Here is a 106,213-nt window from a genome sequence, read left to right on the forward strand (position 1 = left end):
GCGCGCCCTTGCGTCCCGGGGCCGTCGGCGGCGGCCCGCCGGCCGGCGAGCGCGACCACGTCTACTGCGCCGCCGTTTAATTGTGCCCCCCCCCCGGCGGGCTCGGCAAGCCGCCGCACGATTGCCTGCAGCCGGTCATGGCTTTCGTGATGCAAATGGTCGGCCTTAGTCGCGGCAACCAGAATGCGGTCGATGCGGCGTGAAAACAGGTCGGTGAGGAAATTGCCTCGGCCAGGACGGAAACAGGAGAGGATTTCGGTCACCGCGCGTTCCAGGTCGGCCATCGCGCCGGGGCCGGCGTTCAGCGCCTGCATGGCGTCGATCACCACGATCTGGCGGTCGAGGCGGGTGATGTGTTCGCGGAAGAACGGTTTCACCACATGCGTCTTGTAGGCCTCGTAGCGGCGCTCCATCATCGCTTGCAGCGAGCCGGACCGCGGCCGTTTCTCACCCTTGAGCAGCAAGGGCGCGAAGGTCAGCGCCGGCGATCCCTCGAGGTCGCCAGGCATCAGGAAACGGCCGGGCGGCAAGGTCGAAAGCGCCCGCTCGTCGAGCTTGCAGGCCTTGAGGTAGGCGGCAAAACTCTCGGCGAGGCGCCGCGCCTTCATCTCGTCGGCGTCGGCATTGGGTTCGATCCTCGCCGACAGCGCCCGCCAGTCCTGCGACAGGTCGGCCCGCACCGGCAGCATCGCCATCTCGAACGCCTCGCGCGAAAAATCTGCGAAGGATTTGCCGAGCAGCGGCAGGTCGAGCAGCCATTCGCCGGGGTAGTCGACGATGTCGACCGACAATCGGCCGCTGGAAAACATCCGGTTCCAACCGGAGGCAGACTCATATTCGATGGTGAGCCTGAGTTCCGAAATGGCGCGCGTCGAGTCCGGCCAGGTGCGGTCGTTGACCAGGGCGGAGATATGGTCCTCGTACTGAAAACGCGGCACGGCATCGTCCGGCTGTTCCTCGAGGAAGGCGCGCGCGATCCGTCCCGACTTCTGTGCCTCGAACAGCGGCAGGCGCCCGCCATGGATGAGATTGTGGACGAGAGCCGAGATGAACACCGTCTTGCCGGCCCGGGACAGGCCGGTGACGCCCAGCCGAAGCGACGGCGAAAAAAGCCCGCTCGCACGCCCCGACAGCGTATCCAGGGCAATTCTCGCTTCGTCGGTGAAAGTGGTCAGCGATGATGCCAAAATCTGTTCTCTCAGGCGTGCTCTTGCGCCCGATATAGGCTTTGCGGTTCAAGTTTGAAATGGCGCCCGGCCTCGGCCGGCTCGGCTCAGAGATCGACGGGCGTCAGGAAGGCTTCGAGGTAGCCCGCGCCTTGCGCAGCCTCCGTGAGGGTGCCGTCGAAGCGCACGACCGCAAGGCCGGAGGTCGGGAAACCATGGTTCATGATGGCCCGAGCAGCCTCGTCGCCGTCGCCCGAGACCGCCATGGCAAGGTCTTCCGTCATCGGATTGTGGCCGATGACCAGCAGCGAGCCGGGGCCGCCATTGCTGCGGATGATGGCGAGGTAGCCGGCGGCATCCTCGCTGTAGAGCGTGTCGAAGAACAGCACCCGGCCGGTATCGGTGTGGCCGGCGATGCCTTCCAGCGTCTGGCGCGCCCGCTTGGCGTTGGAGCAGAGCGTGATATCGGGGATGTAGTTGCGGGCACGCATCGCCGTCCCCATCATTTCGGCATCGGCAATGCCGGATGCGTCGAGCGGGCGATCGAAGTCGCGCACGCCGGGCAGGGCCCAGCCAGCCTTCGCATGCCTCAACAGATACAGTCTGCTCACCGGACCCCCAATGGTGTGCTGCCCACCAATGACACAACTGGATTAGCCACGAGAAAGGCCTGAGGCACAATGGGCGGCGACGCCCAAGCGCAGCGAATCATGTGCGAATTCGCCCGCGCCCTTCCTATGGAAGGCTTTGCTGAGGATCGCCCGCGCGGCATTAACAATTGCGTGAAACGCGCGCGGATTACGCTTGTGCAGCCTTCTCTGCGCGAATATATAGGCGCCAAATTTGGGGTTGTTGGGTGAGTCGAATGAACGATATCGTTACAGCCAATTACGTACCCTCCGAAGACGAGCCGTTCATGAACGAACGGCAGAAATCCTACTTTCGCCTGAAGCTCGTCACCTGGAAGACCGACATACTGCGCGAAGCGCGCGAAACCCTCGAAATCCTGCAGCAGGAAAACGCCAACCATCCCGATCTCGCCGATCGCGCTTCCTCGGAAACCGACCGCGCCATCGAGCTTCGGGCCCGCGACCGCCAGCGCAAGCTCATTTCAAAGATCGATTCGGCGCTGCAGCGCATCGATGAAGGCACTTACGGCTATTGCGAGGAAACCGGCGAGCCGATCGCGCTGAAGCGTCTCGACGCGCGTCCGATCGCGACCTTGTCGATCGAAGCGCAGGAGCGCCACGAACGCCGCGAGAAGGTCTATCGCGACGATTGAGCCGCTGCCGTCAGGCAGGACTGTTTCATCAGAAATGGCCGGGTTTCCCGGCCATTTGTGTTTTTAGCGAAGGGTTTAATCGCACGAAGTTAAAGCGCGTCGCGCTGAAACGGACGACGCGCTTTAAGCGCCGTTCCGATCGGGAAGCGGCAAGATGTGACGGTTCGCCGGGCTTTATCGTTTCTGGCTGGCGAGTTCGCCGAGCAGCTTGGTCATCTCGTCGTCGAGAGACTGCGGTGCCTTCGCAGCCGGCTTGCTTGCCGTTTTGGGGTGCGAATCGTCGAGCGAGACCTCGAGCTCCCGCATCAGGGTATCGTCGATGGACTCATGCTTCGGTGGCGGGGCCTGCCGGGCAGTATTGGCGGCGGAGCCATAGGCCGGCAGCGGTGTCACATTGCTCGCCTGGTAGATTTGAGCCGGTTTCGGCGCCGGTGCGGCCTGGCGCGGCGGAACGGCGGCTGGAGCAGCCCTTACCGGTTGCGGCGGTGGCGCCTGCCTTGCGGGCGCGGTGGGAGCGGGTTGTGCTGCGCGCGGACGCGGCGCCTGTTGCTGCTGGCCAACACCGCCATCGCCGGTCAATGCCGGACGGCGTGGCGCTGCAAGCCTGATATCGCGCTCGACGACGACGTCGGTTGGGCCGCCGATCAAAAGCAGGTGTTCGATGTCGTCGCGACGGATGAGCACCAGCCGGCGGTGGCTGTCGACCGCCGTGGCGTCCATGACCGCCAGCCGTGTCTTGCGGTTCCTGCCGCCGGCAACGAAGGTGCCGAAGGTCAGGTTGCGGACCAGCCTGATGATGATGAGCACGATGACCAGCAGGACAAGGGCAGCAAACGTCCACAGCAGCGCTGCGGCATATCCGGGACCCGCCACATTATCCAGCCACTGCATCGGTGCCCCCAATCGGCTTTTGAAGTGGAGGGACACTAGACCGTTGCGGCCAGCCACCGCAAGTTGCCTTCACGCTTCGTGAACAGCTTGAAAACACCGACGCGTCATTTTTATCCGACATTTGCCGCCAGGGCCTTTTCCGGATTAGGAGAATGTGATTCAACCGGCCGGGGGCGGTGTCGGACAACTCACGAGCAGGGGGCATATGGCCAGGGAAACGCGCGGCGATTTCTATCCGGTACCGATCGTCGATCAGAACACGCGGCCAGGCGCGGTTACCCGGCTCATCGTGTTCATCATCGTCCTGACTGGGGCCGCGATCGTTTTCGGCATTTTCCGCGAGCGTCTTGGCGATCCGTTCCTGCTCGGCATGCTGGGCGTGCTTGCCATGATCGGCGTCGGCTTCCTGTTCGCCACGGCCATCGGCTTCGTGCAGATCGCGCCGCGTTCGACCGGGGACGAACTGTCGAAGGCCTTCGTCGATTCGATGTCGCAGGGCCTGATCGTCACCGACACCAAGGGCCGCGTCGTCTACGCCAACCGGGCCTACGCCGAGATGACCGGTGCTGCGTCGGCCGCCGATCTGAAGACGGTCGAAGGCCTGCTTTCCGATGTCCCCGAAGCTTCGGTGACCATATACCGGCTGGCCTCGGGCTTGCGCGATGGCCAGGCCGGCGACGGTGAGTTCCGGCTGGCACAGTCGATCCGGCCGGGCGCCGAACCCGGCGCGCGCTGGTACCGGGCGCGAGCCCGTACCTTCAGCGTTCCCGGTCAGCGCCTGCCGATGCTTGCCTGGCAACTCGCCGACATCTCGCAGGAACGGGCCGAGCAGGAGCGTTTCTTCCTCGACTTGCAGAAGGCCATCGACCATCTCGACCATGCGCCGGCCGGTTTCTTCTCGGCCGACCAGGAAGGCCGTGTCACCTACATCAACGCCACGCTCGCCGAATGGCTGGGCATCGATCTGGCGAGCTTCACCCCTGGCGCCGTGACACTCCCGGAAATCGTCGCCGGCGATGGCATGGCGCTGGTGCGCTCGGTCAAGGCCGATCCCGGCACCACCCGCAACGCCGTCATCGATCTCGATCTTACGACGACGACCGGCGAGGCGCTGCCGGTGCGCTTCATGCATCGGGTCTCGGCCAGCCGCGAGGGGACCAACGGTCCCACCCGCACCATCGTGCTCAACCGCACGCAGGGCGAGGACGCATCGGCCGATCTTCGGGCTTCGGAGGTACGCTTCACTCGCTTCTTCAATTCGACGCCGATGGCCATTGCCGCCGTCGACAATGGCGGCCGCATCCTGCGCACCAATGCGCCGTTCCTGTCGCTGTTTTCCTCCGTCGTCGACGGCGACGCGGTCGACCGCCGCGTGCGGCTGGACACCGTGATCCACGAGCGCGACCGGCCGGCCTTTGCCGCCGCGTTCGAAAAGGCGCGGCTGAGGCAGGCCGACATCGAGCCGATCGACACGCTGCTGCCCGGCAATGAGGAGCGTCACATCCGCTTCTACGTCAACGCCGTCGCCGACGGCACGGGCGAGGGCGCCGAGGAATCGGCCATCGTCTATGCCGTCGAGACCACCGAGCAGAAGGCGCTCGAGGGCCAGATGGCGCAGAGCCAGAAGATGCAGGCGGTCGGACAGCTCGCCGGCGGCATCGCCCACGACTTCAACAATGTGCTGACCGCCATCATCATGGCGTCGGATCTTTTGCTGACCAATCACCGGCCGTCGGACCCATCCTTCCCCGACATCATGAACATCAAGCAGAATGCCAACCGGGCGGCCTCGCTGGTGCGGCAGTTGCTCGCCTTCTCGCGCAAGCAGACATTGCGGCCGGAAGTGCTGAACCTGACCGACGTGCTTGCCGATCTCCGGATGCTGCTTGCCCGCCTCGTTGGCAACGAGATCAAGCTGAAGGTCGACCACGGCCGCGATTTGTGGCCGGTCAAGGTCGATATCGGCCAGTTCGAGCAGGTGGTGGTCAACCTGGCCGTCAACGCGCGCGACGCCATGCCGGCCGGCGGCGACCTCACCGTGCGCACCCGCAACGTCACCGCCGAACAATGCAAGAGCTTCTCCTACCGCGAGCTCACGCCTACCGACTATGTCGTGGTCGAGGTCGAGGATAGCGGCTCGGGCATTGCCCCGGACGTGCTGAAGAAGATTTTTGAGCCGTTCTTCACCACCAAGGAAGTCGGCAAAGGCACCGGCCTTGGCCTGTCGATGGTCTATGGCATCATCAAGCAGACCGGCGGCTTCATCTTCTGCGATTCCGAAGTCGGCAAGGGCTCGACCTTCCGCATCTTCTTGCCGCGCCATATCGTGGAGGCGAAGAAGCCCGGCGACGTAAGCGAGGCGCCGGCTGCGCCGGTGAAAGCCGCCGACAGCGCCAAGGACCTGTCGGGCTCGGCCACTGTGCTCCTCGTCGAGGACGAAGACGCCGTGCGCATGGGCGGCTCGCGGGCGCTGACCTCGCGCGGCTATACCGTCCATGAGGCCTCCTCGGGCGTCGAGGCGCTGGAAGTCTTCGAGGCGCTCGGCGGCAAAGTCGATATCGTGGTGTCCGACGTGGTGATGCCGGAAATGGACGGACCGACGCTGCTCGGCGAACTGCGCAAGCGCCAGCCCGACATCAAGTTCGTCTTCGTGTCCGGCTATGCGGAAGACGCTTTCGCCAGAAACCTGCCGCCGGACGCGCAATTCGGCTTCCTGCCGAAGCCGTTCTCCCTCAAGCAGCTGGCCACCGTGGTCAAGGATGTGTTGGAGTCTTAGGGCGCCCTAATTCAAAGCTTGCGCAATGACGTGACGCTGCCATGATTGCAGGCGAAACGGGCGGCGGGTATTGGGGAGCATGTCGTGACGCCGCACAACGAGGCTGCCAGGGGTGACTATGCCGCAACGGTGCTGTTACCGGGCGATCCGCAACGCGCCGAGTGGATGGCAAAGACATTTCTTGAGGCACCGCGCTGCGTCAACCGCCGCCGGGGCGCACTCGGCTTCACTGGTCTCTATCGCGGCCGTCCCATCAGCATCCAGGCCACCGGCATCGGTGTCCCGTCTTTCCTGGTCTATGTGCATGAACTCCTGGATGTTCACGGCGTCAAAACGCTGATCCGCACAGGTACCTGCGGCGGCCTGACACCCCGCGTGCCGCTGCGCTCCTTGGTGATCTCGCAGTCGGTGCGCGCCGAAAGCGACCAAAGCGGCCAGGTCTTCGGCCTCTACGATGCTGCCGCCGGGCCCGATCCCGGCCTGTTCGCCCACGCTTTGGCCTGCGCCGCCCAGCTCGGCATCGACCACCAGGCCGGGCTGACCATCTGCAGCGATGTCTTCTACCACCCTGAAGGGCGCGACCGCTTTGCCGAAGCGCAGGCGCTTGGGGCTCTCGCTGTCGATATGGAAACCAGCGCACTCTACCGAATCGCGGCGCATTTCGGCGCCCGCGCGCTGTCGCTGCTGACCGTCGTCGACAACATCGTGACCGGCGAACAGACTGCCTATTCCGAACGTCAGGCGCTGTTCACCGATATGGCGCGGCTCGGGCTCGACGTTGCGGCGGAACGCTAGCTTCCTCAGGCCGCTTCGCGCTTCGGCGTCAGCTCATCCATGTCTGGCCGGTGACCGCGCAGATAAAGCGCGCAGGTGGTACGCAGCATCGACGCGAAGTTGGGAATGGCGCCGTTGATCTCGATCGCCTCGTCATAGAGTTTTGAGATGAACTTCGGCGTCGTCAGGCCCTGGCTGTCGGCAATTTCGTCAAGCAGCGCCCAGAACGTTCCTTCAAGCTGGATACTCGTAGAGTGACCGTCGATGCGGATCGACCGGTTGATCTGTCGATAGCCTTCCGGATCCTGCCCGGCAAAAACCCTGCACATCCTTACCTCCCGATATTGTTGGTTTTGGGCGCAGCGTGTCGCGCCTTCAAGTTGTGGTTGTCCCTGCATGTTCGGCCTTGTGGGCCGAATCGGCAATCGGACTTTCGTCTTTAGGCGCAGGCATAGCAGCGATTGCAAATTTAGCCGTGGTAACCGGCTGCCACCACCTTTCACGCGTGCCGCCCATAATCGCCTCCAACATGCAGCGGCGGAGACTGATTTGGCGAAGGCAATCCATTCCATGATCCGGGTTCTCCAAGAGGCCAGATCCGTCGATTTCTACAGAAACGCTTTCGGGCTCGACGTCGCCGACAGGCTGGATTTCGAGACATTCACGCTGATTTACCTTGCCAACGCCGAAACGGGGTTCGAGCTCGAACTCACCGTGAACAAGGGCCGCACCGAGCCTTATGGGCTTGGCGACGGTTACGGCCATCTGGCGGTCTCGGTGTCCGATCTCGACAGCGAACACGACCGGATCGGCGCGCTCGGCCTCAACCCCAAGAAGATCGTCGAATTCAACCGCGACGGATCGCTGATCGCCCGCTTTTTCTTCATCGAGGACCCCGACGGCTACAAGATCGAGGTTCTGCAGCGTGGAGGGCGCTTCCAGTAGGGGATTATCAGCCGCATTCAGCCGCGCGGCGCCAGCAACGGCGCTGTTCAAGGGAGCAAACAGCAAGCAGGGAGGAACAAATGGTCACGATCTATGACGCGAGGCTCTCACGTCGTGAACTTCTCAAACGCGGCGGCATCGGCGCGTTGCTCGTCATTTCCGGCAGCGCCGTCATCAGCCCTGAAAATGCCTGGGGGCTCGAGACATCGGCGCTCAAGCCCGAAGCCATGGCAACGCTGATCCAGATGGCGCGCGACATCTATCCGCACGATCAGGTGCCCGACAAATACTACGCCATCGCCGTAAAAGGGCATGATGAGCAGGCCGGCAAGGACGCTGCCTACAAGACGATGATCGAAGACGGCATCGCCAACCTCGACAAGAAGTCGGGCGAGGGCGGCTATCGCGGCCTCGGCTGGGAGGAGCAGCGCGTTGCCGTGCTGCAGCAGATCGAGGCGACGCCGTTCTTCCAGTCCATCCGCGGCGGCCTCGTCGTCAGCCTCTACAACCAGCAGGAGGTGTGGCCGATTTTCGGCTACGAGGGCGAATCCTACTCCAAGGGCGGCTACATCGCGCGCGGTTTCGACGACATAGAGTGGCTCTGAGCCCTTCCGTCGTTCTGAAACCCCGCAAACAGGAATTCATGGGAGGAAACCATGGCAGCTTCATTTGATCTCAACAACGACGGCGTGGTCGTGATCATCGGCTCCGGCGCCGGCGGCGGCACGCTCGGCAACGAACTCGCCCAGAAAGGCGTCGATGTCGTCATCCTCGAGGCCGGCGCGCGCCACGAATACGAGGATTTCATCAACGACGAGTGGGGTTCCTTCAGCCAGCTCGCCTGGACGGACAAGCGCACAACCTCAGGCGACTGGCGGGTGTCGAAGAATTTCCCGAATTTGCCGGCCTGGATCGTCAAATCGGTCGGCGGCTCGACCACGCACTGGGCCGGCGCCTCGCTGCGCTTCCAGGAGCATGAGTTCAGGACGCTCTCGACCTACGGCAAGCTGGAAGGCGCCAACCTGCTGGACTGGCCGGTCACATTGGCCGAGATGGAGCCGTACTACGCCAAGGCGGAAGCCAAGATGGGCGTCACCGGCACCAATGGCTGGCCGCGCCTGCCCGGCAACAACAATTTCAAGGTGCTCAAGGCCGGCGCCGACAAGCTCGGCTATAAGGAATGTCATACCGGCAACATGGCAATCAATGCGGTCGAGCGGGACGACCGCAACTCCTGCCAACAGACCGGCTTCTGCTTCCAGGGCTGCAAATGGGGCGCCAAATGGTCGACGCTCTATACCGAGATCCCCAAGGGCGAGGCCACCGGCCATCTCGAAGTCCGGCCGAATGCCATGGCGATCAAGATCAACCACGACGCCTCAGGCAAGGTGACCGGCGTCGTCTATGCCGACAAGGACGGCAAGCTGCAGGAGCAGAAGGCCCGCATCGTTGCCGTCGCCGGCAACTCGATCGAAAGCCCGCGCCTGCTGCTGAACTCCGAGTCAGCGAAGTTTCCGCAAGGGCTTGCCAATTCGTCGGGGCAGGTCGGCAAGAACTACATGCGCCACACCACCGGTTCGGTCTACGCCATTTTCGACCAACCGGTGCGAATGTATCGCGGCACCACCATGGCCGGCATTATCCGCGACGAGGCGCGGCACGATCCCTCACGCGGCTTTGTCGGCGGCTATGAATTCGAGACGCTGTCGCTCGGCTTGCCCTTCATGGCCGCCTTCCTCAATCCCGGCGGCTGGGGCCGTTCCTTCACCACCGCGCTCGACCACTATGATCACATGGCTGGCCTGTGGATCGTCGGCGAGGACATGCCGCGCGCGGAAAACCGCGTCACGCTGCACAAGGACGAGAAGGACGCGCACGGCATGCCGATCGCCGACGTGCATTTCGATGATCATCCCAACGACACGGCGATGCGCAACCATGCCTACAAGCAGGCCACAGCGCTTTACGATGCGGTCGGCGCGACGCGCTCCTTCCCGACGCCGCCCTATCCCTCAACCCACAATCTCGGCACCAACCGGATGAGCGAAAAGGCGGAAGACGGCGTCGTCAACAAGCACGGCCAGGCGCACGACATCAAGAACCTGTTCGTGTCGGACGGCAGCCAGTTCACGACCGGTGCGGCTGAAAATCCGACGCTGACGATCGTGTCGCTGGCTATCCGCCAGGCCGAATACATCGCTTCGCAAATGTCGGCCAAGACGATCTGAGCCGTCCTCCCGGATCGCTACGCGGAACGCGCATGGCGCGTTCCGCCTTTTTCACTAGGACTCACTATGCGCCGACCGGCTGTCCGTCCCTGCGGCGGATGGCGACGACGGAAGGTCGCGGCAACTGGCCGTCTTTGAAATCGGGCCATAGCGTCTGCGCCTTGTCGAGCGTCTCGGCATCTTCCGCAGGGTGCTGCACCGACAGGAACAAAGTCGTGCCGTCCGGCGTGAAGCACGGGCCGGTCGCTTCGGCGCCGTGCGGGCAGGTGAACAGCAGCTTCGGCAGGCCGCGCGCCGCACCTTCGGTGTCGACGCCATAGACGCCGTCCGGCAGGTCGAAATCATTGGCGCCGTCCGTCGCCACCCACAGCCGCCCCGCCGGGTCGAAGGTGATGTTGTCGGGGCAGACGAACCAGCCATTGTCCGACGTGTCCGGATGAAAAGTGGCGCCGACCTTGGCATCTTTCGGGTTGCCGCAGAGCACGAACAGGTCCCAGGCATACTTTTCCGCCGTGTGGTCGGCATCCGCGCCGCGGCCGCCGGGCGGGATCAGTTCGACAATATGGCCCCAGAGATTTTCCGGCCGCGTGTTGGCCGGATTGACCTTTGACTGGTCGCGCTTCTTGTTCTTGGTCATCACCGCATAGACGCGGCCGGTCACCGGATTGGTCTCGATGTCCTCGGGCCGGTCCATCGGCGTGGCGCCGAGCGCATCTGCCGCAAACCGCGTCTTCAACAGCACCTCGGCCTGGTCGGCAAAACCGTTCTCGACGGTAAGCTTGCCCTGGCCGTGCACCAACGGCAGCCACGTCATCGAGCCATCGGCATCGAAGCGGGCGACCGACAGCACGCCATCGTCGAGCAGATCGGCGCCGGAGGCCGGGTTGGCCTTGTCATAGGCCTTGGCCGAGACGAAGCGGTACATATATTCGAAATAGTCGTCGTCACCCATATAGACGACAACGCGGCCGTCCTTGTTGAGGACCACGGTCGAGGCCTCATGCGACATGCGGCCAAGTGCCGTGCGCTTCACCGGCCTGGACTGAGGATCGTAAGGGTCGATCTCGACCACCCAGTCGAAGCGGTTGGCCTCGTTCGGTTCCTTGTCGAGGTTGAAGCGGTCATGGAAGCGGCCGCGGCCATAGATGTCGGAGCCGTCGAAGCCGTAACGGTCGAGCAGGTCGGCAGTCGGCGCCTTTTTCGGGTCGCCGCCGAAAATGTCGGACACGCCTTCCTCGCAGGTCAGCACCGTACCCCAGGGGGTGAAACCGCCGCTGCAATTATAGCTGGTGCCGAGCACTTTCGTGCCAGTCGGGTCGGCCGAAGTTTTCATCAGCGCATGGCCGGCAACCGGTCCGGAAACGGTCATTTCGGTGTTGGCGGTGATGCGGCGGTTGAGCGGGCTGTCCGCCACGGTTTCCCACTTGCCGTCCTTCACCTGCACCTCGAGGATCGAATGGCCCATCGCGGCCATGCCGAGATTGACCTGTTCCCTGGTCATCGTCTTGCCGGCATCGCCCTCGGTCATCCCCGGAAACATCACATTGGGCGAGATGTATTCGTTGTTGACGCAGAGCAGGCCATGATCGGAATTCACCGTGCCCTTGGGCAGCGGCATGAAGGCGATGTAGTCGCAATTGTAGCCGAAGCGCTTTTCCTGTTCCTCCGCCGCGACCTTGTTGCCGTCGAATTCGGCGAGGCCGGCTGCAAGCGGGTCGCCCCAGCGCGCGACGATGGTCGTCTCATAGCCTTCGGCGGCGGCATGGGTCTTGTCGTAGACCCGCTTCAGCTCGGGAAAGCCGAGCGTCGACTGCGCTGCGGCGGCATGCGTTTCGCCGGCAAACAAGGAGCCGACAAAGCTGCCGCCGGCAATCAGCGCGCCGGAGGCGAGGCTGCCTTTCAAAAGAGACCGGCGCGAGACGCGCTCGGCAATGATTTCGCGGATGACGGGGGAGGATGAAGACGGTGTATTGGCCATGGTGTCTGCCTCTCAGGGTGGATGTTACGGCGCACCGTTGCCCTAGTCTGCTTAGGCAACATTCACATGACATAAGAGGAAGGTTTTGCCGCAACGGGGCGCGGCACTACGCATCGCTCAGCCCTTGGTGCAGGTCGAGGCGGTGAAGGCGCCGTCGGGCTGCTTCAGAATGATGTCGAATGACGGGGCGGTCTCGCCGTCCAGTGTTGCCTGTGTCATGGAGACGGAGTTGCCACCGGTGGTATAGCCGCCCAGCGGCCCGAGCCAGGTGATCTCGCCATTGGCGTTCATCTGATAGTTGTAGCCTTGCAGCGCCGTTCCGAACGTCACCGGGCCGGTATAGACATTGCCCTTGATAGTGATGTCGCCGAGGTTGAGGAAGGCGCCGAGCAAATAGACCTCGCAATGATAGGTGCCGTCAGGAAGTTTGCCCTCGCTGAAATCGGCGCGCGCGGCGCCGCTCGTTGCCATCAGCAGCAGGATGCAGGAAATGCGTGAGATGCGAGATGTCATGACGTCTCTCTTTTGAAGGGCGAGCTTGCCCTATTTTTGCGCGGTGCCGCAACATTGTTCGCCCGGAACCCACGGCCGGAGATCAAAAACTAGGCATTTGTCTCAATTGGGCGAAAATTAGGCAAAAGTGGTGTGCGCTGCGCAAATTTGCCTCAATCAATTTTTACCGGCTGCCTTTTTGTTTCTCCAGGCTAATATACCAACCGGCTGATAACGCTCGGCTATTCCATCTTTGTGAGCGGCGCCTTCGCGTTTGGCACGGCAGTTGCTTTGCATTGTCGCGGTGCAATCAAACAGCTTGGGAGTCTTCGGTATGAGGGGTAATTTCTCCACAATAACAAAAATGTTTTCGGCGGGCGTGATCGCCGCCGGCCTGTCGATGTCGTCTCCGGCCAAGGCCGCCGAAGACACGATCAAGGTCGGCATTCTGCATTCGCTATCGGGGACCATGGCGATTTCGGAGACGACGCTGAAAGACGCCATGCTGATGCTCATCGAAGAGCAGAATGCCAAGGGCGGTCTGCTCGGCAAGAAGCTCGAGGCGGTCGTTGTCGATCCGGCCTCCAACTGGCCGCTCTTTGCCGAAAAGGCGCGCGAGCTGATCTCGAAGGACAAGGTCGCCGCCGTGTTCGGCTGCTGGACCTCGGTGTCGCGCAAATCGGTGTTGCCGGTGTTCTCGGAACTCGACAACATCCTGTTCTACCCCGTCCAGTATGAGGGCGAGGAAAGCGAGCGCAACGTGTTCTACACCGGCGCCGCCCCGAACCAGCAGGCGATTCCTGCCGTCGATTATCTCATGAGCGAGGACGGTGGCTCGGTGAAGCGCTGGGTGCTGGAAGGCACCGACTACGTCTATCCCCGAACCACCAACAAAATCCTCGAGGCCTATCTGAAGGCCAAGGGCGTCGCCGCCGAAGACATCATGGTCAACTACACGCCGTTCGGCTTCTCCGACTGGCAGACCGAAGTCTCCGCAATCAAGAAATTCGGCTCGGCCGGCAAGAAGACCGCCGTCGTCTCGACCGTCAATGGCGACGCCAACGTTCCGTTCTACAAGGAACTCGGCAACCAGGGCATCAAGGCCGAGGACATCCCGGTCATGGCCTTTTCGGTCGGTGAGGAAGAACTGGCCGGTCTCGATACCGCGCCGCTGGTCGGCCATCTCGCTGCCTGGAACTATTTCGAGAGCGTCGACACACCCGAAAACAAGAAGTTCATCGCCGACTGGCACAAGTTCATCAAGAATGACAAGCGCACCACCAACGACCCGATGGAAGCTCACTATATCGGCTTCAACATGTGGGTGAAGGCGGTCGAAAAGGCTGGCACCACCGATCCCGACAAGGTCATCGACGCCATGGTCGGCGTGTCCGTGCCGAACCTCACCGGCGGCTATTCGACCATGATGCCGAACCATCACATCACCAAGCCGGTGCTGATCGGCGAGATCCAGGCCGACGGCCAGTTCGAGACCGTGTCGCAGACGCCCGGCCTCGTGATGGGCGACGAATGGTCCGACTATCTGCCCGATTCCAAGGACCTGATTTCGGATTGGCGCGCGCCTCTGTCCTGCGGCAACTTCAACGTTGCCACCGGCAAATGCGGCGGCAAGGGCACGAACTGATCCCTCCCGGGACTGACCGATCGTGGACGCGTCCACGATCGGTACCGCCAAGCGTCCGGGCGCTTCAGCCCGCCCGGACGCGGAATTTCCCCACAGAAGAGTATCTGAACGGATGATCCTGTTGCGCACTCTCGGCCTCATGCTGGTGTTCCTGGTGGCAAGCCTATTGCCGTCGAACGCAGCCGAAGCCGATCTGCGCGCCATCGTCGCCAAATTCGCCACGGGCACGGGCTTTGCCGCCACTGAGGCCGTCGTGCGCGAACTTGCCGCCACCGGCGATCCGCTGGTTGAACGGCCGCTTGCAGCGCTCGCCGAAGGCAACCTTTACATCCGTAAAGCCGATTCAGCCGTCTTCGTCGGCAGTGAGGCCGCCGACAGCGTCACGCTGCTCGACCCGCTGAGTGGCGAGAAAGCCGGCGACGCCCCCAAGGCCGACATCACGAAGATCAAGGTCAACAACACGCTGCGTCGTGTCATCCGAGATGCGCTGGGAACGCTGACGTTGCGCGCGAAAGATCCTTCTGTCCGCATCGCCGCCGCCGACACCATGTTCAAGACCCCCGATGCCGCCAATATCGAGCCGCTCGATGCAGCCATCGCCGCCGAGACCGACGCCAAGGTCAAGGCATTGTTCGAACAGGCGCGCGCGGCATCGGTGCTGGTCTCCGACAAGCCGGAGGCCGACAAGCTTGCCGCCATTGCCCTGATCGGCGCGCGCGGCGACCGCGACGCGGTCTCGCTGCTCACCGCGGTCGAGGCCAATGCGCAAGGCGCGGTCAAGGATGCCGCGACGGCGGCAATCGCCAGCATCAATTCGAGCCTGGCGCTGTGGGATGCCGGCCAGAACATATGGTACGGCATCTCGCTTGGCTCGGTGCTGCTGCTGGCCGCCATCGGTCTCGCCATCACCTTCGGCGTCATGGGCGTCATCAACATGGCGCATGGCGAGATGGTGATGCTCGGCGCCTACACCACCTTCGTCGTCCAGCAGGTGATCCGAACCTCATTCCCCGGCCTGTTCGACTGGTCGCTGGTGATCGCGCTGCCGCTCGCCTTCCTGGTTGCCGCTTCCGTCGGCCTGATCATCGAGCGCGGCGTCATCCGTTTCCTCTACGGCCGGCCGCTGGAAACGCTGCTCGCAACCTGGGGCGTCTCGCTTGTCCTGCAGCAGGCGGTGCGCTCGATCTTCGGACCGACCAACCAGGAGGTCGGCAACCCCTCCTGGATGTCGGGATCGTTCGATGTCGGCCAACTCGCCGTCACCTGGAACCGCCTCTGGATCCTGGTCTTCGCGCTCACCGTCTTCGGCGTGCTGCTCTTTGTTATGAAGCGCACGCCCTGGGGCCTTCAGATGCGCGCCGTCACCGCCAACCGCCGCATGGCCGCCTCGATGGGCATCAGGACGCCTTGGGTCGATGCGCTGACCTTTGCGCTCGGCTCCGGCATTGCCGGCATTGCCGGCGTCGCGCTCAGCCAGATCGACAATGTCTCGCCCAATCTCGGCCGCGGCTACATCATCGACAGCTTCATGGTCGTGGTCTTCGGCGGCGTCGGCAATCTCTGGGGCACGCTGGTCGGCGCCTTCTCGCTCGGCATCGTCAACAAGGTTCTCGAACCCTATGCTGGCGCGGTGCTCGGCAAGATCGTCGTGCTGGTGCTGATCATCCTGTTCATCCAGAAGCGCCCGCGCGGCCTGTTCGCGCTCAAGGGCAGGGCGGTGGAAACATGATCACGGGACGCTTCTTCGCCGCGGGTGCCGACCGTCGCATCGCCATCACTATTTTCATCCTGCTGACGGCCGCCATTATCGTGCCGCTGCTCAACCTCGCAGTGTCGCCGCAAAGCGCGTTCTATATTCCGTCCTACATCGTCGCGTTGACGGGCAAGTACCTCTGCTATGCATTGCTTGCCTTGGCGCTCGATCTCGTCTGGGGCTATTGCGGCATCCTCTCGCTCGGCCATGGCGCCTTCTTCGCCCTCGGCGGCTATGCGATGGGCATGTACCTCATGCGCCAGATCGGCTCGCGCGGCGTTTACGGCAATCCGATCCTGCCCGATTTCATGGTGTTCCTGAACTACAAGGAATTGCCCTGGTTCTGGACCGGTTTCGACCACTTCTGGTTCGCCGCCATCATGGTGCTGGCGGTGCCCGGCCTGCTCGCCTTCGTCTTCGGCTGGTTCGCCTTCCGCAGCCGCGTCACCGGCGTCTATCTCTCCATCATCACCCAGGCGATGACCTACGCGCTGCTGCTCGCCTTCTTCCGCAACGACATGGGTTTCGGCGGCAACAACGGCTTGACCGATTTCAAGGATATTCTGGGCTTCAACGTGCAGGCCGACGCCACCCGCTCGGCCCTGTTTGCCGCCAGCGCCATCATACTCGCGCTCGCCGTCTTCATCACCTGGGCGATCGTCGGCTCCAAATACGGCAAGCTGCTAATGGCGGTGCGCGACGCCGAGAGCCGCACCCGCTTCCTCGGCTGGCGGGCGGAGAACGTGAAGCTGTTTGCCTTCACCGTCTCGGCTGTCATGGCCGGCATCGCCGGCGCGCTCTATGTGCCGCAGGTCGGTATCATCAATCCCGGCGAATTCGAGCCGTCCAATTCCATCGAAGTCGTGATCTGGGCAGCCGTCGGTGGGCGCGGCACCATTGTCGGCCCGATCGTCGGCGCGCTGCTGGTCAATGCCGGCAAATCCTGGTTCACCGGCCTGCTGCCGGAGTTCTGGCTGTTTGCGCTCGGCGGCCTGTTCGTCGCCGTAACCCTGTTCCTGCCCAAGGGCATCGTCGGCATGTGGGATTCCTGGCGCGGTAACGCTCGGGCGATGCGGGCTGCAGCGATTGCAGAGGAAGCGGGCACAGACCCTGATGCCCCGCCGCCATCGAAGATCGTGCGCAGCGCAGCAACAACGCCCGGTGCCTGGTCCGCGTCCGGGCCTGAACCGCAGCCGGCGGAATAGAGCGATGTCGAAGTCCAACACCATCCTCTATCTCGACGGCGTCTCGGTCTCCTTCGACGGTTTCCGCGCCATCAACAATCTGTCGCTGGTGCTCGACAAGGGCGAGATGCGCGCCATCATCGGTCCCAACGGCGCCGGCAAGACGACGATGATGGACATCGTCACCGGCAAGACCCGGCCCGACGAGGGCGAAGTGTTCTTCGACGGCCAGGTCGATCTGACCCGGCACGACGAGGCGGAGATCGCCATGATGGGCATCGGCCGCAAATTCCAGAAGCCGACCGTCTTCGAAAGCCACAGCGTCGAAGACAATCTGATGCTGGCGCTGAAGGGCCCGCGCTCGATCTTTCCGGCGCTGTTCCATCGCCGCTCGGCCGCCGAAGCCAGACAGATCGACGACATCCTCGGCATCATCCGGCTGGGCGACAAGCGCCACGATCTGGCAGCCAATCTCAGCCATGGCCAGAAACAGTGGCTGGAGATCGGCATGCTGCTGGCGCAGGACCCGAAGCTGCTTTTGGTTGACGAGCCGGTCGCAGGGATGACCGATGCCGAGACCGAGGAAACCGCGCGGCTGCTCAAGGACATAGCGCGCGACCATTCGGTCATCGTCGTCGAGCACGACATGCATTTCGTGCGCGAACTCGGCGTCAAGGTCACCTGCCTGCATGAGGGCTCGGTGCTGTCGGAAGGCTCGCTCGATTTCGTCTCGGCCGACGAGCGGGTCGTCGAAGTTTATCTCGGGAGATGAGCATGGTCTGGCGGGTGCAATTCCATCGCTTCGACTTTTCGTTCCTCCGCTTCTGGAGAAGGCGCTGACATGCTCGAAGTTTCCAACGCCACGCTCCATTACGGCGCTGCTCAGGCGTTGCGCGGTGTGTCGCTGACGGCGGGTGCCGGCAAGATCACCTGCGTGCTCGGCCGCAACGGCGTCGGCAAGACCAGTTTGATGAGATCGATCGTCGGCCACCACCGGCTGACGAGCGGAAGCGTTGCCTTCGAGGGGAAGGCGCTCGACCGGAGCGCGGCGTATGATCGCGCCCGGTCGGGCATCGCATTCATACCGCAGGGCAGGGAGATCTTTCCGCTGCTGACGGTGCGCGAAAACCTGGAGTCCGGCTTTGCGCCGTTGAAGCGCGCCGACCGCAACGTGCCGGCGCATGTCTTCGAACTGTTTCCGGTGCTGAAGCAGATGCTGGGGCGGCGCGGCGGCGATCTCTCAGGCGGCCAGCAGCAGCAGCTCGCCATCGGCCGGGCGCTCGTCATGCGGCCGAAACTGCTGGTGCTCGACGAGCCGACCGAAGGCATCCAGCCCTCGATCATCAAGGACATCGGCCGCGCCATCCGCTATTTGCGCGATCAGGCCGGCATTGCGGTGCTTCTGGTCGAGCAATATCTCGATTTCTGCCGCGAGCTCGCCGACGAGGTCAACATCATGGACCGCGGCCAGATCGTCCACACCGGCCCGGCCGAAGATCTCGACCGGGCGGACGTCAGGAAGTTTCTGACGGTTTAACGCAGGTCGACGGCTGCACGGATCGTACACGTCGAAGATTGGCTGAAATGCCCACAATCACTTCGTCATTCTAGGGCGGAGCAAGGAGCGGAGCGACGCGCGCAGACCCTAGAATCCATGCCGCGACATCAGCCAAAGAGTGCCGCGATGCAGAACAAGATCGCTTCTGCGGCACATTGGCCATTCCACATTCTGCACCGTTAATGACGCTTCTTCGTCCCGGCATGGATCCCTGGGTCTTCGCTCCGCTTCGCGTCGCTACGCCCAAGGATGATGAAGTCGCGAAGGTCCGCACCCGTTGCGTCGGACTTTCGTCCGAGGCCGCCACACTCTGGCACGCCGAATACTACATGCTAGTCTTTCCTAGGCCTCGGTGAGTCGGCCGCTTCCGTATCAGTCTGGTTCTGTAGCAGATCGAGGGAATATGCTGGCTCAGCCTGCAAGTTCCACGCAAGCAAGCCACCCTAGCTTCCCTCGCAGTTCTGATTGTCGGTCAATGCGTTCAGATAATCTTGCCAGGAGAATGGGCTATGGAACGGTTCGTCGAGGACCACCAGAAACGACGGCTGACAGAGCGTGTCGACATCATCACCGCCATCAACATTCTGCGCTCGCAAGGCTACCAGCAGGATGAGCTGATCGGCGAAATCACCAAGGTTTTCTACGTCGACCTCGACACTTACAACGAGATCGTCATAGCGGCCTAAAAGCGCGTCGCGCCTGAACGGCCTCATGCGACGCGCTTTGGGGTGTTGTTTTACGTGTGGTGAGGTTCAGGCCGGCTGAATATCAGCCCAGCCTACCCGGCGCGCCGGAAGGCGAGCACACGGTTGCGGCCGCCGCGCTTGGCGCCGTAAAGCGCTTTGTCGGCGGCGCTGAGCACCTTGTCGAATTTGGTGCCGCCCTCGCTGCCGAAGGCGTAGCCGGCGCTGACCGTGCAGGACAGCAGGCGGGTCTCGGTATCGATCCGGCGCATGGCAAAACTGGCCCGGATCCGCTCGGCTATGAATTCCACCTTTTCAGGCAAGGTGCGATCGAGCACCAATGCAAATTCCTCTCCGCCCATGCGCGCGGCGACATCGCCCGGCTGGAGATTGGCGGTCAAATCCTTGGCGAACAGTTTCAGCACCTCGTCGCCGGTGGCATGGCCGAACTCGTCATTTATCGCCTTGAAGCCGTCGAGATCGAACACGATCACGGCGGTGAAGGACCGGACAGGTGTTTTGCCGTGCAGATCGAACAAAGCGCGCCGGTTGAGCAGTCCGGTCAGCGGATCGGTCAGCGCTTCGCGGCGATGATACTGCGCCAGGCGTCCCTGGTTGAGCGCCAGCGAGAGCGCGCCGATGCCGGTCATGCACGCGATGACGACGATGAGGCTGAAATCCTCGGCCCAGTTGCTCGGCGCATGGCCAAGCACCAGCCTGCCATCCCAGACAAGTGCACCGGAGCACAGCACGAAGGAAATTGCGGTGGCTGTGTAGAGCCCGGCAATGCCGAGGATCGGGGCAGGGAATTCGGTGCGGCCCTTCCAGTATTCATAGGCCGTCGCAAACAAAAGCAGCGCGGCGAAGGCATTCTCCAGCATGAAGCCCAGCCCGTCATAGCCAAGCGCCATCGGCGGCAAGGCGACTGCCAGCGAGACGCCGGCGCCGACAGCAATGCGGGGCAGCGGTGACCTCCCTGTCGTGAACTGATGGGCAGCGCCCAGCATGGTCGCGAAGCCGAGCAGCAGGAACGTGAAGCTGGCGAGGCCGAGCAGGCGTCCGGGCGCGTCGATATAGGCCTGGTAGGCGAAGACGTCGGCGACGATCAGAAGCACGCTGACCGCCCAGGTCAGCAGGAATTTTTCCGAGCGCGCGGTAAGCCAAATGCCGAACAGCGTCAGGCCGAGGCAAGCGGCGGAAAACCCGACAGCCAACAGAAGGGAACTGTAGTCGAGCGACATGCCCTCGTCCTTGCGCGCGGCGGCCGGCCTATAGAAAGGACCCGCACCGGATTTATGCAGGAAGGAGGTATCGATAAGGTTACGATGCGCATAAGCTATCACGCTTCTGTTGATCGTAGCAATTCTGGGTTGAAACCCTTTTCAAGGGAAAGCGCTACCCGGATTTCCGGGAAAACCGGTCCGCACTTTTCCTGGAATTGCTCCTAATGCATGTCGCCCAGAAGTGTGCCGCGGTTCTGGGACAACGGCATGCATCAAGACAAAGACTTAAGACTTAAATCGCGCCGTATGAATCCGTTTCAGCGCGACGCGCTTTAACCGATCAGCTCACTCGCTTCATCAGCGCCATGGCGCCGAACGGCGCGCGCACCTTGCCCTCGGTGATGAAGTAGACGAACACGTCGCGCGGTTTCACCGGCGCGTCGAAAGTCGGATCGGCGCGCCGCAGATCGGCCGGCTGCTTGCCTTGCGCCCAGGTCTTCACCCGCGCTGCCCATTCGTCCAGGCCCTTCGGCGTATAGCAATCCGGATTGTCGTCGCTGCCGGTCTGCAGCCGCGCATAGATAAAATCGCCGGTGATGTCGGCGATACCAGGATATTTGGCATGGTCGGCATAGACGATCGCCGCCTTGTATTTGCGCGCCAGGCCCACAAATTCCGGCACGCTGAAACTGTCGTTGCGCACTTCCAGCGCATGGCGCAGCGCCACGCCATCCTGCTTTTCCGGCAGCAGCTTCAGGAAGGCCTCGAAATCGTCGGCGTCGAACTTTTTCGTCGGCGCGAACTGCCAAAGAATCGGGCCCAGCTTGTCGCCCAGCGCGGCAATGCCGGAGCCGAGGAAGCGCGTCATGGACTCGCCGGCTTCGCCAAGCACGCGCCGGTTGGTGACGAAGCGATTGCCCTTCAGCGAATAGACGAAACCGTCCGGCGCCTCGCCCGCCCATTTGACGAAGGTCGGCTCCTTGAAGCTGGAATAGTAGGTGCCATTGACCTCGATGCTCGGTACCTGGCGGGTGGCGTAACTTAGCTGTTTGGCCTTGGAAAGCTTGTCCGGGTAGAAAGACGTATCCCAGGGTTCGAAAGTCCAGCCGCCCATCCCGGCGCGGATTGTTCCTTGGCTGATCATCGTCTTCCTCCCAGTTCTAAAAATGCGGTCAGGCTATTTTTCCAATCGGTTTGATCATGTCGACCACGGTCCATCCGGGACGGTGGGGATTGGCTCGGCGGCCCGTTTCGTGGAAGCCATAGGCCGTATAGATCTCGATGTTCCGCTCCATGCGCGAATTGGTGTAGAGCCGCACCTCCGGCACACCCCATAGCCGCGCCTGTTCCTGGGCGAAGTCGAGCAGCGCGGTGCCGAGTTTCCTGCCCTGGAAAGCGGGGGAGACCGCGACGCTGAAGATCATCGCATGATCGGGATGGCGCTCAATAACGATCAGCCCGGCGAGTTCCGCGCCGCTCTCCAAGAGCCAGACCTCGCCACGCTCGATGCGTGGCGCATAGTCTTCGGTGACTGGGAGCGGCGGCGCGCCTAACAGGGGCGTGTAGTGCTCATAGGCGGTCTGCGTCAGCGAGACGACTGCGTCGAGATCACCGGCAAGCGCCTGTCGGACTGTCATTCAAAGCTCTCCAGGCGCCCGACCGGTCTGTCAGTTACTCCGCCGCTTCGCGCTTGCCTCCGGGCCGCCGCTCCAAAAGCTCCTTCAGGAACTGGCCGGTGTAGCTGCGCTTTTCGCGCACGATGGCTTCCGGTGTGCCCTGTGCCACCAGTTCGCCACCGCCATCGCCGCCTTCGGGGCCGAGGTCGAGCACCCAGTCGGCGGTCTTGATGACTTCGAGATTGTGCTCGATGACCACCACCGTGTTGCCCTGGTCGACCAGTTCGTGAAGCACTTCCAGCAACTTGGCGACGTCGTGGAAGTGCAGGCCGGTGGTCGGCTCGTCGAGGATGTAGAGCGTCTTGCCGGTCGCCTTGCGCGACAATTCCTTGGCGAGCTTGATGCGCTGCGCCTCGCCGCCCGACAGCGTCGTCGCCTGCTGGCCGATATGGATGTAGCCGAGGCCGACCTGCTTCAGCGTCTCCAGCTTGTCGCGCACCCCGGGCACGGCGGCAAAGAAATCGACGCCTTCCTCGACCGTCATGTCCAGGACGTCCGCGATCGACTTGCCCTTGAACACGACATCCAGCGTCTCGCGGTTGTAGCGCTTGCCGTGGCAGACGTCGCACGTGACGTAGACGTCGGGCAGGAAGTGCATCTCGATCTTGATGACGCCGTCGCCTTGGCAGGCCTCGCAGCGGCCGCCCTTCACGTTGAAGGAGAAGCGGCCCGGCTGATAGCCGCGGGCCTTGGCCTCGGGCAACCCGGCAAACCAGTCGCGGATCGGTGTGAAGGCGCCGGTGTAGGTGGCCGGGTTCGAACGCGGTGTGCGGCCGATCGGCGACTGGTCGATGTCGATGACCTTGTCGAGGAATTCGAGGCCCTCGATGCGGTCGTGATCGGCCGGATGCTCGCGCGAGCCCATGATGCGGCGCGACGCCGCCTTGAACAGCGTCTCGATCAGGAAGGTCGATTTGCCGCCGCCAGACACGCCGGTGACGGCGGTAAAAGTGCCGAGCGGGATTTCGGCAGTGACGTTCTTGAGATTGTTGCCGCGCGCGCCGACGATCTTCAGCCGGCGGTTTTTCTTGGCCTCGCGCCTGACACCGGGCGTGGCGACTTCGAGCGCGCCCGACAGATATTTACCGGTGATCGAGTTGGGATTGGCCATCACCTGCTGCGGCGTGCCCTGGGCGATGATCTCGCCGCCATGAATGCCGGCGGCCGGACCCATGTCGACGACGTAGTCGGCATGCAGGATGGCGTCTTCGTCATGCTCGACGACGATCACCGTGTTGCCGATGTCGCGCAGATGCTTCAGCGTGTCGAGCAGGCGGGCATTGTCGCGCTGGTGCAAGCCGATCGACGGCTCGTCCAGCACATAGAGCACGCCGGTGAGGCCGGAGCCGATCTGCGACGCCAGCCTTATGCGCTGGCTCTCGCCGCCCGACAGCGTGCCGGAATTGCGCGACAGCGTCAGATAGTCGAGGCCGACATCGTTGAGGAAGCGCAGCCGGTCGCGGATCTCCTTGAGAACGCGCACCGCGATCTCGTTCTGCTGGTCGTTGAGATGTGGCGGCAGTTCGGTGAACCATTTGTCGGCGTTGCGGATCGACTGCTCGGTGACCTCGCCAATGTGTTTTCCGGCGATTTTGACCGCCAGCGCTTCCGGCTTCAGCCGGTAACCCTTGCAGACCGGGCAGGGCGTCGCCGACATGAAGCGCTCGATCTCCTCGCGCATCCAGGCGGATTCGGTTTCCTTCCACCGCCGTTCGAGATTGGGAATGACGCCCTCGAACGTCTTGGTGGTCTTGTAGGAGCGCAGGCCGTCATCATATTGGAAGGTGACCTCGCGCTCGCCGGTGCCGCGCAGGACGGCTTCCTTGGCCTCTTCGGTCAGGTCTTTGAACTTGTCGCCGAGCTTGAAGCCGTATGCCTTGCCCAGCGCTTCCAGCGTCTGCGCATAATAGGGCGAGGTCGATTTCGCCCACGGGCTGACGGCGCCGTCGCGCAGCGAGACGTTTTCGTCCGGCACGATCAGGCTGGCGTCGATGGCGCGCTGATTGCCGAGGCCGTCGCAGGTCGGGCAGGCGCCGAACGGGTTGTTGAACGAGAACAGCCTGGGCTCGATCTCCGGAATGGTGAAGCCGGAAACCGGGCAGGCGAATTTTTCCGAGAACAGGATGCGCTCATGCGTCTCGTTCTTCGATTTGTTGACCGAGTCCTCGCCGGTCTGGCTGGCGTCGAGCGGCCGGTCGGCGAACTCGGCCACCGCCAGCCCTTCGGCGAGCTTCAGCGCCGTTTCCATGGAATCGGCAAGCCGTGTCGCCAGGTCGCCGCGCACGACGATGCGGTCGACGACGACGTCGATGTCGTGCTTGTACTTCTTGTCCAACGCCGGCACATCGGCGATCTCATAGAAGACGCCGTCGACCTTGACGCGCTGAAAGCCCTTCTTCTGCAGCTCCAGCAGTTCCTTGCGATACTCGCCCTTGCGGCCGCGCACGATCGGCGCCAGCAGGAAAAGGCGCGTGCCTTCCTCGACCGCCAGCACCCGGTCGACCATCTGTGAAACCGTCTGGCTCTCGATCGGCAGGCCGGTCGCCGGCGAATAGGGGATGCCGACGCGCGCGAACAGCAAGCGCATGTAGTCGTAGATCTCGGTGACGGTGCCGACCGTCGAACGCGGGTTCTTCGACGTGGTCTTCTGCTCGATCGAGATGGCCGGCGACAGGCCGTCGATCTGGTCGACATCCGGCTTCTGCATCATTTCGAGGAACTGGCGCGCATAAGCCGACAGGCTCTCGACGTAACGGCGCTGGCCCTCGGCATAGATGGTGTCGAAAGCAAGCGACGATTTGCCGGAGCCCGACAGGCCGGTCATGACGATCAGGCTGTCACGCGGCAGGTCGAGATCGACATTCTTTAGGTTGTGTTCGCGTGCCCCGCGAATGGAAAGGTATTTATGGTCGGCCATCGCCGGTCGCCGCCTCAGGTCTGGTGTCAGTGGGATCGGCGGGTTTTCCCGGCCATTCCCTATGTAGGTATTTTTGCCGCCACGTCGAGAGACGCCACACTTCTCGACCAAAGCCGTTTAACCGTCTTTCGCGCGAACGGGCAAGCGGAAAGAACAAAGACCGAACACGCTCCTGACAAAGCTGTGCAGAAACTGACAAGGGTGTTTCAGAAACTGACCCTGACGTAAGCTCCCGGCGATCACATTTTCCGTAACCGGCTATTCAAGGTTGACGCCGTCGAATCAGGGGCGCACTCTGCCGGAGTCAACGGAGCCGGCCGTCTTTGATGGCCTCGCCGCCCATAGCGGCCTGCGAGACGCCGCAGGTTTTTGCGATTTGTGCTTCGGATTGACACCAGTCGCAACGGACATAGGAGCGGAGCATGACGCCACCGGATAGTCCCTTGAGGCTCCACCTGCTAGTGGAGCCGCGGCGGGCATAAGTGCCAGGTAGTTTCAAGGCATTGGAGTGTATGCGTCCAAACGAACGCATCGCGTCAGTCCAACAAACCACCAGACAAACCGTGACCTGCCGAATCCCACAAAAATCAGAGACGGCTAGTCGGATCGTCGGCTGAATGCCGCGAAGCATCCGAAATCAAAGTCGGTATAACACTACCGGCAGTTTGGATTTGAAATCCAAAAAAAGCCCCGACCGTTTGCGGAAGCAACGGCGGGGCTGTTCGTTTGCGAGGAAGTCGTCGGCGCAGGCTTTCTCTCCCGTATAGTAGCTGGGAGAAGGGGCTACCGGCGCGGCGGCTTGATCCCACCCGTGCCGACATCGACAGTGATGCTGCCGGAAATTCTGACATCGGTGTCGCCGATCTTGAACGTGCCGTTCTCGCCGGCAGGCAGCGCGTCGTCCGGCTCCGGCTGCGGCGCGGGCTTGGCGATGCGGTAGTCGCCGGTCACGCCGGGCAGGGCGCCTTTCCGCGACGTGCTGGTGCTGCCCCCGGCAAAGGCCATGCTCGATGTCGCCGCCGTGATGGCAAAGGCTATGGTCAGTCTGTTCAGGTGGTAGCGCATGGCAAGACTATAGTGCCGCGCTCAAGGCGAGGCCAGACCAGCGGCGTTGAAATTGAGGGAACACCGGCCTGCATTCAATCCGCCGATCAGGCCGCTGCCTGCTTGCGGGTGTCGAAGACGTGGTCGACGAGGCCCCAGTCCTTGGCCTCCTTCGCGGTCATGAAGAAATCGCGGTCGAGCGTGCGTTCGACCTCTTCGTGGGTGCGGCCGCAATGGTGAGCGTAGAGGTCGGCCATGTGCCGCTTGGTGCGCAAAATGCCTTCGGCGTGACGCTGGATGTCGGAGGCCTGGCCCTGGAAGCCGCCCAAAGGCTGATGCAGCACGATGCTGGCATTGGGCAGCGCGATGCGCCGCCCCGGCGTTCCCGCCATCAGCAGGAAGGAGGCCATCGACGCGGCAAAGCCCATGCACACCGTCGACACCGGGCAGCTGACATATTGCATCGTGTCGTAGATGGCGAAACCGCTGGTCACCACGCCGCCCGGCGAGTTGATGTAGAGCGAGATCTCCTTGTCGGGATTGTCCGATTCCAGCGACAGGAGCTGGGCGCAGACCAGCGCCGACATGCCGTCATTGATCTCGCCATTGACGAAGATGATGCGCTCGCGCAGCAGCCGCGAGAAAATGTCGAAGGCGCGTTCGCCGCGGCTCGATTGCTCGATCACCATCGGCACCAGATTGGCAAAGCCGCTCATCTCATTGTCTCCGTTTTGATTTTTCCGGTTCAGGCGGCGCGCAGCAACAGGCGTGGCGCGTTGGCGGCGACAGGCCGCTTGGGCTTGTATGCGCGCAGCCAGAGCCGGCAGCCGGCGCCGGCCATCGCGACCGCAGGCGTCAGGACAAACCCGTCGTGGACGATGCGCAGATGCGTGCCGCCGGAAACGGTGCGGGCGAGTGTGAAGGTGACGATGCTCCCCAGCTCCTCGCGGTCGGCGTCGCCGGAACGCTCGCGCCAGGAATAGCGCAGCAGGCGCCCCGGTTCGGCATCGAGCACTTCGCACTCGATCGGCTTCTCAGGCCCGGCAAAGGCAAAGCGGCTGCCGGTTTCCGGATTGATGTCGTTCGGCATCATCCATTCCGCCAAGAGGTCCGGCACGGTCAGTGCCCGCCACACTTTTTCCGGTGCGTCCGGCAGATCGCATTCGAAGGCGAGGGCATCTTTGGCGGTCTGCGTCTGCTTTTCGTCGGTCATTGGTCCATGTCCTTCAAAACGACCTTCAGTCTTTCGATGCGCTCCGGCCAGAATGCGCGGTAGCGTTCGATCCAGCCGAGCAGCGGCTCGAGCCCTTGCGGATCGGCGCGATAGTAGGCGTTGCGGCCGGCGCGTCTTTCGCTGACTAGGCCTGCGCCGCGCAGCACGGCAAGGTGCTGCGACACCGCCGGCTGCGACACGCTCATGCCGGTGCGCAACTCCGACACGCTCATCTCGCCGGAAGTCAGCCGCTCGTAGACGGCGCGTCGCGTCGGGTCGGCCAGGGCGCGAAAAATCTCTGCTTCGATCATGGCAAAAGCATAAGTCGATACTTATCGATTTGGCAAGGGGTGTTTTGAATGCCGCGTATTGATTGGATCCTGCCGGGCCTCTAAGCCGTGGGGAACAAGATGGGCCGATCATCGCGAGGCAGGAGTAGTATTTATGAATTCCAACGTCGATCTTTCGTCCGCCGAGAACCTCAACGAGGCTCTGAGGCTCTATCGCCGCCTCGTACTCGGTATAGGAGCGATCGCCGTCATCGGTTTCGTGGCCGTGATCTTGTTGGCCAAGCTGGGTACGGCGCTATCGCCGCCATACGGGATTTACATCTTCGGCGAAGGATTGGGGACCTGGGGCCTAATCGCGGTGGTAGCGGCGCTCGTCGCTCAGGTGTGGTGGCACGGGCGCGCGATCGGGAAATTGCTGAATGACCCGGCTCTGAAATCTGAACCTGCAGTCGGGCTGATGTCGGCGCCAACCGTGATCGCGCAGCGCGCCCATGGCATGGGCATGGAGTGGAGCGGCTTTTTCGGTCCGTTGCGACCAGCTAAAAAACGGCGCTGACGACACCGCTTCTCGCCCCTGCGTGTCAGCTAAATCCACGCGCCCGCGTCCGCGATTGCTGCCATTCCTTGACAATCCGTGGTTAACAGTATAGGAACGAAAAGGGAACAAAAACCTTGTGGGAAAAGCCAGCCGCGGCAAGCCAGGATTGTGCGCGGCCTGTAAGGTGAACGACTTGAAATTTGTTTCGGATGAGCACGGAGAAGTGTCATGGCGGGTAGCGTCAACAAGGTCATTCTGGTCGGTAACCTCGGCGCGGACCCTGAAATCCGCCGCCTGAATTCCGGTGATCCGGTCGTCAACATCCGCATCGCCACGTCGGAAAGCTGGCGCGACAAGAACTCCGGCGAGCGCAAGGAAAAGACCGAATGGCACAACGTGGTCATTTTCAATGACCAGATCGCCAAGGTCGCCGAGCAGTACCTGAAGAAGGGCATGAAGGTTTACGTCGAAGGCCAGCTGCAGACACGCAAATGGCAAGACCAGACCGGCGCCGACAAGTACACGACCGAAGTCGTGTTGCAGAAATTCCGCGGCGAGCTGCAGATGCTCGATTCTCGCGGCGAGGGCGGCGGTCAGGTCGGCAACTATGCCGGCGGCGGCGGCGCGAGCCGTGGCTCGGATTTCGGCCAGTCTGGCCCCAATGAGAGCTTCAATCGCGGCGGCAACAGCGGTGGCGGCGGTTCCAAGGGCGGCGGTGGCGGCGGCTCGTCGCGCGAACTGGACGACGAAATCCCGTTCTGAGCTGACGATAGTCAGCGATATCTGAGGAGAGGGCGCGATGTCGCTCGGACCGCTTCTGTCGGCGCGCCCTCCCATTCCATGGTACGCCTTCGCGGCCCTTGCCGCGCTGGCCATTGGCGCTACGCAACTGGCACTGCCGAAAGGCACGACGCGCCATCGTGTCGTCGGCTATGCCTGGGCGGCGCTGATGATGGTCGTCGCCATCTCCAGTTTCTGGATCCAGCAGATACGCCTCGTCGGTCCGTTCAGCCCGATCCATCTCTTGTCGATTTTAGTGTTGATCGCCGTGCCGCTTGCGGTCTGGCACGCGCATATGCATCGGGTCGCCAAACATCGCAGGGTGATGATATCGCTGTATGTTTTCGCCCTGATCGGCGCCGGCGTGTTCACGCTGCTGCCGGGGCGGATCATGCACACGGTCGTCTTCGGCCAGTGACGCTTTCTGAAAGGAAGATTGCCGTGAAAGCACGGATTAAATGGGTCGAGGAGCGCACCTTCGTCGGCGAGTCCGGCAGCGGCCACAAACTGGTGCTGGGGACCGCCCCCGGGCCGGAAGGCAAGACGCCAGGTCCGAGCCCGATGGAGCTGGTGCTGATCGGCACCGGCGGCTGCTCGGCCTATGATGTCGTCCACATCCTCGAAAAAGGCCGCGAGGCGATCGAGGACTGTGTTGTAGAACTCGACGCCGACCGGGCCGAAACCGACCCCAAAGTCTTCACCCGCATCCATATGCATTTCATCGTCACGGGCCACGCGCTGTCGCGCGACAAGGTCCAGCGCGCCATCAACCTGTCGATCGAGAAATACTGCTCGGCCTCGGCCATGCTGGCCAAGACGGCTGTCATCACTCACGATTTCGAGGTCGTCGATACGGCGGTGGAGTAGGGGCTGCCGCTTACCCCGCCATCAGCGCCTTGATGCCATCCGCGACGAACTGAACCGCAAGCGCGGCCAGGATGACGCCGAGCAGGCGGGTGAGGATCGAGCGGCCGGTCTGGCCGAGGATGCGGTCGATGCGCTCCGACAGCACGAACACCAGATAGGTGATGGCAAGGCAGACGAAGATGATGCCGACCAGCGCCGCTTGTGCTGCAAAACCCTGAAACGAGCCCGACAGTAGCACAGTCGCCGAAATCGCACCGGGGCCGGCGATCAGCGGGATCGCCAGCGGGAAGGCCGCGATGTTGTGGATCATGTCCTTGGTGATGGCGACGTCGCCGATCTTCTCCTTGCGGTCCTGGCGGCGCTCAAACACCATTTCGAAAGCGATGAAGAACAGCAAAAACCCGCCGGCGACACGGAAAGCCGGCAGCGTGATGCCGAACACCGACAGGATGGACGCCCCGGCCACCGCAAACAACGCCATCACGAGGAAGCCGATGATCGAGGCGCGCACCGAAACCTGCTGACGTTCCTCGCGGTTCATGCCGCGTGTCACCGCGAGGAAGAGCGGCGCGAGACCTGGCGGGTCGATGGTCACCAGAATGGTGACGAAGGCGTTGAACAGGCTGTCGAAACTCGGCATCGCTGACCCCTCCCGCCGGGCCGGACCCCTGCGCCACCATAGTGGTAGAGCAAAGCCCGACCGGTGGGAACCGTCTGACATGGCGATACCGGAGACGGCGTCAGTGTTAGGCGGCAGCGTTGCAATAGGCCTCCCGGCGATAGCCGTCGGGATCGACGACGAAGGCAGCGTAATAGTTCTCGCCATATTCGGCGCGCAGGCCCGGCGCGCCATTGTCGCTGCCGCCTGCACGCAAGGCGGCGGCATGGAAGGCGACGACACTCTGCCTCGTCGGCGCGGCAAAGCAGAAATGCAGACCGGACTTCTCGTCCGATGGCACTGGCCGCTCCGCGTCGTTCACCCACAGCGCGACGGCTTGCGCACCATAACCCAGTGAGCCTGGCGACTGGCTGAGGCAGGAATAACCGAGCGGCTTTAGCGCGGCATCGTAGAAGGGCTTCGAAACGTTGGTGTCGCGGACGCCGATCGAGACATGGTCAAGCATGCTTTTGGTCACCTTTTTGCAATATGTTGCGTCATCAGTCGTGGGCGACGCGGCGCGCCAGGAACTCGACTTCGAGACGCCATGTCTTGCCATCGTCGTGCGAACGCTCGCCGAGCCAGCGGAAGCTGTCTTTCGTGATGCGCGAAAAGCTCCAGCGGACCGAGGAACCAGTGCCGTCGGCGCCGACCTGCACAATCGTGTCGCCTTCGGCGCGACCAAGCTGGCGGCTGTAGTATTGGTTGCGCGGGTCGCTCCAGAAGATGTGCCAGGCATCCGAGCCGGGATCATAGGCCCGCAGCGTTGTGCCATAGAAAGTCCATTTGCCGAGAGAAGGCGAGGGGCCGGCATCCCGCGCGGGCAGGATCCATACATCCTGGATCGCCCTGCCTTCCAGGACCCAGCCGAAATGCACCTCGCCGCGTCCGGTGAGAACCGTGCCGTCCTCGAGATGGCGCGTGGCATCGAATGTCCAGGCGCCGACGAAGCGGCCGTAGAGATCAAGCTTGTCAGCCAGACCGGGGTTGGGGCCGTCGCTGTGGAGCGCTTCGGCAAAGGAGCATGTACCGATCATACTTGCTGCCTTCGTTGTGTCAGGAGGCTGCAAGCGATAGGCCCCGGCAGGGTGTCGCGCTTGGGAAAAATTGCTATCTTTCAAGCCATGACGACGAGCGAACAAAACCTGGCATCGGGGCAGGGCTGGCATGTGTCCGACGTGCTGTGCACGGCCGGCGCCGGCGACCGCCCGTTCGAGGAGGCGCACGACACCTTCTGCGTTGCCGCTGTCACCAGCGGCACCTTCCGCTACCGCACCAGGCAAGGCGCCGCCATGCTGGCGCCGGGCGCAATCCTGCTAGGCAATGTCGGCGCCTGCTATGAATGCGGGCATGAGCATGGCGCCGGCGACCGTTGCCTGTCCTTCCACTTCGCTCCGGCCTATCTCGACCGCATCGCCAGCGACGTGCCCGGCGCGAGCAAGCTCGCCTTCGGCGTGCCGCATATGCCGCCTTTGCCGGCGCTCGCATCGCTGCTGGCCGAGGCGGAAGCGGCGCGCGAGATGGTCGACATCGACGCCTTTGAAGAGCTTGGCCTGCGAATTGCCGGTGCAGCACTGGCAGTTGCCGGCGCAGCACTGCCCGTCGCCAGCGATGCGGTGCCTGGCGTTCGACCGCCGAGCCGCCGCGACCAGAAACGGGTTGCCGAGGCGGTGCGGCAGATCGAGCTCAATGCCGACAGGCCGGTCTCGCTTTCCGAGCTTGCCTGCGCGACGGCGACCAGCCCGTATCATTTCCTGCGCACCTTCCGGCAGGTCGCCGGCATGACGCCCTATCAGTTTCTGCTGAGAACCCGGCTGCACCGCGCGGCGGTGCGGCTGCGCATGTCAGGCGATGCCATCTCGGCAATCGCCTTCGAGGCCGGTTTCAACGATTTGTCGACGTTCAACCGCCGTTTCCGGCGCGTCATGGGCGAAACGCCCGGCGACTATCGCGCCCGGCGGATGGCTACCCGCTAATGCGTCCGCCTGCCTCCTGATACGTTCTGGCTTGGAAAACTGTCCTTCGCAGGCTTTTGCCCCTGGCGGCGGCGAATGCGTTATGGCCAAATCGTCGCAATCAGAGGTATCCATTTGAATTTACCGCTGAAATCGTCATTGGAAAAGCACCACGAATATTGGAGTTTCGGCCGTGCTTCCTATATAAGCGGTCAATGATTCCTGATTAGATTGTGATCCGATTTGACCGACCAAAAACCCCCGCGCGGCGCCGACGGCGGCCCCACCGGCATCGAGCCCATCTCCATCATCGAGGAGATGCAGAGCTCCTACCTCTCTTATGCCATGAGCGTGATCGTCAGCCGTGCGCTGCCCGATGTGCGCGACGGCCTGAAGCCGGTGCACCGCCGCATTCTCTATGCGGCGCATGAGAGCGGCTATCACTGGAACCGCAAATATGTGAAGTCGGCCCGCCCGGTCGCCGACGTGATGGGTAAATACCATCCGCATGGCGACGCCTCGATCTACGACGCCTTAGTGCGCATGGCGCAGGACTGGTCGCTGCGCGTTCCGCTGATCGACGGGCAGGGTAATTTCGGCTCCATCGACGGCGATCCGCCGGCGGCGATGCGCTACACCGAATCGCGGCTGACCAAGGTCGCACATGAGCTGCTGGAGGACATCGACAAGGAAACCGTCGATTTCCAGGAGACTTATGACGCCTCCGACACCGAGCCGAAGGTGCTGCCGGCTCGCTTCCCCAACCTTCTGGTCAACGGTTCCGGCGGCATTGCCGTCGGCATGGCCACCAATATTCCGCCGCATAATCTGGCCGAGATCTGCAACGGCGCCATCGCCATCATCGACAATCCGGCGATCGATTTGCCGGCGCTGATGGAGATCATTCCGGGTCCCGATTTCCCGACCGGCGGCATCGTGCTCGGCCGTTCCGGCATCTACAGCGCCTATGCGACGGGCCGTGGCTCCATCGTCATGCGCGGCAAGGTCAATGTCGAACAGCGCGGCAACGACCGTGAATCGATCATCATCACGGAAGTCCCGTACCAGGTGAACAAGGCCTCGATGATCGAGAAAATGGCCGAGCTGGTGCGCGACAAGCGCATCGAAGGCATTTCCGACATTCGCGACGAAAGCGACCGCCAGGGCTACCGCGTCGTCATCGAGCTGAAGCGCGACGCTGTCGCCGACGTCATTCTCAACCAGCTTTACCGCTTCACGCCGCTGCAGACCTCCTTCGGCGCCAATATGGTGGCGCTGAACGGCGGCAAGCCGGAAGTGATGAACCTGACCGACATGCTAAAGGCATTTGTCGGCTTCCGCGAAGAGGTGATTAGCCGGCGCACGAAGTTCCTGCTGCGCAAGGCGCGTGACCGTGCCCATGTATTGGTCGGTCTCGCCATAGCCGTCGCCAACATCGACGAAGTGATCAAGCTGATCCGCACCGCGCCCGATCCGCAGACGGCGCGCGAGCAGTTGATGGAGCGGCGCTGGCCCTCCGGCGACGTCGAGTCATTGATTCTGCTGATCGACGATCCGCGCCATCGCATCAATGAGGATGGCACCTACAACCTGTCCGAGGAACAGGCGCGCGCCATCCTCGAACTGCGCCTGCAGCGCCTGACTGCGCTCGGCCGTGACGAAATCGCCGACGAGCTGAACACCATCGGCGACGAGATCAAGGATTACCTCGACATTCTGTCGTCCCGCGCCCGCATCCAGCAGATCGTCAAGGACGAGCTTGCCGCCGTGCGCGACGAGTTCGGCACGCCGCGCCGCACCGAGCTCACCGACGGCGGCGCCGACATGGAAGACGAGGATCTGATCCAGCGCGAGGACATGGTCGTCACCGTCAGCCATTCCGGCTACATCAAGCGCGTGCCGCTGTCGCTCTACCGGGCGCAACGCCGCGGCGGCAAGGGCCGCTCCGGCATGTCGACCAAGGAAGAGGATTTCGTCACCCGGCTGTTCGTCGCCAACACGCATACGCCGGTGCTGTTCTTCTCCTCGCGCGGCATCGTCTACAAGGAAAAGGTCTGGCGGCTGCCAATCGGCAATCCGCAGTCGCGCGGCAAGGCGCTGATCAACATGCTGCCGCTGGAGCAGGGCGAGCGCATCACCACCATCATGCCGCTGCCCGAGGACGAGACCAGCTGGGGCGAACTCGACGTCATGTTCGCCACCACGCGCGGCACCGTGCGCCGCAACAAGCTGTCCGAATTCGTCCAGGTCAACCGCAACGGCAAGATCGCCATGAAGCTGGAGGAGGAGGGCGACGAGATTCTCGGCGTCGAGACCTGCACAGACAATGACGATGTGCTTTTGACCGCCAGCTCCGGCCAGTGCATCCGCTTCCGCGTTGGCGATGTGCGCGTCTTCCAGAGCCGCAATTCGGTCGGCGTGCGCGGCATAAGCATGGCCGAGACCGACCGCATCATCTCCATGTCGGTGATCGAGCATGTCGATGCTTCACCGGCGGAACGCTCCGCCTACCTCAAGCGGGCAGCACTGGAGCGGCGGCTTGCCGCCGAGGTGACCGGCGAGGAAGAAGAGATTGCACTCACCAATGAGGAGATTGGCGAGGAGACTGAGCTTTCCGACAGCCGTTACGAAGAGCTCAAGGCGCATGAGCAGTATGTGCTGACGGTGACCGAATATGGCTACGGCAAGCGCTCGTCATCCTACGATTTCCGCCTGACCGGACGCGGCGGCAAAGGCATCCGCGCCACCGACGTGTCGAAGGTGGCCGAGATCGGCCAGCTGGTGGCGACTTTCCCGGTCGGCAATGACGACCAGATCATGCTGGTTTCGGATGGCGGCACGGTCATCCGGGTGCCGGTCAACGGTATCCGTTTCGCCAGCCGCGCCACCAAGGGCGTGACCATCTTCAACACCGCCGAAGGCGAGAAGGTGGTTTCGGTCGAACGGATTTCGGAGCCGCAGGCCGACGAGGATGTCGAAGAGGGTGTCATTGAGGCCGGCGCCGGAGATGCCGTACCGGACAGCACCGAATAGGTTTGAGCAACAACGCCGGCCCGATGGGCCGGCGCAAACAAGAAACTAGCAATAAATCAGGGGCGATGGTGGGGCCAGCGAGCGCCGAAACCTTCGAACCGCTTTGTGCGGACACGGACGCGCTCTGCCTCGCTATGCAATCCGAATGCGGTGGCGATCAGCATGGCGACGGTCATTGCGGTGGCGAGCATGTAGATCAGCATGTGCGTGTTCTCCTGCGCCTATCCAACGGTTAGATCGGGTTTTGGTTTCATCTTCCGAAGTGCAAACTAGCGAACGCGGCGTGAAGTCTTCGTGATCAAGGCATTCATCTGTCGTTCATGTCTGCGAAAAGGTTCACGCAGATGTTCCCAATCGCATTTGCCTTCCGGCCAATGCCCCGCTAGAAGCACCTCCCATGACCGATCGCATCGCCCTTTATGCCGGCTCCTTCGACCCGCTGACCAACGGCCATCTCGATGTGCTGAAGGCATCGCTGGCTGTCGCCGACACGGTATATGCGGCGATCGGCACCCATCCCGGCAAGACGCCGCTGTTTTCCTTCGACGAACGGGTGAAGCTGATCGAGGCCGCGACGAACGCCGAATTCGGCCGCGACGGAGCCCGCATTAGGGTTGTCGCCTTTGACGGGCTGGTCATCGACGCGGCCCGCAAGCATGGCGCCTCGATCATGATCCGAGGCCTGCGCGACGGCACCGATCTCGATTACGAGATGCAGATGGCTGGCATGAACGAGACCATGGCGCCGGAACTGCAGACGGTTTTTCTGCCCGCCAGCCCATCGGTACGCACCATTACCGCCACACTTGTGCGCCAGATAGCCTCGATGGGCGGAGACATCCGTCCCTTCGTACCGGCCGCCGTTGCCGGTGCGCTCACCGCCAAATTCGCGAAATAGTGCATGTCGCCCCAAAGTGGATGCCGGTTTTTGGGGCAACGACATGCACCCTAACAAAGACCTTCGGAGATCCCTTATGCAGCTGAAAAAGCTCGCCTCGTTCCTCGTCGTGCTTGCCGGTCTCGTGACCGCATCCGTTTCGGCCTTCGCCGCCGAACCGGAAAACACCATGGTCATCACCTTGAAGAACGGCGACGTCACCATCGCGCTACGCCCCGACCTGGCACCCAAGCATGTCGCGCAGATCAAGAAGCTGGTGCGTGAAGGCGCTTATAACGATGTCGCATTCCACCGGGTCATCAACGGCTTTATGGCGCAGACCGGCGACGTCAAGTTCGGCAACATGAAGAAGGGGTTCAGCCCCGAGGCCGTCGGCACCGGCGGCTCAGACCTGCCCGACCTGCCGGCCGAATTCTCGCAGAGCGAACATTTCAAGCGCGGCACGCTCGGCATGGCCCGCTCGCAGGACCCGAACTCCGCCAACTCGCAGTTCTTCATCATGTTCGCGCCGGCGCCGAACCTCGATGGCCAGTACACCATCGTTGGCAGTGTCGTCAGCGGCATGGAGCTGGTGGACAAGATCAAGAAGGGCGACGAGGCCGACAACGGCACGGTCAGCGAGCCCGACCGCATGATCAAGGTACGCATCGCCGCCGACAAGTAAACCAATCAAATCAATCTGTTTTTCTGAGATAAAGGATATACGACATGGCTGAGATCAAGGACCGCGAGAACGCGCTCATCCTGGAAACGACCAAGGGCAAGGTCGTCATCGAACTGTTCCCCGATTTGGCTCCCGGCCACGTCGCCCGCATCAAGGAACTGGCCCGCGAAGGCGCCTATGACGGCGTGGTCTTCCACCGCGTCATCGAAGGCTTCATGGCGCAGACCGGCGACGTGAAGTTCGGCAATTCGTCGAAGCCGACCTTCGCGCCGTCGCGTGCGGGCATGGGCGGCTCGGAAAAGCCGGACCTGAAGGCTGAGTTCTCCAACGCCAACCATGGCCGCGGCACCTGCTCGATGGCCCGTTCGCAGAACCCGAACTCGGCCAATTCGCAGTTCTTCATCTGCTTCGACGATGCCGCCTTCCTCAACCGCCAGTACACGGTCTGGGGCCAGGTCATCGAAGGCATGGACAATGTCGACAAGATCAAGCGCGGCGAGCCGGTGGTCGATCCCGACAAGATCGTGTCGCTGAAGGTCGCGGCCGACGTCAAGTAAGGACAAACGACGATGATGGGCGTGGTCTGGTCGCTGCTCGGCATCCTGTCAGGCGCCTTCATCGCCGTCCAGGCGCCGATCAACTCGCAGCTGGCGCGCGGCCTGGGGCTCCCGGTCGCGGCTGCTGCCTTCTCGTTCCTGTCGGGCGCGATCGTGCTTGGTATCATCTCCATTGCCGTTGTGCGGCTGCAGGACATCTCGCTCGACTGGAAGGCGCCGGCACCTTGGCTGTTCATCGCCGGCGGCATGCTCGGCGGTTTCTATGTCACCCTGTCGACCATTCTTACGCCGCGCATCGGTGCAGCCGCGTTGATGGCGTTCCTGGTTGCCGGCCAGCTCTTCGCCGGCATGCTGATCGACCGCGTCGGCTTCCTCGGCGTGGCGGTGCGCGAGATTTCGCTCGGCCGCATCGCCGGCGCGGTGCTGCTGTTGGCCGGAGCGCTGCTCGTCCGGCTCTACTGATGCGCGTCGACCTCTTCGACTTCGACCTGCCTGAGGAGCGCATCGCGCTTCGCCCGGCCGAGCCGCGCGACAGCGCCAAAATGCTGGTGGTCAGGCCAGGCGAAGACTTTGCGGACCGCGCGGTGCGCGACCTTCCGTCCTTGCTCAGAACGGGCGACGTGCTGGTCTTCAACGACACCAAGGTCATTCCTGCCCAGTTAAGAGGCATCAGGCGGCGCGGCGAAGCGCAGGCGCAGGTCGACGCCACGCTGCATATGCGCATGGCGCCTGACCGCTGGCTGGCCTTCATGCGGCCGGGCAAGCGCGTCGCCGCCGGCGACCGCATCCATTTCGGCCATGACGGCAATTCCTGTTTTCTCGGCCAACTCGACGCCACGGTGATCGAGAAGGGCGACGCCGGCGAGGCGTTGCTCGGCTTCGACCTCTCCGGCCCGTTTCTCGACGAGGCGCTGCATGCCGTCGGCCACATCCCGCTGCCGCCCTATATCGCGTCGAAGCGCGACGACGACGCGCGCGACCTGACCGACTACCAGACCATCTATGCCAAAGAGGAAGGTGCTGTGGCAGCGCCCACCGCCGGCCTGCATTTCACGCCGGAACTGTTTGCAGCACTCGACGCTAAAGGTATCGAACGCCGCTTCGTCACCTTGCATGTCGGCGCCGGCACCTTCCTGCCGGTCAAGGCGGACGACACCGCTGACCACAAGATGCATGCCGAGACCGGCTCGGTCAGCGAAGCAACAGCCGACGCTCTGAATGGCGCCAAGGCGCGGGGCGGGCGCATCATCGCTGTCGGCACGACCTCGCTGCGCCTGCTGGAGAGCGCGGCACGGCCTGATGGCTCGCTGACCGCCTGGTCCGGCCCGACCGACATCTTCATCACGCCGGGCTATCGCTTCCGCACCGCCGATCTGCTGATGACCAATTTCCATCTGCCGCGTTCGACGCTGTTCATGCTGGTTTCGGCCTTCAGCGGCCTAGATACGATGCGTGCGGCCTATGCTCATGCCATCGGGAACGATTACAGGTTCTATTCCTACGGAGATGCAAGCCTGCTTTATCGAGCGGAGATGAGCGATGGACGATGACCTGCAGGCCTTTGATCGCGAAAGCCTGATCGCCGAAGTGAAGAAATTGCGTGCCGGCATTCGCCAGCACCGAGATTCTACCGGCCATGATTTATGCTGGCATCATCCCAACCTGTGGGACCTGCTGCCGGAAAAGACCGATCCATCGATTGCTGTGCCGCCATGGCCGAAATTCATGCGCGGCTGCATCCAATACCGGCAGTCGCTCGACAGGCAGGCGCCAGGCGCGCCTGTCCATGACAAGGAATTCAATGGCTGAGACATTCACCTTCAAGATTCTCGCCACCGACGGCAAGGCGCGGCGCGGTGTCATCGACATGCCGCGCGGCGAAATCCGCACGCCGGCCTTCATGCCGGTCGGCACCGGCGGCACGGTCAAGGCCATGTATATGGACCAGGTGCGCGGCGTCGGCGCCGACGTCATTCTGGGCAATACCTATCATCTTATGCTGCGGCCAGGCGCCGAGCGCGTGGCGCGGCTTGGCGGCCTGCATGAGTTCGCCCGCTGGCCACAGCCGATCCTGACCGACAGTGGCGGTTTTCAGGTCATGTCGCTGTCGAAGCTCAGAAAATTGACCGAGAAGGGCGTCACCTTTCGCTCGCACATTGACGGCGCTGCCTACGAGATGTCGCCGGAGCGCTCGATCGAGATCCAGGGCCTGCTCGATTCCGACATCCAGATGCAGCTCGACGAATGCACAGCGCTGCCGGCCGACCTCAAGGAGATCGAGCGCGCGATGGAGCTGTCGCTGCGCTGGGCCGAGCGCTGCAAGACAGCGTTCGGCGACCAGCCCGGCAAGGCCATGTTCGGCATCGTCCAGGGTGGCGACAACGCAGCACTCAGGGTGCGCTCGGCGCAGGCGCTGAGCGCGATGGAGCTGAAGGGCTATGCCGTCGGCGGCCTGGCCGTCGGCGAGCCGCAAGCGGTGATGCTGGATATGCTGGAGGTCACCTGTCCGGAATTGCCTGACAACAAGCCTCGATATCTCATGGGCGTCGGCACGCCGGACGACATCGTGAAATCGGTGGCGCGCGGCATCGACATGTTCGACTGCGTGATGCCGACCCGCGCCGGCCGCCATGGCCTGGCCTATACCAGGCGCGGCAAGGTCAATCTCAGGAATGCCCGCCATGCGGACGATCCGCGGCCGCTGGACGAGGAGAGTGACTGCCCGGCGGCACGCGACTATTCACGCGCCTATCTGCATCATCTCGTGCGCTCGCAGGAGGCGCTGGGCGCGATGCTTCTGACCTGGAACAACCTGTCTTACTATCAGAAGCTGATGCAGGACATTCGCGCCGCGATCGAGGCAAAGGCCTTCGAAGCGCACACATCAGACATTTCAGAGGGATGGGCGAGGGGCGATATTCCGGTGCTATAAGCACATCTAGGTGCTGAGCGAATTCGCTGCGCGCAAGCTGCAGCCGGTGATTTGAAAGCTGCCGTCGGGCTGCTGTTCCAGCGTGTAGACCGCCTCATAGTCCTTGCCGTCGGGCCCAACGATCAGCACTTGCTGGATTAGCGAAGTTGGCCCCATCTGCTCGACCTTGCCGAAGGAATAGCTCTGCGGCTGGCGCACCGGCGGATAGCCGTTGGTCACCATGTTCATGAAGGTGTCGACGGTCGGAAAGATGCGCTTCACATTTGGAGCGGCGAAACTGTACGCCTTGGCGCCATCATTGGCGATGAGCGCCTTCAACTGACCATCGATGACGGCCTGGCCGGCCTTGACTTCGGCGTCGCCGGCAAGGGCTGCCGACACGAACAACGCGAACAGCAATGAAACAACTGCGAATGCGGTGCGGCGCATGGCCTGTCTCCATTGTCCCCCAACAAAACCTGTCCCGGGACGCATCATACCATACGGTTTGCGGAGCCTCACGGTTTCAGCAACCGCAATATTCGCCACGCAAGTGCCACATGATCATGCTTAAGCCTCCTTTAACGCGGGGCGCGCATCGTAGGGACGGGTGGGGACCCGTTCGCGCAACCAGGGGACGACCATGTTCAAGCAGCCGATCGACCGGCGCCTTTTGCTGAAGGGCGCGGCAAGCCTCGCGGTTTTGGCTCCCTTGCCCGCCTGGGCAAGCACCGGGCCGACTGTCACGGAAGTCGCCTTCGATCCCGCCATTCCAGCGCTCGGCAACCCCGATGGCGACGTCACCATCGCCGAATTCGTCGACTATCAATGCCCGATCTGCAAGCTCGTCTTCGTCGAACTGAAGAAGTTGATGGAAGAGGACAACGGCGTCCGGCTGGTGATGAAGGACTGGCCGATCTTCGGCGACGTGTCGCGCGACGCGGCGCGGGTGACGCTGCTGAGCGGCGAACACTATGGCGCGGCGGTCGATGCGCTGATGACCAACCAGCGCGGCCTTTCGGAACGCCGCACCAACGACATCCTTTCTTCCGTCGGTGTCGATGTGGCGATGGTGCGTGCCGACCTCGCCATCCGTGAACCCGACATCGACGCTGCCCTTGTCCGCACCGAAGCCCAGGCGACGGCTTTCAAGCTGCGCGGCACGCCAGCCCTGGTCATCGGCGGCAACCTGTACCGGCGCGGCATGCCCGTGTCCGAACTGAGACAAGCCGTCGCCAAGGCCCGCTCCGCCTGATGCTTGAAAGCCGGGCGGCAGTCTGCCACAAGGGCCGCTTGAGTGCTGAAGCTTGATCGGGACCGGCAATGAAGACGTTTTTCATGCAGATAAAGTGCGATCTGGGCAAGTCCTATGAGGTCGCCAGCGCGCTCGCCGATGCCGAAATCGCCTCGGAGATCTACTCGACCGCCGGCAATTACGACTTGCTTGCCAAATTCTACGTCGACGACGAGGAAGATGTCGGCCACTTCGTCAACGAGAAAGTGCAGATTATTCCCGGAATCAAGGACACCTTCACGGTCGTCACTTTCCGCGCATTCTAAAGCAATTCCAGGAAAAGTGTGAAGCGGTTTTCCGTCCGGAATTGCGGCAAAGCAAAAAGCCATGGCAGGTCGCCGTTTCCATGAAACGGTGAACTGCTATGGCCGCATCAGGCACTTGCCCGGTGAACTGCTAGAGCCGCATCAGGCACTTGCCCGGCGACAAGGCAGAGCCTGATTAAGGTCCTGTTCCGACTGCCCGAATTTTGGGCAGTCGGAACATACTGATCGCCGATATCCTCCAAATCACCGATTGCGCTTGATTTTCTCCCGCGACGCCAGTGAAATGGCGTCACAGGGGAGTATGCGATTGGCAGCGTTCGACGAAATGCTTCCGGAAGTTTCCGGGCTTAGACAACCCTATACGGCTTACGACCGCTGGCTGAAGGAGCAGGACCCGGCCAGGCTTACCGAAAAGATGCAGGACGCCGAGCGCGTCTTCCGCAAGACCGGCATTACCTTCGCCGTCTATGGCGAGCAGGAAGCCTCCGAGCGGCTGATCCCCTTCGACATCGTGCCGCGCATCATCTCCGGCAATGAATGGCGAAGGCTGACGCAAGGCATCGAGCAGCGCGTGCAGGCGCTGAACGCTTTCCTCGACGACATTTACCACCGCCAGGAAATCCTGCGCGCCGGCCGCGTGCCGAGGGAGCTGATCGCCAGGAACGAGGCGTTCCTGCCGGAAATGATCGGAGTGCGGCCACCGGCCGGCGTCTACACCCACATTATCGGCGTCGATATCGTCCGCATCTCGGAGAACGAGTTCTACGTGCTGGAGGACAATGCGCGCACGCCGTCGGGGGTCTCCTACATGCTGGAGAACCGCGAGACGATGATGCAGCTCTTTCCCGAGCTGTTCCAGCAGATCAAGGTGCGGCCGGTGGAGAATTATCCGCAATTGCTGCGCCAGTCGCTGGCGGCAGTGCGGCCGCAAAGCACCAAGGGTGCACCGACCATTGCCGTGCTGACGCCGGGCAGCTTCAACTCCGCCTATTTCGAACATGCCTTCCTCGCCGACCAGATGGGCGTGCAGTTGGTCGAAGGCCAGGATCTGCGCGTTGTAGACGGCCACGTCGCCATGCGCACGACCGAAGGCTACAAGCAGATCGACGTGCTTTACCGGCGCGTCGACGATTCCTTCCTCGATCCGCTGACCTTCCGGCCGGACTCGGCCCTTGGCGTGCCCGGCATCATGGACGTCTACCGCGCCGGCAACATCACCATCGCCAACGCGCCGGGAACCGGCATCGCCGACGACAAGGCGATCTATTCCTACATGCCCGACATCGTCGAGTTCTACACCGGCCGCAAGGCCATCCTCGGCAACATCCCGACCTGGCGCTGCTCGGAGCCCGACAGCCTGAAATACGTGCTCGAACACATCCATGAGCTGGTCATCAAGGAAGTGCACGGCTCCGGCGGCTACGGCATGCTGGTCGGCCCGGCTGCGACCAAGAAGGAATGCCAGGATTTCGCCAAGAAGCTGCAGGCGAAGCCCTCCAACTACATCGCCCAGCCGACGCTGGCGCTGTCGACTTGCCCGATCCTGACCGAAAAAGGCCTGTCGCCGCGCCATGTCGATCTCAGGCCCTATGTTCTGGTCTCCGACCGAATCCAGATCGTTCCCGGCGGCTTGACGCGGGTGGCGCTGAAGGAGGGGTCGTTGGTCGTGAATTCCTCGCAAGGCGGCGGCACGAAGGATACGTGGGTGTTGGACGATTAGTAGGGAATAGGGCAGTAGGCAGTAGGCAGTAGGCAGTAGGCAGTAGAGGGACAAGAAATGCCATATTCCACAGAGATTCAAATGCTTACCAATCCCTACTCACTATTCCCTACTCACTAGCCCGAAGGGCCACTTCACATGCTTCTCGGCCGCACCGCCAACGGGCTCTACTGGATGAACCGCTATATCGAGCGGGCGGAAAACATGGCGCGTCTGGTCGATGCCGGCCTTCGCATGGCGCTGACCCGCACCCAGAGCGCGTCGGAAGAGTGGAATTCGGTGCTGCTCAGCGCCGGCTCCGACGTCAGCTTCACGCAGAAATACAAGGACTATACCGCCGCCAATGTCGCCGACTTCCTGCTGCGCGACACCTCGAACCCGTCGAGCACGATGTCGGCGATCGAGACCGCTCGCAACAATGCCCGCATGGTGCGCACCGCGCTGACGCGCGAGACCTGGGAGAGCATCAACGAAGCCTGGATGGCGCTGAAGCGCATGCTGGCAAAGCCGATCGACGAGCGCGACCTGCCGAGTGTGCTCGACGCCATCAAGCGCGAGACGGCGCTGATCCGGGGCTCGTTTTACGGCACCATGCTGCGCAACGAGATCTTCGACTTCTCGCAGCTCGGCACCTATGTCGAGCGGGCCGACAACACGGCACGCATCCTCGACGTGAAATACTACGTGCTGCTGCCGTCGATCTCCTGGGTCGGCTCGAGCCTCGACAACTACCAGTGGGAATCGATCCTGCGCTCGGTGTCGGCGCACCGTTCCTATCGCTGGGTCTATGAGGCCGACTACAAACCGACCAACATTGCCGACTATCTGATCCTCAATGTGCGCATGCCGCGCTCGCTGACCTTCTGTTATCGTTTTCTCGCCGAGCATCTGAAGTTCCTCGGCGATGATTATGGCGACCGTCATGCCTGCCACGCCACCGTCGACAGGACACAGGCGATGCTGCAGGCAGGGTCGATCAAGGACATATTCGACGCCGGCCTGCACGAATTCCTGGCCAGGTTCATTCAAGACAACACCAAGCTTGGCGAAGAGATCGCACAAGATTACCGGTTCAATTGAGCATGATCGCGAACCGGAGGGCCGCGCTAGCGACAAGTGAGACCCGGTTTTCGGATAAGATCATGCTTACAAACGGAAAATAGGCATGCGGCTCAAGATCACCCACCGTACCGAATACCGCTACGACGCGCCGGTGCACTATCTGTTGCAGCGGCTACGCCTGTTACCGGTCAGCGGACCGACGCAGACCGTCTTGTCCTGGGCGCTGAAGATCGAGGGCGCGCGCGAGGAAGTCCGCTTTAACGACCATTTTGGCAACGATAACAGGCTGTTGAGCGTCGAGGGCGAGCGCGACTTCATCACCGTCGAGGCCTCCGGCGAGGTTGTCACGCGCGACACAGCAGGCGTCTCGGGTCCGCATCACGGCTTTGCGCCACTGTGGCTGTTCAGCCAGGAGACAGCTTTGACCATCCCCGGCGAGGGCATAAGCGAGCTTGCCGCGGCGGTCGGCAAAGGTACCGACATCGAAAGGCTGCATCGGCTGATGGGGCTGATCGTCCAACGCGTCGCCTACACGCCGGGCACCACCAGCGTGACGACCCCGGCGGAAGAGGCATTGGCGCTGAAGACCGGCGTTTGCCAGGATCACAGCCACATCTTTGTCACCGCAGCCCGCGTCATGGGTTTTCCGGCCCGCTATGTCAGTGGCTATCTGATGATGGATGCGGCCATCGAGCAGGCGGCAAGCCATGCCTGGGCCGAAGCCCATGTTCAGGGTCTCGGCTGGGTCGCCTTCGACGCCGCCAACGGCATTTCCCCCGATGAACGCTATGTCAGGGTAGCCACCGGCCGTGATTATCGCGACGCCTCGCCGGTGTCGGGAATTCGACTGGGACAGGCGGAGGAACAGCTTGCAGTCACCGTCACGGTAGAGCAGTAGTCTCCGGCAAGATTGCTGCCTGAAGAGATTCCATGACTTATTGCGTCGGCCTCAAGATCGATCGTGGGCTCGTGTTCATGTCGGACACGCGCACCAATGCAGGGATGGATTCGATCTCCACTTTCAAGAAGATGCATGTCTGGGAAGAGCCAGGCGAGCGCGTCATCGTGCTGATGTCGGCCGGCAATCTGGCTACGACGCAGGCCGTGGTCAGCCTGCTCGACGAGCGCACCAAAGCGGTGGCGGAACGCCACGCGACGCTGCTCGAGACCCCATCCATGTACCAGACGGTGCGGCTGGTCGGCGACACCGTCAAGGAAGTCATCGCCAGCTCGTCGCCTGCCGGCGAAAAGGCGGATTCCTATTTCAACGCCTCCTTCATCCTCGGCGGCCAGATCAAGGGCAGCCCGCCACGGCTGTTCATGATCTATCCCGAGGGCAATTTCATCGAATCCACCGACGACACGCCGTTCTTCCAGATCGGCGAGACCAAATACGGCAAGCCGATCATCATCCGTGCCTATGAAAGGACGATGAGCCTGGCTGAAACGGTCAAGCTCTTGCTGGTATCGTTCGATTCGACGCTGAAATCGAACCTGTCCGTCGGCCTGCCTCTCGACCTGCTGTTCCTGGAGGAGGATACGTTCACGGTGGGTTTGAAAAAGCGCATCGGCCAGGACGATCGATATTATCGTGCTATTTCCGAAGGCTGGTCGAACGCGTTGAAGACGGCCTTTGCCAGCCTGCCTGATTTTCCGGGGTAGCGCGGGAACCTTCGTCGCGGTTGCCTCACTCTATTTAACATGTTAATCAAAAACCCATACGGCTGGGACTGATCGGCACGTCGGGAGGATAGATGGACAATGAGCAATTCCGCGACTGGTCGAGGCGCGCCGCCGACTGGGGCGCTGATTACCGCGCCGGCCTTCGCGATCGGCCCGTGCGACCTGCCATAGCGCCGGGCGAGATCTTCAGGAGCATCGAAGCTTCTCCGCCGGAGGCGGCTGAATCGATGGAGACGATCTTCGCCGATTTCGAAGCCAAGATCGTGCCCGGCATGACGCATTGGCAGCATCCGCGTTTCTTTGCTTATTTCCCGGCCAATGCAGCACCCGTCTCGGTGGTTGCCGAATATCTGGTCTCTGCGATGGCCGCGCAGTGCATGCTGTGGCAGACTTCGCCGGCGGCGACAGAGCTTGAGACGCGCATCGTCGACTGGATGCGCCAGGCGCTCGGCCTGCCCGAAGGCTTTTCCGGCGTGATCCAGGACTCCGCATCATCGGCGACGCTGGCCGCCGTGTTGACCATGCGCGAGCGCACGCTCGACTGGCAGGGCAACAAGAAGGGTCTTTCCGGGCAGGGCAGGCTGCGCGTCTATTCCTCCGACCAGGTGCACACCTCGATCGACCGCGCCATCTGGGTCGCCGGCATTGGCGAGGAAAACCTCGTCCGCATTCCCGTCGCCGGCACCTACCGCGCCATGGATACCGCGGCTTTGGAAGCGGCGATTGTTGCCGACCGCGCGGCCGGCCTATTGCCGGCCGGCATCATCGCGTGCGTCGGCGGCACCAGCACCGGCGGCACCGACGACATCGCTGAAGTGGCCGCGGTGGCCAAACGCCAGGGGCTCTATCTGCATATCGACGCCGCCTGGGCCGGATCGGCGATGATCTGTCCGGAATACCGGCATTTCTGGACCGGTGTCGAGGGCGCGGACTCGATCGTCTTCAACCCGCACAAATGGCTGGGCGCGCAATTCGACTGCTCGATCCAGTTCGTCCGTCAGCCGGAGGATCTCGTGCGCACGCTGGCGATCAAGCCGGACTATCTGAAAACTCGCGGTCATGACGGCATCATCAACTACTCCGAATGGTCGGTGCCTCTCGGCCGTCGCTTCCGGGCGCTGAAGCTGTGGTTCCTGCTGCGCGCCCATGGCCTCGAGGCGCTGCGCACCATGATCCGCAATCACGTCGCCTGGAGCGAAGGCATAGCAGCGCGCCTGGCCGAGGAGGAGGATTTCGAGCTCGCCAGCCAGCCGATGCTGTCGCTGTTCTCGTTCCGGCATCGCGCCGCATCCGGCGCTGACTGCGACGAGCACAATCTGCGTCTGGTCGACGCCATCAACAATGACGGCCGTATCTACCTGACGCAGACGCGTGTCGATGGGCGGGTCGCCATCCGCTTCCAGGCAGGCCAGTTCGAGACAACCGCGGCCGATGTCGATACCGCCTTCACTGTCATCTGCGAGTGTGCAAGATCCCCGAAGGACTGACAGGGATTGCCCGGGTGGTTGCCGCCGCCGGGGCAAGCCAGCAAGGACTTGCGAGCAAGCATATGGCCGGAAGGGCTGAAGGGGTTAGCCAGAATCTGACGGGCGTCTGGAGCGGGCGCTATTTCTATCCGCGCGAACTGCCGCCGGTTTCCTTCGTTGCAACGCTGATCGAGACGGCAACCAGCTTGACGGGGATGACCCACGAACCGGCGGCGACCAGCACGGCAAGATACGCAAGCCTGCAGGGCCAGCGAGAGGGCAACGCCGTCTCCTTTACCAAGACATACGACAAGGCCCAATTGAAGGCGCACCCGATTCACTACAGCGGCATCATCAACGGTGATGCAACCGAGATCAAAGGCACTTGGCGAATCCCGGGATACTGGTCCGGCAATTTCCTGATGATCCGCTCGCCAGGTAAAGTCGCGGCTGTCACCCGCAAGGTGGCGGAGCGGGTCTGAGCCGTATCTGCCCGGTTCGCCTTTGCAATCATCGATATTTCATTAGCCGGCGTCTCCCTTTTCATTGCTTTCGTTTTCAGCTACAAACAAGAAAAACGAAAACGGGAGGTTCTCAGTGTATTTGTCGCCGCGCCATGCCGAAATCATCCAGATGGCGAAGGACCATGGCCGTGTGCTGGTCGATGGCCTCGCCACGCACTTCAACGTGACGCCGCAGACCATCCGCAAGGACCTCAACGATCTCTGCGATCAGCGGCTGCTGACGCGCATTCATGGCGGGGCCTTGTTCCCGTCCGGCATCGAGAACATGGAGTATGAGGCGCGCCGCAAGATTGCCGCCGACGAGAAGGAGGCGATCGGCCGCGCGGCGGCCAGGCTGATACCCGACAACGCATCTTTGTTCATCAATATCGGCACCACGACCGAGTCGGTCAGCAAGGCGCTGCTTGACCATACCGGGCTCATGGTCATCACCAATAATATCAATGTTGCCAACAGGATGCGCATCTATCCTTCGATCGAGGTGGTAATCGCCGGCGGCGTCGTGCGCGGCTCCGACGGCGGCGTTGTCGGCGAGGCCGCGGTCGATTTTATCAGGCAGTTCAAGGTCGACTATGCGGTGATCGGCGCCTCGGCCATCGACCATGACGGCGCGCTGCTCGATTTCGACTTTCGCGAAGTGAAAGTCGCGCAAGCCATTATCGCCAATGCCAGGCATGTCATCCTGGTCTCCGACCAGACCAAGTTCGAACGAACCGCGCCGGTTCGCATCGGCCATCTCTCGCAGGTAAACACCTTCATCACCGACCGTTGCGACATCCCGTCGGTGCGTAAGATCTGCGAGGAAGCGGAGGTTCAATTGATCGAAACTTCGCTCGGCTAGGCTATCGATCACGGTCCCGTTACATTTCGTTTGACATTCGTTCTTATTTCGAAATAATCCCGATACGGTTTCGTAACAACTCAAAAATGCTGCAATGCGAAATCGCGGGAGGGATTTGTGGACGCAGTCCGTGACATCTTCGTCATCGGTGGCGGCATCAATGGCTGCGGCATCGCCCGCGACGCCGTTGGGCGGGGCTTTTCGGTATTTCTCGCCGAGATGAACGACCTCGCCAGCGGAACCTCCTCCGGTTCGACCAAGCTGATCCATGGTGGCCTGCGCTACCTCGAATTCTACGAGTTCCGGCTTGTGCGCGAGGCGCTGATGGAGCGCGAGGTTCTGTGGAAGAACGCGCCGCACATCATCTGGCCGATGCGCTTCGTGCTGCCCTATGCCAAGGGCCTGCGCCCGGCCTGGCTGATCCGGCTCGGCCTGTTCCTCTACGATCATATTGGTGGCCGCAAATTGCTGCCGGCTACCCGGACACTGGACATGTCCAAGGATCCGGCCGGCAAGCCTCTGAAGCCGCTATTTCACAAGGCCTTCGAGTACTCGGACGGCTGGGTCAACGATGCCCGGCTGGTGATGTTGAACGCGCGTGACGCCGCCGACCGCGGCGCCACCATCCGCACCCGCACGAAAGTCGTCGGGGCGCGGCGCGAAGGCGATCTGTGGGCGATCCGCGTGGAAGACGTGCAGACGGGAGAGGCCGAGGAGGTCAAGGCCCGGCTGCTGGTCAATGCCGCCGGTCCATGGGTCGACCACGTCCTGTCGACCACCGTGGGCCAGAACGACGTGCACAATGTGCGCCTGGTGCAGGGCAGTCATATCGTCATCAAAAAGAAGTTCGATGATCCGCGCGCCTACTTCTTCCAGAACAAGGACGGGCGCATCATTTTCGCCATCCCTTACGAGGAAGAATTTACGCTGATCGGCACCACCGATCGCGACTATCCCGGCGATCCGCATGACGTGAAGATCAGCGACACCGAGATCGACTATCTCTGCGCGGCGGCGAGCGAATATTTTGCTGAAGCCGTGACGCGTCCCGACATCGTCTGGACCTATTCGGCCGTGCGCCCGCTCTATGACGACGGCGCTTCGAAGGCGCAGGAAGCGACCCGCGACTATGTGCTGAAAGCCGATGGCGGCGGGGGCAAGGCGCCGATCGTCAACGCTTTCGGCGGCAAGATCACCACCTACCGCCGGTTGTCGGAATCGATGCTGGAAAAGGTCGAAGGTTTTCTCGGCAAGCGCGGCAAGCCGTGGACGGCGAACGCGCCCTTGCCGGGCGGCGATTTCCCGGCCACCGGTTTCGACGTCCAGGTGGCGAAGCTGAAGAGCGCCTATCCTTTCCTCGACCAGCTCCTGGCGCGTCGGTTGACCAGGCTTTACGGCACGCGCGCGCAAGTGCTGCTCGGCCTTGCCAAGTCGAACGCCGATCTCGGCCGCAATTTCGGCGCTGATCTCTATGAGGCCGAGGTACGCTACCTCAGCGAAAATGAATGGGCGCTGACCGCCGAAGATGTATTGTGGCGTCGCACCAAGCGGGGTCTGCATCTCAGCCGCGAACAGGCCTCGGCGCTTGACGAATTCATGCGCGGCATCAGCCGGCGCCATGTCGCGGCAGCGGAATAGGGAAGGCGATTGATGCACAAAGCCTGGGAGGAGGCATCATGCTGGAACTGAGAAACGTGACGAAGATGGTCGGCGCGGTGGAGCATATCCGCGACGTGTCGCTGACGCTTCAGCACGGCTCGCTCAACGTTTTGCTCGGGCCGACACTGTCGGGCAAGACCAGTCTGATGCGGCTGATGGCCGGACTCGACGTGCCGACCACCGGTTCAGTCTGGTTCGACGGCCAGAATGTCACCGGCATGCCGGTGCAGCAGCGCAAGATCGCCATGGTCTATCAGCAGTTCATCAACTACCCCGCGATGACCGTCTACGAGAACATCGCCTCGCCGTTGCGCGTCGCCGGCACCGACCAGGCCAAGATCGACAAAGAAGTCCGCAACGCGGCAGGGCTTTTGAAGCTCACACCCTATCTCGACCGCACGCCGCTCAGCCTGTCCGGCGGCCAGCAGCAGCGTACGGCGCTGGCCCGCGCCATCGTCAAGAATGCCAGTCTGGTGCTGCTCGACGAGCCGCTCGCCAATCTGGATTACAAGCTGCGCGAGGAGTTGCGCGCCGAGCTGCCCAAGATATTTGCCGCCGCCGGCACCATTTTCGTCTACGCCACGACCGAGCCGCATGAAGCCTTGCTGCTCGGCGGCAATACGGCGACGCTGTCCGAGGGGCGGATCACCCAATTCGGGCCGACCATCGACGTCTTCCGCAAGCCGATCGACCTGGTGACGGCGAAAACCTTTGCCGATCCGCCGCTCAACACCATCGTGCTGGCCAAGAAAGGTCCCGATTTCCTTCTCGAGGGCGGCGTCAAGCTGCCGGTACCGGCCGAACTCGCCGGCATTTCCGACGCCAACTACACGATCGGCTTCCAGCCGCATCATCTGTCGCTCGAGCGGCCCAACGCTGCCGCGGTGCCTGTGCGCGCCAAGGTGACGATCACCGAGATCACCGGCTCGGAAAGCTTCATCCATCTCGATTTTGCCGATGCGCGCTGGGTCATGCTGACCCACGGCATCCGCGATTTCGAGCCCGACGCCGAGATCGAGGTGTTTATCGATCCGCGTCACATCATGGTCTTCGACAGCAACGGCAGCGCCGTCGCCGCGCCGAAGCTTGCGGCCTGAGGGGGGAGAGATGGCGCGCATCGACGTCAACCATGTCAGGCACTCCTACCTGCCCAATCCGCAGAAGGATGCCGATTTTGCGCTGCGGGAAGTGCACCACACATTCGAGGATGGCGGCGCCTACGCGCTGCTTGGGCCTTCGGGTTGCGGCAAGACCACGCTGCTCAACATCATTTCGGGACTTTTGCACCCCTCGCACGGTGAGTTGCTGTTCAACGGCAAGGACGTCACCAATCTGTCGACGCAGGAGCGCAACATCGCGCAGGTGTTCCAGTTCCCGGTCATCTACGACACCATGACCGTTTACGACAATCTTGCCTTCCCGCTGCGCAACCGCGGCGTGCCGGAGGCCGATGTCGACCGCAAGGTGCGCGAGACGCTGGAGATGATCGACCTGGCGTCGTGGGCGAAGAAGAAGGCGAGGGGCCTGACCGCCGACCAGAAGCAGAAGATCTCGCTCGGCCGCGGCCTGGTGCGCTCGGATGTCAATGCTATCCTGTTCGACGAACCGCTGACGGTTATCGATCCGCACATGAAGTGGGTGCTGCGCTCGCAGTTGAAGCAACTGCACCGCCGCTTCGGCTACACCATGGTCTATGTCACCCATGACCAGACCGAGGCGCTGACCTTCGCCGACCAGGTCGTCGTCATGTATGATGGCGGCATCGTCCAGATCGGCACGCCGGCCGAATTGTTCGAGCGCCCGCGCCACACATTCGTCGGTTACTTCATCGGCTCGCCCGGCATGAACGTCATGCCGGTGGCGATCGACGGCAAGACCGCGACGATCGGCAGCCAGCGCATCGAGCTGCCCGGCGCGCCAAAGACCGCCGCTGGGAGCTCCGGCGCCATCGAACTCGGCATCCGCCCCGAATATGTCAGGCTCGGCCGTGACGGCATGGCGGTTAAAATCAGCAAGGTCGAGGATCTCGGCCGCCACAAGGTGGTGCGCGCCAGCCTCGAAGGCCGCGAGATCGCTGCCGTCATCGGCGAGGACGAGAGCGTGCCGGCCGACCCAAAGGTTCGCTTCGATCCGGCCGGCATCAACATCTATGCCGATTCCTGGCTGGTTGAGATGGGGCGTGTCGAGATGGGGGCATAGATGGAAAAGACCTGGAACAACAAGGCCTGGTTCCTGGTGCTGCCGGTGCTGGTGCTGGTGGCGTTCTCGGCCGTCATTCCGCTGATGACGGTCGTCAACTATTCGGTGCAGGACACCTTCGGCAACAACGTCTTCTTCTGGGCAGGCACCCAGTGGTTCGAGGAACTGCTGTCGTCCAGCCGCTTCTGGGAAGCCATGGTGCGCAACCTGATCTTCTCCTTCATCATCCTGGCCATCGAAGTGCCGCTCGGCATCTTCATCGCGCTCAACATGCCGAAGAAGGGTTGGGGCGTGCCGGTCTGCCTGGTGCTTATGTCGTTGCCGCTGCTCATTCCGTGGAACGTCGTCGGCACCATCTGGCAGGTCTTCGGCCGCAACGACATCGGCCTGCTCGGCTACTACGTCAACGCGCTCGGCATCGACTACAATTACGTGCAGGATCCGTTCGACGCCTGGGTCACCATCATCATCATGGACGTCTGGCACTGGACCAGCCTTGTCGTGCTGCTCTGCTATGCCGGCCTGGTTTCGATCCCGGATGCCTTCTACCAGGCGGCCAAGATCGACAGCGCCTCGCGCTGGGCGGTGTTCCGTTATATCCAGCTGCCGAAGATGCAGCGTGTGCTTTTGATCGCCGTGCTGTTGCGCTTCATGGATAGCTTCATGATCTACACCGAGCCCTTCGTCGTCACCGGCGGCGGCCCCGGCAACTCGACCACCTTCCTGTCGATCGACCTCGTCAAGACCGCGCTCGGCCAGTTCGACCTCGGTCCGGCGGCCGCCATGTCGCTGGTCTACTTCCTGATCATCCTGTTGTTGTCGTGGGTGTTCTACACCGTGATGACCAACTACGACGCGGAGCGCTGAGATGAGCGGCGCCAACGAAAGAGCCGACAGAGTGAGCGAAACCACCGCTTCGGGAAAATTGGCGAGCACGCCTTCGCAGGATCAGGTCGCCCGGCTGATGCGCAAGCGCGGCGAGGAATCGCGCTGGTGGTGGATCGTGCCGACGATCTACATCATCGTGCTTCTGCTGCCGATCTACTGGCTCATCAACATGAGCTTCAAGACCAATGCCGAGATCGTCTCCTCGCTGACGCTCTATCCGCATCAGCCTACGATCGCCAACTACGTCACCATCTTTACCGACGCCTCCTGGTATTCGGGCTACATCAATTCGATCACCTATGTGGTGATGAACATGGTGATCTCGGTGGCCGCAGCGCTGCCGGCGGCCTACGCCTTTTCGCGCTACCGCTTCCTCGGCGACAAGCATCTGTTCTTCTGGCTGCTGACCAACCGCATGGCGCCGCCGGCGGTGTTCGCGCTGCCGTTCTTCCAGCTCTATTCGGCCTTCGGCCTGATCGACACCCACATCGCGGTGGCTCTGGCGCACTGCCTGTTCAACGTGCCGCTGGCGGTGTGGATCCTCGAAGGCTTCATGTCGGGCGTGCCCAAAGAGATCGACGAAACAGCCTATATCGACGGCTACTCCTTCCCGCGCTTCTTCGTCAGGATATTCATGCCGCTGATCGCCAGTGGCATCGGTGTCGCCTGCTTCTTCTGCTTCATGTTCTCATGGGTCGAACTTTTGATCGCCCGCACGCTGACCACCACTGACGCCAAGCCCATCGCCGCCACCATGACCCGCACCGTTTCGGCCGCCGGCATGGATTGGGGCCTGCTCGCCGCCGCCGGCGTGCTGACGCTGATCCCCGGCGCGCTCGTCATCTGGTTTGTCCGCAACTACATCGCCAAGGGCTTCGCCCTGGGGAGGGTGTGATGAAACAAAAGCACGGGTTCATCCTCACCACCACCGCCAAGGGCTTTGCCCTGGGGAGGGTGTCACCATGAATCTCGACCTCACCTGGATGGCGTGGACGTGGCCGACGGCGGCGTTCTTCGGCACCATTCTTCTGCTGCTGTGCGGCATGGCGTTTTGGGAATTTGCCTCGCCGGGCGGCAATCCGCGCGTCGGCATCCTGCGCTTCGAGACGACGCGCGGCGACCGTCTTTTTCTGTCGCTGCTTGGCAGCGCCTTTATCCATCTCGCTTGGCTGGGTCTTGTCGGATCCAACCTGTGGTGGGCTCTCGCTCTCTCCGTGGTCTACGCCGTCGGCGTGTTCCGCTACGTATAGAGGGGGAAACTGTTGGATCGACCGCGTGCCGGCGGCCGTTCCAGATCGCACTTGAAACCTAAATGTGGAGGAAACCTATGCGACGGCAATTTTTAACATCAACAACTGCCCTTGTCCTGTTGCTCGGGGTAGGCAACGCCTACGCCGGAATGGATGAGGCCAAGGCGTTTCTGGACAAGGAAATCGGCCCGCTGTCGACGCTCGACCGCGCCGGCCAGGAAGCAGAAATGCAGTGGTTCATCGATGCCGCGAAGCCTTTCGCCGGCATGGACATCAAGGTCGTGTCCGAAACCATCGCCACCCACCAGTATGAATCGCAGGTGCTGGCGCCGGCCTTTACCGCCATCACTGGCATCAAGATCACGCATGACGTCATCCAGGAAGGCGACGTCGTCGAGAAGATCCAGACCCAGATGCAGACCGGCCAGAACCTTTATGACGGCTGGGTCAACGATTCCGACCTGATCGGCACCCACTGGCGCTACCAGCAGGTCCGCAACCTGACCGACTGGATGGCGGGCGAGGGCAAGGACGTTACCAATCCGAACCTCGACCTGAAGGATTTTATCGGCACCTCCTTCACCACCGCGCCGGACAAGAAGCTCTATCAGCTGCCCGACCAGCAGTTCGCCAACCTCTACTGGTTCCGTTACGACTGGTTCAACGACGAGAAGAACAAGGCCGACTTCAAGGCGAAATACGGCTACGACCTCGGCGTTCCCGTGAACTGGTCGGCCTATGAGGACATCGCCGAGTTCTTCACCGGCCGCGAGATCGATGGCAAGAAGGTCTATGGCCACATGGACTATGGCAAGAAGGACCCGTCGCTCGGCTGGCGCTTCACCGACGCCTGGCTGTCGATGGCCGGCAACGGCGACAAGGGCCTGCCGAACGGCCTGCCGGTCGACGAATGGGGCATCAAGGTCAACGAGAAATCACAGCCGGTCGGCTCCTGCACGGCGCGCGGCGGCGACACCAACGGCCCGGCTGCCGTCTACTCGATCCAGAAATACCTCGACTGGCTGAAGGCCTACGCTCCGGCCGAAGCCCAGGGCATGACGTTCTCCGAATCCGGCCCGGTGCCGGCACAGGGTGCGGTCGCGCAGCAGATATTCTGGTACACCGCCTTCACCGCTTCGATGGTCGACGCCGGCGCCAAGGCGGTGCTGAACGACGACGGTACGCCGAAGTGGCGCATGGCCCCGTCGCCGCATGGCGTCTACTGGAAGGACGGCATGAAGCTCGGCTATCAGGACGTGGGTTCCTGGACGCTGATGAAGTCGACGCCGACCGACCGCGCCAAGGCCGCCTGGCTCTACGCGCAGTTCGTGACCTCGAAGACGGTCGACGTGAAGAAGAGCCATGTCGGCTTGACCTTCATCCGCGAAAGCACGATCCACGACAAGAGCTTCACCGAACGTGCGCCGAAGCTCGGTGGTCTGATCGAGTTCTACCGCTCGCCGGCCCGCGTTCAGTGGTCGCCGACCGGCACCAACGTGCCCGATTATCCGAAGCTGGCACAGCTCTGGTGGCAGGCGATCGGCGACGCCTCGTCCGGCGCCAAGACGGCGCAGGAAGCCATGGACTCGCTCTGCGCCGAGCAGGAAAAAGTCATGACCCGCATCGAGAAGTCGGGCGTCCAGGGCGATATCGGCCCGAAGATGGCCGAAGAGCATGACCTCGCCTACTGGAACGCCGACGCGGTCAAGAATGGCAATCTCGCTCCTCAGCTGAAGATCGAGAACGAGAAGGAAAAGCCGATCACCATCAACTACGACGAACTGGTGAAGAGCTGGCAGAAGTAATCTTGGCGTACCCGCCAGGATCATAGTGAACGGGGAGGCGGCATCTTGCCGTCTCCCCTGTTTGTATAGGCAGCTACCGGGAGGACTAATGACCGGATACATCCTTGCAATCGACCAGGGTACGACATCGACCAGGGCGATCCTGTTCGACAGCGCGATGAAGGTCGCCGGCAGCAAGCAGCAGGAATTCACGCAGCATTATCCTGCCTCCGGCTGGGTCGAGCATGATCCGGAAGAGATCTGGGCAAGCGTCGTCGCCACCGTCAAAGGCGCGCTGAAGGCCGCCGGCTGCGACGCCTCCGACGTGGCGGCGATCGGCATTACCAACCAGCGCGAAACCGTCGTCATCTGGGACAAGGCGACCGGCAAGCCGATCCACAATGCCATCGTCTGGCAGGACCGCCGCACCGCGCCGCTGTGCCAGAAGCTGAAGAAACACGGCGTGGAGAAAAAGTTCACCAAAAAGACCGGCCTGCTGCTCGATCCCTATTTCTCCGGCACCAAGATCGCCTGGATGCTGGACAAGGTGAACGGTGCGAGAGAGCGCGCCGAAAAGGGCGAACTGCTCGCCGGCACCATCGACAGTTTTTTGATCTGGCGGCTGACCGGCGGCAAGGTGCATGCGACGGATGCCACCAACGCCTCGCGCACGCTGGTCTACAACATCGAGAAAAATGTCTGGGACGACGAGCTGCTCTCCATCCTGCGCGTCCCGGTGGCGATGCTGCCTGAGGTCAAGGATTGCGCCGACGACTACGGCGTGACGGAAAAAAGCCTGTTTAGCGCCGAAATCAAAATCCTTGGCGTGGCCGGCGATCAGCACGCAGCGACCATCGGCCAGGCCTGTTTCGAGCCAGGCATGATGAAATCGACCTATGGCACCGGCTGCTTTGCGCTGCTCAACACCGGCGCCGATCTGGTGCGCTCGAAGAACCGGCTGTTGACCACCATCGCCTATCGGCTGAACGGCAAGACCACCTATGCCTTGGAAGGCTCGATCTTCATCGCCGGTGCCGCCGTGCAATGGCTGCGCGACGGCATCAAGGTGATCGGCAAGGCCGAGCATAGCGGCGTTTTGGCTGCAACCGCCGACCCAAAGCAGAACGTCTATCTGGTGCCGGCTTTCGTCGGTCTCGGCGCGCCGCATTGGGACGCCGAGGCGCGTGGCGCGATCTTCGGGCTGACCCGCAACTCTGGCCCGGCGGAGTTCGCCCGCGCGGCGCTGGAATCCGTCGCCTACCAGACGCGCGATCTCCTCGACGCAATGCGCAAGGACTGGAAGGGGGCGTCGGCCAAAACCGTGCTTCGCGTCGACGGCGGCATGGTGGCCTCCGACTGGACCATGCAGCGGCTGGCCGATATCCTCGATGCGCCGGTCGATCGCCCGACCATTCTGGAGACGACGGCGCTGGGTGCGGCGTGGCTTGCCGGCTCGAAAGCAGGCGTGTGGCCGAAGGCGAAGGATTTTGCCAAGAGCTGGGCGCTCGAGCGCCGCTTCAAGCCGGACATGGATGCCGACACCCGCTCGGCAAAACTGGCGGGTTGGCGCGACGCGGTGCGCCGGACATTGAGCGCGTCCTGATTTCGCACTTAAGACCAAGTCCGCGAAAAGACGAAGCCCGCGCCCATTGCCGGCGCAGGCTCCGTCCTACCCTAACTTCGCCCTAAACACATCAATAGGGCGAATTACACTGCCGCCGAGGGCCGTAGTTGGGCTGGAATGTGTTGTCCGAGGCGCGGTAGGAGCGATAGCGGTCGTAGCACCACTGCACATGCGCATCGCCGCCGTAGACGCGGTTGTTCTCGCTGTTGACGATCGCACCGGTGATCAAGGCGCCGGTGGCGAAGGCAGCCAGCGGGAACCAGTAGTCGCCGTGACGGCGATAGCCGCGGTGATATTCGCGATAGCCGCGATGGCCATTCCAATAGCTGCCGCTATCATTGTTGCGCGAGAACTGGCGGCCTACGCGGAAATCGCGATTGCCGGAATTGCGGTTGCCGTGGCGCATCCACCGCCAGTTGTCATGACGAGAATCGCCCACATTCACGATGTCGGACGAAGTTGCTGATGACTGGGGCACGAACATCTGGGCGGCATTGGCCGGCATAGCGGCGGCCGCGGCAAACGAAATTGACAGGGTGGTCGCCAGTAGACCCGTTGCGATCTTGTTCATGATCTTCTCCTTGAAGGGTGGTTGACGTCCCTTGTGAGACGAAAACGGCCCGCTCGTGCGATGGTTCCCACCAAAACAGTAAGTTGCTGATTTGTAATGTTTCTCGAACTCGGCGCGTGAGAAAAGGCGCGTCTCGCGCGCCAACAGATCGAAGCGGCGACCACGTTGCGGGAGCGGCTCACCGGGCTGGTGACGACGCAATTTGCGGCGCGTCTGGCGATGGCTGAAACCCCGGTCGAAGGGCCATCTTTTTCCGGTTGACCGGTCGCGGCACTCTCCCTATGTTCCGCGCAATTTCGAGGGCGGCCTTTAGAGCCCGCGGGAGCGCGTAGCTCAGCCGGTAGAGCAACTGACTTTTAATCAGTAGGTCTCGGGTTCGAACCCCGACGCGCTCACCAGAAATATTTCGTGCGGAAGTTGCCCTGTCAGCAGCCCCCATCGCCCCCTACAATCGCCGCCCGGTCTTGACGTCGAACAGATGAGCGCAGGCGCGGTCGATCTCGATGCGCATCTGCTCGCCCTGTTTCAGTGCCAGCCGCTCGCGGAAAAGGCAGGAGATTTCTTCTCCGGCGCAGTCGACCCTGGCAAAGATTTCCGAACCCGTTGCTTCCAGAAGCACGATCGTGCCGGGGATTCCTTTGGCGGTCGTCGCTCGGATGTGTTCGGGGCGGATGCCGTAGATGAGGTCGCCGCCGGGTATGTTTGCCAGGTCGATGCCTTCCGGCAGCGGCAAGATCAGTCCACCGGCGCTGCGGAAAACACCTTCCTCGACATGGCCGCGAATGAAATTCATCGCCGGCGAGCCGATGAAGCCGGCAACGAAGAGGTTGGCCGGGCGATCGTAGAGATCGAGCGGCGCGCCGATCTGCTCGACAAGGCCGTCATGCAGCACGACGATCTTGTCGGCCATGGTCATGGCCTCGATCTGGTCGTGGGTGACGTAGATGGTGGTGGTTCCCAGCCGCTGGTGCAGCGCCTTGATCTCGCCGCGCATCTGCACGCGCAATTTGGCGTCGAGATTGGACAGCGGCTCGTCGAACAGGAACACCTGCGGGTCGCGCACGATGGCGCGGCCCATGGCGACGCGCTGGCGCTGGCCGCCGGAAAGCTGACGCGGATAGCGGTCGAGCAGCTTGTCCAGGCCGAGAATGCTGGCGGCCCTCCCGACGCGGCCGGCGGTGTCGGCCGGATCGGCTTTCTTGATCTTCAGGGCAAAGCCCATATTGTCGGCCACCGTCATATGCGGATAGAGCGCGTAGTTCTGGAACACCATGGCGATGTTTCGGTCGCGCGCCCTGAGATTGTTGACGACGCGATCGCCAATGGCGATCCTGCCGCCCGTGATCGTTTCCAGTCCGGCAATCATGCGCAGCAGCGTAGACTTTCCGCAGCCCGACGGCCCGACCAGGATGACGAATTCGCCATCGGCGATGTCGACGCTGACATCGTGGATGATCTTGGCGGCTCCGAAAGCCTTCTGAACGTTGTTGATTGTTACCGATGCCATTGGATTTCTCCCGGAAATGAGTCATGTCGGGGCCGTGCCTCAGCCGCCCTTGACGGCGCCTGCGGTCAGCCCGGCGACGATCTGCCTTTGCGCGAACAGGGTCAGCACCAGCACCGGCAGCGTGACCACAAGTGCTGCGGCGGCGAGCGGACCCCAGCTCACCTGCTCGTAGGAAAGCATGTTGTAGACGGCGACCGGCAGCGTGCGGGTCTCGCGGCTGGCGAGCACAATGCCGAAGACGAAATTGTTCCATGAGAAGATGATCGACAGGATGAAGGCGACGACAATGCCCGGCTTGGCGATGGGCAAGGCGACCAGCCGGAACACCTGCCAGGAACTGGCGCCATCGATGTTGGCCGCTTCTTCCAGCTCCATCGGCGTGGTCTCGAAATAGCCGATCATCACCCAGACCACGATCGGCACCGTCACCACCAGATGGATGATGATCTGCGGCCACAGCGTGCCGAGAATGCCGACCCACTGGAACAGCAGGAACAGCGGAATGAGATAGGAAAGCCCCGGCGTCATGCGGGCGATCATGATGACCACCGCCGAGCGTTCGGCCTTGAGCCGCGCGATGCCATAGCCCGCCGGCACGCCGATCAGCAGCGCCAGCAACGTTGCCGTGCCCGTCACCAGAACCGAATTCCAGAAATAGAGCAGGAAATTGTTCTCCTCGAATACCTTCACATAGTTCGACCAGGCGAGATGTTCCGGGATCAGGATCGGCGGGTAGGCACCGTTGTCGATCTCGAACTTCAGCGACAGCGAGATCATCCAGAGGAAGAACAGGATCGCCGGCGAGACGAAGACCAGAGCCGCGAAAAACAGCCCGATCCGGTTGAGCAGCCGTGAACTCATCTATTTGCCCTCCACCCCGATCCATTGGGAGCGCTGGCGCATCATCAGCAGGATGAAGGACAGCGCGACGATGACGATGAAGAACACCACGGCCATGGCCGAGCCATAGCCGATGTCGTAGTAGGAGAAGGCGGTGTTGTAGAGATAGATGTTGATGGTTTCCGAGGCCGTGCCCGGTCCGCCCTGGGTCATCGCGTAGATGATGTCAAAACTCTTCAGCGCATCGATGGTGCGGATGATCATGGCGATCATCAGGAACGGCGCGATCATCGGCAAGGTGAGATAGCGGAACTGCTGCCAGGCGTTGGCGCCGTCGATCTCGGCGCTCTCGAAGGGCTCGCGCGGCACGGAGGCCAAGCCGCCCAGCACGATCAGCATCACCAGCGGCGTCCACTGCCAGGTCTCGACCGCAACCAGGGACGGGATGACCGTCCTGGCGTTAAAGATCCATTCCTGCGCCGGAATGCCGACCAGCGACAACAGATAGTTGAGCACGCCAAGCTGGGGATGGAACATCATCGTCCAGACCAGCGCCACGGCGACTGGCGTTGCCATCATCGGCATGACGAAGACGCCGCGCAACAGGCCGCGCAGCGGAAATTTGGCGTCGAAGATCAGCGCCGCGACAGTGCCAAGGAACATCGGCGCCGCGACCGAAAGCGCCGTGTAGGTCAGCGTATGGAAAAGCGATTCCCAGAAGCGTTGGTCGGCTGCCAGCCGCAGATAGTTTTCCATCCCGGCAAAGCTTCGCGCCTGGCCGAGGGTCCAGCGGTTGACGCTCATCCACAGTGTGAAGGCCCAGGGAAAGACGATCACGGCGCCGACGATGACGAGCGCCGGGACGACGAAAGGCCAGTAGTTGGGAGCCAGACGGATGGTCTGCCCCCCTTCGATGGCTTGCGTCGTCACCCCGGTGCGTTCTGGGGTGATGGCGGACATCAGCCTTGCTCGCTCCGGTCGAGCACCGGCTGGAACTGCTCGGTGGCCTTCTTCAGTTCCTCCGCCGGATCGGCGCCGGCGATCAGATTGGTCAGCGCCACGCCATAGATATCGCGGAACTCGGTGACCGGAATGATGACCGGCAGCGACAGCCGGCTGACATTGCCCGAGCCGACCACGGCATCGAGCCAGCTCGCCGGCATGGTGACGCCTTCGCGCACCTTGGGATCTTCCAGCACCGACTTGCGGAACGGCACGCCGGCACCCGCCTGCAGCAGGCGCGTGCCCATGGCAGGCGAAATCGCCCACTGGCAGAAGAGATAGGCGGCCTCCTTCTTCTCGCTGGCGGCCGTCACGCCGAGGCCGTCGCCAAAGGTGCCGGCGGCATGCGCCTTGGGCCCTTTGGGCATGACGCCGTAGCCGACCTTGCCGACCACACGCGACTTTTCCGGGTTTTCCATCGGCGGGGCAAAGCCGACGCCATCGAACCACATGCCGATCTTGCCTTGCAGGAAGGCGGACTGGGCTTCGGCCCAGTTGAATCCGGTGACGCCTGGAGGCGCCGACTTGGTCATCAGCCGCTGGTAGAGGCTGGCGGCCTCGACCGCCTCGGGCGAGGTCGTGCGCAGCTTGCCCTTATCATCGAGCGGCGTCATGTCGTAGCCGAGCATCAGCGACGTCCATACCGGCGTGTTGGCGTTTTTCAGGCCGCGGGCGACAAAGCCGTAGGTGTTGGTCGACGGGTCGGTCAGCGCTTCGGCGGCCGCCACCAATTGCTCGAAGGTTTCAGGGTATTTGAGGCCCTTGGCCTCGAACAATTCCTTGTTCCAGTAGACGATCCAGTAGTCGACTGAGAACGGCAGCGAGCGCAGCACGCCCTGGCCGTCCTTGGCAAACAGCATGCCGGCATCGGCGAAATCGGTTTCCACCAGCGCAGGATCGGTCAGGGTCGAGTCAGCGAGATAGCCTGATATGTCGGCCAGCCAGCCGCCCTTTTCGAACTGCCGCTTCTGCACGTGGTAGCTCAGATGCACGACATCGAAGCTCGGCTTGCCGGAGCTGAGTTCGATCACCGTCTTCTGGCGCTGCTGCTGTTCCGGCGTCGCTTCGGCATTGACCTTGATCCCGGTCAGTTCCTCGAACTCGGCGATATATTTTATCAGCGTGTCGCTGCGCGGGCTTTTCACCAGATTGACGTCAAGCGTCGTTCCCGCAAAGCGCTTCCAGTCGACGCCGGCGGCAAAGCTTGGGCGAACACCGGCAAAGCCGGCGGCGGCAAGGGCGGCGGTTCCCTGGAGGAGTTGCCTCCTGGTTGGGTTGAACAGATTGGACGACATTTTCTTCCTCCCGGTTGTTGTCGTTGTCGATTGCGCCGCAGCGACCGCGGCGCGGCTCATGCTTCCTCAGATTTGCAGCGCCAGCCGGCGCGCCTTATCGATATGCTGGCTAATGGCCTCGACAGCCTTGCCAGGGTCGCGGCTCTGCATCGCATCGATCACCGCCAGGTGCTCGCGCATGACCGGCACGACGCGCCCGTCGATACGGAACCGTTCCTGGTGGATCAGGCGGATCTTCACCGAATTGACCAGATAGGCCTTGGCGATGATCTCGTTGCCCAGCGCATCGATGAACGTGTCGTGCATGGCCCAGTCGATGGTCTGCGCCTTGGCCTCCATCTCCGGCGTCGGGGTCTGCTCCAGCGCCCGGGCAAGCATGTCCTCATGCTCGCGCCGCAAGCGGGCAAGCTCGGCATCGGAGGCGCTGACCGTAAACAGCGCCACCGCTTCACGCTCCATGAACAGGCGGAACTGAAAGGCCTCGCGGATCAGGCTGATGTCTATATGGGCGATCTGCATGCCGCGCTGCGGAATGGTCGTCAGCAGTCCTTCCGCCTCGAGACGCGGCACGATCTCGCGAATGGCGCCGAGCGGCAGTCCGGTGAAGGCAACCAGCTCACGCTGCGACACGAACTGGCCTGGCTTGAAGTCGCGCGCCAGCAAATGCCGCGTGAAGCTGGCATAGGCCTTCTCCCTGAGGGTGGTCGGTTCGTTGCCGTCTTCCATTTCGGCGCGCTTCCCTTTGCCGGTCAGGCCGGTTCCCTGGCAAACAAGCTGTCATAGGCTGAGGCAAGCTGCTGCTGCCCTTGCAACGCGATCGGCTCCAGCGGCGGACGGACCGCCAGCCAGCGCTCGTCGCCGGTCTTACGCGCCACCATCACCTTTACCGCCGGGGTGACCGGATATTTGAGCAATTCGAGCACAAAACTCTCGACGCGAGGATCGTCGCGCCCGTCCTCGGCCATGGCGCGGATTTCGCCCGGGACGAAATTGGCCATGCCCGAGATTGCGCCTTGAGCACCCAGTCGCACCGCACGCGCCAGGTGCCTTTCATCGCCGATCAGGATCACCAGATCGCCATGGGCGGCAACCAGCGCCTCGCTGTAGCTCCAATTTCCACCGGAATCTTTCACCCCGGCGACCACGTCGGGAAAAGCAGTGCGCAATCGGCCGATCAGGCCAAGCGAAAGCTGCACCATGGTAACCGAAGGGATGTTGTAGAGCAGCACGTCACGGGCGAGGGGGCCGAGCGCGGCAAAGACGGCGGAGAACCAGCCGAAAAGGCCGTCCTCGCCGACATTCTTGAAGTAGCTCGGCGGGGCCAGCAGAATGTTTCGGGCGCCTCGCTGCAAGGCATGCTGTGCCTGTTCGGCGGCGTCTTCGGCGGCGTCGACCAGCACGCCGGCAACGAGTTGATGCGGCAAGATTCCAGCAGCCAGCATGGCTTCGGTCACCGACCGCCGCTCCGTCGTGCCCACCGATGCGCCTTCCCCTGTGGTGCCGAAAAGCGTCACGCTGCCGCAACCCTGCGCCAGGCAACTTTCGGCCTGAGCGATCATGGGGGCAGTGGCGATCTGCCCGCGGGCATCGAAAGGCGTGGCGAGAGCGGCCGAAAGGCCAAAGCGTGATGTCACCGGAAGGTCTCCGAAGTAGGTGTGTATGCCGTGCTAGCACACTAACATGTTAGTCGTAAATTGGGGTGGTGCGCTTTTTAACAGCGGAGGGCCTTCGCAGGTTCGAAGCCCATGGCGGATCGAGTACCATTGGCGAAACAGCAGGATGGTCCAGTGTTCGGGCGCGGAGCGGCAGCTCCAACCTTGTCCCCATCCCAGTCGATGGCTAAACTCAGCCTTTCCCAGGGGAGGTTCTGACATGACACTTCAGCTTTCGGCGGATGCTGTAGCCCCTAAGACGGCGACCGCTCAAAAATACCTCTTCGGCCCGGTCGCCGATTTCCTCATGCTGGGCGGCAGCGCCTTTCTCATCCTGCCGGTGCTGTTTCTCGTTCCGCTCGAATATGAAGGTCCGGTGGCCGCAACGATGGTCTTCGTGGCCTATCTCGTGAACTATCCCCACTTCGCCCACTCCTACCAGCTCTTCTACCGCAATTTCGGGCGCAAGGTGACGGGCGACGGCTACGACAGGAGCCTGCAGCTTCGCTACATCTTCGCGGGCATTGTCGTGCCCCTCGCCATGGCCGGGTTCTTCGCCTATGGCGCCGCGGCGGCGAACACGCGCCTGCTCGGCTATGCCACCAACGCCATGTTCTTTTTTGTCGGTTGGCACTACGTCAAGCAGGGCTACGGCATGCTGATGGTGGATGCGGTGCTGAAGCGCAAATTCTTCGACGACCGCGACAAGAAGGTGCTGCTGGTCAACTCCTATGCCGTGTGGATCCTGGCATGGCTGCAGACGAATACGGCGGTCACCCAGGGCAAATATTATGGCCTGGACTATTACACATTCGCGGCCCCTTCCTGGATTACCGACATGGGCGTGCTGGCGGCCGTTGCGTCGACGGCGGCCACGCTCTTGATGCTGGTCAATCGCTGGCGGAAGAACGGTGGCGGCCTGCCCTATAACGGTTTGGTGGCCTATGTCGCGTCGCTCTATCTCTGGATCCTGATTGCGCGCGTAAACCCGCTTTGGCTGCTGATCGTGCCCGCGCTCCACTCGCTGCAGTATCTCCCCGTGGTCTGGCGCTACCAGACGAACGTCGAGCGAGACAGTTCCGATGCCGAAGGCGATCCGCAGCCGAAAATCCTGTCCTTTCTTGGCCCCCTCTACAGGTTTCGGCTCCTCGGCTTCATCGTCGGCGGCACGGCCCTTGGCTATCTCGGCTTCTGGCTGATCCCATCCGCCCTGACGGCTTTGATTCCCTATGACAGGCAAGTGCTGGGGTCATCGCTGTTCTTCTTCATCGTGCTCATCTTCATCAATGTGCACCATTATTTTCTGGACAATGTGATGTGGCGCCGTGGCAATCCGGAGGTATCGAAGTATCTGTTCCGCTGACTGATGCGCAGACTGTCGAGCCCGGTTTTCGTCAGCTGTCGAGTATGCCATCGCGAGCGTGATCGTCAGTGCAACGGAGATCCCTGGAATGGCGGAGTGCTTTTCCGAGAGCCGCCTGGAAAATACCCTGCGGTGGCATCTGTACCGGCATGAAGATGGACATTGAGGGCAGCGAAGCCGAATGCCTGGAAGCCATCCTCGAAGCTGGGCTGCAAGATGCTATCGGCGCCATTCTGGTTGAAACGCACGACCGGGTGTCGCCAGACATAGCGCGTCGGGTGGAGCGCATTCGCCAGCGCATCGCGCAGGAAACATCCGAAACATCAATCTGGAATGGATCTGACTGCGCGCCGTCGTTGCCCGGCAACCGACGGCCCCAGTTTGCTTGATCGGCTAACTTTAGGACAACCCGACCAGGGAAAGCGCCTTGCGCCGGACCCGCTTTGCCTGCAGGCGCGCGAGTTCTGCCGTCGACTGGATTGGCGGCTCGACATAAACCGGGACCTCAACGGGGACCTCGACCACCACGGTCTCTCGTTCCGGCGTCGTTTGGTGCGGACGGAAACATTGCGTGGCGTTTTTGCCGCACGTGGATCGGGAAATGCTAGGCCGGCTTGCGCTATAGGACCTTTTCCGGCAATGGAAACGCAACATCGGGGCGTTAGCGTAGAAATGATTGATGGATTGCGTGTGGCGGTGATCATGCCCGCCTATAATGCGTCGGCTACACTGGAGAAGACCTACTTCGCCTTGCCGATGCAATTGATCGACGACGTTATTCTCACGGACGATCTCTCGAAGGACGATACTGTCGGCATTTCGCGACAGCTCGGCATTCACACAATCGAGCATTCGATCAACAAGGGCTACGGTGGCAATCAGAAGACTTGTTACGATGCGGCGCTGCAGCGCGATGCCGATATCGTCGTGATGCTTCATCCCGATTATCAATATTCGCCCAGGTTGGTGCCGGCCATTGCCTCGATGGTCGCCTCTGGCGAGTATGATTACGTCTTTGGTTCGCGCATCTTGGGCAAGGGTGCCCTGCGCGGCGGCATGCCGGTCTATAAATATATCTCCAATCGCTTTCTGACCCTGGTTCAAAACATTCTGATCGGCCAGAAAATGTCGGAGTTTCACACTGGCTTTCGGTGCTGGAGCCGGAAAGCGTTGACCGAGATTCCTTATCACCGGTGCTCGGACGACTTTGTGTTCGACAATGAGATGGTCTGCCAGGCCGTCTATCTCGGCCTGCGTGGTGGCGAGATGTCCTGTCCGACGAGATACTTCCCGGAGGCGTCGTCGATCAACTTTCGGCGTAGCGTCGTCTATGGCTTGGGTGTCTTGAAAACCGCGGCGAAGTTTCGCCTCAGCAAACTGGGCATTCGACAAGATCCGTTATTCGTCGGGAGCAATATCTGATGAGGCGTCGGACACGAATGGCCCTCGGTGTGGCGGGCCTTGCGATGGTTCTCGTCCCCGCGGCGCTGTCGGGCTATCTCGACGATATCTTGCGGATCGCCAAAGCGAGCGTTCAGCAGACAGGGCTGTTTGGTTTCGTTGCGCTGGTCGTGATGCAGTTTCTAGTGGCCGCCACCGGCATATTGCCGGCGTCCCTGCTCGGGATCGCAGGCGGAGCGGTTTACGGATTCGCCGGTGGATCGGCAATGGCGCTCGTCGGGACTTTGGCCGGCGGCATCGTCGGCTACTACGTAGGCCGAAAGGGTCTCCAAAACGTTCCTTTTACCAACACGAAAATTGTTGGCGGCCTCGACAAGGTCAAACAGTTCCTTGCCGCTGACGGCTGGCGATCGGTTTTTCTGATCCGCCTGTCACCGGTCGTTCCCTTTGCCGCCACAAGCATTGCGCTGGGCGCGAGTGGAATTCGCCTCGCCGACTACGTGATAGGAACCGCAGCGTCGCTTCCCGCCCTTTTTGGTTATGTCTATGTCGGTTCATTGCTCGGCAATGCGGCGTCTCTCGAATCGCCTGAGTTTCACCAGGTTTTTTTGCTGATGCTGGCGGGAGGCGTTATTGCAGGCGCGACGTTGGTCGGCAGGTTCGTCATGTATAGGCACAATTCCGAAACAACCTGATGTGCTTGTTAGCAGTGGTATTCTCCACAGTCTGGTAGCTGCACTCCGCCTGCTCCGGGGTAATTTACAAGCGTTTGCGACGGTGACGTGAGATGGGTCGTTGCTTGCGAGGACCAACTGGTGTGGGACGGTGTGAAGAACAAGCCGTCGACCATGGCGTTGTAGTCTCGATTTGCGAGGACCGCGCATAGGCAAATAGCAACCGCCGCGACCCTTGTAACCAACCTCCACGAAGACGCCCAAATCGCCAGAACGATCAGAAGTGTTGCAACTGGCGCGAAGTAATACCTGAAGCCAGATCCTGATTGGAGCAGTGACTCGGCACCTCCGACGGCGAGAATCGCAGTAGCCGAAAATTGCAGCGCAACGATCGGGACGAGCAGCAGGATGGGCTGGCGGCGGGCGAGGAAAACTGCAGCTCCAAGCACGCCAAGGAACACGATGGCAGCTGCTATCAGTTCAAGCGTACCCGGTGTCAAGTTGCTGAAAAACAAGGCCGGCCAAAGGATCGCACCACCCACCTTGAGCAGGAACAGGTCTGGCAAGCTTGCAAAACCGAGGAACGTGAACGGCCGTACGGCCAAGCCGGTATTCGTTGCCGGCAACAGTGCGCAGCCGATCTGCGTCGCCAATCCAGGAATAGACCAAACCAGAGGTCGGACAAGATAAGGCTGCCGTAGCACAAAGCCGGCAGCCGCCCATATGATAAGTGCGAAAGCTGCGGGGGTTCCTGTGAACGGCAGCACTAGAAGAAGACCGATATGAACGCGATTGAGCGGCTGTTTGAACGCCAACGACCCAAAAACAAGCGCGGCATAAACAGGTCCCCAGCCTTTGATGTGCAGTGCCGTTCCGAATGTTTCCGATGCGGTGACGCAATAGAGCGCGGTCGCAACCGCCAACAGGATTCCGGTTCGCCACGATATCGATTGCGTTGTGCCGGCGACAACAAATGGAAACAGCAAAGCCACCAGAAGACCGGAGCCGGTGTCAACGACCGGCCACCACTGAAGTCCGGCCGACACCGCAACGGCTGAAGATAGGTTTGCCGCTAGATCGTAGTAATTGCTTGCCGGGTTGAACAGAGCGGCTAACGGACCGTTCGCATAGGCATAGCCGAAGTACAGAGGGCCAATTTCAGCCCAAACCCTATAGAAAGTAAGCAACGCCGGGGCTCTTACCGCGACCAGGATCGCAAACAGTATCCCTGCGATGATGGTGTATTCGGTCTTGCCCCTGGGGGATAACGAATCGTCTGCCCGGACATAAAGGAAGCTCAACCCTGCAAAGGCGAGAAACTCAACCAAAGTAAATGCATTGAACGGTGTCGACATCTGCCCCCCGGCTGGATGGCGTGGCGCCCCACGCGGTCTGGGGCGGTGATACAGACGGGATGGCGAAGAGTAAATGGCTACTTTTGCTACCCGCTCAGCGGCGCTCCAGACAGCCCGAAGACGAATTCTGCGGAGCTAGATCAAGTCCAGGATGTTCGGGTCGCCGCGCTCTGCCCGGAAGCGGTCTGCCCATTCGAGGTTTGATGCATCCCTTTGCAGCTCAACGGTCACGTTGCCGGGGTCCAGCTTGGAGGGCGGCTTCAGGCCCATCAGCTCGGCGACCTGACTGACGGCGTGGCGAGGGTCCTCGATCATTGTCTCGTATTCGAACCGCAAGGGCTCGATACCGGTGCGCGCAAAGAACATCTCCCAGCGGGCTCGTTCACGAGCAAGGGCGTTGAGCTGGCTCTGGATCAGTCCAGCGTCGAAGACCGGCTTCTGTGCCATCGGTTGGCTCGATCGGTATTGTCCTGTCTGCAGCGCGCGTGCCCAGGAAATCGCTTGGCCAAGCAAGTCGCGTCTGGTGAGCAGCACGAAGCGAAGATTGGGAAGGGCATCGACCCAGTTCACCTCGCCCGAAATCCAGTCGTGCTGGTGGGCAAATAACTTCAAGCCGTAGATGCCGTTGGGAGTGGCGCCCATGGTAAGGATTTTCCAGACCTGGCCGGCGATATCCTTGGGGTAGTCCGGGTCATCGAAATAGCGCCGCCCGCCCCAATTGAAATATTCCAGCGGATGTCCGAGCAGGCCCGTGCCGCTCAGATGCTGGCACAGGAAATTGCTGCCGGATCGTGGCGAGGTGCAGATGCTGTAGCCACTCAATTTATCGCGGTCCAAGCCGTCGAGCCCTGTCAATGTCCGACCCCTTTACGCGCCCGAAGGAGAAGCTTTCTGATGAACAGGGGGATCATACCGTTGTACAGCCGCTTTATCTCGTCCACAAAATTTGAAAGGTTCGAAAGCTGTTCCTCCACCCGGCTCAGCACAGCCGGGTTGTCGCCCAGCGCGGCGGCGCGCGAGACAGCCTCGTCCATAACAAGCTGCTGGGTTCTGGCGATCTGTTCGCCAAGCTTCTCCAAAACTCGCGAGTTTGCGTGGGACTGAGCCAGAAGCGTCGCCAATTCGGGCGCATCCGGCCAGCCGTGCAATTCTTTCACGATGTGAAACCATCTTCGGCGTGGATGCGAGACCCCGATCTCTTCGATCCACACGGCGGTCGCAAGCGCGCGCTCATCGGGATCCAGCCCCCTGTCGGATCGCAGCACCTGATCATAGATGCGCAGATGTTCCTCGATAAAATACGCATCGCCGGCCGCCTTCCGAAAATAGGTGGACACCGCCGCGGCATCGTTCGCACCGAAACCGGATATCGCGCCCAGAAGATTTTCGACCGTGGTCGGCTTGGTCAAAAGCCCAACGCCCAGATTGAAGCGACGCCATGCCTCCATGTTTGCGCTGCTGAGCAATCCCGCGAAACCGCGCGCGTCGCAAACCACGACGGAACAGCCGACCGCAGCTGCCTCGATGGCCATCCGGGCGGTTGCGAACACGATGTCGTAACCAAGCAGATCCTGTTCCAGCTGCTGCGAAAACCGCCCGGTGGCTGGACCTAGCTCATCCAGCTGGATGCCACTTCTCGCACAGGCCTCACGAACCGCCGCCTGGTGCTCGAAATTCTTGGTCAGCAGCAGGCCTCGCGCGGGTCTGGCGGGGAGCGGTGGGCGCTGTTTGAAGCGATTGAGATCGACCGCGTTGTAGACAAGGCTCATCTGGTCGGCCGGTATGCCCCTCGACAGGCATTTGGCTCGGCACGCCTCGTCGACCGCAATCCAATGGCGTATCTGGGGATGCAGCATAGGCGCTGTGACAGGAAAATACCGCTGGCACGTCGGGAAACCTGGCGAGCGCAGTCAGGCAGGGCGTCAGATGCTGGGCGTGAATGACATCGGGCCTTTCGACGATCTCGGCAATCCGATCGACGACATGATGCCCGCGCCGACGCATTCTATCGGCCATGTCGCCCAGAGTGGGAGCCAGCAGCATGGTCTGATGGCCGGCGTCGCGAAGCCCGTCGGCCAACAGTTCGACGACCGCTTCCGATCCGCTGTTTCGCGACAGGGAGAGATTGGTGATAAGAATTCGCAACGGGCGATTCCTTGCTTGCGCACTACATCTGATATGAGAGAGAAAGGCGCATGAGTTTCTGGCAGCGTCTTAAGTTGAAGCCGCTGACCAAACAAGCTTCGTCAGCATTGTCGCGGCCAAGGTTTGCTCCTGAATTTGTCCCCAGGCCATTCGGCTCGATCGGACCAGAAACTGGATTGGAGCCATTGTTGCCTGAAAAGTCAGGAGAAAAACTGGAAAACGTGCTGATTCTCGCTCACCCCGGGCACGAACTCAGGATCCACCATTGGCTCGAGATCGCCAAACCAAGGGTCTATCTTCTGACCGACGGATCAGGCGGCAAGGAAACATCGCGAACCCGCTATTCGCGCGATCTGGTCGAAGCTGCGGGCGCGACACGCGGCGCGGTGTTTGGGGAAATTCCGGATGGCGCCTGGTACGAAGCGCTGCTGGCCGGGAACCATGATTTCCTGATCGACGTGTTTTCGAGAGTGCGCGCCGATCTAACGACCGCAAAGAATGTCCAGATCGTATCGGATGCGGTCGACGGCTATAATCCCATACATGATCTTGCCTTTGCGTTTGGCCAGGCCCTCTGCCGAGGACTGCGAAAGACGGCACAGGTCGGCAAACAGCTTTGTTCCGCTGCGGTTCCAAATGTGGCGGGACGTGTCGAATCGGCAATTCAGCTTTCCCCGGCCGCGCGGGCGCGGAAGATAGCGGCTGTTGAAAATTATAGTCCCCTCGCCGATGAAGCGCGTCGGATACTCGAGAGGGATCCGCAATGCTTCGACAGGGAAAATCTGATGTCCCAGGATTTTGACTGGAATTCCTCCTGGACACCGGAGTGGGAGCGCATTGGTAAACAGCGCGTTGCCGATGGCCGCTACCGCCAATGCATTACATACAGGGATAATGTCCAACCCGCCGCGCGGCGCCTCATGTCTGAAAGTGCTGCGGTATTTGCGGCCGCAAACTAAGTCTCAGGCTTTCACGAAACCAGTGAGACATTGCCGCCGGCATGGCGCTCGATGCGGCCTGCAAGGTCGAGTTCCAGCAGCACCATGGAGACTTGCGCGGCGTTGAGGCCGGTGTGGCGGATGATCTCGTCCACGCCCACCGGCGTTGGGCCCAGCACCTCGATCACGCCGCTGCGTTCGTCCTCACCGGGCGGGGGAGTTGCCGAAAAATCGGGTGCCTTTTCTGGCGGCGCAATGCTTCGCGTTCGCGTGCCCGCCAATGGTGCGATCGCACCGGAAACATCGGCCGCCTCGGTGACCAGGGTGGCGCCGTCCTTGAGCAGGCCGTTGGAGCCGGCGCAGCGCGGATCGAGCGGCGAACCCGGTACGGCAAAGACCAGCCGGCCCATCTCGCCGGCCAGGCGCGCGCTGATCAGCGAGCCGGAGCGTTGCGCAGCTTCGATGACCACCAGTCCGAGGGCGGCGCCCGCGACAAGCCGGTTGCGGCGCGGAAAATCCTGCGCCCGCGGCTGCCAGCCGAACGGCATTTCCGAAATAACGGCGCCGCCACGCTCGGCAATGTCTTCGCACAAGCCGATATTTTCGGGCTGGTAGGGGACATCGAGCCCACCGGCCAGCACACCCACTGTACCAGTCGAGAGACTGCCCTGGTGTGCTGCCGTGTCGATGCCGCGCGCCAGGCCGGAAACGATGACGTAGCCGTCGCGGCCAAGATCCGCCGCCAGCATGCGCGCCATCTTGATGCCGGCGAGCGACGCGTTGCGGGCGCCGACGATGGCCACCGCCGGCAGGCGAAAGACGGCTGCCTCGCCCTTCACGGCAATCAGTGGCGGCGGATTGTCCATGTTTTTCAGCATCGGCGGGTAGTCGGCCTCGCCGATGCCGACGAAGCGGGCGCCGTTTTCACTGGCTGCGTCGAGTTCCGCTTCGGCTTCCTCCACGGAAGGAATGCGCATGATCCTTTTGGCTCCGCCCGAAATCATCAGCTCGGGCAGCATCTCCAACGCCGCCTCCGCCGAACCAAAGCGGTTGATCAATTCGCGAAACGAGGCCGGGCCGACATTTTGTGTGCGGATCAGCCGCAGCCAGCTCAGCCGCTGCCGGTCGCTGAGGCGCGGCCCGGCGGCGGGCTTGCTCAACCCTTGGCTCCGATCTTGCCTTCGGTGCCGGCAAGAAGGCGCGAAATGTTGGCGCGATGTTTGAAGATGACGATCAGGCTCATCACCAGGAACAGCCCGGCGGTCTCAGGTGTGCTCCAGAAATAAAGCGCGATCGGCACGATGACCGCCGCCGTCAGCGCTGCCAGCGAGGAATAGCGAAACAGAAAAGCCATCGCCAGCCAGACGACGATAAAAATCAGCGCCACATGCCAGCCGAGCGCGATCAGCACGCCGAGATAGGTCGCCACGCCCTTGCCGCCCTTGAAACCGAGCCAGACCGGAAACAGATGGCCAAGGAAGGCGCCAAGGCCCGCCCAGAGTCCAAGGCCGGCCCACAGTCCGTAGTCGTGTCCAAAATGGCGCGCGATCATCACCGCCGCCGTACCCTTCAACGCGTCGAGCACCAGCGTCGCGGCGGCGAGGCCCTTGTTGCCGGTGCGCAGAACGTTGGTGGCGCCGATATTGCCGGAGCCGATTTTGCGCACATCGCCGAGGCCGGCCGCGCGGGTGATCAAGAGGCCGAAGGGAATCGAGCCGAGGAGATAGCCGAACAGCAATGCCAGGATAACGTTATAACTCATTGTTTGCCCCCGCATTTCCCCAGCAACATATCGGTCTGCGACGTGGCGCGATCGCTCTAGCTCGAAAACACTGTGCGGCCCGCCACCAGCGTTTGCAAGACCATGCCTTGCAGCCGCGCACCTTCGAAGCAGGTGTTTTTCGAGCGCGAGCGGATGCCGCTTTCACTCACGATCCAGGGTTCTTCAAGGTCGATCAGCGCAAGATCGGCCGGCGCTCCCGGCTTCAGCGTGCCGCCCGGCAGGCCGAACAGCCTTGCTGGTGCGGTGGACAGTGTTTCGACCAGCCGAAGTAGCGGCACGTCGCCATTGTGGTAGAGCCGAAGCGCTGCTCCAAGCAGCGTCTCCAACCCGATCGCGCCGGCAGCTGCATCGGCGAAGGGAAGGCGCTTGGTGTCGACATCCTGAGGGTCGTGCGAGGAGACGATGATGTCGATGGTGCCGTCCTTGACCGCCTCGATCATGGCCAGCCGGTCTTCCTCGGCGCGCAAAGGCGGCGTCAGCCGGAAGAAGGTGCGGTATTCCCCGACATCGTTTTCGTTCAGCGACAGATTGTGGATCGCCACGCCCGCCGTGACATTGGCCTGGTCGGCTTTCGCCCGCGTCACCGCTTGCGCTGCCGTCGCCGTCGAGATCTTGGCCGCGTGGTAGGCGCCGCGCGTCAGCCGCGCCAGCGCCAGGTCGCGCTCCAGCGGGATGGACTCGGCCTCGCGCGGAATGCCGGCAAGGCCGAGCCAGCTGGCATACAGGCCTTCATTCATCACGCCTGCCGAAGCGAGGTCGCCATCCTGTGTCTCATGTGCGATGACGCCACCGAAATCGCGGGCATAGGTGAGAGCCCGGCGCATCACCAGTGCGCTGGATATTGTGTGCCGCCCATCGGTGAAGGCGACCGCACCGGCCTCGCGCAACAGGCCGAATTCGGTCATCTCGCGACCGGCGAGGCCTTTGGTGATCGCCGCCGCCGGAAAGATGTTGACGCTTGCCGTGTCCCGGGCGGTGCGCAGCACGAATTCGACCAGCGCGACATTGTCGATCACCGGGTCCGTGTCGGGCATCATAACGACGGAGGTAACGCCGCCGGCCGCCGCCGCAACGCTGGCCGAAGCGATGGTCTCGCGATGTTCGCCGCCCGGTTCGCCGATGAAGACGCGCGCGTCGATCAGGCCGGGAATGATTGCCTTGCCGGCGCAGTCGACCACGGTGGCTCCCGCCGGCAGGCCCTGGTTCAGGGCAGCCTTGCCGGCGGCAACGATCTTTTTCCCCTCGACGATCACGGTGCCGACCTCGTCGATGCCGCGTGACGGGTCGACGATGCGGGCGCGCTCAAAGACCGTCGTGCTCATGCCACCCGGCCCTCGTTGCGGCGCGGGTCGAGCAGCGCTTCCATCACCGCCATGCGCACGGCGACACCCATCTCGACCTGTTCCTGGATGACGCTTTGGGGACCGTCGGCGATTTCGGACGCAATCTCGACGCCGCGGTTCATCGGACCGGGATGCATCACCAGCGCGCCGTCCTTGGCGGCCTTCAGCTTTTCGGCATCGAGGCCGAAATAGCGGAAATATTCGCGTACCGAAGGCACGAAGGCGCCTTCCATCCGCTCACGCTGCAGGCGCAGCATCATCACCACGTCGGCGCCCTTGAGGCCCTCGGCCATCGAGCGCGAGACGATGACGCCCATTTTCTCGATGCCGGTGGGCAGCAGCGTCGACGGCGCCACGACCCGCACCTGCGCGCCAAGCGCGTTCAAGAGCATGATGTTGGAACGCGCGACGCGCGAATGCAGGATGTCGCCGCAGATCGCTACGATCAGTTTCGACAGCGGCCCCTTGGCGCGGCGGATGGTCAGCGCGTCGAGCAGCGCCTGCGTCGGGTGTTCATGCGCGCCGTCGCCGGCATTGACCACCGAGCAGCCGACCTTCTGCGCCAAAAGGGCGGCGGCGCCCGCAGACTGGTGGCGGATGATCAGGATGTCGGGGCGCATGGCGTTCAGAGTCATGGCCGTGTCGATCAGCGTCTCGCCCTTCTTCACCGAAGAGCTCGCCACCGACATGTTCATGACGTCGGCGCCGAGCCGTTTCCCGGCCAGTTCGAACGACGACTGCGTGCGCGTCGAGGCTTCGTAGAAGAGGTTGATCTGGGTGCGGCCGCGCAGCGTCGAGGTCTTCTTTTCGGACTGCCGCGAAATGGCGACGGCGCGATCTGCCCGGTCGAGCAGAAGCTCGATGTCACCGGGGGAAAGATCGCGGATGCCCAGAAGATGGCGGTGAGGATAAAGCGGCAGGGACGAAGCGTCGGTCATCTCAAGGCGCTGCTATAGGGGGGAGAATTCCTTGCCGCAAGCGTCAGCTTGGCATTGCGGCCTTTCTCCCCGGTATTTTCGTCGCGCGCGCCGCCTGCCTTGGGCTATATCTAGCCGATTGCTTCGGATTCGAAGCCTTATGATGATAAGTGCCTTTCTAGCGTTAGAAGGCCCTTCTACTTTCAGAAGGATTGGGCGTGACCGACGACGTGACCAACCAGCCGCCGCCGCTGACGGGCGGCAACGCCTGGCGGGGCGATCCGTTGCTGATCCAGCTTGCCGAGCGTTTTTCCGATCCGGTGCGCAAGGACCTCGACGGGCTTGGCCGGTTCGTCCTGACGCAGGAGGCGCAGGAGCTGGCGCGCCTCGCTAATGTCGAGACGCCGAAGCTCCGCACGCATGACCGTCAGGGCCGGCGCATCGACCTCGTCGAATTCCATCCGGCCTATCATGCGCTGATGCGCCGCTCGGTTGCCGGCGGCCTGCATTCCTCGATCTGGGAAAACGGCGATAGCGAGATCGGCCGTCGCCATCAGGTGCGCGCCGCGCGTTTCTACCTGACCGCCGAACTCGAGACCGGGCATCTCTGCCCCATCACCATGACCAGCGCTTCGCTGGCCGCCCTGATGGCCAGCCCAAAGCTGTTTCGCGAATGGGCGCCGCGCGTGACGACGCGCAAATACGACCAGAGTCAGAAGCCGCCGGTCGACAAGACCGGGCTGACGCTCGGCATGGGCATGACCGAAAAGCAGGGCGGCACCGACGTGCGCGCCAACACCACACGGGCCGAACGCGCCGGCAGCGGCTTTTATCGCCTCACCGGCCACAAATGGTTCATGTCGGCGCCGATGTCGGACGCTTTTCTCGTGCTTGGACAGGCGCCTGAAGGGCTTTCCTGCTTTCTCGTCCCGCGCATCCTCGGCGACGGTTCCGGCAACGGCTTCCGCTTTCAGCGGCTGAAGGACAAGCTCGGCAACCGCTCCAACGCCTCATCGGAGGTAGAGTTCGTCAACGCCATCGGCGAGATGGTCGGCGAGCCCGGCGCCGGCATAAAGACGATCATGGACATGGTCACGCTGACCCGGCTCGACTGCGCCGTCGCCTCGTCGGCAATCATGCGGGCGGGGCTGGCTGAGGCCGTGCATCACGCCCGTCACCGCCAGGTGGCCGGCTCGACGCTGATCGAACAGCCGCTTATGCAGCGCGTGCTGGCGGACATGGCGCTCGATGTCGCCGCCGCCACGGCACTCTCGTTCCGACTGGCGCGCTCCTTCGACGAGGCTGCCGGCGACCGCGGCGAGGCTGCTTTTGCCCGCGCCATGACCCCGGTGGTCAAATACTGGGTCTGCAAGATCGCGCCGCCACTGCTCTATGAGGCGATGGAGTGCCTCGGCGGCAATGGCTATGTCGAGGAAGCGCCGCTCGCCCGCTACTACCGCGAAGCCCCGGTCAATGCGATCTGGGAGGGCTCAGGCAATGTCATGGCGCTCGACGTGCTGCGCGTGCTCGGCCGCGCGCCCGGCCTGTTCGAGGAGGTGCTGGCCGGCATCGACCGCGATCTCGGCGCCGGCGGACGCGGAACCATTGGCGTGCTCAAGGCGGCCATGCAGGTCGCCGGCACCGATGAGGGGTCGGCCCGCCTGCTGACCGAACAGCTGGCGCTGTCGGCGGCAGCTGCGGAATTGCGCCGGCTGGGGGCAGGGCGGATTGCGGACGCCTTCGTCGAGACGCGGCTCGCCGGCCAGTGGCGCAACACCTATGGCATGCTCGATTCGCGCCACGATGCGCGCATGATCATCGACACGCTCTATCCGCCGGTGAATTGAGGGCCTTCCGCCAGGCCGTGAACGAATTTGCCTGCCTGTGGACAGCCGTTAACCTTAACGAATGGTTTCCGTTGCAGCCGCAGGCCGCAGACCCCACTGTCTTTGTCACCAAAGCAGGAATGCCATGCGGCACATTTTGACGTCCTTTCTGGCCTTGCACTGGGCGCTGGTTTTCGCCCTGCTGGCGTTCATCTGTGTCGATGGAAACCGCGGCGTTGCGGGCGCTCTGGGCGTGCTCGGCGTCGTCGTGGAAAACACTCGTCTGGCCGATCTCGACAATGCTGCCGTCGTGGCGCCGCTGGCCATCGCCTTGCTGGTCGTGGCGGTGCTGTTTTGCTGGGGCTTCGTCGAGAGCCTGGTTAACGCCGCAGCGAGCCCGGACGAAGCCGACAGTGTGGCGCGGACCGCCTTCATTTCGGCATCCGCGGTGTTGTCGCTCATCCTGATCGGCGGCGCAGCGCGAGGCATCAACGGCCTGTTTTTGGTTGTCGCCGTGCAATTGGCGGCACTTCTGGCCTCCTATGTCGCCATGCTGGCCGAGCGGAGGTCGGTCTTCGCTGTCATGGTTTCTCGGGAGGCAGAGAGCCGCGCCACCGCCCATGCCATGGCCAAGGGTGCCGCGCACGGCTCCTTGCTGTCGCGCATTTCCGGCCGTCCGGACATTGGTCCCAGCGGTCGCAGAGGCGGCTCCAGCCGCAGGGACGGTCACTGATGCGCACGCTGTTCGCATTGTGGGCCGCGCCACTCGCTCTGTTCTGGGGCTGGTTCTTCCTGTCGCTCAACGACATCAATTTCGGCTACGTCATGCTCAGCCGGCAGCTGCATGATTTCGTGTTTCAGCTCTACGGGCAGATGCTGGGCATCGATCCGGCGATCATTCCGGGCATGGTGGCAAGGGCCTGCATCTTCGACGGCTTCCTGCTGATGGCATTGTGGGCGTTTCGCCGCCGCCGCAACATCATGGCCTGGGTCAGGCGGCAGGCGGGGAATCCGGTTCCGTCCGATCGCGTGGGTCAAGCGACTGGAGCCGGTCCAGAACTCCCTGCAGAATAAAGGCCGCAGCCGCCGAATCGATCTTGCCGGCGCGCTTTCGGCGCGAGAAATCCATCTCGATCAGCGTCCGCTCCGCCGCCACCGTCGACAGCCGCTCGTCCCACAGCACGAAGGGCAGGTCGGTTATACCTGCCATGTTGCGCACGAAGGCGCGCGACTTCTGGGCGCGGGGACCTTCCGAACCGTCCATGTTGATGGGGAGACCGAGTACAAACGCGCCGACATTGTCCTTCTGCAGCTGGGCGAGCAGCGCTGCCGCATCCAGCGAAAACTTTTTGCGCAGGATGACCGCGCGCGGATGGGCGAAGGACAGGCCGCGGTCGGAAACGGCGACACCGATCGTCTTGTCGCCGAGGTCGAGCCCGGCCAGCGTCCTGCCGCCCTCCAGCCGTGCCGGCAGATCCTCGATTGCTATGATGCCCAACGGCTTTCCCCAACCAGTTTTACCGTGACCCAGTCTAACCGTGACCCAGACTTGCCGTCACAAAGAGCGCGACACGTTCTTTTGAACCGCGAGCACACTATGTCACTTTAATTTTGCTGCCGGCGTTCTATCTTCCGGCGCAACCAAAATCGAGGAACACGATCGATGAAATTGACCTGGTACGGACATTCCGCCTTCCGCGTCGAGACATCAGGCGCGAACATCCTGATCGACCCCTATCTCGTCGGCAACCCATCATGGACGAGCGGCTGGGAGGGGCCGGCGGAAGGCGTCACCCATGTGCTTCTGACCCACGGCCACAGTGATCATGTCAGCGGCGCGGTGGAGGTGCTGAAGAAGAGCGGCGCCCAGCTGGTCGCCAATTACGAGATCTGCATGTACCTGGTCGGCAAGGGCGTCGACGGCAAGAAGATCAATCCCGGCAATCATGGCGGCACCGTCGATTGCGGTGCCTTCACCACCACATTCGTGCAGGCACTGCATTCCTCGTCGTTTGGGCTCGATGGCGGCCAGAACGTCTACCTCGGCAATCCCAACGGGCTGGTCCTGCATTTCCCGGAGGACAAGACGCTCTACCATATGGGCGACACCGACATCTTCTCCGATATGGCGCTGATCGAGGAATTGCATGAGCCGAAGATCGGCCTCGTGCCGGTCGGCGACCGCTTCACCATGGGCGGCGCGGTGGCGGCCCTGGCCTGCCGGCGCTTCTTCCACTTCGACACCGTCGTGCCATGCCACTTCGGCACCTTCCCGATCATCGACGCGACGGCGGAGAAGTTCGTGGCCGGCCTCGAAGGATCAGGTGTCGACGTAGCCTTGCCAGCCATCGGCCAAACGATCACACTATAGAGCGATCGTTGAAACGATCCCTTGTCGCAAAGGGGAATTAAACCATGGGTTTGAGAGAGACTCTTTGCGTTTCGATGCTGGTTGCGGCGTCGCCCGCATCCGCCGCCGAGGACTTCATCAAGGGCGTTTACCTCCAGACCCAGGAGCTTTGCGCGCAAGCCAAAAAGGACACGCTGCAGACGCTGATTGACACCGGCAATGTCATCTTGTCGGCGGACGGCCTGCAAAGCGTCGAGTATAATTGCGAGTTCGTCCAGGTCACCAAGGCGACGCGCTCGCCGAGCTGGGCGGTCACTGCAATCTGCCAGGAGCCGGGCTTTCTCTTTCCCGATATACTGTCGATCACGCAGATGAACGCGACCCAAATCGACATCGTCTCGGTGCGCCCGACCGCCGACGAAGGCGAGCAGGCCGGCAATGGCGGCAGCTATTATCTGTGCGAGGGTGTATCGCTGCCCTAGGCTGAAATGCCGCCCTGGCATGAACGGGCTCTATCCCCAAGCACGATCGATGTTGCGCGGCACGCGCCACGCCGCTATAGCGCCATCTGGTTTTCCCAAAGGCTAAAGACATGTCCGTTGATCTGCAAACTGTGAAGCGCGTCGCGCGTCTCGCCCGCATTGCGGTGAGCGAGGAGGATGCCGAGCGCATGACCGGCGAGCTGAACGCCATTCTGGGCTTTGTCGAGCAGCTGAACGAGGTCGATGTCTCCGGCGTCGAACCGATGACATCGGTGACGCCGATGGAGATGAAGAAGCGCCAAGACATCGTCACCGACGGCAACAAGGCTGCCGATATCGTCGCCAATGCGCCGGCCACTGACGAGAATTTCTTCCTCGTGCCGAAGGTCGTGGAGTAGGCGGCCGATGGCAATCGAGATCGCGATCGAAACGCCGCTGCAGGACGATGTCCGCGCTTTGGTCGAGGAGCTCAACGCGGCTCTGTTCGAACTGACGCCGCCGGAGCATTGCTACCATCTGACGGTCGAGCAGATGGCTGGCGACGACACCACCGTCTTTATCGCCCGCGACGACGGGCAAGCCATCGGCTGCGGCGCGCTGAAGCGCCATGATGCCCGCGTCGGTGAGGTCAAGCGTATGTACACGCGGCCTTCGCATCGAGGCAGGAAGATCGGCGCCAAGATCGTCGAACATGTCGAAACGCTGGCGCGCAGCGAAGGGCTGAAGCGCCTGGTGCTTGAAACCGGCGACCGCCATCCCGCCGCCTGGACCGTCTACGAACGCGCCGGCTTCTCGCGCTGCGGGCCGGTGCTGGATTATCCCGATTCCGAGTGGTCGGTGTTTTACGAAAAGAGCCTTTGATGAGCGAACTGACCCATCTGACAATTTCGCAGGCGCGCGCCAAGCTGCGCGCCAAGGAGATTTCGGCCGTCGAAATCACCGAGGCCTATCTCGGTGCCATCGAGCGCGCCAATCCGGTCCTCAACGCATATATCGTCGTCACGGGCGACAAGGCGCGCGACATGGCCAAGGCGTCGGATGCCAGACTGGCCAAGGGCGAGGGCGGTGCGCTGGAAGGCATCCCGCTCGGCATCAAGGACCTGTTCGGCACCGAAGGTATCCACACCCAGGCCTGCAGCCATGTGCTGGACGGCTTCAAGCCGCGCTACGAATCGACCGTCACCGCCAATCTGTGGGCAGACGGCGCCGTCATGCTGGGCAAGCTCAACATGGACGAGTTCGCCATGGGCTCGTCCAACGAGACCTCCTATTACGGCCCGGTCGTCAATCCGTGGCGGCGCTCGCGCCTCGACACGGTGGTGATGCCGACCACGCATCAGGGTGATGGCGGTTTCGTTTCGGCCGGCGGCACCAAGACCGCGCGCACGCTGGACAATGCCCAACTGGTGCCCGGCGGCTCCTCGGGCGGCTCGGCTTCGGCTGTCTCGGCTTTCCTGTGCGCCGGCGCCACCGCCACCGACACGGGTGGCTCGATCCGCCAGCCAGCCGCCTTCACCGGCACCGTCGGCATCAAGCCGACCTATGGCCGCTGCTCGCGCTGGGGCATCGTCGCTTTCGCTTCGTCGCTCGACCAGGCCGGCCCGATCGCCCGGGACGTGCTCGATGCCGCGATCATGCTGAAGTCCATGGCCTCGGTCGACCCCAAGGACACCACTTCCGTCGACCGGCCGGTGCCGGATTACGAGGCGGCGATCGGCAAACCGATCAGGGGCATGAAGGTCGGCATTCCCCGGGAATACCGCGTCGACGGCATGCCGGAAGAGATCGAGGCGCTGTGGCAGAAGGGCATTGCCTGGCTCAGGGATGCCGGCGCCGAGATCGTCGACATCTCGCTGCCGCACACCAAATACGCTTTGCCGGCTTATTATATCGTTGCGCCCGCCGAAGCGTCATCCAATCTGGCGCGCTATGACGGCGTCCGCTACGGCCTGCGCGTGCCGGGCCAGGACATTGTCGACATGTACGAAAAGACCCGAGCCGCCGGGTTCGGTCGGGAGGTCAAGCGTCGCATCATGATCGGCACCTATGTGCTGTCGGCAGGCTATTACGATGCCTACTATCTGCAGGCGCAAAAGGTGCGTAATTTGATCAAGCGCGACTTCGAGACGGTTTTTGCCGACGGCGTCGACGTCATCCTGACGCCGGCGACGCCGTCGGCCGCCTTCGGCATCGCTGACGAGGACATGGCCGCCGATCCGGTGAAAATGTACCTCAACGACATTTTCACGGTGACCGTGAACATGGCCGGACTGCCGGGCATTGCCGTGCCTGCCGGCCTCGATGCCAAGGGCCTGCCGCTCGGCCTGCAGCTGATTGGCCGTCCCTTCGACGAGGAAACCCTGTTCCAGACAGCCGCCGTCATCGAGCAGGCGGCGGGAACCTTCCAGCCGGAGAAGTGGTGGTAGCATGCCGCCTCCGTCTCGCATTTCCATCGTCGAGACGGGAAACGAACTGCTGATCACGAACCCGCCACGCACCTCGGATTTCAGGACAGTCTTTGTCCTGATCGGGGCCGCGATCGTCGCCTACACCGGCTACATGGGATTGACGGATATGTCGTCCGCAACGCTCACCAGCGGCACGCTCGGCCTGCTGTCCTTCGTGGCGGTCATTGCCCTCTTCACCTATTTCCTGGGCAAGGATTTCATCTGGCGGGTGTTCGGCAGGGAAACCCTGCGGCTGACCGACACCGCAGCCGTGCGCTCGGTGAGGGGTTCTTTGCGAAATCGGTGGTCACTGCCTTTGAAAGGGCATCTTAGGGTCGAAATCCTCGACCACACCTATCCCACGGACGAAGTGGAACTGTCGGAAGTCATCAGCTTGACCAACGCGAACGGCGTCCTTGTTTTCGGCAGGGAGTTAAGCCGCCTCGAAGCGGAAGCGGTAGCGAGTGCGGTCGAGCACTTCACCGGCCGTCACAATTTGAGCTGGAGATAGGCAGGCAATGTTCTTCTATCTCTCCAAGATCTTCTGGTTCTTCGTCCAACCACTCAACCTGGCGATCTTCCTGCTGCTTGCCGGCTTGCTCGCGGCGCTGATCGGCCGCCGGCGATTGGCGGCGACGGGCAGTGTGTTCGCCTTCCTGATTCTGGCGCTGTCGGCCTGGACGTCGCTTGGCGCCATGATGCTCAATCCGCTCGAAGAGCGCTTCCCAAAGCCGCCGCTGCCGCGGAAGGTCGACGGCATTGTCGTGCTCGGCGGCGGCTTCGAGGGCGCCATCAACTTGGCGCGCGGCGGCTATGAGCTGAATTCCGGCGGCGACCGCATGGTCGAGGCGGCGATCCTTGCCCGGCGCTTTCCCGAGGCGAAAGTGGTTATCTCGGGCGGCACCGGTGAACTGTTCATCGATGGCGAGGGGGATGCGGCCACCGCGCCGCGGCTGCTCGGTGCGCTTGGCGTCGACGCCGATCGCCTGATGCTCGAGAGCAAATCCCGCAACACCTATGAGAATGCCGTCTTCACCAAGGAACTGGTAACGCCGAAATCGGGCGAAACCTGGCTGCTGGTGACCTCCGCCTTCCACATGCCGCGCGCCAAGGCGCTGTTCGACAAGGCCGGCTTTCACACGGTCCCGTGGCCGGTCGACTATCGCACCTCGGGCAAGGAAGGCTTTGGCCTGTTTCGCGACAACGCACCCGATTCGCTGCAGACCACGACCATGGCGATCCGCGAGTGGATCGGGCTCGCCGCCTATTGGCTGTCGGGCCGGATCGACCAGCTTTTCCCCGGCCCGGGCGGCTGACCGATCACGGCTTGCCTTGCGGCGGAAAAGAACTGACGCCGCACCAGCACTGCCAGTAGCAGCAGCGTCGACAGCACGAACACGATCGGGTCGACGAACCAGCCGAGATAGCCGATCGAGAAGAACACCGCGCGCAGGCCTGAATTGAAATGCTTGCCGGCCAGCATGTTCATGCGCGCCGCGCGCCACACCGCCGTTTCGCTGACCGGGTTGCGTGACGCCTCGCCATAGGGGATCGGCACCGCGCCGATCAGGATCGTGCAGTAGTTGAAGAGACGGTAGGCCCAGCCGAACTTGAAGAAGGCGAAGGCCAGGATCAGGACCAGGCCAAAGACCTTGATCTGAAAGGCGGAGCGCGATGAGGTCGCGTTCAACGGCAGGTCGTTCAGCACGGCAAGGACCTGATCCGAGGCGCCAAGCAGCGCGAAACAGCCACCGAGCGCAATCAGCGAACTGGAGGCGAAAAAGGCGGTGCCTTGCTGCAGGCCGCTCATGATGGCGGTGTCGACGATGCGGATTTCGCGCTCGGCCATGGTGCGCATCCAGGCCTCGCGCTGCACGTTCATGGCCATCGTCAACGACACCCGGCTGACCAGTCTGCCGTCGGACGCCAGCGTATGCAGCAACCATGCAAGCAGGAAAAAAGCCAGCGCCGCCAGATCAGCCGTCGACAGATGGAAGGAATCGCCCATGCCCCCTTTTACCACAGGCAAAGCGGTCAGTTCGATGCTCCAAAGCATGTCGCCCAGAAGTGAGCTGCGGTTCTGGGACAACCACATGCATTAAAACAAGAACTTAAAGCGCGTCGCATGAACCCGTTTCAGCGCGACGCGCTTTCAGCCGGGGATGTCGCTGCCAGAGCAAACAAGGTCGGCAGGTGCAGCGCCGCAATCCGCAAAACAGCACAAACATCATGGAAAGTCCTATATGTAGGTCTTGATCCCATTCCCGGAGACGGCGCAGCGTGTTTCTTTCGGTTTTCGACTTGTTCAAGATCGGCATCGGACCGTCGAGTTCGCACACGATGGGACCGATGACGGCGGCGCAGCGGTTTCTCGACGAGATCGCCGGCGATGACTGGCCGCGCCCGGCCGGCGTCAAGGTCGATCGCATTGGCGCCAGCCTGCACGGCTCGCTCGCCTATACCGGTATCGGCCATGGCTCGGATCGCGCCGTTGTCCTCGGCCTTGCCGGCCTGACACCGCAGACGGTCGATCCCGATCAGGCCGAGGGCATCGCCACGCGCGTCGCAGCCGAGAAGCGGATATCGCCCCGCGGCCATCCCTCCTATCGCTTCGACCCGGCGACGGATCTGGTGCTCGACCGCAAGACGCCGCTCACCGGCCACGCCAACGGCATGGCCTTCTACGCTTACGATGCCGGCGACCGGCTGCTGCTCAAGCGCATCTACTATTCCATCGGCGGCGGCTTCGTGGTGTCCGAGGAAGAGCTGCAGCGGATGAAGGTGAAGGGCTCGGTGACCACAGAAGGCAAGAAGGTGCCCTATCCCTTCAAGAATGCCGTCGAGATGCTGAAGATGGCAGGCAAAAGCGGCCTGTCTATCGCCGACATGAAGCGCATCAATGAAGAGACGCATATGTCGCGCGAGGAGCTCGACAGTGGCCTTGATGCGATCTGGGGCGCCATGAAGGGCTGCATCGACCGCGGCCTGTCGCAGGATGGCATCATGCCGGGCGGGCTGAAAGTGCGCCGTCGTGCCCGCATGCTGCACGACAAGCTGCAGGAGCAATGGCAGCAGAACAAGCCCAACCCTTTGCTGGCCAATGACTGGCTGTCGATCTACGCCATGGCGGTGAACGAAGAGAACGCCGCCGGTGGACGCGTCGTCACCGCGCCGACCAATGGCGCGGCCGGCACATTGCCGGCGGTGCTGCGTTACTGGCTGCATTTCCACCCCGAGGCCGACCAGCCGAGCATCCGCGACTTCCTGCTCACGGCGGCCGCCGTCGGCGGCATCATCAAGACCAATGCCTCGATCTCCGGCGCCGAGGTCGGCTGCCAGGGCGAGGTCGGTTCGGCCTCGGCGATGGCTGCCGCGGGTCTCTGCGCCGTGATGGGCGGCACGCCCGAGCAGGTCGAGAACGCCGCCGAAATCGCGCTCGAACATCATCTCGGCATGACTTGCGATCCGGTCGGCGGTCTGGTTCAAGTGCCTTGCATCGAGCGCAACGCGCTCGGCGCCGTCAAGGCGGTCACCGCCGCCTCTCTGGCGATCAAAGGCGACGGCGTCCATTTCGTGCCGCTCGACGCCGCGATCGAAACAATGCGCCAGACGGGCCTCGACATGAACGAGAAGTACAAGGAAACCAGCCTTGGTGGGCTCGCCGTCAATGTCGTGGAATGCTGACCGCGCAACGCCACTGGCACTGTGGAGAAGTCGGGCAGGGCCGTTGACGCAATCGCGCGCCGGACTAAACCTTAAGCGATGGCACTCAATCTCCTAAAACTGTGCGTCGGTTGCGACAGCGTCGAGGACCTCGAAGAATGGATCGCCTTCCGCCTCGATGAGCGCCGCCGCGCCGGCGAACCCGCCGAGCACTGGCACACAACCCGCATGGTGCCGACGCGCGGCGCCGAGGTCACCGATGGCGGTTCGCTTTATTGGGTGATCAAGGGCAGCGTGCAATGCCGCCAGCTGATCACTGATATCAGGCCCTTCACGGACGACGAAGGCATCGGCCGTTGCCGCCTGATGCTCGACCTCGACGTCGTGCGCACCGACTGGCAGCCGCGCCGCGCCTTCCAGGGCTGGCGTTATCTCAAACCTTCGGATGCGCCCGCCGATATCGGCAAGGGCAAGGCCGGAATGGTCGAGATGCCGCCGAAACTGAAGCGCGAGCTCGCCGATCTGGGCTTGCTGTAGAGCCAAGGGCGCGGCCGCTTCTCCCAGAGCGTCGAGCGCTGGCCCTTCATCTTGTCCAAGGCTGGACTTGCAAGGGGGCCGACAACGCCACATCTTGCTTCTTATGAGCGACAAGAAGCAGCGTGTGCCCGCAAGGGCCGATCCTGCGCCGGTCAAGCCTCAATCCAATGCCGGCGAGATCGACGCCTTTATCCGTCAGGCCCGGACGCTTGTCGCGACCGGCACGGGCCGGCTGATCCTTGCCCTCGACGCAACGATGAGCCGCCAGCCGACCTGGGATCTCGCCATCAAGCTGCAGGGCGAAATGTTCGACGCCGTTGGCAAGGCCGGCACCCTCAGTGTCCAATTGGCCTATTTTCGCGGGTTGGGCGAGTGCCGCTCGTCGGCTTTTGTCGCCGACACCAATGCCCTGAAGCAGCTGATGACGCGGATCGACTGCCGTGCCGGCCACACCCAGATCGGCAAGGTGCTGGCGCATGCGCTGAAGGAAACGGCGGCGGCCAAGGTCAATGCTCTGGTCTATATCGGCGACGCCATGGAAGAGGATATCGACGACCTGGCGCAGAAGGCCGGCAGCCTCGGTCTGCACGGCGTTCCCGTCTTCGTCTTCCAGGAAGGCCATGATCCCGGCGCAGAAAAGGCGTTCAAGGAGATTGCGCGGCTGTCCAAAGGGGCTTGGTTCCGATTTGATCGGCGGGCTGCCGCGACCTTGGCCGGGCTGCTTTCGGCGGTTGCCGTCTATGCGACGGGTGGATTGAAGGCGCTCGAGGCAAGGGACAGGCCGGGAGATCGGCTGCTGATCGAGCATCTCAGGGGCGGCAGGAATTGATGGGCGCTATCATTGCACTTGTTGCACTGTTTCTGGTGCTGCTCGGCGCGGCGACGATCTTTGTCCGTGCCGATGCGCAAAAACTGGCAAGCGGCATGCGCACGCTCGGGCCGGTGCTTCTGGCGCTGGTTGGCCTTGCCGTGCTGGTGGTCGGGCGCGAAGGCATTGCCGGCCTCATCCTGGCCGCGGCCCTTGCCTGGTACGGTTCGATGCGAATGAAGCGGCCGTCGGTCGGGCCGGCGCCCGGCAAGCGCTCGACGGTGCGGACCGCCGCACTGGAAATGGAGCTTGATCACGATACGGGCGGGCTTGAAGGCCTGGTTCTGGCCGGCCGCCATGAAGGCAAGATGCTGGGCGCGATGGGCCTGGCCGAGCTGCAGCAGCTTTACCGCGAACTCCCCGGCGACCCGGAGAGCCGCCAGCTCCTAGAGACGTATCTTGACGGCCGTTTTCCCGTCTGGCGCAAAGACGCTGAGGCGAACGGTGGCGAAGGGCTGGGTGTTGCGCCAGGTGCGGGCGCCATGACTAAGGAGGAGGCCTACAAGATCCTTGGTCTTGAAGCGGGGGCCGCCGCGGCGGATGTCCGCAAGGCGCACCGCCGCCTGATGCAGCGCCTGCACCCCGACATCGGCGGCACGTCTTTCCTGGCGGCGCGGATCAACGAAGCCAAGGACGTCTTGCTCTCCAATCACAACTAGTCTCCTTCGACGCAGTAAATTTTCGGGAGATGGTTCCGACGCCGCCCTACTGTTGGACGGCGTAGCAGGCGATTTTCTTTTTCTTCAGGGCATTGCAGGCATTCCAGGCCGCGTCCTTCGAGCGGAAGCCGCCGAACCGGGCGCGGTAATAGGTCTCGCCATCCTTTTCGAAGGCGACGGTGAAACCGGAAGCAGCCCCAAGAACTTTGGGCGCCTGCTTGGCGGTCTTGTCTAAGAAAGCCTGGGCTTCGGACTGCTTGGGCGACGACGCCACCTGCACCGCCCAACCAGCCGGCACCGAGGCCGTGTTGACCGGGTCGACCGCCTGTGGGGATACAGGCGTGGGTTCGGCATAGGCAGCCACAATCTGCGCAGTTTCGACCTTCGGCGCCGTCACGATGACGGTCTTGACCTTCCTGGTCTTGACGACGGGGGCGGGCTCTTCGACCGCGGCCACCGTCTGTTCGTCGGCAGACTGGCCTTCAGCAGACTGCTCGTCAGCGGATGTCGGATCGTCATTGGACGCTACGGCATCGTCTTCAACGATCGGCTTGCCATCCGGCGTCGGCGCGTCATGCTTGGGCAGGAAGACCTTGGCCAGCGCCTTGACCGGATTGTCGCCGCCGGCCTTGGCGACCAGGGCGCCGCCGCCGCGGGTCGATGCGCGCGGCATGTAGGCGTTGATCAGGCCGGCCATCTGGTTGTCGCGGCTGCGCCCCGAAGTGCCGCCCATGACGACGGCGACGAGGCGGCGGTTGCCATCCGAAACCGACGAGACCAGGTTGAAGCCGGAGGCGCGGGTATAGCCGGTCTTGATGCCGTCGACGCCCTTGATGCGGCCGAGCAGGCGGTTGTGGCCATTGATGCGCTGGCGACCGTACAGGAAGGAGCGCTGCGAGAAATAGCCGTAATACTGCGGATAATGTTCCCTCAGCGCTATGCCGAGCATCGCCATGTCGTGGGCGGTTGTGAACTGGCCGGGATCGGGCAGGCCGTTGGCATTGCGAAACACGGTGCCGTCCATGCCGAGCGCGCGCGCCTTGGCGGTCATCATGCGGGCGAAATTGCTTTCGCTGCCGCCGAGCAGTTCGCCGAGCGCGGTCGCCGAATCATTGGCCGACTTGGTCACCATCGACAGGATGGCGGTCTCGACGGAAACCGCTCCGCCCGCCTTGACGCCGAGCTTGGTCGGCGGTTCGGCCGCCGCTTTGGCCGAGAACGGCACCGGCGTGTTCCTGCTGATCCGGCCCTTCGCCATGGCCTCGAAGGTCAGGTAGAGCGTCATCATCTTGGTCAACGACGCCGGGTAGCGCCGGCCGTTGGCATCGGAGGAATAAAGCACCTTGCCGGTCTTGGCGTCGACGACGATCGCCGAAGACCTGGCGGCCATCGAGGACGCGGCATCCGCAACGACAAATGACATCGCCAAAGCGAGGATCATGATCGTTTTGAGGGAAGATGCGGATTTTGAACCGAAGACCGACAACGCCTGACGCACTGATAGTTCCTTTGAAACTCATTGCCCTGGAGGCGGCAAAGGGATCCGACCTCACTTGTCGTCAAACTATCGCGGCCAGCGTTACCAATCCGTTTATGGTAACCGGCGCGTTCACCATTTTCCTCGGGCTTGAGCCTTTCTTTATTCGAATTTTAGCTGTTGCCGGCGCAGCGCGGCCTGATGCCGCTGAAATCTTGACTTTTGTGCAGCGCACAATATATTCTCGTGCATTGCACAACCGCGCTCAGGCAAGGGCGCTTCAAAACGCCAAGGACGTCAAATGACCCAGACCTACGAGGACTTCTCGAAATACGGCAAGGAGTTTGCCGATACCGGATTGAAGAGCTTCACCTCGCTCTCCAAGGGCGCGCAGGCGATCGCCACTGAAGCTGGCGAATACACCAAGAAGAGCTTCGAAGCCGGCAGCGCCGCGGTCGAAAAGCTGTTCTCCGCCAAATCGCTGGAAAAGGCGGTCGAGATCCAGTCCGACTTCGCCAAGCAGAGCTATGAGAGCTTCGTCGCCGAGGCGACCAAGTTCGGCGATCTCTATGCCGATCTCGCCAAGGAGGCTTACAAGCCCTTCGAATCGATTGTCGCCAAGGCGAAGTAATTTCGCTCGAGAATAACAGGCACGGCCTTTCGGGCTTGCAAAACAGACCCGGTCGCGGATGCGCGGCCGGGTTTTTTCATGCCGGTTTCAATTCCGGGGCTTTGGCGGTTCACGATTTTGAAAATCGCCTCGGTTTGCCCACCTAGCCATATTGTCAGCTAACAAGAAGGGCTTAAAATCGTCCATCGAACACCTACATATCGAACTCGCCATGGGGATTCGAAAGAGGCAGGATTACGTGACTTCAGGTTTGACTGCCACGACAAGCGTGGTGCGGATGCAAAGTGACGGCGACGGCAATGAGGCCGGTCGCGGCACAGCCGTCATTACGCGCACGAAGACCAAGACCAAGAAGCCCAGCCTTTACAGGGTCCTCATCCTCAACGACGACTATACGCCCATGGAGTTCGTGGTTCACGTCCTGGAGCGTTTTTTTCAAAAGGACCGCGAAGCCGCCACACGCATCATGCTTCATGTTCACAATCATGGGGTGGGCGAGTGCGGGGTCTATACATTCGAGGTGGCCGAGACCAAAGTGTCTCAGGTCATGGATTTCGCCCGACAGAATCAGCATCCGCTGCAATGCGTGATGGAGAAGAAGTGAGGTAACATGCCGGCTTTCTCCCAAGGCCTGGAAAAGGCGCTTCACCAGGCGCTGACGCTCGCCAATGAGCGGCACCATGAATATGCAACCCTAGAACATCTGCTGCTCGCCCTCATCGACGACACCGAGGCGGCCGCCGTTATGCGCGCCTGCAACGTCGATCTCGACGAGCTGAAGCACACCGTTCTGACCTATATCGACACCGAACTCGACAATCTGGTCACCGGTTACGATGAGGATTCCAAGCCGACCGCCGGCTTCCAGCGCGTCATCCAGCGCGCCGTGATCCATGTGCAGTCATCCGGCCGCGAGGAAGTGTCCGGCGCCAACGTGCTCGTCGCCATCTTTGCCGAGCGCGAGAGCCATGCCGCTTATTTCCTGCAGGAACAGCAGATGACCCGCTACGACGCGGTCAACTACATCTCGCACGGCATCGCCAAGCGCCCCGGCGCATCGGAGACGCGCTCGCCGCGCGGCGCCGATGACGAGCAGGGCGGCCAGAACGGCGCCGAGCCGCAGGAGGAAGGCGGCAAGAAGAAGCAGCAGCAGGATGCGCTGACGGCTTATTGCGTCAACCTCAACAACAAGGCCAAGGCCGGCAAGATCGATCCGCTGATCGGCCGCGAGAGCGAAATCAACCGCACCATCCAGGTGCTGTGCCGCCGTTCCAAGAACAACCCGCTCTATGTCGGCGATCCCGGCGTCGGGAAGACGGCGATTGCCGAAGGTCTGGCCAAGCGCATCGTCGAAGGCGACGTGCCCGAAGTGCTGCAGGACGCCACCATCTTCGCGCTCGACATGGGCACGCTTCTGGCCGGCACCCGCTACCGTGGCGATTTCGAAGAGCGGCTGAAGCAGGTCGTCAAGGAGCTCGAGGATTATCCGGGCGCCGTGCTGTTCATCGACGAGATCCACACCGTGATCGGGGCCGGCGCCACCTCAGGCGGCGCCATGGATGCGTCGAACCTGTTGAAGCCGGCGCTGTCTTCGGGTGCCATCCGCTGCATCGGCTCGACCACTTACAAGGAGTTCCGCCAGTTCTTCGAGAAGGACCGCGCTCTGGTGCGGCGCTTCCAGAAGATCGACGTCAACGAGCCGACCATCGAGGACGCCATCGAGATCATGAAGGGCCTCAAGCCCTATTATGAGGAATTCCACAAGGTGAAGTTCACCAACGAGGCGATCAAGGCTTCGGTGGAACTGTCGGCCCGCTACATCAACGACCGCAAGCTGCCGGACAAGGCGATCGACGTGATCGACGAGACCGGCGCCTCGCAGATGCTGGTGCCGGAAGCCAAGCGCAAGAAGACGATCGGCATCAAGGAGATCGAAGCCACGATCGCCACGATGGCCCGCATCCCGCCGAAGACGGTTTCGGCAGACGACGAGAAGGTGCTGCAAGGCCTCGACATCGAGCTGAAGCGCGTCGTCTATGGCCAGGACACCGCCATCACCGCGCTGACCTCGGCAATCAAGCTGGCGCGTGCCGGCCTGCGCGAACCGGAAAAGCCGATCGGCTCCTACCTGTTCTCAGGCCCGACCGGCGTCGGCAAGACCGAAGTCGCCAAGCAGTTGGCTGCCTCGCTCGGCGTCGAGCTGATCCGCTTCGACATGTCGGAATATATGGAACGCCACACCGTTTCGCGGCTGATCGGCGCGCCTCCCGGCTATGTCGGCTTCGACCAGGGCGGTCTGCTTACCGACGGGGTCGACCAGCATCCGCACTGCGTGCTCTTGCTGGATGAAGTCGAGAAGGCGCATCCGGACCTGTTCAACATCCTGTTGCAGGTCATGGACCACGGCAAGCTGACCGACCACAACGGCAAGCAGATCGACTTCCGCAACGTCATCCTGATCATGACCACCAATGCGGGCGCATCGGATGCGCAGCGCGCGGCGATCGGTTTCGGATCGACCAAGCGCGAAGGCGACGATGTCGAGGCCATCAACCGGTTGTTCACGCCGGAGTTCCGCAACCGTCTCGATGCGATCATCCCGTTCGGTTCGCTGCCGGTGCCGGTCATCCATCAGGTGGTGCAGAAGTTCGTCATGCAGCTCGAGGCCCAGCTCTCCGAGCGGGGCGTCACCTTCGACCTGTCGCCGGACGCGATCGCCTGGCTGGCCGACAAGGGCTATGATGAGCGCATGGGTGCGCGGCCGCTCGGCCGGGTCATCCAGGAGCACATCAAGAAGCCGTTGGCCGACGAGGTGCTGTTCGGCAAGCTCAAGAAGGGCGGCACGGTGCGCGTCACCGTCGAGAAGAAGGAAACCGGCGAAACCGGCCTGAAGCTCGAATCACTGGCCGACGAAGCCCCGGTGCAGCCGAAGCAGGAGCCGGAAGAGGCGCCGAAAGCCCGCAAGGCGGTGGCCAAGAAGCCCGTCGCCAAGAAGGCGGTGGCGCAGAAGCCTCAGCCCAAGGGCAAGGACGAGCCTGAGCCCAAGGGCAAGGATGGCGGCAAGCGCAGCCTGGTGCCGCAACTGCCGCGCAAGAGCTAAAAAGTTCGCCTATGAAAAAAGGGCCCGGTGACGGGCCCTTTTTTCATTGGCTGGCCGGTTTGCCGACACAGCGCCCCTGCTTTTCAGGTCAGATGTTGTTAGGTCAGGCGGCGACGCCCTCGGGTGCAAACTTGCCCAGGAAGTACCCGCACGCCTTCCAGATGGCGATCGAAATCAGAACGCTCGCATAGCCATCCACGGCATAATGCCAGCCAAGGACGACCGAGCCGACCATGATGATTGCGGCGAATGCCCACATCAAAAGGCCGGCCAACCGTGAGCGGCGTGTTGCATAAAGCGCGAAAAGCACCGCCATCGCCACATGCATGGACGGGAAGGCGGATATGCCGAGACTGCCTCGCGTCGCCCCGATATAGCCGCTCCACACAATGTCCTGCGCAAGGTGAAAAAAGCTGCCGAGTGCGAAGGCGCAGCCACCGATCCAGAAAGCGAAAAGAAGGTATTGGGCATAGTCTTCCAGCACGCCGAAATCCGGCATGTTTCCGGTGCGCAGGCCGACCGCGGCTGCCAAAAGCAGGGCAGCGATGGCCATCGCGTGCAGCAGAGCGGTGTCGCCGGTAGGCGTCCGCCAAGGTGCGCAGAAAGGCCCGGCCGGCAGCTGCTTTTACCAACGGCTCTGATGTCGCAACCGAATGTTCCACGATTTTTAAAACCCAAACGCATCCCGGTACGGCACTTTATCACGGGGTGGTTTGATATTTTCCTAACCGACGTGGTGGATTGTGGCTGAGCGCATCGCCCTGAGGCGCACGCCACCTCAACCGTTCAGCGCTGCCCGGATCCTGGCCGCGTTCTCAGTCAGCAGTTCGGGCTTCTCCATCTGTCCCGTATGCGGCTTGAGCGCGATGCCTTCGAACCGCGGGATGACATGGACATGCAGGTGGTAGACGGTCTGGCCAGACGCCGGTTCGTTGAACTGCAGGATGGTGACCCCGTCAGCGCCGAAAGCCTTTTTGACCGCCAGCGCCACCTTCTGGACCGTGGTGAACAGCCGGCCGAGCGTCGCCGGATCGGCATCGAGCAGATTGCGCGACGGTGCTTTGGGCACCACCAGCGTGTGACCGGGGCCTTGCGGCATCACATCCATGAAGGCGACCACGGCATCATCCTCGTAGACGCGGTGCGACGGGATTTCGCCGCGCAGGATCTTCGCGAAGATATTGCTGGGGTCGTAAGCCTCGGTCATGGCGGCGCTCCGGGAGTATGCTCCCGGTGTAGCGAAGCTGTCCCGGACCGGCAAGATGGTCCGGCGATATCGACAGGCGAGGGCAGGGCGGATCGCTATTCCTCAAGATCCTTGCGGAACGGCGTATGCTCTTCCAGAATTTCGCCCATCCGCTCGACCTCGCGCCGCTCACGCCGGAGATAATCGGCCACAGCATTGCGCAGGCCGGGATGTGCGATGTAGTGCGCCGAATGCATGGTCACGGGACGATAGCCGCGCGCCAGCTTGTGCTCACCCTGCGCGCCGGCCTCGACCACCTTCAGCTTACGCTCGATGGCGAAGTCGATGGCCTGATGGTAGCAAACTTCGAAATGCAGGAACGGGTGGTCCTCGATGCAGCCCCAATTGCGGCCGTAGAGCGCATCGGAGCCGATGAAGTTGATGGCGCCGGCGACATAGCGGCCATTGCGCTTGGCCATTACCAACAGGATATCCTGGGACATGCGCTCGCCGATCAGCGAGAAGAACTTGCGGTTGAGATAAGGCCGGCCCCATTTGCGGCTGCCGGTGTCCATATAGAAGGCGAAGAAATCGTCCCAGGCCCCTTCGGTCAGGTCCTTGCCGGTCAGCCGGTCGATCGAGATATCGTTGGCGAGCGCCTCGCGCCGCTCCTTCTTCATCGCCTTGCGCTTGCGCGATGCCAGCGTAGCGAGGAAATCGTCATAGGTCGAAAAGCCTTCGTTGAAGAAGTGGAACTGCTGGTCGGTGCGGTGCAGGAAGCCGGCTGCTTCCAGCGTTGCAACGTCGCTTTCACTGGCGAAGGTGACATGCGCGGACGACACGCCGAGCTTTTCCGTCACCGCCTTCAGGCCCGCTGCGAGACCGGCCTTCACAATGGCGCTGTCCTCGCCTTTGCTGACCAGCAGGCGAGGGCCGGTGACCGGAGAGAACGGCACGGCGCATTGCAGTTTCGGATAGTAGTTGCCGCCGGCGCGTTCGAACGCATCGGACCAGCCGTGGTCGAAGACATATTCGCCCTGGCTGTGCGATTTGAGATAGCAGGGCACGGCGCCCAGCAATCTGCCTTGGGCATTTTCCAGTCTGAGATGATGACCTTGCCAGCCGGTACGCCGCACAGCGCAGCCGGAATCTTCAAGCGCGCTCAGAAAAGCATATGAAACGAGAGGGTTATAGCCATTTTCTGTGTCGCTGCGGGTTGTGCCGGTAAAGCCGTTCCACTCGTCGCAGGTGAAGGCATTGATGCCGGCGGCAACGCGGATGGAAAACTCCGCATTCGCCGTTTGCCCGTCACCTTCATCACCCTGATCCATGGGGCTTATTTAAGCTCTGTCGGGGCCGCTACAAGTCACGTTTCAGGCACTTCCATCAGGCGACATTGACCAGATCGGGTTCGAACCCTTCGAACGTCATCTGGTCGGCGTATTTGAAGGTGAGATCCACCGCCGGCTGGTCATGCACCGTCCAGGTGATGACAGGCATTTTAAGCCTTTCGCGCACGAAGCTGACGAACGGGTTCGGCAGATCGCCCGCGGCATAGGAGGTGAAGGCGAGGTCATGCGCCAGCATGGCGAAATGCGCCTCGATCAACTGGTTGTCCTGGCCATAGGCCGTGAGCCCGCCCGGAATTCCTGGCGCATCCCTGGGGAAATCGCGGACCAGCCAGTGGTCGAACGACATGATCGCCGCCTTGCCCTTGTAGCGCTCCAGCATCTTGCCGACGCTCGCCACCAGGCCCTCGTCGTAGCCGGGCACACCCTTCAATTCGACCACCAAAGGCACGCGGCCGTCGACCAGGTCGAGCACCTCCTGAAGTGTCGGCACATGGTCCTTGGTGCCGCCGATCCTGAGCGCCGCCAGTTCCGCTGCCGTGCGCCGCCAGACGAAGCCGTCCTGGCCGGTCAACCGACTGAGATCGCCGTCATGAATGATGACGGGGACGCGGTCGGACGACAAATGCACGTCGCATTCGATCGCATAGCCGCGCTCGGCGGCAGCAGCGAAGGCCGACAGCGTGTTTTCCCAGCGCGTCTTGTTCATGTCGTGAAAGCCGCGATGCGCCACCGGCCGGGCGGTCAGCCAGGAAAGGTCGGTCATTGTCTTGGTCCTGCTCATGCGACCTCGAAGACGGCTTCGATTTCCACTGCGGCATTAAGCGGCAGACAGGCGGTGCCGACGGCGGAGCGGGCATGCTTGCCGCGCTCGCCAAGGGCCGCGACCAGGAAATCGGAGGCGCCATTGGCGACCAGATGCTGCTCGACGAAATCCGGCACTGATGCAACAAAGACGGTGATCTTGACCAGCCGCTGGATTTTTTCGAGATCGCCAAGTGCTGCTTTTGCCTGCGCCAAGATGTTGATTGCACAGTACTTTGCGCCTTCCTTGCCGGTTGCCGTGTCGACGTCGCGGCCGAGCAGGCCGCTTGCCTGCAGCTTGCCGTCCTTGAGCGGCAACTGCCCGGCGGTGAACAAAAGATTGCCGGACCTGCAATAGGGCACATAGTTCGCGGCGGGCGCTGCGGCGGCAGGTATCGTCACGCCGAGATCGCTTAGCCGCTTTTCGATTGTTTCACTCATGGTATTTCCCTATTGCTTGGAGACGCCGCGCTGGCCGGGCCGAAATTGCTATTTTTGCCTCGCTTCCGCCACGACTTTTTTTAAGCTGGACCATCTTTACCTGCGGCCTGCCATCAGCTGCGACGATCGGAGCCCCTTATGCGCGCAACGCGCCTTGCCTTCCACGCCGTTCTCGTTCCGGTGCTGTTCTCGATGGCTCCGGCCTTTGCCGTGCCGGCGCTGCAGGCGCATCGCGCCGTCTACGATCTTACCCTCGACAAGGCGTCGGACCGCTCGGGCATCACCGGCATTTCCGGCCGCATGGTCTATGAGTTCAACGGCTCGCCCTGCGAGGGCTATACGGTAAAATTCCGTTTCGTCACCCAGATCGCCACCGGCGACAACACCAGGCTGACCGACCAGCAGACGACCACGTTCGAGGACGCCGAAGGCAAGACCTTCTCGTTCGTGACCAAATCCTTCGTCGACCAGAACCTCGACAAGGAGGTCAAGGGCACCGCCACGAAAGAGACCAAGGGCCTCAAGGTCGACATCGACAAGCCCGAGAAGAACAGCCTGGAACTCGCCGCCACTCAGTTCCCGACCCAGCATCTGGTCGAACTGATCGGCAAGGCCGAGAAGGGCGAGAATTTCTACGAAACCAGCCTGTTCGACGGTTCGGAGGATGCCAACAAGGTGATGACCACCACCGTCATCGTCGGCAAGAAGGCCGAGGGCGACAAGGCCGACCCCGAAGCGCCGGCGCTGGCCAAGCTTGCAGGCGACAAATACTGGCCGGTCGACATCGCCTATTTCGACGAGACCGACAAATCGGGCGAAGAGGTGCCGGAATACCGCATCAGCTTCAAGCTGCACGAGAACGGCATCACCCGCGACCTCACAATGGACTATGGCGAGTTCTCGATGACCGGAAAGCTGGTCAACCTGTCGCTGTTCGATCAGACCAAGCCTTGCCCGGTCTCGAAATAGCAACAATGCGGCGCTGGCCACGGCAGGCTTGATGGCAGTTCCCGATGGCGGTCTATGTCGATGCGGCGATCTGGAAATGGGCCGGCCATCGCTGGTGCCACCTGATGGCCGACGATACGGACGAACTGCATCGTTTCGCCGCCGAGCTTGGCGTCAAGCGTTCGTCCTACCAGGGGCCGCCCAGGACATCGGCGCCGCACTATGACATAACCGGCTTCGAGCGCGACCGGGCGGTGCGGCTCGGCGCCATCGAATGCAGCCGCGAGGAGATCGTTGCGATCTTCAGGCGCGTACGGGTACCCAACGGAAAGGGCCGATCGTGACGCTAACGGCATTCCTGGCTTATTGCCTTGCCATCACACTTGCCGCCGCCACGCCGGGACCGGCGATGTTCACGGTGATCACCAACGGCGTGGCACGCGGCTTCCTGCGTGCGTTCGTCGCCGGAATGGGCATTGCCGCCGGTGATGCCGTGCTGGTCACCTTGGCACTGCTCGGGCTGGTGGCGCTGGCCCAGACCTTCGAATGGGTGTTTCTCCTGTTGAAATACGCCGGTGCGGCCTACCTGATTTTCCTCGGCATCAAGATGTGGCGGGCCGCGGCCGCGCAATCGGCCGCGCAAGGAATCCCCCAAACCGGATTGTCGCGTTCGTTCCTGCTTGGCGCCTCCGTGGCGCTCGGCAACCCGAAGGCGATCCTGTTCCACGCCTCGATCATGCCGCTGATCCTCAACCTCGACACCATGACGTTTGCCGACGGCCTGCTGGTCGTGGCAGTCGTCGTCGGCGCCAATATGCTCACCATGGGCATCTACGCCGCGCTGGCGGGCAGGGCATCCGGCTGGTTCAGGACGCCCGAACGCATGCGGCTGATGAACCGGTTCGCCGGCAGCGCCATGATCGGCACCGGAGCGCTGATTGCCGCACGCTGAGCGATGAAGCACCTCACCGCTTGCGTTTGCAGCGCTTCCCCTCTATATGCGCGCTCATTCCACACACGGACTTTGGTGTCTGCCCGGGAGAAATCCGGCTGAAACCTCCGGTGGCGTTCGAGGACAAAGTCCAAAAATGCCTGTGTCCGTGGAGGCTAACCGGAAAAGGAACTAAGAATGGCACTGCCTGATTTCAGCATGCGCCAGCTTTTGGAAGCTGGCATTCACTTCGGCCACCAGACCCACCGCTGGAACCCGAAGATGGCGCCTTACATCTACGGCGCCCGCAACAACATCCACATCATCGACCTGTCGCAGACGGTGCCTTTGCTGCACCAGGCTCTGAAGCAGGTTTCCGACACCGTTGCCAAGGGCGGCCGCGTGCTGTTCGTCGGCACCAAGCGCCAGGCGTCCGACATCGTCGCCGACGCCGCACAGCGTTCGGCCCAATACTATGTCAACTCGCGTTGGCTCGGCGGCATGCTGACCAACTGGAAGACGATCTCGAATTCGATCCAGCGCCTGCGCAAGCTCGACGAGATGCTGGCCGGCGAAGCCCAGGGCCTGACCAAGAAGGAACGCCTGAACCTCGACCGCGAGCGCGAGAAGCTCGACAAGGCGCTCGGCGGTATCAAGGACATGGGCTCGACGCCCGACCTGATGTTCGTCATCGACACCAACAAGGAAGCGATCGCCATTCTCGAGGCCAAGCGCCTCGGCATTCCGGTCGTTGCCATCATCGATTCGAACTGCGATCCGGACAAGATCGACTTCCCGATCCCCGGTAATGACGACGCGGCGCGCGCCATCCAGCTCTATTGCGACCTGATCGCCAAGGCTGCCATCGACGGCATCGCCCGCCAGCAGGGCGCGCTCGGCGTCGACATCGGCGCCTCGGTCGAAGCTCCGGTCGAACCGGCGCTTGATCCGGCTCCGGCCCCGGCTGCGGACGCTCCGGAAGCTTGACAATCGAAGGCCGGTTGCGGCCTTCATCATTCTCATATTTGGCACGCTAGACGGACGCATCACCGAGTACCGGTGGTGCGTCGGTGCATTTAAAACAAAGAGGCGACAATGAGCATTTCGGCTGCACAGGTCAAAGAACTCCGCGACTTGACCGGCGCGGGCATGATGGACTGCAAGGCGGCGTTGACCGAGACCAACGGCAACATCGAAGAGGCCGTCGACTGGCTGCGCAAGAAGGGCATTTCCAAGGCCGACAAGAAGGCTGGCCGTACTGCCGCCGAAGGCCTGATCGGCGTCGACTCCGGCGTCCGCGAGGCCGCCATCGTCGAGGTTAACTCCGAGACCGATTTCGTGGCCCGTAACGAGCAGTTCCAGGAGATCGTTCGCAATGTCGCCAAGGTCGCGCTTGCTTATGGCACGACGGAGGCTGTCTCTGCCGCAAAGTATCCGGGTTCGGACAAGTCGGTCACTGACACCATCAAGGACGCCGTTGGCACCATTGGCGAGAACATGAGCTTCCGCCGTTCGGCCAAGCTCACCGTCCCGCACGGTGCTGTCGCAACCTACGTCCACAATGCGGTTGCCGATGGTCTTGGCAAGCTCGGCGTTCTGGTCGCGATCGAGACGACGGGCAATGAGCATGCCGCCAACGCCTTTGGCCGCCATGTCGCCATGCATGTCGCCGCCACCAACCCGCTGGCGTTGACCGCCGAGCAGATCGATCCGGCAGCGGTCGAGCGCGAGAAGGCGATCTTCGCCGACCAGGCGCGCCAGTCCGGCAAGCCGGAAGCGATCATCGAAAAGATGGTCGAAGGCCGCCTGCGCAAGTTCTACGAGGAAGTCGTGCTCCTCAAGCAGGCCTTCGTGCTCAATCCCGACATCACTGTCGAGCAGGCGCTGAAGGATGCCGAGAAGGACATCGGCGCTCCGGCCAAGATCTCCGCCTATCTGCGCTTTGCGCTGGGCGAAGGCATCGAAAAGGAAGAGACCGATTTCGCGGCGGAAGTCGCGGCGGCGGTGAAGAAGTAGTTTTAAAAATAGCCCCGAAAAGGGCTTCTCAGCTCAGGCAACTCGGCCGGGTGTCCGCAAGGATGCTCGGCCGATTTCTTGTGCGGTGTCGATGAAGGCCCTGAGCTTTGGCGCCATCGACGCCCTGCGCGGGAAGTAGAGGAAGAAGCCGGGCTCCTCGATCGCCGTTTGCGGCAGGATCTGAACGAGGCGGCCGGCGGCCAATTCCGCGCGCACCAGCGGCTCGAACACATAGATCAGCCCGACGCCGGCAAGCGCAAGGTCGATCGCGGCCAGCGAATCGGTAACGATGACCGTACCCTTCGTCTCGGCCACGACATCCTTGCCGTCCTCGGTCAGGTCCCAGCGATAGAGTGCGCCGGAGCGCACAAGCCGGTAGCCGACGCAATTGTGGTCCGAAAGATCCGTCACACCGCGCGGACGGCCATGCCGGCCGACATAGGCGGGGGAGGCGACGATCACGGCGTTGAATGGCGGCGTCAGCCGGACCGTGACCATGTCCTGTGCGATCATCTCGCCCAGCCGGATGCCGGCATCAAAACCCTCGCCGACAATGTCCACCAGCCCCTGGTCGATGAGCAATTCGATGGTCACATCAGGATAGCGTTCAGCCATCGCGGCGACCACGGGAGTGACGGCAAGTGGAACGGCGATGTTGGGAACGTTCAACCTGAGCAAGCCGGAGGGCCGGCCCTTGATGGCTCGGATGCGGTCCATCCGGTCGGCGATATCCTGGAGAGCAGGGGCTGCCGTCTCCACCAGCGCCTTGCCGGCTTCCGTCAGCGAGACGCTGCGCGTGGTGCGCGCAAACAGCGGCTGGCCGATCCGCTCCTCCACGAGGCGCACCGCATGGCTGACGGCGGATGGGGACATGCCCAGTTCGGCCGCGGCAAGCGCAAAGCCGCCGCGTCGGGCAACGGCGACGATGACAGGCAGATGACTGAGCAGATCCCGGTCCATTCATGCATGATATCGCATAGTCCTTGCAAACACTTCAATCTTCTCGATGCCGACAGGCTGACCCATATTGCCATCACCGATGCACAAAGGAGAAGAGAGATGGATGCCTTGAAACACGCTACCTTCGCCGCAGGCCTTGCCCTAGCGCCGGTCGATGCCGGCGGCGCCGAGCCGTCCGGTTGGCGCGCGCTCGCCGACGAACGCGCCGTCATCCGCATCGCCGATGCCATCGACCGTGCCGTCGATGCGCAGGACTGGAAGCTTGCCCGCTCCTATTTCGCCGACCGTGTCACCGTCGACTTCAGCAGCCTGTCAGGACAGCCTGCCGCCACCATCCCCTCCGACAATCTGATCGGTACCTGGGCCGGCAACCTCAGGGGCAGCAAGACCAGCCTGCATCTGCGCACCAATCACCAGGTGATCTTTGAGGCGGACGCGGCGACCGTCTCTTCGAACGGCTATGCCTGGAACCGGATGGAAGGCAATGGCGACCCGCTGTGGGAAGTCTGGGGCACCTACGAGCACCATCTGGTTCGCTCCGGGACCGGCTGGAAAGTCGACGGCTTCGTTTTCCGCGCCACGCATGAGCGCGGCAATCCCTGGGTCAAGATGACGCCTGGCCAGTGAGCCGGCGTCAAGAAATCAGGATAGGAAAAACACCATGACCATGAGCTATTACACACTGGGCAACAGCGGCCTGCGCGTCAGCCGGCTGGCACTGGGCACCATGACCTTTGGCACCGAATGGGGCTGGGGCGCGGACAGGGAAACCGCGCGCGCCATGGCCGACGCCTATGTCGAGGCCGGCGGCAATTTCTTTGACACCGCCGACCTCTACACCGGCGGCACAGCCGAAACCTGGCTCGGCGAATTCATCGCCGAGCGAGGCTTGCGCGACAGAGCGGTGATCGCCACGAAATTCACCTTCAACGCGGAGCCCGGCAATCCGAACGCCGGTGGCAATGGCCGCAAGAACATCTTGCGCGCCGTGGACGCCTCGCTGAAGCGGTTGGGCACTGACTATATCGACCTCTACCTCCTCCATGTCTGGGACGGGCTGACGCCGGCCGAGGAGGTCATGCGCACGATGGATGATCTCGTGCGTGCGGGCAAAATTCGCCATGTCGGCCTGTCCGATGTGCCGGCCTGGTATGCTGCCCGCGCGCAGACGATCGCCGAGTGGCGCGGCTACGAGCCGGTGTCGGCCCTGCAGCTTGAATATTCGCTGGCGGAGCGTTCGATCGACAATGAGTTCGTGCCCTTCGGCATCCGCCATGGCGCAGGAATCATGGTGTGGAGCCCGCTGGCCAGCGGGCTGCTCAGCGGCAAGTACCGGCCGACGCAGGACGGCCATGTCGGCCGGCTCGACGGCTTTCGCAACACCACTCATCCGGGGTTCCAGAAGTTCACCGAGCGCAACTGGGAGATTGTGGCGGAACTCGAAAAAGTTGCCGCCGAACTCGGACGCACCATGGCGCAGGTCGCGCTCAATTGGGTGGCAACGCAACCGGGCATTGCCGCCGTGATTCTTGGCGCCACCAAGCTGGCGCAGTTGCAGGACAATCTGGCGGCGTCGGATTTCACGTTACCCGCCGAGCTTCGCGCGCGGCTGGATACGGTCAGCAAGACACCGCCGCCATTCCCGTACGCCTATTTCGGGTCCGACATACAAGCCCGGGTTACCGGCGGCGCCGTAACCGGCGACAAGCCGTTGGGTTATGCGCCGCCGCTGCTGGTCGAGGGCGACGCCGTCAGCATCACCAGCAACTGACGGGCCGCGACGGGAAGGCGGAATTGGGCGAGGGGGGGCGCGGGGCAGCGCCGGCGCCGGGGGGGTTGGGGGCTCGGCCACGCGCCCCCCGCCGCGGCCCCCCGCCGGGGGGCGGGCCCCGGGGGCCCCCCCGGGGGGGTTT

General features: G+C 62.4%; 115 protein-coding genes, 1 tRNA gene and 1 pseudogene. 74 read left to right on the top strand and 43 right to left on the bottom strand.

Annotated features, from left to right (window positions below):
* Window positions 1–1,187, bottom strand: a 1,187-nt coding sequence (locus NKH35_RS13155) for a YcjX family GTP-binding protein (protein WP_352914862.1), incomplete at its 3' end; no start/stop codon positions are given.
* Between the two features lie 86 nt (window positions 1,188–1,273).
* A complete protein-coding gene (locus NKH35_RS13160) occupies window positions 1,274–1,777 on the bottom strand; it encodes a SixA phosphatase family protein (protein ID WP_023693370.1) in 504 nt (167 codons plus the stop codon).
* A gap of 69 nt (window positions 1,778–1,846) precedes the next feature.
* Here NKH35_RS13160 and NKH35_RS13165 point away from each other — a divergent pair, with 69 nt between their 5' ends.
* Together NKH35_RS13165 and dksA are read left to right on the top strand one after the other, a co-directional pair.
* Entirely contained in the window at window positions 1,847–2,026 is a 180-nt protein-coding gene (locus tag NKH35_RS13165) for a hypothetical protein (RefSeq protein ID WP_023706174.1), read from the top strand.
* Between the two features lie 5 nt (window positions 2,027–2,031).
* Complete coding sequence (gene dksA / locus NKH35_RS13170; RefSeq protein WP_023673491.1) at window positions 2,032–2,448, top strand: RNA polymerase-binding protein DksA; 417 nt, start codon at window positions 2,032–2,034, stop codon at window positions 2,446–2,448.
* Between the two features lie 174 nt (window positions 2,449–2,622).
* Here dksA and NKH35_RS13175 read toward each other — a convergent pair whose 3' ends face one another.
* Window positions 2,623–3,339, bottom strand: coding sequence for a flagellar biosynthetic protein FliO (locus NKH35_RS13175; RefSeq protein ID WP_023734305.1), 717 nt, complete (start codon window positions 3,337–3,339; stop codon window positions 2,623–2,625).
* A gap of 205 nt (window positions 3,340–3,544) precedes the next feature.
* Here NKH35_RS13175 and cckA point away from each other — a divergent pair, with 205 nt between their 5' ends.
* On the top strand, window positions 3,545–6,115 hold the full coding sequence (cckA, locus tag NKH35_RS13180; protein WP_023696496.1) for a cell cycle histidine kinase CckA: 2,571 nt from the start codon (window positions 3,545–3,547) through the stop codon (window positions 6,113–6,115).
* Between the two features lie 84 nt (window positions 6,116–6,199).
* Window positions 6,200–6,910, top strand: coding sequence for a purine-nucleoside phosphorylase (locus tag NKH35_RS13185; protein ID WP_023734306.1), 711 nt, complete (start codon window positions 6,200–6,202; stop codon window positions 6,908–6,910).
* 5 nt (window positions 6,911–6,915) lie between these two features.
* Here NKH35_RS13185 and NKH35_RS13190 read toward each other — a convergent pair whose 3' ends face one another.
* Window positions 6,916–7,218, bottom strand: coding sequence for a ribbon-helix-helix domain-containing protein (locus NKH35_RS13190; protein ID WP_023670924.1), 303 nt, complete (start codon window positions 7,216–7,218; stop codon window positions 6,916–6,918).
* A 220-nt stretch (window positions 7,219–7,438) separates the two neighbouring features.
* Here NKH35_RS13190 and NKH35_RS13195 point away from each other — a divergent pair, with 220 nt between their 5' ends.
* The 3 genes from NKH35_RS13195 (at window position 7,439) to NKH35_RS13205 (ending at window position 10,062) form a co-directional block, all read left to right on the top strand.
* Window positions 7,439–7,834 carry a VOC family protein gene (locus NKH35_RS13195; protein WP_023684616.1) on the top strand — a complete coding sequence of 132 codons (396 nt, stop codon included), beginning with the start codon at window positions 7,439–7,441 and terminating at the stop codon, window positions 7,832–7,834.
* An 80-nt stretch (window positions 7,835–7,914) separates the two neighbouring features.
* Window positions 7,915–8,439, top strand: coding sequence for a twin-arginine translocation pathway signal (locus NKH35_RS13200; protein ID WP_023706177.1), 525 nt, complete (start codon window positions 7,915–7,917; stop codon window positions 8,437–8,439).
* Window positions 8,440–8,490: 51 nt separating this feature from the next.
* Window positions 8,491–10,062 carry a GMC family oxidoreductase gene (locus tag NKH35_RS13205; protein WP_352914865.1) on the top strand — a complete coding sequence of 524 codons (1,572 nt, stop codon included), beginning with the start codon at window positions 8,491–8,493 and terminating at the stop codon, window positions 10,060–10,062.
* 64 nt (window positions 10,063–10,126) lie between these two features.
* Here the strand turns inward: NKH35_RS13205 and NKH35_RS13210 are convergent, their stop codons facing one another.
* On the bottom strand, window positions 10,127–12,040 hold the full coding sequence (locus tag NKH35_RS13210) for a PhoX family protein (RefSeq protein WP_023684619.1): 1,914 nt from the start codon (window positions 12,038–12,040) through the stop codon (window positions 10,127–10,129).
* Window positions 12,041–12,157: 117 nt separating this feature from the next.
* The gene (locus tag NKH35_RS13215) at window positions 12,158–12,553 is read right to left on the bottom strand and encodes a hypothetical protein (RefSeq protein ID WP_023684620.1); all 396 of its coding nucleotides are present in this window, start codon (window positions 12,551–12,553) and stop codon (window positions 12,158–12,160) included.
* Between the two features lie 313 nt (window positions 12,554–12,866).
* On the opposite strand from NKH35_RS13215, the gene urtA reads away from it, so the two are divergent.
* From urtA to NKH35_RS13245, 6 genes are all read left to right on the top strand, one after another.
* Window positions 12,867–14,177, top strand: a complete 1,311-nt coding sequence (gene urtA / locus NKH35_RS13220; RefSeq protein WP_023684621.1) for an urea ABC transporter substrate-binding protein — start codon at window positions 12,867–12,869, stop codon at window positions 14,175–14,177.
* Between the two features lie 112 nt (window positions 14,178–14,289).
* Window positions 14,290–15,906, top strand: coding sequence for an urea ABC transporter permease subunit UrtB (gene urtB, locus NKH35_RS13225; RefSeq protein ID WP_023684622.1), 1,617 nt, complete (start codon window positions 14,290–14,292; stop codon window positions 15,904–15,906).
* Window positions 15,903–17,135, top strand: a complete 1,233-nt coding sequence (gene urtC / locus NKH35_RS13230) for an urea ABC transporter permease subunit UrtC (RefSeq protein ID WP_023670933.1) — start codon at window positions 15,903–15,905, stop codon at window positions 17,133–17,135. Before urtB ends, urtC begins: the two co-directional genes overlap by 4 nt.
* Before the next feature lie 4 nt (window positions 17,136–17,139).
* A complete protein-coding gene (gene urtD / locus NKH35_RS13235; RefSeq protein WP_023696501.1) occupies window positions 17,140–17,886 on the top strand; it encodes an urea ABC transporter ATP-binding protein UrtD in 747 nt (248 codons plus the stop codon).
* 69 nt (window positions 17,887–17,955) lie between these two features.
* Window positions 17,956–18,651 (top strand): urea ABC transporter ATP-binding subunit UrtE, encoded by a 696-nt coding sequence (urtE, locus tag NKH35_RS13240; protein WP_023700798.1) that lies wholly within the window; start codon window positions 17,956–17,958, stop codon window positions 18,649–18,651.
* Window positions 18,652–19,181: 530 nt separating this feature from the next.
* A complete protein-coding gene (locus NKH35_RS13245; protein WP_023670936.1) occupies window positions 19,182–19,358 on the top strand; it encodes a hypothetical protein in 177 nt (58 codons plus the stop codon).
* 92 nt (window positions 19,359–19,450) lie between these two features.
* Here NKH35_RS13245 and NKH35_RS13250 read toward each other — a convergent pair whose 3' ends face one another.
* The 8 genes from NKH35_RS13250 to NKH35_RS13285 all read right to left on the bottom strand — a co-directional run bounded on the left by NKH35_RS13250 (window position 19,451) and on the right by NKH35_RS13285 (window position 27,739).
* Complete coding sequence (locus NKH35_RS13250; RefSeq protein ID WP_023688638.1) at window positions 19,451–20,596, bottom strand: GGDEF domain-containing protein; 1,146 nt, start codon at window positions 20,594–20,596, stop codon at window positions 19,451–19,453.
* Window positions 20,597–20,918: 322 nt separating this feature from the next.
* A complete protein-coding gene (locus tag NKH35_RS13255) occupies window positions 20,919–21,722 on the bottom strand; it encodes a DUF72 domain-containing protein (RefSeq protein ID WP_023670938.1) in 804 nt (267 codons plus the stop codon).
* A gap of 28 nt (window positions 21,723–21,750) precedes the next feature.
* On the bottom strand, window positions 21,751–22,215 hold the full coding sequence (locus NKH35_RS13260; RefSeq protein ID WP_023688637.1) for a GNAT family N-acetyltransferase: 465 nt from the start codon (window positions 22,213–22,215) through the stop codon (window positions 21,751–21,753).
* Window positions 22,216–22,249: 34 nt separating this feature from the next.
* Window positions 22,250–25,171: an excinuclease ABC subunit UvrA gene (uvrA, locus tag NKH35_RS13265; protein WP_352914869.1), complete on the bottom strand. Its 2,922-nt coding sequence runs from the start codon at window positions 25,169–25,171 to the stop codon at window positions 22,250–22,252.
* Between the two features lie 783 nt (window positions 25,172–25,954).
* Window positions 25,955–26,176 (bottom strand): hypothetical protein, encoded by a 222-nt coding sequence (locus NKH35_RS13270; protein WP_032891865.1) that lies wholly within the window; start codon window positions 26,174–26,176, stop codon window positions 25,955–25,957.
* Between the two features lie 146 nt (window positions 26,177–26,322).
* Window positions 26,323–26,931, bottom strand: coding sequence for an ATP-dependent Clp protease proteolytic subunit (locus tag NKH35_RS13275; RefSeq protein WP_023684630.1), 609 nt, complete (start codon window positions 26,929–26,931; stop codon window positions 26,323–26,325).
* A 29-nt stretch (window positions 26,932–26,960) separates the two neighbouring features.
* Window positions 26,961–27,428 carry an SRPBCC family protein gene (locus NKH35_RS13280; RefSeq protein ID WP_023819863.1) on the bottom strand — a complete coding sequence of 156 codons (468 nt, stop codon included), beginning with the start codon at window positions 27,426–27,428 and terminating at the stop codon, window positions 26,961–26,963.
* Window positions 27,425–27,739 carry an ArsR/SmtB family transcription factor gene (locus NKH35_RS13285; protein WP_023706188.1) on the bottom strand — a complete coding sequence of 105 codons (315 nt, stop codon included), beginning with the start codon at window positions 27,737–27,739 and terminating at the stop codon, window positions 27,425–27,427. The genes NKH35_RS13280 and NKH35_RS13285 overlap by 4 nt, the downstream gene beginning before the upstream one ends.
* Window positions 27,740–27,872: 133 nt before the next feature.
* Between NKH35_RS13285 and NKH35_RS13290 the strand changes: the two genes are divergently transcribed.
* The 4 genes from NKH35_RS13290 to NKH35_RS13305 all read left to right on the top strand — a co-directional run bounded on the left by NKH35_RS13290 (window position 27,873) and on the right by NKH35_RS13305 (window position 29,903).
* The gene (locus tag NKH35_RS13290) at window positions 27,873–28,274 is read left to right on the top strand and encodes a hypothetical protein (protein ID WP_023730163.1); all 402 of its coding nucleotides are present in this window, start codon (window positions 27,873–27,875) and stop codon (window positions 28,272–28,274) included.
* Between the two features lie 210 nt (window positions 28,275–28,484).
* Window positions 28,485–29,018 carry a single-stranded DNA-binding protein gene (gene ssb, locus NKH35_RS13295; RefSeq protein ID WP_023670946.1) on the top strand — a complete coding sequence of 178 codons (534 nt, stop codon included), beginning with the start codon at window positions 28,485–28,487 and terminating at the stop codon, window positions 29,016–29,018.
* Between the two features lie 37 nt (window positions 29,019–29,055).
* A complete protein-coding gene (locus NKH35_RS13300) occupies window positions 29,056–29,454 on the top strand; it encodes a DUF2306 domain-containing protein (RefSeq protein ID WP_352914872.1) in 399 nt (132 codons plus the stop codon).
* Between the two features lie 23 nt (window positions 29,455–29,477).
* Window positions 29,478–29,903, top strand: a complete 426-nt coding sequence (locus NKH35_RS13305; protein WP_023706191.1) for an OsmC family protein — start codon at window positions 29,478–29,480, stop codon at window positions 29,901–29,903.
* Window positions 29,904–29,913: 10 nt separating this feature from the next.
* Here NKH35_RS13305 and NKH35_RS13310 read toward each other — a convergent pair whose 3' ends face one another.
* The 3 genes from NKH35_RS13310 to NKH35_RS13320 form a co-directional block, all read right to left on the bottom strand.
* Window positions 29,914–30,543, bottom strand: a complete 630-nt coding sequence (locus NKH35_RS13310) for a MarC family protein (RefSeq protein ID WP_023670949.1) — start codon at window positions 30,541–30,543, stop codon at window positions 29,914–29,916.
* 106 nt (window positions 30,544–30,649) lie between these two features.
* The gene (locus NKH35_RS13315; protein ID WP_023715840.1) at window positions 30,650–31,027 is read right to left on the bottom strand and encodes a VOC family protein; all 378 of its coding nucleotides are present in this window, start codon (window positions 31,025–31,027) and stop codon (window positions 30,650–30,652) included.
* A 34-nt stretch (window positions 31,028–31,061) separates the two neighbouring features.
* Window positions 31,062–31,598, bottom strand: coding sequence for a hypothetical protein (locus NKH35_RS13320; protein ID WP_352914875.1), 537 nt, complete (start codon window positions 31,596–31,598; stop codon window positions 31,062–31,064).
* A gap of 87 nt (window positions 31,599–31,685) precedes the next feature.
* Between NKH35_RS13320 and NKH35_RS13325 the strand changes: the two genes are divergently transcribed.
* Window positions 31,686–32,537, top strand: a complete 852-nt coding sequence (locus NKH35_RS13325; protein ID WP_023739981.1) for a helix-turn-helix transcriptional regulator — start codon at window positions 31,686–31,688, stop codon at window positions 32,535–32,537.
* Between the two features lie 222 nt (window positions 32,538–32,759).
* Window positions 32,760–35,549, top strand: coding sequence for a DNA gyrase subunit A (gene gyrA / locus NKH35_RS13330; protein WP_023688627.1), 2,790 nt, complete (start codon window positions 32,760–32,762; stop codon window positions 35,547–35,549).
* A gap of 56 nt (window positions 35,550–35,605) precedes the next feature.
* Here gyrA and NKH35_RS13335 read toward each other — a convergent pair whose 3' ends face one another.
* Complete coding sequence (locus tag NKH35_RS13335) at window positions 35,606–35,752, bottom strand: hypothetical protein (protein ID WP_023712381.1); 147 nt, start codon at window positions 35,750–35,752, stop codon at window positions 35,606–35,608.
* 194 nt (window positions 35,753–35,946) lie between these two features.
* Here NKH35_RS13335 and coaD point away from each other — a divergent pair, with 194 nt between their 5' ends.
* From coaD to tgt, 7 genes are all read left to right on the top strand, one after another.
* Complete coding sequence (coaD, locus tag NKH35_RS13340; RefSeq protein WP_023726681.1) at window positions 35,947–36,447, top strand: pantetheine-phosphate adenylyltransferase; 501 nt, start codon at window positions 35,947–35,949, stop codon at window positions 36,445–36,447.
* 169 nt (window positions 36,448–36,616) lie between these two features.
* On the top strand, window positions 36,617–37,111 hold the full coding sequence (locus NKH35_RS13345) for a peptidylprolyl isomerase (RefSeq protein WP_245260126.1): 495 nt from the start codon (window positions 36,617–36,619) through the stop codon (window positions 37,109–37,111).
* Window positions 37,112–37,155: 44 nt separating this feature from the next.
* The gene (locus NKH35_RS13350) at window positions 37,156–37,668 is read left to right on the top strand and encodes a peptidylprolyl isomerase (protein WP_023696509.1); all 513 of its coding nucleotides are present in this window, start codon (window positions 37,156–37,158) and stop codon (window positions 37,666–37,668) included.
* A 12-nt stretch (window positions 37,669–37,680) separates the two neighbouring features.
* Complete coding sequence (locus tag NKH35_RS13355) at window positions 37,681–38,130, top strand: DMT family transporter (RefSeq protein ID WP_023726680.1); 450 nt, start codon at window positions 37,681–37,683, stop codon at window positions 38,128–38,130.
* Window positions 38,130–39,218, top strand: coding sequence for a tRNA preQ1(34) S-adenosylmethionine ribosyltransferase-isomerase QueA (queA, locus tag NKH35_RS13360; RefSeq protein ID WP_352914879.1), 1,089 nt, complete (start codon window positions 38,130–38,132; stop codon window positions 39,216–39,218). The genes NKH35_RS13355 and queA overlap by 1 nt, the downstream gene beginning before the upstream one ends.
* Window positions 39,208–39,477, top strand: coding sequence for a hypothetical protein (locus NKH35_RS13365; RefSeq protein WP_023684641.1), 270 nt, complete (start codon window positions 39,208–39,210; stop codon window positions 39,475–39,477). Before queA ends, NKH35_RS13365 begins: the two co-directional genes overlap by 11 nt.
* Window positions 39,470–40,600: a tRNA guanosine(34) transglycosylase Tgt gene (gene tgt / locus NKH35_RS13370; protein ID WP_023734325.1), complete on the top strand. Its 1,131-nt coding sequence runs from the start codon at window positions 39,470–39,472 to the stop codon at window positions 40,598–40,600. Before NKH35_RS13365 ends, tgt begins: the two co-directional genes overlap by 8 nt.
* 6 nt (window positions 40,601–40,606) lie before the next feature.
* On the opposite strand, the gene NKH35_RS13375 is transcribed toward tgt, so the two are convergent.
* Window positions 40,607–41,029 carry a DUF4864 domain-containing protein gene (locus NKH35_RS13375; protein WP_023684643.1) on the bottom strand — a complete coding sequence of 141 codons (423 nt, stop codon included), beginning with the start codon at window positions 41,027–41,029 and terminating at the stop codon, window positions 40,607–40,609.
* Between the two features lie 193 nt (window positions 41,030–41,222).
* Between NKH35_RS13375 and NKH35_RS13380 the strand changes: the two genes are divergently transcribed.
* The 17 genes from NKH35_RS13380 (at window position 41,223) to glpK (ending at window position 58,818) form a co-directional block, all read left to right on the top strand.
* Window positions 41,223–41,834: a DsbA family protein gene (locus NKH35_RS13380; RefSeq protein ID WP_023693402.1), complete on the top strand. Its 612-nt coding sequence runs from the start codon at window positions 41,223–41,225 to the stop codon at window positions 41,832–41,834.
* Window positions 41,835–41,902: 68 nt separating this feature from the next.
* Window positions 41,903–42,139, top strand: coding sequence for an Lrp/AsnC family transcriptional regulator (locus NKH35_RS13385; RefSeq protein WP_023670963.1), 237 nt, complete (start codon window positions 41,903–41,905; stop codon window positions 42,137–42,139).
* A gap of 307 nt (window positions 42,140–42,446) precedes the next feature.
* A complete protein-coding gene (locus tag NKH35_RS13390; protein WP_023670964.1) occupies window positions 42,447–43,859 on the top strand; it encodes a circularly permuted type 2 ATP-grasp protein in 1,413 nt (470 codons plus the stop codon).
* A gap of 138 nt (window positions 43,860–43,997) precedes the next feature.
* Window positions 43,998–44,939, top strand: a complete 942-nt coding sequence (locus NKH35_RS13395) for an alpha-E domain-containing protein (RefSeq protein WP_023734326.1) — start codon at window positions 43,998–44,000, stop codon at window positions 44,937–44,939.
* A gap of 85 nt (window positions 44,940–45,024) precedes the next feature.
* Complete coding sequence (locus NKH35_RS13400; RefSeq protein ID WP_023734327.1) at window positions 45,025–45,819, top strand: transglutaminase family protein; 795 nt, start codon at window positions 45,025–45,027, stop codon at window positions 45,817–45,819.
* 32 nt (window positions 45,820–45,851) lie between these two features.
* Window positions 45,852–46,583, top strand: coding sequence for a proteasome-type protease (locus tag NKH35_RS13405; protein ID WP_023684646.1), 732 nt, complete (start codon window positions 45,852–45,854; stop codon window positions 46,581–46,583).
* Between the two features lie 92 nt (window positions 46,584–46,675).
* Entirely contained in the window at window positions 46,676–48,091 is a 1,416-nt protein-coding gene (locus tag NKH35_RS13410; protein WP_023688617.1) for a pyridoxal phosphate-dependent decarboxylase family protein, read from the top strand.
* Between the two features lie 14 nt (window positions 48,092–48,105).
* Window positions 48,106–48,552 carry a hypothetical protein gene (locus NKH35_RS13415; protein ID WP_023754895.1) on the top strand — a complete coding sequence of 149 codons (447 nt, stop codon included), beginning with the start codon at window positions 48,106–48,108 and terminating at the stop codon, window positions 48,550–48,552.
* A 115-nt stretch (window positions 48,553–48,667) separates the two neighbouring features.
* Window positions 48,668–49,435 (top strand): DeoR/GlpR family DNA-binding transcription regulator, encoded by a 768-nt coding sequence (locus NKH35_RS13420; protein WP_023734329.1) that lies wholly within the window; start codon window positions 48,668–48,670, stop codon window positions 49,433–49,435.
* 117 nt (window positions 49,436–49,552) lie between these two features.
* Window positions 49,553–51,073 carry a glycerol-3-phosphate dehydrogenase gene (gene glpD / locus NKH35_RS13425; protein ID WP_352543561.1) on the top strand — a complete coding sequence of 507 codons (1,521 nt, stop codon included), beginning with the start codon at window positions 49,553–49,555 and terminating at the stop codon, window positions 51,071–51,073.
* 38 nt (window positions 51,074–51,111) lie between these two features.
* Window positions 51,112–52,191, top strand: a complete 1,080-nt coding sequence (locus NKH35_RS13430; RefSeq protein ID WP_023696518.1) for an ABC transporter ATP-binding protein — start codon at window positions 51,112–51,114, stop codon at window positions 52,189–52,191.
* Window positions 52,192–52,201: 10 nt separating this feature from the next.
* The gene (locus NKH35_RS13435) at window positions 52,202–53,293 is read left to right on the top strand and encodes an ABC transporter ATP-binding protein (RefSeq protein ID WP_023730147.1); all 1,092 of its coding nucleotides are present in this window, start codon (window positions 52,202–52,204) and stop codon (window positions 53,291–53,293) included.
* Window positions 53,294–54,160, top strand: coding sequence for a carbohydrate ABC transporter permease (locus tag NKH35_RS13440; protein ID WP_352914885.1), 867 nt, complete (start codon window positions 53,294–53,296; stop codon window positions 54,158–54,160).
* Between the two features lies 1 nt (window position 54,161).
* Window positions 54,162–55,076 carry a carbohydrate ABC transporter permease gene (locus NKH35_RS13445; protein WP_023730146.1) on the top strand — a complete coding sequence of 305 codons (915 nt, stop codon included), beginning with the start codon at window positions 54,162–54,164 and terminating at the stop codon, window positions 55,074–55,076.
* Window positions 55,077–55,143: 67 nt separating this feature from the next.
* Window positions 55,144–55,431, top strand: coding sequence for a DUF2160 domain-containing protein (locus NKH35_RS13450; RefSeq protein WP_023670977.1), 288 nt, complete (start codon window positions 55,144–55,146; stop codon window positions 55,429–55,431).
* Window positions 55,432–55,508: 77 nt separating this feature from the next.
* Window positions 55,509–57,236, top strand: coding sequence for an ABC transporter substrate-binding protein (locus NKH35_RS13455; RefSeq protein ID WP_023670978.1), 1,728 nt, complete (start codon window positions 55,509–55,511; stop codon window positions 57,234–57,236).
* 88 nt (window positions 57,237–57,324) lie between these two features.
* Window positions 57,325–58,818 (top strand): glycerol kinase GlpK, encoded by a 1,494-nt coding sequence (gene glpK, locus NKH35_RS13460; RefSeq protein WP_352914888.1) that lies wholly within the window; start codon window positions 57,325–57,327, stop codon window positions 58,816–58,818.
* A gap of 91 nt (window positions 58,819–58,909) precedes the next feature.
* On the opposite strand, the gene NKH35_RS13465 is transcribed toward glpK, so the two are convergent.
* Window positions 58,910–59,410: a BA14K family protein gene (locus NKH35_RS13465; protein ID WP_352758293.1), complete on the bottom strand. Its 501-nt coding sequence runs from the start codon at window positions 59,408–59,410 to the stop codon at window positions 58,910–58,912.
* Window positions 59,411–59,732: 322 nt separating this feature from the next.
* Here NKH35_RS13465 and NKH35_RS13470 point away from each other — a divergent pair.
* Window positions 59,733–59,808: transfer RNA gene (locus NKH35_RS13470), tRNA-Lys, on the top strand.
* Between the two features lie 47 nt (window positions 59,809–59,855).
* Here NKH35_RS13470 and NKH35_RS13475 read toward each other — a convergent pair.
* From NKH35_RS13475 to NKH35_RS13500, 6 genes are all read right to left on the bottom strand, one after another.
* A complete protein-coding gene (locus tag NKH35_RS13475) occupies window positions 59,856–60,917 on the bottom strand; it encodes an ABC transporter ATP-binding protein (protein WP_023819932.1) in 1,062 nt (353 codons plus the stop codon).
* A gap of 39 nt (window positions 60,918–60,956) precedes the next feature.
* Entirely contained in the window at window positions 60,957–61,778 is an 822-nt protein-coding gene (locus NKH35_RS13480) for a carbohydrate ABC transporter permease (RefSeq protein ID WP_023700756.1), read from the bottom strand.
* Window positions 61,779–62,717 carry a carbohydrate ABC transporter permease gene (locus NKH35_RS13485; protein WP_352914891.1) on the bottom strand — a complete coding sequence of 313 codons (939 nt, stop codon included), beginning with the start codon at window positions 62,715–62,717 and terminating at the stop codon, window positions 61,779–61,781.
* Window positions 62,717–64,054, bottom strand: a complete 1,338-nt coding sequence (locus NKH35_RS13490; RefSeq protein WP_023734334.1) for an ABC transporter substrate-binding protein — start codon at window positions 64,052–64,054, stop codon at window positions 62,717–62,719. Before NKH35_RS13490 ends, NKH35_RS13485 begins: the two co-directional genes overlap by 1 nt.
* Window positions 64,055–64,120: 66 nt before the next feature.
* Complete coding sequence (locus NKH35_RS13495; RefSeq protein ID WP_023693416.1) at window positions 64,121–64,780, bottom strand: GntR family transcriptional regulator; 660 nt, start codon at window positions 64,778–64,780, stop codon at window positions 64,121–64,123.
* A gap of 23 nt (window positions 64,781–64,803) precedes the next feature.
* Entirely contained in the window at window positions 64,804–65,688 is an 885-nt protein-coding gene (locus NKH35_RS13500; RefSeq protein WP_023734335.1) for a dihydrodipicolinate synthase family protein, read from the bottom strand.
* Window positions 65,689–65,926: 238 nt separating this feature from the next.
* On the opposite strand from NKH35_RS13500, the gene NKH35_RS13505 reads away from it, so the two are divergent.
* The 4 genes from NKH35_RS13505 to NKH35_RS13520 all read left to right on the top strand — a co-directional run bounded on the left by NKH35_RS13505 (window position 65,927) and on the right by NKH35_RS13520 (window position 69,165).
* Window positions 65,927–67,069 carry a hypothetical protein gene (locus tag NKH35_RS13505; protein WP_352914896.1) on the top strand — a complete coding sequence of 381 codons (1,143 nt, stop codon included), beginning with the start codon at window positions 65,927–65,929 and terminating at the stop codon, window positions 67,067–67,069.
* Between the two features lie 149 nt (window positions 67,070–67,218).
* A complete protein-coding gene (locus NKH35_RS13510) occupies window positions 67,219–67,458 on the top strand; it encodes a hypothetical protein (protein WP_023734337.1) in 240 nt (79 codons plus the stop codon).
* A 250-nt stretch (window positions 67,459–67,708) separates the two neighbouring features.
* On the top strand, window positions 67,709–68,491 hold the full coding sequence (locus NKH35_RS13515; protein WP_198029724.1) for a glycosyltransferase family 2 protein: 783 nt from the start codon (window positions 67,709–67,711) through the stop codon (window positions 68,489–68,491).
* 17 nt (window positions 68,492–68,508) lie between these two features.
* Window positions 68,509–69,165, top strand: coding sequence for a TVP38/TMEM64 family protein (locus NKH35_RS13520; RefSeq protein ID WP_023734340.1), 657 nt, complete (start codon window positions 68,509–68,511; stop codon window positions 69,163–69,165).
* 8 nt (window positions 69,166–69,173) lie between these two features.
* Here the strand turns inward: NKH35_RS13520 and NKH35_RS13525 are convergent, their stop codons facing one another.
* The 4 genes and pseudogenes from NKH35_RS13525 to NKH35_RS13540 all read right to left on the bottom strand — a co-directional run.
* Window positions 69,174–70,499 carry a hypothetical protein gene (locus tag NKH35_RS13525; protein ID WP_156937224.1) on the bottom strand — a complete coding sequence of 442 codons (1,326 nt, stop codon included), beginning with the start codon at window positions 70,497–70,499 and terminating at the stop codon, window positions 69,174–69,176.
* 135 nt (window positions 70,500–70,634) lie between these two features.
* Window positions 70,635–71,354, bottom strand: coding sequence for a Stf0 family sulfotransferase (locus NKH35_RS13530; protein WP_023688604.1), 720 nt, complete (start codon window positions 71,352–71,354; stop codon window positions 70,635–70,637).
* Window positions 71,351–72,268 carry a hypothetical protein gene (locus tag NKH35_RS13535; protein ID WP_352914899.1) on the bottom strand — a complete coding sequence of 306 codons (918 nt, stop codon included), beginning with the start codon at window positions 72,266–72,268 and terminating at the stop codon, window positions 71,351–71,353. Before NKH35_RS13535 ends, NKH35_RS13530 begins: the two co-directional genes overlap by 4 nt.
* Before the next feature lie 142 nt (window positions 72,269–72,410).
* A pseudogene (locus NKH35_RS13540) lies at window positions 72,411–72,644 on the bottom strand (glycosyltransferase); the annotation flags it as partial.
* Window positions 72,645–72,694: 50 nt separating this feature from the next.
* Between NKH35_RS13540 and NKH35_RS13545 the strand changes: the two are divergent.
* Entirely contained in the window at window positions 72,695–73,603 is a 909-nt protein-coding gene (locus NKH35_RS13545) for a hypothetical protein (RefSeq protein WP_245263851.1), read from the top strand.
* Window positions 73,604–73,614: 11 nt separating this feature from the next.
* On the opposite strand, the gene dprA is transcribed toward NKH35_RS13545, so the two are convergent.
* Genes dprA through NKH35_RS13565 form a run of 4 tightly spaced genes read right to left on the bottom strand, consistent with a single transcriptional unit; the run spans window position 73,615 to window position 77,646 of the window.
* A complete protein-coding gene (gene dprA / locus NKH35_RS13550; RefSeq protein ID WP_352914901.1) occupies window positions 73,615–74,742 on the bottom strand; it encodes a DNA-processing protein DprA in 1,128 nt (375 codons plus the stop codon).
* Window positions 74,739–75,344, bottom strand: a complete 606-nt coding sequence (gene plsY, locus NKH35_RS13555) for a glycerol-3-phosphate 1-O-acyltransferase PlsY (protein WP_023696534.1) — start codon at window positions 75,342–75,344, stop codon at window positions 74,739–74,741. Before plsY ends, dprA begins: the two co-directional genes overlap by 4 nt.
* 56 nt (window positions 75,345–75,400) lie before the next feature.
* Complete coding sequence (locus tag NKH35_RS13560; RefSeq protein ID WP_023684667.1) at window positions 75,401–76,687, bottom strand: dihydroorotase; 1,287 nt, start codon at window positions 76,685–76,687, stop codon at window positions 75,401–75,403.
* Window positions 76,684–77,646, bottom strand: a complete 963-nt coding sequence (locus NKH35_RS13565; protein ID WP_023684668.1) for an aspartate carbamoyltransferase catalytic subunit — start codon at window positions 77,644–77,646, stop codon at window positions 76,684–76,686. The genes NKH35_RS13560 and NKH35_RS13565 overlap by 4 nt, the downstream gene beginning before the upstream one ends.
* A 197-nt stretch (window positions 77,647–77,843) precedes the next feature.
* Between NKH35_RS13565 and NKH35_RS13570 the strand changes: the two genes are divergently transcribed.
* The 3 genes from NKH35_RS13570 (at window position 77,844) to NKH35_RS13580 (ending at window position 80,525) form a co-directional block, all read left to right on the top strand.
* Complete coding sequence (locus NKH35_RS13570) at window positions 77,844–79,472, top strand: DNA alkylation response protein (protein ID WP_023700749.1); 1,629 nt, start codon at window positions 77,844–77,846, stop codon at window positions 79,470–79,472.
* 124 nt (window positions 79,473–79,596) lie between these two features.
* Window positions 79,597–80,184, top strand: coding sequence for a hypothetical protein (locus NKH35_RS13575; RefSeq protein ID WP_352914903.1), 588 nt, complete (start codon window positions 79,597–79,599; stop codon window positions 80,182–80,184).
* The gene (locus NKH35_RS13580; protein WP_023670995.1) at window positions 80,184–80,525 is read left to right on the top strand and encodes a DUF6105 family protein; all 342 of its coding nucleotides are present in this window, start codon (window positions 80,184–80,186) and stop codon (window positions 80,523–80,525) included. The genes NKH35_RS13575 and NKH35_RS13580 overlap by 1 nt, the downstream gene beginning before the upstream one ends.
* Here the strand turns inward: NKH35_RS13580 and ruvX are convergent.
* On the bottom strand, window positions 80,443–80,949 hold the full coding sequence (gene ruvX / locus NKH35_RS13585; RefSeq protein WP_023688595.1) for a Holliday junction resolvase RuvX: 507 nt from the start codon (window positions 80,947–80,949) through the stop codon (window positions 80,443–80,445). The genes NKH35_RS13580 and ruvX overlap by 83 nt on opposite strands.
* A gap of 165 nt (window positions 80,950–81,114) precedes the next feature.
* Here ruvX and NKH35_RS13590 point away from each other — a divergent pair, with 165 nt between their 5' ends.
* The 7 genes from NKH35_RS13590 to NKH35_RS13620 all read left to right on the top strand — a co-directional run bounded on the left by NKH35_RS13590 (window position 81,115) and on the right by NKH35_RS13620 (window position 86,046).
* On the top strand, window positions 81,115–81,822 hold the full coding sequence (locus NKH35_RS13590; RefSeq protein WP_023670997.1) for a metal-dependent hydrolase: 708 nt from the start codon (window positions 81,115–81,117) through the stop codon (window positions 81,820–81,822).
* Window positions 81,823–81,866: 44 nt separating this feature from the next.
* Window positions 81,867–82,283, top strand: coding sequence for a hypothetical protein (locus tag NKH35_RS13595; RefSeq protein WP_023670998.1), 417 nt, complete (start codon window positions 81,867–81,869; stop codon window positions 82,281–82,283).
* A 110-nt stretch (window positions 82,284–82,393) separates the two neighbouring features.
* The gene (gene gatC, locus NKH35_RS13600; RefSeq protein ID WP_023670999.1) at window positions 82,394–82,681 is read left to right on the top strand and encodes an Asp-tRNA(Asn)/Glu-tRNA(Gln) amidotransferase subunit GatC; all 288 of its coding nucleotides are present in this window, start codon (window positions 82,394–82,396) and stop codon (window positions 82,679–82,681) included.
* A gap of 7 nt (window positions 82,682–82,688) precedes the next feature.
* On the top strand, window positions 82,689–83,144 hold the full coding sequence (locus NKH35_RS13605; protein WP_352914905.1) for a GNAT family N-acetyltransferase: 456 nt from the start codon (window positions 82,689–82,691) through the stop codon (window positions 83,142–83,144).
* Window positions 83,144–84,709 (top strand): amidase, encoded by a 1,566-nt coding sequence (locus NKH35_RS13610; protein ID WP_023684675.1) that lies wholly within the window; start codon window positions 83,144–83,146, stop codon window positions 84,707–84,709. Before NKH35_RS13605 ends, NKH35_RS13610 begins: the two co-directional genes overlap by 1 nt.
* A 1-nt stretch (window position 84,710) precedes the next feature.
* Complete coding sequence (locus NKH35_RS13615) at window positions 84,711–85,241, top strand: hypothetical protein (RefSeq protein WP_023684676.1); 531 nt, start codon at window positions 84,711–84,713, stop codon at window positions 85,239–85,241.
* Between the two features lie 7 nt (window positions 85,242–85,248).
* Window positions 85,249–86,046, top strand: a complete 798-nt coding sequence (locus NKH35_RS13620; protein ID WP_023684677.1) for a YdcF family protein — start codon at window positions 85,249–85,251, stop codon at window positions 86,044–86,046.
* Here NKH35_RS13620 and NKH35_RS13625 read toward each other — a convergent pair.
* Entirely contained in the window at window positions 85,995–86,738 is a 744-nt protein-coding gene (locus NKH35_RS13625) for a DUF599 domain-containing protein (RefSeq protein ID WP_023671004.1), read from the bottom strand. The genes NKH35_RS13620 and NKH35_RS13625 overlap by 52 nt on opposite strands.
* A 272-nt stretch (window positions 86,739–87,010) precedes the next feature.
* On the opposite strand from NKH35_RS13625, the gene NKH35_RS13630 reads away from it, so the two are divergent.
* The 4 genes from NKH35_RS13630 (at window position 87,011) to NKH35_RS13645 (ending at window position 90,457) form a co-directional block, all read left to right on the top strand.
* Window positions 87,011–88,414 carry an L-serine ammonia-lyase gene (locus NKH35_RS13630; RefSeq protein WP_023684678.1) on the top strand — a complete coding sequence of 468 codons (1,404 nt, stop codon included), beginning with the start codon at window positions 87,011–87,013 and terminating at the stop codon, window positions 88,412–88,414.
* Window positions 88,415–88,492: 78 nt separating this feature from the next.
* Window positions 88,493–88,930, top strand: a complete 438-nt coding sequence (locus NKH35_RS13635; protein WP_023671006.1) for a DUF1489 family protein — start codon at window positions 88,493–88,495, stop codon at window positions 88,928–88,930.
* 103 nt (window positions 88,931–89,033) lie between these two features.
* Window positions 89,034–89,759: a VWA domain-containing protein gene (locus NKH35_RS13640; protein WP_352914908.1), complete on the top strand. Its 726-nt coding sequence runs from the start codon at window positions 89,034–89,036 to the stop codon at window positions 89,757–89,759.
* Window positions 89,759–90,457, top strand: coding sequence for a DnaJ domain-containing protein (locus tag NKH35_RS13645; protein WP_023700739.1), 699 nt, complete (start codon window positions 89,759–89,761; stop codon window positions 90,455–90,457). The genes NKH35_RS13640 and NKH35_RS13645 overlap by 1 nt, the downstream gene beginning before the upstream one ends.
* A 46-nt stretch (window positions 90,458–90,503) precedes the next feature.
* Here NKH35_RS13645 and NKH35_RS13650 read toward each other — a convergent pair whose 3' ends face one another.
* Window positions 90,504–91,898, bottom strand: a complete 1,395-nt coding sequence (locus NKH35_RS13650) for a D-alanyl-D-alanine carboxypeptidase (protein WP_023748392.1) — start codon at window positions 91,896–91,898, stop codon at window positions 90,504–90,506.
* Window positions 91,899–91,966: 68 nt separating this feature from the next.
* Here NKH35_RS13650 and NKH35_RS13655 point away from each other — a divergent pair, with 68 nt between their 5' ends.
* The 4 genes from NKH35_RS13655 (at window position 91,967) to clpA (ending at window position 95,665) form a co-directional block, all read left to right on the top strand.
* Window positions 91,967–92,239, top strand: a complete 273-nt coding sequence (locus NKH35_RS13655) for a hypothetical protein (protein ID WP_352914910.1) — start codon at window positions 91,967–91,969, stop codon at window positions 92,237–92,239.
* Window positions 92,236–92,565, top strand: coding sequence for a phasin family protein (locus NKH35_RS13660; RefSeq protein ID WP_023671011.1), 330 nt, complete (start codon window positions 92,236–92,238; stop codon window positions 92,563–92,565). Before NKH35_RS13655 ends, NKH35_RS13660 begins: the two co-directional genes overlap by 4 nt.
* Window positions 92,566–92,842: 277 nt before the next feature.
* Window positions 92,843–93,169: an ATP-dependent Clp protease adapter ClpS gene (clpS, locus tag NKH35_RS13665; RefSeq protein ID WP_023671012.1), complete on the top strand. Its 327-nt coding sequence runs from the start codon at window positions 92,843–92,845 to the stop codon at window positions 93,167–93,169.
* Window positions 93,170–93,175: 6 nt separating this feature from the next.
* Window positions 93,176–95,665 carry an ATP-dependent Clp protease ATP-binding subunit ClpA gene (gene clpA / locus NKH35_RS13670; RefSeq protein WP_023700736.1) on the top strand — a complete coding sequence of 830 codons (2,490 nt, stop codon included), beginning with the start codon at window positions 93,176–93,178 and terminating at the stop codon, window positions 95,663–95,665.
* A 103-nt stretch (window positions 95,666–95,768) separates the two neighbouring features.
* Here the strand turns inward: clpA and NKH35_RS13675 are convergent, their stop codons facing one another.
* The 5 genes from NKH35_RS13675 to NKH35_RS13695 form a co-directional block, all read right to left on the bottom strand.
* Complete coding sequence (locus NKH35_RS13675) at window positions 95,769–96,218, bottom strand: phosphatase PAP2 family protein (RefSeq protein ID WP_084629586.1); 450 nt, start codon at window positions 96,216–96,218, stop codon at window positions 95,769–95,771.
* 225 nt (window positions 96,219–96,443) lie between these two features.
* Window positions 96,444–96,872: an HIT family protein gene (locus tag NKH35_RS13680; protein ID WP_023754875.1), complete on the bottom strand. Its 429-nt coding sequence runs from the start codon at window positions 96,870–96,872 to the stop codon at window positions 96,444–96,446.
* A 95-nt stretch (window positions 96,873–96,967) separates the two neighbouring features.
* Entirely contained in the window at window positions 96,968–98,182 is a 1,215-nt protein-coding gene (locus NKH35_RS13685) for a GNAT family N-acetyltransferase (RefSeq protein ID WP_023696547.1), read from the bottom strand.
* Window positions 98,183–98,237: 55 nt separating this feature from the next.
* Window positions 98,238–98,966, bottom strand: a complete 729-nt coding sequence (locus NKH35_RS13690) for a glycerophosphodiester phosphodiesterase (RefSeq protein ID WP_352914915.1) — start codon at window positions 98,964–98,966, stop codon at window positions 98,238–98,240.
* Window positions 98,967–98,980: 14 nt separating this feature from the next.
* Window positions 98,981–99,445, bottom strand: a complete 465-nt coding sequence (locus tag NKH35_RS13695) for a RidA family protein (protein ID WP_023693441.1) — start codon at window positions 99,443–99,445, stop codon at window positions 98,981–98,983.
* A gap of 138 nt (window positions 99,446–99,583) precedes the next feature.
* Between NKH35_RS13695 and NKH35_RS13700 the strand changes: the two genes are divergently transcribed.
* The 5 genes from NKH35_RS13700 to tsf all read left to right on the top strand — a co-directional run bounded on the left by NKH35_RS13700 (window position 99,584) and on the right by tsf (window position 103,340).
* Complete coding sequence (locus NKH35_RS13700) at window positions 99,584–100,414, top strand: cell envelope integrity EipB family protein (RefSeq protein ID WP_023671019.1); 831 nt, start codon at window positions 99,584–99,586, stop codon at window positions 100,412–100,414.
* 44 nt (window positions 100,415–100,458) lie between these two features.
* Window positions 100,459–100,737: a DUF4031 domain-containing protein gene (locus tag NKH35_RS13705; RefSeq protein WP_023671020.1), complete on the top strand. Its 279-nt coding sequence runs from the start codon at window positions 100,459–100,461 to the stop codon at window positions 100,735–100,737.
* Window positions 100,734–101,345, top strand: coding sequence for a LysE family translocator (locus tag NKH35_RS13710; protein WP_023726652.1), 612 nt, complete (start codon window positions 100,734–100,736; stop codon window positions 101,343–101,345). The genes NKH35_RS13705 and NKH35_RS13710 overlap by 4 nt, the downstream gene beginning before the upstream one ends.
* A gap of 177 nt (window positions 101,346–101,522) precedes the next feature.
* On the top strand, window positions 101,523–102,311 hold the full coding sequence (gene rpsB, locus NKH35_RS13715; RefSeq protein WP_023671022.1) for a 30S ribosomal protein S2: 789 nt from the start codon (window positions 101,523–101,525) through the stop codon (window positions 102,309–102,311).
* A 108-nt stretch (window positions 102,312–102,419) separates the two neighbouring features.
* Window positions 102,420–103,340 (top strand): translation elongation factor Ts, encoded by a 921-nt coding sequence (gene tsf, locus NKH35_RS13720; RefSeq protein WP_023706229.1) that lies wholly within the window; start codon window positions 102,420–102,422, stop codon window positions 103,338–103,340.
* A 33-nt stretch (window positions 103,341–103,373) separates the two neighbouring features.
* Here tsf and NKH35_RS13725 read toward each other — a convergent pair whose 3' ends face one another.
* A complete protein-coding gene (locus NKH35_RS13725) occupies window positions 103,374–104,300 on the bottom strand; it encodes a LysR substrate-binding domain-containing protein (RefSeq protein ID WP_352914918.1) in 927 nt (308 codons plus the stop codon).
* Between the two features lie 99 nt (window positions 104,301–104,399).
* Between NKH35_RS13725 and NKH35_RS13730 the strand changes: the two genes are divergently transcribed.
* Together NKH35_RS13730 and NKH35_RS13735 are read left to right on the top strand one after the other, a co-directional pair.
* Window positions 104,400–104,927 (top strand): nuclear transport factor 2 family protein, encoded by a 528-nt coding sequence (locus tag NKH35_RS13730; RefSeq protein WP_023671025.1) that lies wholly within the window; start codon window positions 104,400–104,402, stop codon window positions 104,925–104,927.
* 34 nt (window positions 104,928–104,961) lie between these two features.
* A complete protein-coding gene (locus NKH35_RS13735) occupies window positions 104,962–106,071 on the top strand; it encodes an aldo/keto reductase (RefSeq protein WP_352914921.1) in 1,110 nt (369 codons plus the stop codon).
* Window positions 106,072–106,213 lie beyond the last annotated feature (142 nt).

This window comes from Mesorhizobium sp. M1143 (assembly GCF_040318435.1).
In the GTDB taxonomy this organism is placed as follows: domain Bacteria; phylum Pseudomonadota; class Alphaproteobacteria; order Rhizobiales; family Rhizobiaceae; genus Mesorhizobium.

Excerpts from the sequence above, each read along its gene's own strand:
- NKH35_RS13165 (WP_023706174.1), top strand. The coding sequence starts at position 1,847 with ATGGGCGGCGACGCCCAAGCGCAGCGAATCATGTGCGAATTCGCCCGC.
- dksA (WP_023673491.1), top strand. The coding sequence starts at position 2,032 with ATGAACGATATCGTTACAGCCAATTACGTACCCTCCGAAGACGAGCCG.
- NKH35_RS13175 (WP_023734305.1), bottom strand. The coding sequence starts at position 3,339 with ATGCAGTGGCTGGATAATGTGGCGGGTCCCGGATATGCCGCAGCGCTG.
- cckA (WP_023696496.1), top strand. The coding sequence starts at position 3,545 with ATGGCCAGGGAAACGCGCGGCGATTTCTATCCGGTACCGATCGTCGAT.
- NKH35_RS13190 (WP_023670924.1), bottom strand. The coding sequence starts at position 7,218 with ATGTGCAGGGTTTTTGCCGGGCAGGATCCGGAAGGCTATCGACAGATC.
- NKH35_RS13200 (WP_023706177.1), top strand. The coding sequence starts at position 7,915 with ATGGTCACGATCTATGACGCGAGGCTCTCACGTCGTGAACTTCTCAAA.
- NKH35_RS13205 (WP_352914865.1), top strand. The coding sequence starts at position 8,491 with ATGGCAGCTTCATTTGATCTCAACAACGACGGCGTGGTCGTGATCATC.
- NKH35_RS13210 (WP_023684619.1), bottom strand. The coding sequence starts at position 12,040 with ATGGCCAATACACCGTCTTCATCCTCCCCCGTCATCCGCGAAATCATT.
- NKH35_RS13215 (WP_023684620.1), bottom strand. The coding sequence starts at position 12,553 with ATGACATCTCGCATCTCACGCATTTCCTGCATCCTGCTGCTGATGGCA.
- urtA (WP_023684621.1), top strand. The coding sequence starts at position 12,867 with ATGAGGGGTAATTTCTCCACAATAACAAAAATGTTTTCGGCGGGCGTG.
- urtB (WP_023684622.1), top strand. The coding sequence starts at position 14,290 with ATGATCCTGTTGCGCACTCTCGGCCTCATGCTGGTGTTCCTGGTGGCA.
- urtC (WP_023670933.1), top strand. The coding sequence starts at position 15,903 with ATGATCACGGGACGCTTCTTCGCCGCGGGTGCCGACCGTCGCATCGCC.
- urtD (WP_023696501.1), top strand. The coding sequence starts at position 17,140 with ATGTCGAAGTCCAACACCATCCTCTATCTCGACGGCGTCTCGGTCTCC.
- urtE (WP_023700798.1), top strand. The coding sequence starts at position 17,956 with ATGCTCGAAGTTTCCAACGCCACGCTCCATTACGGCGCTGCTCAGGCG.
- NKH35_RS13245 (WP_023670936.1), top strand. The coding sequence starts at position 19,182 with ATGGAACGGTTCGTCGAGGACCACCAGAAACGACGGCTGACAGAGCGT.
- NKH35_RS13250 (WP_023688638.1), bottom strand. The coding sequence starts at position 20,596 with ATGTCGCTCGACTACAGTTCCCTTCTGTTGGCTGTCGGGTTTTCCGCC.
- NKH35_RS13255 (WP_023670938.1), bottom strand. The coding sequence starts at position 21,722 with ATGATCAGCCAAGGAACAATCCGCGCCGGGATGGGCGGCTGGACTTTC.
- NKH35_RS13260 (WP_023688637.1), bottom strand. The coding sequence starts at position 22,215 with ATGACAGTCCGACAGGCGCTTGCCGGTGATCTCGACGCAGTCGTCTCG.
- uvrA (WP_352914869.1), bottom strand. The coding sequence starts at position 25,171 with ATGGCCGACCATAAATACCTTTCCATTCGCGGGGCACGCGAACACAAC.
- NKH35_RS13270 (WP_032891865.1), bottom strand. The coding sequence starts at position 26,176 with ATGGCCTTTGCCGGGGGCAGCACCAGCACGTCGCGGAAAGGCGCCCTG.
- NKH35_RS13275 (WP_023684630.1), bottom strand. The coding sequence starts at position 26,931 with ATGAGCGGCTTTGCCAATCTGGTGCCGATGGTGATCGAGCAATCGAGC.
- NKH35_RS13280 (WP_023819863.1), bottom strand. The coding sequence starts at position 27,428 with ATGACCGACGAAAAGCAGACGCAGACCGCCAAAGATGCCCTCGCCTTC.
- NKH35_RS13285 (WP_023706188.1), bottom strand. The coding sequence starts at position 27,739 with ATGATCGAAGCAGAGATTTTTCGCGCCCTGGCCGACCCGACGCGACGC.
- NKH35_RS13290 (WP_023730163.1), top strand. The coding sequence starts at position 27,873 with ATGAATTCCAACGTCGATCTTTCGTCCGCCGAGAACCTCAACGAGGCT.
- ssb (WP_023670946.1), top strand. The coding sequence starts at position 28,485 with ATGGCGGGTAGCGTCAACAAGGTCATTCTGGTCGGTAACCTCGGCGCG.
- NKH35_RS13300 (WP_352914872.1), top strand. The coding sequence starts at position 29,056 with ATGTCGCTCGGACCGCTTCTGTCGGCGCGCCCTCCCATTCCATGGTAC.
- NKH35_RS13310 (WP_023670949.1), bottom strand. The coding sequence starts at position 30,543 with ATGCCGAGTTTCGACAGCCTGTTCAACGCCTTCGTCACCATTCTGGTG.
- NKH35_RS13315 (WP_023715840.1), bottom strand. The coding sequence starts at position 31,027 with ATGCTTGACCATGTCTCGATCGGCGTCCGCGACACCAACGTTTCGAAG.
- NKH35_RS13320 (WP_352914875.1), bottom strand. The coding sequence starts at position 31,598 with ATGATCGGTACATGCTCCTTTGCCGAAGCGCTCCACAGCGACGGCCCC.
- NKH35_RS13325 (WP_023739981.1), top strand. The coding sequence starts at position 31,686 with ATGACGACGAGCGAACAAAACCTGGCATCGGGGCAGGGCTGGCATGTG.
- NKH35_RS13335 (WP_023712381.1), bottom strand. The coding sequence starts at position 35,752 with ATGCTGATCTACATGCTCGCCACCGCAATGACCGTCGCCATGCTGATC.
- coaD (WP_023726681.1), top strand. The coding sequence starts at position 35,947 with ATGACCGATCGCATCGCCCTTTATGCCGGCTCCTTCGACCCGCTGACC.
- NKH35_RS13345 (WP_245260126.1), top strand. The coding sequence starts at position 36,617 with ATGGTCATCACCTTGAAGAACGGCGACGTCACCATCGCGCTACGCCCC.
- NKH35_RS13350 (WP_023696509.1), top strand. The coding sequence starts at position 37,156 with ATGGCTGAGATCAAGGACCGCGAGAACGCGCTCATCCTGGAAACGACC.
- NKH35_RS13355 (WP_023726680.1), top strand. The coding sequence starts at position 37,681 with ATGATGGGCGTGGTCTGGTCGCTGCTCGGCATCCTGTCAGGCGCCTTC.
- queA (WP_352914879.1), top strand. The coding sequence starts at position 38,130 with ATGCGCGTCGACCTCTTCGACTTCGACCTGCCTGAGGAGCGCATCGCG.
- NKH35_RS13365 (WP_023684641.1), top strand. The coding sequence starts at position 39,208 with ATGGACGATGACCTGCAGGCCTTTGATCGCGAAAGCCTGATCGCCGAA.
- tgt (WP_023734325.1), top strand. The coding sequence starts at position 39,470 with ATGGCTGAGACATTCACCTTCAAGATTCTCGCCACCGACGGCAAGGCG.
- NKH35_RS13375 (WP_023684643.1), bottom strand. The coding sequence starts at position 41,029 with ATGCGCCGCACCGCATTCGCAGTTGTTTCATTGCTGTTCGCGTTGTTC.
- NKH35_RS13380 (WP_023693402.1), top strand. The coding sequence starts at position 41,223 with ATGTTCAAGCAGCCGATCGACCGGCGCCTTTTGCTGAAGGGCGCGGCA.
- NKH35_RS13385 (WP_023670963.1), top strand. The coding sequence starts at position 41,903 with ATGAAGACGTTTTTCATGCAGATAAAGTGCGATCTGGGCAAGTCCTAT.
- NKH35_RS13395 (WP_023734326.1), top strand. The coding sequence starts at position 43,998 with ATGCTTCTCGGCCGCACCGCCAACGGGCTCTACTGGATGAACCGCTAT.
- NKH35_RS13400 (WP_023734327.1), top strand. The coding sequence starts at position 45,025 with ATGCGGCTCAAGATCACCCACCGTACCGAATACCGCTACGACGCGCCG.
- NKH35_RS13405 (WP_023684646.1), top strand. The coding sequence starts at position 45,852 with ATGACTTATTGCGTCGGCCTCAAGATCGATCGTGGGCTCGTGTTCATG.
- NKH35_RS13410 (WP_023688617.1), top strand. The coding sequence starts at position 46,676 with ATGGACAATGAGCAATTCCGCGACTGGTCGAGGCGCGCCGCCGACTGG.
- NKH35_RS13430 (WP_023696518.1), top strand. The coding sequence starts at position 51,112 with ATGCTGGAACTGAGAAACGTGACGAAGATGGTCGGCGCGGTGGAGCAT.
- NKH35_RS13435 (WP_023730147.1), top strand. The coding sequence starts at position 52,202 with ATGGCGCGCATCGACGTCAACCATGTCAGGCACTCCTACCTGCCCAAT.
- NKH35_RS13440 (WP_352914885.1), top strand. The coding sequence starts at position 53,294 with ATGGAAAAGACCTGGAACAACAAGGCCTGGTTCCTGGTGCTGCCGGTG.
- NKH35_RS13445 (WP_023730146.1), top strand. The coding sequence starts at position 54,162 with ATGAGCGGCGCCAACGAAAGAGCCGACAGAGTGAGCGAAACCACCGCT.
- NKH35_RS13450 (WP_023670977.1), top strand. The coding sequence starts at position 55,144 with ATGAATCTCGACCTCACCTGGATGGCGTGGACGTGGCCGACGGCGGCG.
- NKH35_RS13455 (WP_023670978.1), top strand. The coding sequence starts at position 55,509 with ATGCGACGGCAATTTTTAACATCAACAACTGCCCTTGTCCTGTTGCTC.
- glpK (WP_352914888.1), top strand. The coding sequence starts at position 57,325 with ATGACCGGATACATCCTTGCAATCGACCAGGGTACGACATCGACCAGG.
- NKH35_RS13465 (WP_352758293.1), bottom strand. The coding sequence starts at position 59,410 with ATGAACAAGATCGCAACGGGTCTACTGGCGACCACCCTGTCAATTTCG.
- NKH35_RS13475 (WP_023819932.1), bottom strand. The coding sequence starts at position 60,917 with ATGGCATCGGTAACAATCAACAACGTTCAGAAGGCTTTCGGAGCCGCC.
- NKH35_RS13480 (WP_023700756.1), bottom strand. The coding sequence starts at position 61,778 with ATGAGTTCACGGCTGCTCAACCGGATCGGGCTGTTTTTCGCGGCTCTG.
- NKH35_RS13485 (WP_352914891.1), bottom strand. The coding sequence starts at position 62,717 with ATGTCCGCCATCACCCCAGAACGCACCGGGGTGACGACGCAAGCCATC.
- NKH35_RS13490 (WP_023734334.1), bottom strand. The coding sequence starts at position 64,054 with ATGTCGTCCAATCTGTTCAACCCAACCAGGAGGCAACTCCTCCAGGGA.
- NKH35_RS13495 (WP_023693416.1), bottom strand. The coding sequence starts at position 64,780 with ATGGAAGACGGCAACGAACCGACCACCCTCAGGGAGAAGGCCTATGCC.
- NKH35_RS13505 (WP_352914896.1), top strand. The coding sequence starts at position 65,927 with ATGACACTTCAGCTTTCGGCGGATGCTGTAGCCCCTAAGACGGCGACC.
- NKH35_RS13510 (WP_023734337.1), top strand. The coding sequence starts at position 67,219 with ATGAAGATGGACATTGAGGGCAGCGAAGCCGAATGCCTGGAAGCCATC.
- NKH35_RS13515 (WP_198029724.1), top strand. The coding sequence starts at position 67,709 with ATGGAAACGCAACATCGGGGCGTTAGCGTAGAAATGATTGATGGATTG.
- NKH35_RS13520 (WP_023734340.1), top strand. The coding sequence starts at position 68,509 with ATGGCCCTCGGTGTGGCGGGCCTTGCGATGGTTCTCGTCCCCGCGGCG.
- NKH35_RS13525 (WP_156937224.1), bottom strand. The coding sequence starts at position 70,499 with ATGTCGACACCGTTCAATGCATTTACTTTGGTTGAGTTTCTCGCCTTT.
- NKH35_RS13535 (WP_352914899.1), bottom strand. The coding sequence starts at position 72,268 with ATGAGCCTTGTCTACAACGCGGTCGATCTCAATCGCTTCAAACAGCGC.
- NKH35_RS13545 (WP_245263851.1), top strand. The coding sequence starts at position 72,695 with ATGAGTTTCTGGCAGCGTCTTAAGTTGAAGCCGCTGACCAAACAAGCT.
- plsY (WP_023696534.1), bottom strand. The coding sequence starts at position 75,344 with ATGAGTTATAACGTTATCCTGGCATTGCTGTTCGGCTATCTCCTCGGC.
- NKH35_RS13560 (WP_023684667.1), bottom strand. The coding sequence starts at position 76,687 with ATGAGCACGACGGTCTTTGAGCGCGCCCGCATCGTCGACCCGTCACGC.
- NKH35_RS13565 (WP_023684668.1), bottom strand. The coding sequence starts at position 77,646 with ATGACCGACGCTTCGTCCCTGCCGCTTTATCCTCACCGCCATCTTCTG.
- NKH35_RS13575 (WP_352914903.1), top strand. The coding sequence starts at position 79,597 with ATGCGGCACATTTTGACGTCCTTTCTGGCCTTGCACTGGGCGCTGGTT.
- NKH35_RS13580 (WP_023670995.1), top strand. The coding sequence starts at position 80,184 with ATGCGCACGCTGTTCGCATTGTGGGCCGCGCCACTCGCTCTGTTCTGG.
- NKH35_RS13590 (WP_023670997.1), top strand. The coding sequence starts at position 81,115 with ATGAAATTGACCTGGTACGGACATTCCGCCTTCCGCGTCGAGACATCA.
- NKH35_RS13595 (WP_023670998.1), top strand. The coding sequence starts at position 81,867 with ATGGGTTTGAGAGAGACTCTTTGCGTTTCGATGCTGGTTGCGGCGTCG.
- gatC (WP_023670999.1), top strand. The coding sequence starts at position 82,394 with ATGTCCGTTGATCTGCAAACTGTGAAGCGCGTCGCGCGTCTCGCCCGC.
- NKH35_RS13605 (WP_352914905.1), top strand. The coding sequence starts at position 82,689 with ATGGCAATCGAGATCGCGATCGAAACGCCGCTGCAGGACGATGTCCGC.
- NKH35_RS13610 (WP_023684675.1), top strand. The coding sequence starts at position 83,144 with ATGAGCGAACTGACCCATCTGACAATTTCGCAGGCGCGCGCCAAGCTG.
- NKH35_RS13615 (WP_023684676.1), top strand. The coding sequence starts at position 84,711 with ATGCCGCCTCCGTCTCGCATTTCCATCGTCGAGACGGGAAACGAACTG.
- NKH35_RS13620 (WP_023684677.1), top strand. The coding sequence starts at position 85,249 with ATGTTCTTCTATCTCTCCAAGATCTTCTGGTTCTTCGTCCAACCACTC.
- NKH35_RS13625 (WP_023671004.1), bottom strand. The coding sequence starts at position 86,738 with ATGGGCGATTCCTTCCATCTGTCGACGGCTGATCTGGCGGCGCTGGCT.
- NKH35_RS13635 (WP_023671006.1), top strand. The coding sequence starts at position 88,493 with ATGGCACTCAATCTCCTAAAACTGTGCGTCGGTTGCGACAGCGTCGAG.
- NKH35_RS13640 (WP_352914908.1), top strand. The coding sequence starts at position 89,034 with ATGAGCGACAAGAAGCAGCGTGTGCCCGCAAGGGCCGATCCTGCGCCG.
- NKH35_RS13645 (WP_023700739.1), top strand. The coding sequence starts at position 89,759 with ATGGGCGCTATCATTGCACTTGTTGCACTGTTTCTGGTGCTGCTCGGC.
- NKH35_RS13650 (WP_023748392.1), bottom strand. The coding sequence starts at position 91,898 with ATGATCCTCGCTTTGGCGATGTCATTTGTCGTTGCGGATGCCGCGTCC.
- NKH35_RS13660 (WP_023671011.1), top strand. The coding sequence starts at position 92,236 with ATGACCCAGACCTACGAGGACTTCTCGAAATACGGCAAGGAGTTTGCC.
- clpS (WP_023671012.1), top strand. The coding sequence starts at position 92,843 with ATGCAAAGTGACGGCGACGGCAATGAGGCCGGTCGCGGCACAGCCGTC.
- clpA (WP_023700736.1), top strand. The coding sequence starts at position 93,176 with ATGCCGGCTTTCTCCCAAGGCCTGGAAAAGGCGCTTCACCAGGCGCTG.
- NKH35_RS13675 (WP_084629586.1), bottom strand. The coding sequence starts at position 96,218 with ATGGCCATCGCTGCCCTGCTTTTGGCAGCCGCGGTCGGCCTGCGCACC.
- NKH35_RS13680 (WP_023754875.1), bottom strand. The coding sequence starts at position 96,872 with ATGACCGAGGCTTACGACCCCAGCAATATCTTCGCGAAGATCCTGCGC.
- NKH35_RS13685 (WP_023696547.1), bottom strand. The coding sequence starts at position 98,182 with ATGGATCAGGGTGATGAAGGTGACGGGCAAACGGCGAATGCGGAGTTT.
- NKH35_RS13690 (WP_352914915.1), bottom strand. The coding sequence starts at position 98,966 with ATGACCGACCTTTCCTGGCTGACCGCCCGGCCGGTGGCGCATCGCGGC.
- NKH35_RS13695 (WP_023693441.1), bottom strand. The coding sequence starts at position 99,445 with ATGAGTGAAACAATCGAAAAGCGGCTAAGCGATCTCGGCGTGACGATA.
- NKH35_RS13700 (WP_023671019.1), top strand. The coding sequence starts at position 99,584 with ATGCGCGCAACGCGCCTTGCCTTCCACGCCGTTCTCGTTCCGGTGCTG.
- NKH35_RS13705 (WP_023671020.1), top strand. The coding sequence starts at position 100,459 with ATGGCGGTCTATGTCGATGCGGCGATCTGGAAATGGGCCGGCCATCGC.
- rpsB (WP_023671022.1), top strand. The coding sequence starts at position 101,523 with ATGGCACTGCCTGATTTCAGCATGCGCCAGCTTTTGGAAGCTGGCATT.
- tsf (WP_023706229.1), top strand. The coding sequence starts at position 102,420 with ATGAGCATTTCGGCTGCACAGGTCAAAGAACTCCGCGACTTGACCGGC.
- NKH35_RS13725 (WP_352914918.1), bottom strand. The coding sequence starts at position 104,300 with ATGGACCGGGATCTGCTCAGTCATCTGCCTGTCATCGTCGCCGTTGCC.
- NKH35_RS13730 (WP_023671025.1), top strand. The coding sequence starts at position 104,400 with ATGGATGCCTTGAAACACGCTACCTTCGCCGCAGGCCTTGCCCTAGCG.
- NKH35_RS13735 (WP_352914921.1), top strand. The coding sequence starts at position 104,962 with ATGACCATGAGCTATTACACACTGGGCAACAGCGGCCTGCGCGTCAGC.